Raw genomic sequence first — 106,741 nt, forward strand, 5'->3', positions numbered from 1 at the left:
GAGCCGACGCCTCCGCAGGACTCTCGGCTACCAAGCCCTCGCCCGACAGCCGGTCGACCAGGTGTGCCGACACCTCTCCCGCGCCGCGCAGCGGCTCGGCATCCGAGGACGACTGCCGCCCCGAAGCATCACTGGCCGAGGAACTGGCTTCCGGGCTGGGAAGCTCGCTCCGAGCGCCGAGCGACGAATCCGCTGCCCGGCCAGATCGCTGGCCCCGTTCAGGAGTCGCCGGGTCGTCGTCCCGTCCTGGCCGCTGAGCCAGCGAGCCCAGGTCATCTTCCTCTCGGCTCGACTGCCGCCGACCGCCGAGCGGCGCCTCGAAGTCCGCCACCAACTCGGCCCTCGCCTGGCGCGCCACAGGCGGTTGCTCAGGCATGCGGATCTTGGCGACGGCCAGAATGACGGCGGGCCGTCGAGGCACGGCAGTCGCCGACACGGTGCTGCCGTCCCCGCGCCTGACCCGCACGCCGTGCGTCGCCGTGCCGTCCCGCACACCTGCGGCCGGGGCACCGGTATCACCGCCAGGTCCCGGATCTGCGGCCACAGCCGTGGAGCCACCTGCGCCGCCGTCGGAGAGCGTACGCCGTCGGGCCCAGGCACCTGCGTGTGCCCCGAGCAGCAGCAGAAGGATGCCACCCGCGACATACAGACCGTACTGTCCGATGTTTCCGATGTAGGACTCGGTCGATTGAGCCTTGACCCCACCGCTCTGCACGGGAGTGGAGTTCGCGCCGCCCTTCGCATCTGCCGGGGCCAAGCCGCCGTTCTCACCCTGGGCGTCTGCCGTAGGAATCGGAAGGTTGCCACTCGGATCGACGTCGGGCAGCTTCGTGTTCGTCGGCTTACGTGTCGTCGGTTTGCTCGAAGGCTGGCTCTGCCTCTTTACAGGCAGCGTGGGGAGCGCCTCGACGCGCTTGGGATCGCTGCCCTTGAAGGTACGTTCGCTGCCGGTCGGGGTCTTCTTGGGCTGGGCCGAGGGCGGGGCAGGGAAGACGATGGACGCGGCAGCCGAATCGGCCGAACCGATCGACCCCCCGTCGCCATCACCCCTGAACGCCTCGACCGTGAACCCCACCTTCTGCCCCGCCACCTTGGACGGCACGGCGAGTACGGCCCTGCACGACGAACCCGAGCACGCGCTGTCGGCGGGCAGCCTGCCGACCACGCCGGTCTGGGTGTTGGAGACCTCGTACGACTGCAGGTCGGGCTCGGACCCCTTGCCCCAGGTCACGAGTACCTTCTGGGTACCCTGTCTGCTCGCTTTCACGCTGCCCGGCGCTGCGGGTGGGCGGCGCAGCTTGAACGTGCTGCTCGCGTACGTGGTGCCGGTGAGCTCTCCCTTGAGGGTCACGGTGAAGGTGCCGTTAGGCGCGCCGTCGGCGTCGAACGTGCCGGAGAGCGTCTGGCCGGCCCCTCCCCCAGCGACCTTCTGGCTAGATGTGGAGGGCCCATCGACGTACAGGGCCGCTTTCAACTGCAGAAGCCCCGAACGCGCGGAAACCGTCACGGACGAGTTCGAAACCACTTCCCCGTCGGAGGGCGAGGTGATCTGCCCATCCATGCCGCCCAGCTCGGCCGCTGGCGCGGAGCCCACCGAACTGCCCTGCGCGACCGTCCTGCCGGTGAACGCGCCCAGACGCATGACCCCTGCCCGCCCCAGGTAGCCGACCTGCCTCTGAGACCCGATCTGGGCGAAGTCGCCGCCGCCCTGCCATGAAGACCCAGACTCGGACAGGGAGTTGGGGCTAGCACCGCTCTGCCCCGAAGAACTCGCCTGACCAGGCTGGCCGCTTGCCTGACCGCTTGCCTGACCAGGCTGACCGATTGCCTGACCGGCAGGACCGGAGGAGCCGAGCTGCCGCGTCGCAACGGCCGCATGAGCGGGACCGCCGAGCGCGATGGATCCAGCCGCGACCAACCCTGCGACCGCCACTCTGCCGACTACCGACACGACGCTTCCCTCCATCGAGAGCCTCGCGCCGCCTGAGCACCCTCGGGGCGCCCACGCGACGACCGGAAGTGCAGTCCGCCCGGCCGATACGGTCACCGACCGTCCCCGAACCCGCACCCTAGCGACTGTGTTCCTGCTCGCCCAGACTCCCTGTCACATACGGCATGGACCGAGGGTAAGCGGAACCTTACTGGCTATACACGGCTCTTGGACAGAGCGTCCAAGAACTCGTGACTCGATTACGTTCGTTGTGCGGAAGGACGCTTTGGAGTGGGGTCCGTTCAGGGGCCGGGTGCCGCTGGGCCGGCACGTGATCTGCCCGTCAAGGTTCGGGTTCCTAATAGCGGGAGCGAGAGTGGTAATGCTGTCCGGATATCGGCGACATCGCCGGTGATCTTGCATTCCGTGAGTTCGACGCCGTTCTCGGTGGCCAGGGCGGCCGCCTTCGCGCAGGCTGTGTCCGGGGCGATCAAGGCCAGCTTGGCTGCTGCCAGGGCGCTGAGGTCGGCGGCGTTGTCGACTCGGTGGCGGGCCACGCGCACGGACCCCACCGTGGCGAGCGTGGTGGCGACCGCCATCAGCAAGCCCATCAGAGCCACACCCCACAGGGTTGCCGAGCCTCGGTCTTTCGTGTTCATCGCTTCCTCCGAAGCTTTGAAGGAGTAGACGGGCAGTGGATGTGCAGTGGAGGTCAGGGGTTGGGCGATCTGGAGGGGAGGACTGCCGGGTGGGGGGAAGGGGTTGAGCGCCTGTCGCGGGATGGGTGGTTGTCTGGCGATAGGCGGGCTGTTCCGGCTGCCGGGAGGATTGGCCGTTGGACGATCGGTCCGTCGAACGGGCTGTGATCCGGTCCGCCATCCGTTCTCGGTCGGCTGGTGAGTGGCGGGCCGTCCTGTCTGTTCCCCAGCCAGCCGAAGGAGGAAGGTCTGGTTGGATTTGCGGGAGTCGGGTGTCCTCTCGCGCATGCGGTGGGGAGTTACGGTTCCGTGTCGGCGGTTGCTGCGGCTGAGACTCGGACTGCTGGCAGGGAGTTGGCCCAGGATGGGCGTACTTCTACGGTTATCTGTACTTTTGTGAGTTCGGGGTCGCGGGTTATGGATACTTCGGCGTTCGGGCTGGTGACTGAGCGGGCGTAGTCGCGGACCTGATCCAGGGGTTCGCCTCTGGCTGCTGCTCGGACGGCCGCCCTGGCTGCGTCCACGCATTCGAGTTGGACGCCAACGGCTTGGATGGCCCACAGGGCGGCTGCCAGGACGACCATGAGGGCGGGCAGCATCGCGGCGGTTTCGGCCGTCACCGAACCGCGCGATGCCGACCGCGTGCTGCTTGACGAGGCCCGCGTGTGGCGGAGGCTCATTCCTTGGTGGTGTTGAGTGCTCGGTTGACGAGTGAGGTCAGCATCTCCTGGACTTCTGGGCTACTCACGACCTTGAAGAGGAGCGCGGCGAAGGCACAGGCGGCAATCGTCCCCACCGCGTATTCCGCGGTCGACATGCCGCGCTCCTTGTTGACGGCTGCGTAGTGGAGCCACTTGCCGGCTCGCGGCCAGGGGTTTCTGATCTGCTGCTTCTGTCGTTTGGGGGTGGGGCTGAGGGTGGGTGCGCTGGTCGAAGGTCCGGTTGAGGTCGTGGAAGGTGTTGCTGGGGCGGGTGTCGACAGGACTGAGGCGGGCGGCGTGCTTGCGGTGGTCGTCGGCTTGGCTGCGATGGGGGCGGTCGGGCTTCGGGTGATTTGGGGATGCGAGTGGAGGGGCGATGGGATGGCGTGCGAGCGGTCTGGGGCGGCTTTGATGTCGTCTGGCGTGACAGCGGGACTGGGCATCTTGCCTCCAGGTGGTTGGAGCCGGGGTCTTGTCCGGCGGGAGTTCAAGGGTGGCCGAGGGGGTGGGGGCGGGTGTGAGCCGAGCGGCATTCTGTGGAAAAGCCGATGGTGGCGGACGCGTCTCGTGGATGAGGGGAGGGTCCAGGGCTGATCGCCACTCCCTCGTGACGCATGCTGGACGTGCCTCCGGGCGCACGCTCTTGGCGAGAGGGCCTGGTGGGGGTTGTGGCGATCAGGTGTACGGCGACCCCAGTACTACAGTCATGTTTTGTGATCTATAGTTTGGTTCGTGTCGGAGGTGGTGACGTCTGAGGATCTCCAGTCGTGGGCGGCCGGGCTGGATGAGTTGTTCGCGCGGGTGGCGAGTCGTTTCGGCCGGGTGGAGCCGCGTCGGCAGGCGCGGGCATATCTGGTCGGGCTGCTGGCGCCGGTGGAGCGTAAGAACGGCTGGCAGTTGGCTGAGGCCGCGGGCGACGCGCAGCCTCATCGGATGCAGCGGCTGCTGAACAACGTGCGGTGGGATCCGCGGGAGGTCCGTGTCGACCTGCGGGATTATGTGATCGAGCAGTTGGGTGATCCGGGCGGCGTGCTGATCGTGGACGAGACCGGATTCATCAAGAAGGGCGCCCGGTCGGCCGGGGTGCAGCGGCAGTATTCCGGTACGGCGGGCCGGGTGGAGAACTGCCAGCTCGGGGTGTTTGTCGCGTACGCGACGCCGCGCGGGCGAGCGTTGATCGATGCCGAGTTGTACCTGCCGAAGTCCTGGACCGGTGATCGGGCCAGGTGCGCCCAGGCCGGCATCCCGGACAGTGTGCCGTTTGCCACCAAGCCGGCGCTGGCGGCGGCGATGCTGGGCCGGGCGCTGGATGGTGGAGTGCCCGCCTCGTGGGTGGCTGCGGACGAGGCGTACGGCCAGGACCACAAGTTCCGTCTCTACCTGGAGAAGCGCAAGGTCGGGTACGTGGTCGCCGTGCCCAGGAGCCAGTCGGTCGGCACCGGCTACGGCAACACCGGCTCACGAGCCGACGCGGTGACCGCGGACGCGCCCGAGCAGGCGTGGAAACGTCTGTCGGCGGGCGACGGGGCCAAGGGGCCGAGGTTGTACGACTGGGCGATGGCGACGCTGCCGCCCCACAACGACGACCACCTCGGCGGGCCCGGCGGCCTCCAGCGGTGGCTGCTGGTCCGCCGCAGTCTCACACCCAACGACCAAGGCGAGCGCGAACTCGCCTTCTACCTGTGCTTCGGACCTGCGGGCACCGCACTGGACCAGCTCGTCCGCATCGCCGGGTCCCGCTGGGCCATCGAGGAATGCTTCCAGTCCGCCAAGAACGAAGTCGGCCTGGACCAATACCAGGTCCGCCGCTACGACGGCTGGCACCGCCACATCACCCTGGCCATGCTCGCCCACGCCTACCTCGCCGTCACCGCCGCCCACGCCCCAAAAGCACATGCGGCCCGGTCCCCCTCACCCCAGCCGAGATCCGCCGTCTCCTGGCACATCTGACCAGCGCCGCCACCCACCCCATCACCCAAATCCTGCAACACGCCCTGGCCTGGTCACACCACCGACGCACCCACCAAACCCGCACCCGCACCCGCAGCAGCCACTACTGGAAACGACGGCTACGCCACAACAAGATCCAACTACAAATCACGAAACATGACTGTAGTACTTAGCGACAAGATCAGCGCTTGCCCGTGAAGGTGGTGGTGTTGTTGCACAGGGTGGTGCCCAGAAAGCAGCGCCGAGCCTTGATCACTACCGTGTCGGCGCCCTGCCGGGCTGCGGCAGAGAAGGCAAAATCTCTGCTGCCCTTCTTCCGGCCCGCCTCCACGCGGCCGCCGGTGCCGCCGACCCCCTTGCCCGCTTTGGAGAAGCTGACCTCGACGACCGCCGTCCACAGATCCCACTTGGTGTCGTTCACAGTGCCCGAGGCAGCGGCGTAGCCGTCACCGCACACTTTCCACAAGTATTTGACATGACCGTGCTTGGTTTTGAGCGTTCCCCCGGCGCCGGAGCAGCTCCACGCGGCGGCTGTCGCCGGGGCGGGAGCCAGTGCGGTGAGAGCGACGGCGGCGACGACGAGTGTCTTTAATCCGGAGATCTTTCGCATGATCGGCAGTCTAGGAAAACCGCTTGCAACCCGCTGTCAGGCGCGCATCCGGCCACGAGGCCGGTGTCGGAGGACCTGCCCCAACGCCAACCGCGCTACATCTGCGACTGAATCCCGGTACAAACGATCTTCTCAAACACGCACTTACATGTGTTGGGTACGAGTTCGCGCTTGGCGTGCACCGCCTTTGCGCGTGGTCCTGGGCGTGGCGGACGTTTTGCAGTGGTGGCCATGCTTGCGCTGGTGAGGGCTGATTGCGGGCTGGACGTACGGCGTTGTGGGGGCCGTGGTTGGTGGGGGATGTGCGGGCGTGGTCGTTGTCGGTGAGCTGCTTGTGCCGGCGAGTTGGTGGTGGCCTACGGGATGATGATCGTGGCGGCGAGGCCGGCGACCACTGGGACGATGCCGAGCAGGACGAACGCCGGTAGAAAGCACAGGCCGAGGGGTGCCACGGCCTTCACGCCGACGCTTCTTGCCGAGGCGACGGATGCGGCTCGGCTCGCCTCTCGGGCGTCGTCCGCCAGGCGGGTCAGGACGTCGGCAACAGGGGCGCCGCTCTGAGCTGCTCGGCTCATGGCTCGGGAGAGTTGACCCATGGCGGGATCTCGGGCCAGGGAGGACCAGGTCGGCTCTGGGTCTGCGCCGAGGCGCAGTTGGCTGCTGACCCATGACAGACGTTCGCCCAGTGGGCCGCCGATCGTGCTCGCGGCGATCTCGGTGGCGGCGCTGACGGGGCGGCCTGCGCGTAGGCAGGCAGTCATCAGGTCGGCGGCGAAGGGGAGGTCGGCGGCCATTCGGCGACGGTCGGCTTGGGCTTGTGGCGAGGTTTGCGCTTTGTGGTGCAGGAACAGGGCCGCTGCGGGGGTGATGAGGATGCCTGCGACGACTCCTGCGCTGCCGCCGATCAGGAGCGCGAAGATCAGGCCGATGCAGATGGCTGTCAGGACCGATTTGCGGGTGAGGCGGTGCTGGCGTGGGACCGGCTGCTCCAACCAGGCGGGGTGAGGGAGCTGGAGGTGGGGGTTGGCGGTGACTTGCTGGTTCCCGGCGTGTGGGACCTGGTTCTTGGCTCGTGGGGACTGGTGCGTGGCTCGTGGGGTCCGGCTCTTGGCTCGTGGGGACTGGTGCGTGGCTCGTGGGGTCTGGTTCTTGGTGTGTGTTGGGGTGGGGTGGGCCTGGGGCGGCGGTTCGAGGGTGTGGGAGGGCGGTGATGGGTGGGGGTGTAGGCGGGTGAGGCGTTCTGTGGGGGTTCTGGGTGAGAGCCAGAGCCAGGCGGACATCGCTGCGCACAGGGCAGACAGCAGGTGGAGCATCGTCAGGTCCGATCGGTGGTTCGGTGCGAGTGCGAAGAACGGCGGGTCGCGTCCTTCGTCGAAATGCCGCGGCTCGTTCAGCCCTGCGCCTGGGTGGCCATGCGGTTGGTCCACCACAGGCCGCACGCGTCGAGTGACACACCGGCGATCAGGCACATGAGGCCCGGGATGCCGCCGAACAGGAACTCAAGCGGATGCATGTTCAGGGCCCCGGCCATGAGAAGGCCGAGGGCCGGCAGGACGGCGAGCATCCTGGCCGTGGTGCGCGGGCCCGCCAGTTGTGCTGCGACGTCCTGGCGATGGGCTTGGGCCGCTCTCAACGTTTGTGCCACCCTGTCGATCAGGGAGACCATTCCTGCCCCTACCGTGGTGCCGACCTCCCAGCAGGCCGCCAACTGGCGGAGCCCTTCGCCTCCTTGAAGTGGGGCCGCCGTCGTCAGCGCCGCTGCGACGTCGCCGCCGTCCCTGGCCGCGGCGACGACCGAGCGGAGGAGATCGGGGTCAGGGAGGTCTACCGCCGAGATGGCTCTGGTCATGGCCTCGCCTGGAGTGCGTCCGGCTGACAGCTCTGCGGACAGGGACTGGCAGAGCTCTATCGAGGCTCGTCGCCAGGCATCGGCGCGGCGGGCGGGGCTGGGGCGGGTGAGCAGCTTGGACAGCGATGGCCACGTTGGTGCGGGGGTGGTTGAGGTCAGCAGGTGGGAGAGGCGGGTGGTGGCCGTGGTGGGGCCTGTCCACAGCCAGATGGCGCAGGCTGTGGACAGGGCGGATATCAGGGCGTTGGTCATGGGGTCTCGAAGTGGGGGTGGGCGGGTGCGGGCTCCCTGGTGCTGCGGCTTCGCGACGCGGATGGCGGACGGCGGATGGCAGCAGGTCTTGCCTGCCGTCGTGGGTGGTGGGTGCTGCCTCGCACCAGGGGGTTTTCGCCTCGCGCGGCCTTGCGCGGGGCGGCTGTTGCTGCTCGTCGTCTGGCTGACTCGTCGCTCCTAGGGACGGGCTCGGCGGGCCAGGGCCTCGTAGCCGGGGCCGGGTTGGACGGTGCCCTGAGGGTTGAAGGTGAGGGCCGGAACCGACTCGACCAGGCCCGTCGGAGTCCTGGCGAGCAGGCAGATCTCGGCGATGCGCCTGCGGCCGTCCTGGCGGCTGCGCGTCAGGTGGATGACGGCGTCGAGGGCCGCTGCGAGCTGGCTGTGTACGGCCTCCCTGGTCAGACCCGCCGCACAGCCGAGGGCCTCCAGGCGGGGTGGTACGTCGGCCGCCGTGTTGGCGTGCAACGTGCCGCAACCGCCCTCGTGCCCGGTGTTCAGGGCGGCCAGCGGGTCCACGACTTCCGCTCCGCGCACCTCCCCCACCACCAGGCGGTCCGGGCGCATTCTGAGCGCCTGACGTACGAGGTCACGCAACTCCACCCCGCCCGCGCCCTCCAGGTTGGCCGGGCGGGTCTCCAGGCGTACGACGTGGGGGTGGATCGGGCGCAGCTCGGCCGAGTCTTCCACGAGCAGGAGGCGTTCGTCCTGGTCGGCGAGGGAGAGCAGGGCCGACAGGAGCGTGGTCTTGCCCGTGCCGGTGCCGCCCGTGACCAGGAAGGCGAGCCTGGCGGTGACCATGGCGGTGAGCACCGGGATCGCGGACGGGGTGATCGTGCCCGCGGAGACCAGGTCGGTCAGGGTGAAGGTGCGTCGTGGTGGCAGGCGCAGGGAGACGCAGGTGCCGCCGGAGGCCACGGGGGGAAGCACCGCGTGGAGGCGTACGCCGCCCGGAAGGCGGGCGTCCACGTAGGGAGACGCGTCGTCCAGGCGTCTGCCGGCGGCGGTCGCGAGGCGTTGCGCCAACCTGCGTACGGCCCCGTCGTCGGTGAAGGCGACCGACGTGCGGCGTAGGCCGGTGCCGTCGTCGATCCACACCTCACGAGGACCATTGACCAGGACGTCCGTTACGTCGGGGCGGGCGAGGAGCGGCTCCAGCGGGCCCGCGCCGATCAGGTCGGCGCAGAGTGCCCTGGCCACGGCGAGGATCTCCGCGTCGCCGTATACGGCCTTCTCCGCTCTCAGCGCCACCGCGACCTGGGCGGCCGTGGGCTCCACGCCTGCTCGGGCCAGGCGGACGCGGACGGCTTCGACCAAGTCCGGGGAGACCGTGGTGGTCGGAGGAAGGAGGGCCGGTTGTTGTGGTGGCTGGTGGGTTGGTGGGTGGGGTCTTTGTAGCGGTTGGTGCTGCGGCTTTTGGGGGGATTGAGGTGGGCCGAGTGGGTGGGGACCCATGGCTTGTGGGGTGGGTGAGTGTGGGGTGGTGGTGGAGTTTGTGGTCATGTCGCCGGCAGGAGGTCTCGGAGGAGGGAGGTGCACAGGGCGCCCAGTACGGTGCGCGGGCCGAGTCTCGGGAGTTCGCCACGGTTGAGTGTGGCTGTGAGCCTGGGTTGGTCGGGGAGGCTCCCTGCCGAGGGGATGCCCAGAGAGGACATGGCCACGTCGTCGTCCAGGACTCCAGGACGGAGGACGGCGCGGATGTCGGCGGTGTGTTTGCGTACCTCGGATATGACCTGGGCGGCGGAGAGGATGCCGCGCACGTCGGCCGTGGCCACCGTCAGAGTCGTCTGCGCTCGGGTCAGGGCCTCCGTCGCGGCGGGGTCCAGGTGCCTGGGGAGGTCCACGATGACCAGGTCGAAGCCGCGTCTGCCCGCTTCGAGCACCGAGCGCATGGCCTGAGACGGGATCTCCGCGACCTCGCCCCTGTGGAAGGACAGGACGGCCAGGTCTCCGAACGCCGGGAGCGCCGCCTGCAGCGCGCTGGAGTTGACCCTGCCCTCCCTCGCCACGAGGTCGCCCCAGCGGGCGCCTGACGCCTCCTCGTGGCCCAGGAGCGCGTCTATGCCGCCGCCGAGCGGGTCGGCGTCCACCAGGAGGGTGCGAAGGTGGTCGGCCGAGGCTCGCAGGGCCAGACAGGCGGCGAGTACGCTCGCGCCCGCCCCGCCTCGGCCGCCGATCACGCAGACCACGGATCCCGAGCGGGGGTCTGGCTCCATGGCGTCCGCGAGCCGGTCGACCAGGTCGCGCTCGTCGCCGGGGAGGGTGATGACGGCCTGGGCGCCGACTGCTACGCATTTTCGCCAGGTGTCGGGGTCTTCGCCGTCTCTGGTCACGAGGAGGACCTGGTCTCGGGGTGGGGGTGAGGTGGCGGCCACGTTGTCGGCCTGGTCGGCGCCTATGGCTATGAGTGGGGCGAGGTTCCAGAAGGGGCGGGCGTGGGCTGGGACGTGCGCCACGTCGAGTTGCGCGCCTGCCGCGGCTGCGATGCGGACCAGGTCGTCGAGCAGGGCGTGGTCTTCGGTGATGACCAAGGGGCGGTGCATGGTGGTCGGCCTCCCGGGTGGATGTGGGTGGGGATCGGGTGGGTGTGGCGGCCTGGGGCCGGCGTTGGGAGGTCGAGCTTGCTGGAGGTGGGCAAGGCGGCGGGGAGCCGAATGGGATTCTGGGGATTGTGGAGGTGGAGGTGGTGAGTGGCTGTGGACAAGTAAGTCCTCGGCCTTCGAGTCGCTGTGGTGGGTGTGGGGGCGGGGCGGTGTGGCCGAGGTGTCGGCGGGCGGCTGGCACTGCCCCTGGACGGCCGCGACAGGCACGCTCAGTGGTACGGACCGCCGGGCCTGGTGGTGGGGCCGGACGCTGGGTGCGGCGAAGGCGGGGGCCGTGACGGCAGGGGCGGGTGTCTTGGCGCGGGTCGGTGGCGGGTCGGTGGCGGGTCGGTGGCGGGACGGACGTGAGACGTGCTGGACGAAGCCGCACGGGTGGGTGGTGTGCTGCGCGAAGGCGATGCGAGCGGTCCGCGAGCGATGGCGGAGCGGGTGAAGGCGTGAGTGACGCGCAGAGCAACTGACGTGCCGCGCCAGTGCCACCCGGAGCTGCGCAGGCGGTACGGCAGAGCGGTGGCGGAACCACGCAGATGGTGCGGCGGAACGATGGCCGAACCACGCAGATGGTGCGGCGGAACGATGGCCGAGCCACGCAGGCGGTGCGGCGGAGCGATGTACGTCAAGGGGGCCGTGGTGTGCGGGGCCCGTGGGACGTGCTCAGCGGAGCGTCGGGGGACGAGCGGTGGAGTACGTGCTCAACGGCACCCCAAAGCAACTGCCATGCGGCCCTGGCGGAGTACGAACGGCTGTCACGCGGGGCGAGGAGGCCCAGCCCGTGCGAGAGGCCGTCCGCCCATGGAGGGCGCGGCGCCCGCGCGGGCCAAAAAGGTCCGGAAAAGGGGCGACCCCCGCCGGGGGGGAGAGCGGGGGTCGCCTGACCGGTCCGGCTCCGGGGGGGTAGAGCCGGTCCCGTTTCAGAAGAAAGCTTTCATCACTGGACCGGAGCCTGGCAAGGGACTTGCAAAGCTTCCCGTGCAAGGACGCTCCGGTTTGGGGCGATACCACCGTATGCTGCCCGATCAACTTGAGTTTCGTCGAGGAGCAATCTGGTATTTCCGCCAAGTTTTTTCGTGACCTCATAACGATCACATAAAGACCGTCACTCAGGGTAAGCATCACGACTTGGCGTCGGGATCGCTCCAACGGCTCACCCCCGCGCGCCGGCGGAGCACGACCACAGCGGGGTAAAGGTCTTGCTCCGAGGGGTTCCCATCAGGGCAGATCCGACGTAGAAAGGGGTTACGGACAGTTGTCCGGGTGCATCAACCGGGTACCCACGCGCGACCAGCCGCGGGAGGCGCGTCGTAACGGGCTTGACCCGCTTCGACGGAATACAGGTGCACGCTTGGTAACCCGGCGTGATGCGCAGGCAGGCGGCGTCTCGTGACAGAGACGCCGTCAGCTATGTCGGATTCCTCCCGGAATCCAGACATTCATCAAGAATCCGGGCATTCCCCCATGGATCCAGCGTTACTCAGCGAACCTGGCATTCCCGCCCTGACCTGGTGTTCCTCGATGGATTTCGAGTCATCGGACTCCCCCGCCGCCGACGGCTCCCGCACCCCCAGGCGGCCAGGGCCCGAGGCCGGAACTCAGCCGCGCTGCATGGCCTCACAGATCGCAGTCGTCTCACGTACGCCGAGCCTTACCGCGGAGGCACAGTGCTGTACCCAGGCGGCCACCCCCTCGGGCGTCCCGCCCAGGTACGCCCGCAACGCCTCCCCGTACGCGGGCTCCAGATGCCCCACCTCCACGGCCACCAGGGACTTCGGGTCCAGGCCGTACTCGACCAGCGTCAGCCGCTCGGCGGCGCGGGCCACGACCCCGTCCGCCGTACCGAACGGGCGCAGCACCGCCAGCTCCGCGTGCACCACGGCGGCCAGCACGACCGCGGGCGCCTTCGTGGGCCGTTCCAGCAGGTCGAGCAGGCCCTCCACGCGGACCGCCGCGTCGGCGGCGGCCGGCGCGGGGCCCAGGCCCAAGGGGTCGGAGGTCTCGTCGAACGAACGCGGGCGCCCCAGCTCCTCCTGAGACACGAGCCCGGCCGCGGCCACGGCGTGCAACCGGGCGAGCACCTGCCGGGGCGCCTTCCGCCAGGTCGGCCCCATGCGTCCCATCTCCGCCGACACGCGCAGCGCCCCCTGGACCAGGGGATCGTGGATCTCGTCACGGCGCAGGGCGTCGAGGGGCACGTCGACGCCCTCGACGGCGGCCGACGCGCGGGCGCCGCGCAGGGCCGACTCCGCGGACACGGCGGGGCTGGCCCGGCGCAGGACTCGGTGGCGGTACAGTCTGTCGACGGCCTGCCGGGCCTCGTCCACCGCCTCGGGGACGCCGGGGAACTCCGCGATGACGGCCAGTGGATCACTCACGGTCCCGACCTTACCCGCGGGTAGGACCCAGATTCCGCCAAGGCCGCGCGGACGCCGGTGACCTGCGACCGAGGCTCGGCGGAGCCCCGCGTCCCGACCGAGAGTGACGGGACGCGAGCGCCCGCCCCGCGGACAAACCGACCGCGCAGCCCCCACAAATGGGCCCCATAAAGCGCCGCCATTCCCTGCCCGCACATTCACAAGATTTCAGGATGACAACATTTCAATAGCGTTTGTAATGCATTGCGATAAGACATCCCCGCCACCGACCACTCGGTACAGACCTGTCTAGACCTCTTGTGTACGGAGGTCGTGAGCTGGTGAAGTGGGACACGAACCTATCCAATCTGGCCATAGAAGGAGCACGAAGTGGCCCCCGAGACCGCTGGCAACGACACCCAGGCGCTGTCCAACCTGCTGCAGGAGAACCGCCGGTTCGCACCGCCGGCTGACCTGGCGGCGGCCGCGAACGTGACCGAAGCCGCATACGACGAGGCCACAGCCGATCGCCTCGCCTTCTGGGAACGCGCGGCCGAACGCCTGACCTGGGCCGACCGGTGGGACACGACGCTCGAATGGAATCCGCCCTTCGCGAAGTGGTTCGTGGGCGGCCGGCTCAACGTGGCCTACAACTGCGTCGACCGCCACGTCGAGGAGGGCCGGGGCGACAAGGTCGCCTACCACTGGGAGGGCGAGCCCGACGGCGACACGCGCACCCTCACCTACAGCGACCTCAAGAACGAGGTCAGCAAGGCCGCCAACGCCCTGCAGGAGCTCGGCGTGGCGAAGGGCGACCGCGTCGCGATCTACATGCCGATGATCCCCGAGCTGCCGATCGCGATGCTGGCCTGCGCCCGCATCGGGGCGATCCACTCGGTGGTGTTCGGCGGGTTCTCGGCCGGCGCGCTGAAGAGCCGGATCGACGACGCCGACGCCAAGCTGGTCATCACCGCCGACGGCGGCTACCGCAGGGGCAAGCCGTCGGCGCTCAAGCCGACCGTGGACGAGGCCGTCGCCGAGTGCCCGCAGGTGGAGCACGTCCTCGTCGTACGGCGTACCGGCCAGGACGTCGCCGCCGGCGACAAGGACGTCTGGTGGCACGACCTGGTGGACCGCCAGAGCGACCAGCACACCGCCGAGCCCCACGACGCCGAGGACCCGCTGTACATCCTCTACACCAGCGGCACCACCGGTAAGCCCAAGGGCATCCTGCACACCACCGGCGGCTACCTGACGCAGACGGCCTGGACCCACCACGCGGTCTTCGACCTCAAGCCCGAGACCGACATCTACTGGTGCACGGCCGACATCGGCTGGGTGACCGGCCACTCGTACATCGTGTACGGCCCTCTGGCCAACGGCGCCACCAGCGTCATCTACGAGGGCACCCCGGACACCCCGCACCGGGGCCGGTTCTGGGAGATCGTGCAGAAGTACAAGATCACGATCCTCTACACGGCCCCCACGGCCATCCGGACGTTCATGAAGTGGGGCGACGACATCCCCGCCAAGTACGACATGTCCAGCCTGCGCGTCCTGGGCTCCGTCGGCGAGCCGATCAACCCCGAGGCGTACGTCTGGTACCGCGAGCACATCGGCCACGACCGCTGCCCCGTCGTGGACACCTGGTGGCAGACGGAGACCGGCGCCATCATGATCAGTCCGCTGCCCGGCGTGACCTCGGCCAAGCCCGGCGCCGCCATGCGCCCGCTGCCGGGCATCAGCGCCGACGTGGTCGACGACCAGGGCAACAGCGTCCCCGACGGAGGCGGCGGCTTCCTCGTCGTACGCGAGCCGTGGCCGTCGATGCTCCGTACGATCTGGGGCGACGACCAGCGCTACGTCGACACCTACTGGAGCCGCTTCGAGGGCATGTACTTCCCCGGCGACGGCGCCAAGAAGGACGACGACGGCGACCTGTGGCTGCTCGGCCGCGTGGACGACGTCATGCTGGTCTCCGGCCACAACATCTCCACCACCGAGGTGGAGAGCGCGCTGGTCAGCCACCCGAAGGTGGCCGAGGCGGCCGTCGTGGGCGCGACCGACCCGGTGACGGGCCAGGCCATCGTGTCGTTCGTGATCCTGCGCGGCTCGGCGGAGGAGAGCGACGACATCGCCGCCGACCTGCGCGACCACGTGGCCAAGACGCTCGGCCCGATCGCCAAGCCGCGCCAGATCCTGGTGGTGCCCGAACTCCCCAAGACCCGCTCGGGCAAGATCATGCGCCGCCTCCTGCGCGACGTGGCCGAGAACCGCAGTGTCGGCGACGTCACCACGCTGGCCGACAGCACGGTGATGAACCTCATCTCGGAGAAGCTCCCCTCCGCCAAGGCCGAGGACTGATCTCTCCGGCGCGCTAGAAAGCCCCTATACAGCCGCATGTCCCGAAAAATCGGGATATGCGGCTGTATGTCTTCTGTACGCTGGTATGTGGTGTGCCGGGAAGTCTGGTCGGCGAGTCAGAGCAACGATGGACCAGACGAAAGAGAGCTTCCTTGCGTACCGAGCTGTGGCCGTTCCCGACCGGCGCCCGCTACGCCCGCGCCCTGGCCGAGGCCCTGCGGACCGAGACCATCGGCGGCATCATCATGCTCGTCGCCGCCGCGGCCGCCCTGATCTGGGCGAACCTCTCCCCCACCGGCTACGACGCGTTCCGCTCCACCGAACTCGGCCCGCTCGAACTGTACAAGTGGGCCCAGCACGGCCTGCTGGCGATCTTCTTCTTCGTGGCGGGGCTGGAGGTCAAGGAGGAGTTCGTCCACGGTGAGCTGGCGAACCCGCGCAAGGCCGCCCTCCCGATCATCGCCTCCCTGTGCGGGATGGTCATGCCGGCCGTCGTCTTCCTGCTCGTGAGCTGGGGCGCGCCGGACGCGGCCCGGGGCTGGGCGATCCCGACGGCCACCGACATCGCGTTCGCGCTCGCCGTGCTGGCCGTGACCGCCGGCGCGATGCCGGCCGCGCTGCGCGCGTTCCTGCTGACCTGCGCGGTCGTGGACGACCTCGGCGCGATCCTGGTCATCGCGATCTTCTACTCCGAGCGGCTGAACGTCTTCATGCTCCTGCTCGGCGCCGCCTTCGTGGCCGCGTACGGGCTGCTCCAGCGCCGCCGCGTCACCAGCCCGTGGCTGCTCGTGCCGCTCGCGCTGGCCGCCTGGTACGCCGTCGAGAACAGCGGCGTGCACGCCACCGTCGCGGGCGTCGCCCTCGGCCTGCTGACCAGGGTCACCCCGGACCGGCCCGAACTGCGCTCTCCCGCCGAGGCGGCCGACCACTTCTTCCGGCCCATCTCCGCCGGCCTGGCCGTGCCCGCCTTCGCCTTCCTGTCGGCGGGGGTGAAACTGGACGCCTCAAACCTCGGCGCTATCTTGTCCGATCGGGTAGTTCTGGGAGTGATGGCGGGGCTCGTGCTCGGAAAGTTCCTCGGCGTGTTCGGTGGTGCCTGGCTGTCGGTGCGGCTCGGCCTGGCGAGACTGTCGGAGGAGCTCCACTGGCGGGACATGGCGGCGGTGTCGTTGCTGGCCGGGATCGGGTTCACGGTGTCACTGCTGATCGGCGACCTGGCGTACGGAGCCGACCGGCAGCGCGCCGAAGCCGTCACCATCGGGATCCTCGTGGCCAGCGTCGTCGCGTCGATCCTGGCGGCGGCGCTGCTCAAGGCTCGGGTACGCACCCGTCGCACGGCGCTGGATGATGTTTGACACGGCCGCCAGGCCCCGATAGGAGACGTTTCATGCCGCAGACTCCCGAGGAAGAATCCCTGGGCTCGCTGGTCGCCCAGGCGAGCAGCCACATCTCGTCCCTGATCCGCTCGGAGATCGAGCTGGCCAAGGCCGAGTTCCGGTTCGACGCCAGGCGGGTCGGCATGGCGGGCGGGCTGTTCGCCGCCGCCGCCTTCATGGCGCACCTGTGTCTGATCCTCGCCTCGTTCACGATCGCGTTCGTCCTCGCCCAGTGGTTGCCCAACTGGGCGGCCTTCCTCATCGTGACCGTGTTCTATCTGCTGGTCGCGGGTCTGCTGGTGTTCATCGGGATCCGCCGGCTCAAGGGGCTGGCCGGGATGAAGCGCACGGCCAGATCGATCAAGGGACTCAAGGAGATCGCCACGCATGACGAGCAGCCGCTGCCGGCGCTCGCCCCCGACCGCGAGCCGGTGACCCGCGATGGCACCTGACGAGTCGGTCGTCCAGATCCCCGGGCCCTGGACGCACCGCGCGGTGCACGCGGGCGGCACCCGCTTCCACGTCGTCGAGGCTGGTGAGGGGCCCCTGGTGCTGCTGCTGCACGGGTTCCCCCAGTTCTGGTGGACGTGGCGGCACCAGCTCGTCTCGCTGGCCGGGGCCGGATACCGGGCGGTGGCGCCCGACCTGCGCGGCTACGGAGGCAGTGACAAGCCGCCGCGCGGCTACGACCTGCCCACGCTGGCCGCCGACGCGACGGGGCTGATCAGGGCGCTGGGCGAGACCGGGGCCATCGTGGTGGGGCACGACTGGGGCGGGCTGCTGGCCTGGACGATGGCCGTGCTCGACCCCAAGTGCGTACGCCGTCTGGTCGCCGTGTCGGCCCCCCATCCGCTGCGGCTGCGCAGCGCGCTGGTGGCCGACCCCTTCGGGCAGCTCAGGGCCAGCGGCCGGCGGCTCGGGTTCCAGCTTCCGCTGCTTCCCGAGCACCGGCTCACCCGCCAGGACGCGGTGCTCGTGGGGCGGCTGCTGGACGGTTGGTCCCGGCCCGGCTGGCCCGACCCCGCCGAGTCGCGTACCTATCGCGAGGCGTTCCGCATCCCGGCCGTGGCGCACTCGGCGCTCGAATACCACCGGTGGTTCGGCCGCTCCCAGCTACGCCCCGACGGGCGGCGCTACGCCAAGACCATGCGTACGGAGGTCGAGGCCCCCACGCTCCAGTTGCACGGCGCGCTCGACCCGAGCGTCCTGGCGCGCACGGCGCACGGTTCGAGCCGCTACGTGGCGGCGCCCTACCGGTGGCGGCTGCTCGAAGGCGCCGGCCACTTCCCCCACGAGGAGATCCCCGACGTGTTCGACACCGAGCTGCTCGGCTGGCTGAACGATCCGGAGCCCGACCGATGAGAGACCGCGACCCCGGGGGCAGACCGCGCAACGCCCGTCCGCGCGACGCGTACGGCCGGCCGCTCCCCTACGGCTCGCCCGGCATGCCGAGGGTCCCCGACGACTACGCCCCCACCACCGAGCAGGCGCTCGCCGACGGCCGCCGGTTCCTGGAGGAGGGGCTGCCGTTCAACGCGCACGAGGTGTTCGAGGGGCGCTGGAAGTGCGCGCCGGACGACGAGCGGGAGCTGTGGCAGGGGCTCGCGCAGATCTGCGTGGGGCTGACGCACCTGCAGCGCGGGAACGGGCGGGGGGCCGTCACGCTGTTCAGCAGGGGGGCGGCCAAGGCGCAGTCGTACGGGGGCGCGTACGACGCCGTGGGAAAGGCGGCCTCGGCCCTGACCCAGGACAGCGACCCGGACACGGCCATCGCGTCGGTGCTGGGCAGACTGCCCCGCTGACCGGCCGCCGTCAGAAGGGCCGTCAGAGGGTCAGTGCGGCGCGCCCGGCGACGAGGGCGAGCGTGGCGGCGGCGGCCTGCCGGACGGCGGTGTCCACGGCCTCCGCCCCCTGGCCGAACATCCCCAGGTGCAGCAGCCCCGCGTGCCCGTGCGCGGTGGCGGCCACCGCCATCCCGAGCGCCTCCGCCGCCTTCTGGTCGCCGCCCGACAACGACATCGCGGCCGACTGGAAGGCCGCCTTCACCGGCTGCGCGGCTCGTTCCAGCTCCGGCTCCCCGACCGGCGTCAACGCGCCGAACAACGCCTCGAACAGCGCCCGGTGCCCGGCCGCGAACCGCACGTATCCCCGCGCCACCGCCGCCAGCCGCTCCTGCGGAGAGTCGCCACTGCGCTCGGCCGTCACGGCGGCCACGAGCAGCTCCCCGGCGCGCACCCCCACCGCCAGCAGCAGCTCGTCGCGGTCGGCGAAGTGCCGGTAGGGCGCGCTGACCGCGACCCCGAGCCGACGGCTCGCCGCCGCCAGCGAGAACCCCTGGACGCCCTGCTCGGCGATCATCTCCACAGCAGTGTCGATCAGCGCGGCACGCAGGTCGCCGTGGTGGTAACGGTCGCGTTTGGCGGTTCGGGGCACCGCCTCAGGTTAGCGACAGCTCGTCCAGCTTGCCGATCTCGGCCTCGGTGAGCCGGAACTCCATCACGGCGGCCGCGTCCGCCGCCTGCCGGGGCTTGGACGCGCCGGGGATGGCCACGACGGTGTCGCCGTAGCGGGTGATCACCCAGTTGAGCGCCACCTGGGAGACCGAGACGCCGTACGCGTCGCCGATCGCGCGCATGGCGTCGACCAGCGGCCTGGTACGGGCGAGCCCCTGGGCGCTGAGCCCCCGCCGGTCGAGGAAGCCGAAGAAGCGGCGCATCACCGGCTGCGATCTCACCAGCGCGGGGTCGTCGTGGAACCGGCCGCTGAGCAGCCCGCCCTGCAACGGCGAGTACGCGATCAGCGTGACGCCCAGCCTGCGTGCCGCGTCGAGGACGCCGTCGCGCTCGACGTTCCTGTGCAGCAGGTTGACGCGTACCTGGTTGGCGGCCAGGGTGACGCCCTCGGCCGCGAGCACCCGGTGGGCGAGCACGAGTTGCCTGGCGGAGAAGTTGCTCACCCCGACCGAGCGGATCTCGCCCGACTTCAGCAGCGCCGCCATGGCCTTGAGCTGGGCGGGGATGCTCGACCACGACCCCGTGGGCATGTGGATCTGGTGCAGGCCGACGGGGAAGCCGCCGAGGTGGCGCAGGCGGTCGCCGATCGTCCGGGTGATGTCGGCGGCCGTGCGGCCCAGCGGCGCCCATTTCGTGGCCACCGTGACCTCGCCGGGCGCGATGCCGCACGTCTTGAGCGCGGCGGCGAGCGCCTCCTCCGACTGGCCCTTCCCGTACATCTCCGCCGTGTCGAACCAGTTGACGCCGCCGTCGAGGGCGGCCCGCACCACCGAGGTGACCGTCTCCTGGTCGATGGGCCTGATCATCCAGCGCACCACGTTCCCGGTGCCGGAGAACTGCATGCACCCCAGGCCGATGGGGCTGATCTCGATGTCGGTGCGGCCGAGTCTGCGTGTCGTCATGACGCCCCCTCAAGGATGTGATTGGCTATCACATTGTGAGAAGCTATCACATGGGGGCGTGCGGAAGGGAGGTCCCTTCCTGGAGCTGGCTGGAGGTTACTGGTCAGAGGCGCGTTACTAGTCGCACTCCTGCGTGCTGGCCGGTGTGGTGTCGGTGCGGCCCGCCGAGGCGTCGGGAGCGACCTCCTCGGCCGTCAGCACGTAGCCGGTCTGCTCCTCGTTGGTGGCGGCGGCGAAGATCACGCCGTAGACCTTGCCTTCGACGGTCAGCAGCGGGCCGCCGGAGTTGCCCGGCAGCACCTGGCCGCGGATCGCGTACACCTTCCTGCTGACCGTGTTCGCCCGGTAGATGTCGGGGCCCTCGGCGGTGAGCTTGCTGCCGATCCTGGCGGGCTCGGCGGTGAAGCCCTTGCCCTTGGGGAAGCCGGCGATGATCGCGTTGTCGCCGCGCGAGCCGTCGCCGTCGAAGGAGAGCTGCGGCAGGTCGAGGCCGGGCACGTAGAGGATGGCGATGTCGCGGCGCGGGTTGTAGCGCACGACCGTGGCCGTGTGGCGGGTGTTGGTGGAGTCGATGACCTCAAGGTCGCGGCTGACTCCGGCCACCACGTGGGCGTTGGTCATGATCCGGCCGGGGGCGTAGACGAAGCCGGTGCCCTCGATGTGCTTGTTGCAGCTCTGGGCGTTGCCCTGGACCTTGACGATCGCGCGGCGGGCCCGCGACAGCTCGGCGCCCTGCAGCACGCTCTGGTCGGGCGGCTGCACGTCGATGAGCTGCCCGGCGCCGATCGCGTCGAAGACGGGCGGGAACTCGGAGCGGTCGATGAACTTCTTGAACGGCTGCTGCCAGTTGCGCGCGGCCTGCGGGATGGCGTCGTCGACCGTGGTCAGCAGCGCGGAGTTCTTGACCTGGTCGACGAGCGGGGAGAACGACGTGGAGACGATCAGCGAGCCGATCACCCAGGCGATGACCAGCACCGACAGCCCGCTGGCGAACGTCCCGCCCACCGCGTCGGCGACCTTGGCCGGCTCCCACGTGACGTGGCTGCGCACGACCGCGCCCAGCGTCGAGGAGGCGAACTGCCCGATCGTGGCGGCCAGGAACACGATCACGATCGCCAGCAGGGCCTGCGGCGTGTCGCCGTCGACGACGACCTTGGAGATCGGCGGCGCGATGAACACCCCCAGCACGGCGCCGCCCACGAACCCCACGAAGCTCATCGCTCCGATGATGAAGCCCTGCCGGTATCCCGAGATGCCGAAGGCGATCACCAGGCCGATCAGGATGAGGTCAAGCAGATCACCGCGCACGTTTCAAAGGTAACCAGGGATCCGGTCAAGTGTGCACGTCTTCGATCAGGACGGCGTCACCCACCTGGCTATCTTGGGCGGTATGCCGCCGGACGAGGGAACAGTGCGCGATCTCATCCAGGCAGCGCTGCGCGACACCGACCCCGACGGGCCACTGCGCTGGCACGTGATCTCGTTGCTGCGCCAGCGGGGCGACCTGGAGTCGTTCATCGAGGCACGGCGGCTGTGCGCGGCCGACACCGTCGCCGAGCGGCTGCTGGGCGTGGACATCATGGGGATGTTGCGGCCGTTCGTGGACCGTACGCTGCCGGTGCTGCGCTATCTGGCCGCCAGCGAGGACGACGCCATGGTGCTCTACTCGGTGCTGATCGCCTTCGGCCATCTGGCGGACCCGCGCTCGCTCCCGTCGGTGATCGACCTGGCCCGCCACGACGACCCCAGAGTGAGGTACGGAGCCGCGTACGCGCTGCAGCACGTCCTCGGCGAGCCCCCCGACCGGGCGGGCCTGGAGACGCTGCGCGCGCTGGCCGCCGACAGCGACGCCGACGTGGCCGGCTGGGCCTCGCTCGGGGTCGCGCTCAGAGCGGCCCGCTGACCGGGGCGGGATCGAGCGCCCGGCTCACCGCCGCGAGGCCAGGTTCACCACCTCGGGCGGCAGCTCCTCCGTACGCGTCGGGTCCCACGGCAGTTCGAGCCCGGCCTCGCGCAGCACCGTGTCGAGCACCATCGCCGTGAACCCCCACACCAGCATCCCGCGCACCCGGAACGCCGGCCCCGCCGTGCCTCTGGAGTGGCGGAGCATGATCCGGTTGCCGGGGTCGACCAGCTCGGCGATCGGCACCCGTTCGACGGAGTCGACCTCGTCGGGCGAGGCCGCGTGCACCGCCGACGGCTCGCGCCACCAGGCGATCACCGGGGTCACCCGGTTGTCGCTGTAGGTCAGGTAGAGCTCGGGCATCGTGCACAGGACGTGGACGCCCCCCGGGTCGGCCCCGGTCTCCTCCTCGGCCTCGCGCAACGCCGCCTCGATCGGCCCGGCGTCCTCGGGGTCGACGCCGCCACCGGGGAAGGCCGGCTGGCCGGCGTGCCTGCGCCCCCGGGTGCTGCGCTGGATGAGCAGCACGTCGGGCCCGTTCGGACCCTCACCGAACAGCATCAGCACCGCGGCGGCGCGGCCGCGCCCCGCCGGTGGCCGCAGGACGGGGGGAACCCCGATCCGCTGCGCCTGCGCCGCCAGTCTCTCCAGCCAGTCGGGCACTTGAGTCACGCATCCTCCAACACGACGTCATGCGAATGGCTTCCCGTGGTAATGGTTTCCCGTGGTAGGAGCTTCCCTTGGTCAGGAGAACGGGCCCGGCCTGACGAGCTTCGACGCCTCGGCGGGGGCGGTGGGGCCGGTGCCGTACGAGGGGCAGAGCCCGGCCAGCGGGCACACCCCGCACGCGGGCCGCCGGGCGTGGCAGATGCGGCGCCCGTGCCAGATCACCCGGTGGGAGAAGATCGTCCACTCGCGCCGGGGCAGCAACTCGCCGACGAGGTGCTCGATCTTGACCGGGTCGGTCTCCTCGGTCCACCCGAAGCGGCGCACGAGCCGCTGGAAGTGCGTGTCCACGGTCAGGCCCGGTACGTCGAAGGCGTTGCCGAGCACCACGTTGGCCGTCTTGCGGCCCACCCCGGGCAGCGTGACCAGGTCTTTCAGCTTGCCTGGCACCTCGCCGCCGAACCGCCCGCAGACCGCCTGGGCCATGCCGATGATGCTGTTGGTCTTGGCGCGGAAGAAGCCGGTCGAGCGGATGATCTCCTCCATCTCCGACCGGTCGGCGGCGGCGTAGTCATCTACCGTCGGATACTTCGCGAAGAGGACGGGGGTCACCATGTTGACCCGCTTGTCCGTGCACTGCGCGGAGAGGATGGTCGCGACCAGGAGCTCCAGAGGGTTGGCGAAATCGAGCTCGCAGTGGGCGTCCGGGTAGGTCTCCGCGAGGATGCGGTTCATCTTGCGCGCCCGCCGCACCAGTGCGAGCTGGGTCTCCGGCTTGCGCCCCGCCGCGTTCGTCGCCATGCGGCAAGCGTAGAAGCTCCTGAGGAGGGTTGAACCCAGGACGGGATTTCCCCATGCCTTCCGCGTATGCCCCGGCGTGCGGAAGGGGACCGGTCACGGTACAGGAGCGGCAGTCCTGTACCTTTCCCCTGGACTCGACATATCTGGGCAAGTCCAGAGCACTCTCACATTCCCCTAACCTGTGTGTGCTGCCCAGAGTGGGGTGAGTCACAATGGCAGCAGAGGAGGCAGAGTGAACACCGAAGATGTGCTGGGCAAGGCCCCCCTGTTCGCCGCGCTGGACCGCGAGAGCGCCGCCGCGCTGCGCACGAGCATCACTGAGGTCCAGCTGTCCAAGGGCCAGACGCTCTTCCACGAGAACGAGACGGGCGACCGGCTCTACGTCGTGCTGGAAGGCAAGATCAAGCTTTCCCGTACCTCTCCTGACGGGCGGGAAAACCTGCTGAGCGTGCTGGGGCCGAGCGAGATGTTCGGCGAGCTGTCGCTGTTCGACCCGCGCCCGCGTACGGCGACGGCGACGGCGCTGACCGAGGTGCGCCTGGCCGGGCTGGGCCACGACGACCTGCGGCCCTGGCTGACCGGCCGGCCCGAGGTGGCGCTCCACCTGCTGCGCGCGCTCGCGCAGCGGCTGCGGCGCACCAACGACGTGCTGGCCGACCTGGTGTTCACCGACGTGCCAGGACGGGTGGCCAAGCAGTTGCTCGACCTGGCCGAGCGGTTCGGCACCAAGACCGACGACGGCCTGCGGGTACACCACGACCTGACGCAGGAGGAGCTGGCGCAGCTCGTCGGCGCCTCGCGCGAGACGGTCAACAAGGCGCTGGCCGACTTCGCCCAGCGCGGCTGGCTGCGCATCGAGGCCAAGGCCGTGGTCATCCTCGACATCGACCGGCTCTACAACCGGTCGAGATAGTCGAGCTGGGCCAGCACCGACATCTCGGCGGCCGGCCAGAGCGAGCGGTCGACGTCGGCGTACACGATCTTGACGATCTCGCGCGGGGTGCGGGCGCCCTGCGCGCGGGCCGCCCTGATCTGGTCGAGCCGCTCACGCCGGTGTGCGATGTACCCGTCGAGGGCCCCGATCGGGTCGGGCAGCACCGGGCCGTGGCCGGGCAGCAGCGCCCGCGCCCCGAGGCTCTCGGCCGCCGCCCTGAGCCGGTCGAGGCTGCGCAGATAGTCGGCTAGGCCGCCGTCGCGGGCGATGATCGTGGTGCCCCGGCCGAGTACGGTGTCGCCGGTCAGCATCGCCCGGTCGGCCGGCAACCAGAAGCACAGCGAGTCGAACGAGTGCCCCGGGGTGCCGTAGACGTGGATCTCCAGCCCGGCCACGGTGACCACGTCGCCGTCGGCCAGGCCCTCGTCGCCGAGCCGGTGGCGCGGGTCGAGCGCGCGCACGGGCGCGCCGGTCAGCTCCGCGAACCGCCTGGCCCCGCCGCTGTGGTCGAAGTGCCCGTGGGTGAGCAGGATCTCGGTGACCCGGCGGGCCCCGAGGTGCTGGTGCACGCGGCGCAGGTGCGACTCGTCCTCCGGCCCGGGGTCGACGACGACCACCTCCTCGCCGGCGCCGAACACCCAGGTGTTGGTGCCGTCGAGGGTCATCGCGGAGGGGTTGGGGGCGAGCAGGTTCTCGGCGTGCTCGGTACGCGAGCCGTCGGGCGTCCCGATCGGGATGTGCAGGCCGCTCATCCGGTTCCCTTCCCGGCGTGCGCCCGCTCGCTCACGACGTCACCAGCCGCAGCTCGCCCTCGATCTCCACGGCCCTGGGCATGATGGCCACGATCTCTCTGTGCGCGGCCAGGACGTCGGCCACGCGGTCGTAGGCGGTCAGCTCGCCGAGCGTGTGGTGGGTGGGCGGCATGAGGAAGATCTCCCCTTCGCGGGCCAGTTCGAGCGTCTCGCCCGGCCGCTGCCAGATCACCTGGTCGGCCTCCCCGCCCACGTCCCGCGTACGCTGCCCCTCCGGCAGCACCGCGACGAAGAACCGGGTGTCGAACCGTTTGCTCTCGATCTCCGGCGTGATCCAGTGGGCCCACGGCTTGAGCAGGTCGGAGCGGAGCACCAGGCCGCGCCTGGCCAGGAAGTCCGACAGGCCCAGGCTCCGGTCGATCAGCGCCAGCCGGTCGGCCTCCCAGTCGTCGCCGGTCGTGTCGGCCACCACGGAATCGGGCCCCGGGCCCGCCAGGAGCACCCCGGACTCCTCGAACGTCTCGCGTACGGCGGCGCACACCAGCCCGCGCGCCAGCCGTTCGCCCACCTTGAAGACCTCGCCCCACTCGGCCGGGGAGGGCCCGGCCCAGGCGACGTCCTGGTCGGCGTCGCGGGCGTCGACGGAGCCGCCGGGGAAGACGTACGCGCCCGCTGCGAAGGCCATGGTGGCCTTGCGCCGCAGCAGGTAGACCTCCGGCCCGGGGCGCAGGAGCACGACCGTGGCGGCGTCTCGGGCCGGCGCCGGACGGACCCGGCCGGCCAGCACGTCCCGCGCCCGGGCGGCGAGCTCGGCTGAAAGCGGCAATCCGGTCACATGACCTCCTTTAGCACATCTCTCGGTCATGGTGACACATGCCTGCTCAACCGACTTCGGCGATCACCTCCACCTCGACCGGCGCGTCCAGCGGCAGCGCGGCGACGCCCACGGCGCTGCGCGCGTGCCTGCCCTGGTCGCCGAACACCTCGCTGAGCAGGTCGCTGGCGCCGTTGGCCACCTGCGGCTGCTGGGTGAAGCCAGGGTCGCTGGCGACGAACACGACGACCTTGACGATCCGCCGGATGCTGGACAGCTCGCCCAGCTCCGCCTTCAGCGCGGCCAGCGCGTTGAGCACGCAGATGCGCGCCTGCGCCTTGCCCTCGTCGACGCCGAGGTCGGCGCCGAGCTTGCCGGTCTGGTGCAGCTTGCCCTCCAGCATCGGCACCTGGCCCGAGGTGTAGACCAGGTCACCGGTGCGGACGGCCGGCAGGTAGGAGCCGGCCGGCGCGGCAGGCGCGGGCAGCGTGTGACCCAGCTCCTCGATCCGCTGCTCAGGCGTCACTGCTTCTCCCTCTTGAAGTAGGCGACGAGCTGCTCGGGCGAGGCGCCCTGCACGATCTGGACGAGCTCCCAGCCGTCGGCACCGAAGTTGTCGAGGATCATCTTGGTGTTGTGAATCAGCACGGGGGCTGTGAGGTACTCCCACTTCTTCATGGGGGCAGCTTATTGTGAGCAATCTCAAAGGGTGGTCGTCGGCTTTCGACAAGTGACCGTTCGGTAGCCTCGAATCGTGGACTCTCCGGACCCGGATTGGGCCGACGTACGACTGCACGTCGTCACCGGCAAGGGCGGCACCGGCAAGACGACCGTCGCCGCCGCCCTCGCGCTCGCCCTGGCCTCTGGCGGGCGCAAAGTGCTGCTCGTGGAGGTGGAGGGCAGGCAGGGCATCGCGCAGATCTTCGACCTGCCGCCCCTGCCCTACGAGGAGCGCAGGATCGCCGTCGCCCCCTCGGGCGGCGACGTGTACGCGCTGGCCGTCGACCCAGAAGAGGCCATGCTCGAGTACATGGAGATGTTCTACGGCATGCGCCGGGCGGGTCGGGCACTGACCAAGATGGGCGTCGTCGACTTCGCCACCACCGTGGCCCCCGGCTTCCGCGACGTGCTCGTCACGGGCAAGACCACCGAGGCCGTACGCAGGCGCGGCAGGAACGGCCGCAGGGTCTACGACGCGGTGGTGCTCGACGCGCCGCCCACGGGCCGCATCACGCGCTTCCTGAACGTCACCAAGGAGGTCGCGGGCCTGGCCAAGGTCGGGCCCATCAAGAACCACTCGGAGCTCGTCAACGGCGTCGTGAAGTCCCCCGAGACCGCCGTGCACTTCGTCACCCTCCTGGAGGAGATGCCGGTGCAGGAGACGCTCGACGGCCTGGCCGAACTTCGCTCGGCGAAGCTTCCCCCCGGCGGGATCTTCATCAACATGGTGGCCGAGTCACTGCTGCCACAGGCCGCTCTTGACAGGGCTGTCAAGGGCCGGTTCGACGCCGACGAGCTGACGCTGGGGCTCAAGGCCGCGGGGGTCACCGACGCCGCGCAGGCCACGGCACTGGCCCAGGCGCTCGCGGCGGAGGTCGCCGAGCACGCCCACCGCACCGAGCTGGAGCGCGCAGAACGAGAGACGCTGGCCGGGGCGGGGCTGACCACGTACGAGCTGCCGCTGCTGGCCGACGGCGTCGACCTGGCCGGCCTGTACGAGCTGGCAGAGAGCATGCGCACCCAGGGAGCAGCGTGAAGAAGCCCGCCACACTCGACATCGACGCCATCCTCGACGACGAGGGCACCAGGATCATCGTCTGCTGCGGCGCCGGCGGGGTGGGCAAGACCACGACCGCGGCGGCGCTGGGCCTGCGGGCCGCCGAGCGCGGCAGGTGCGCGGTCGTGCTGACCGTCGACCCGGCCAGGCGCCTGGCCCAGTCGATGGGGCTGACCGAGCTGGACAACACGCCGCGGCTGGTCGACTCCCCCAAGGGCGGCGGCCAGCTCTGGGCGATGATGCTCGACATGAAGCGCACGTTCGACGAGATCATCGAGGCGCACGCCGACCCGGCGCGGGCCAGGCAGATCCTGTCGAACCCCTTCTACCAGTCCCTGTCCTCCAGCTTCTCCGGCACACAGGAGTACATGGCCATGGAGAAGCTGGGGCAGCTCCGCCGCTCGGACGAGTGGGACCTGATCATCGTCGACACGCCGCCCTCGCGCTCGGCGCTCGACTTCCTCGACGCTCCCGAGCGACTCGGACGCTTCCTCGACGGCCGGTTCATCCGCCTGCTGACCGCTCCGGCCAAGGCCGGAGGGCGCAGCGCGTTCCGGCTGCTCAACGCCGGGTTCGGGTTGATGGCCGGGGCGATGACCAAGCTGCTCGGCGCACAGGTGATCAAGGACCTGCAGACGTTCGTCTCCGCCCTCGACGCCGTGTTCGGCGGGTTCAGGCAGCGTGCCGAGATGACGTACAAGCTGCTCCAGGCGCCGGGCACGGCCTTCCTCGTGGTGGCCGCGCCCGAGCGCGATGCGATGCGCGAGGCGTCCTACTTCGTCGAACGCCTGGCCGAGGAGCGCATGCCCCTGGCCGGCCTCGTGGTCAACCGGGTGCACGGGTCACCCGCCTCGGCACTCTCCGCCGCCCGCAGCGCCGCCGCCGCGGAGGATCTGGAGTCGAGGGGCGAGCACGAGCTCACCGCGGCGGTGCTGCGGCTGCACGCCGGGCGAATGCAGCTCGCTGCCCGCGAAAGCCGCGAGCAGGAGCATTTCATCTCGGCCCATCCCACGGTGCCCGTGGCACAGGTTCGCGCCATGTCCGAGGACGTCCACGATCTCGCCGGACTGCGGCGGATCGGGGACCTGCTGGCCACCGCATAGAAGTACGGCCGGCGGGCGGCGCCGGCCGTACGCGGTCGCCGGGCTGGGATCAGCCCGCGATCAACTCGTTGGTGCGTTCGTACTCTTCCTTGGCGGACTCGAGCAGGTCGCGCCACGAGTCCACATCGGGCCGCCGTCGAAGCAGCGCACGTCGTTCCCGCTCGGTCATACCGCCCCACACCCCGAACTCGATGCGGTTGTCCAACGCATCGGCGAGGCATTCGGTACGAACCGGGCAGCCCCGGCAGATGAGCTTGGCTCGGTTCTGCGCGGCGCCCTGCACGAACAGGGCATCCGGATCCGCACCCTTACAGGCGGCACGGGAGGTCCAATCCGTGATCCACATTTGTTCGACCCCACTCCCCTTAGGTGGTCAGTCGTCATTTGGGGCCGACGGGCGCGGGCGCCGAGCCTCCGTATTCAGTTGCCGCAGAGGAGAACGTACGCAACTAGACGTTCGGGCCGACAGACCCCAGAGGACCAATTTCTCGCGGCTGTCTTGACCGGGAATGACTAGTCACCCCCGTCAGTCAAGGCGAAATGGTGTCGCGCTACCGAAAACGCCAGTCTTTCGACGTACTCTTAGAGGCGTGCAAGCCCAGGGCAAAGATCGTTCCAACCCCATCCTGAGCCTCCTGCGCCTCGTCATCGCGGGAGGCGCCGCCGGGGTGCTCGCGGCCGCCGTGGCGTTGCCGGCGGTCGGCGGAGCGGGCATGTCCACCAAGAGCGCCGTCGAGGCGCTCAACCTCAAGCCGGAAGCGCTCGACGAGCCCCCTCTGTCGGAGCGCACCGAGCTCTTCGACGCCAACGGCAAGCGGATCGCGCAGTTCTACTTCGAGAACCGGCAGTCCGTGACCCTCGACAAGGTCGCCCCGATCATGCAGCAGGCGCTGATCGCGATCGAGGACTTCCGTTTCTACCAGCACGGGCCGATCGATGTGGAAGGAACCGCCCGAGCGCTCGTGAAGAACCTGACCACCGGCGGCGTGACGCAGGGCGGCTCCTCGATCACCCAGCAGTACGTCAAGCAGGTGCTGGTCAACAAGGCCGAGACGCCCGAGGAGCAGGCCGCGGCCATCGCCCCCACGGTCTCCCGCAAGCTGAGCGAGCTGCGCTACGCGATGGCGATCGAGAAGAAGTACACCAAGAACCAGATTCTTGAGAAATATCTCAACATCGCCTACTTCGGCGCGGGCGCGCACGGCATCCAGGCGGCGTCCAGGCGCTTCTTCGACAAGCCGGCTTCCGAGCTCGACCTCTCCGAGGCCGCCACGCTCGCCGGCGCCGTCCAGAACCCGGCCCGCACCGACCCCAACATCGGCGCCGAGTCCCGGGAGCGCCTGCTCGAGCGGCGCAACGTCGTGCTCGACCGGATGGCGGAGATCAAGGTGATCACGCCGCAGCAGGCCGCCGAGGCCAAGGCCGAGAAACTGGGCTACAAGGACGTCGAGGTCCCCGGTGGCTGCGAGGCCAGCAAATACCCGTACTTCTGCCTCTACGTCCAGTACGAGATCCTCAACAACGAAGACTTCGGCAAGAACCAGGACGAGCGCAGGAAGCTCCTCCAGCGCGGCGGCCTGCGCATCACGACCACGCTCGACCCGAAGACGCAGGCGGCCGCCGAGAAGGCGATCAAGAAGTACGTCAGCGCCAAGGACAAGCCCGTCGCCTCGCAGGCCATGGTCGTCCCCGGCACCGGCGAGATCAAGGCCATGGCCGCCTCGCGGAAGTTCGGCCGCAGCAAGCAGAGCAACGAGATGAGCTACAACATCGTGGCCGACGCGGCGCACGGCGGCGGGCGCGGGTTCCAACAGGGCTCGACGGCCAAGGTCTACACGCTCGCCACGGCGCTGGAAGAGGGGCTCAAGTACGGCGACGGCTTCCCGTCCCCCGCCGGCTACACCGCCGGCGGCTACAGCTCGTTCAAGAACTGCAAGAACCAGAACGTCGGCGACCCCACCCACACCGTGCGCAACTCCAGCGAGGGCGGCGGCGGCTTCAAGACCCTGGAGTCCGGCACCTGGGGCTCGGTGAACACGTTCTTCGTCAAGCTGCAGGAAGAGGTCGGCCTCTGCGACGTGGTCAAGATGGCCAAGAAGCTCGGCGTCAAGCGGGCCGACGGGCAGAAGCTCTCTGAGGTCGAGACGTTCACGCTCGGGGTCAACGAGGTCGACCCCGTCACGATCGCCAGCTCCTACGCGGTCTTCGCCTCGCGCGGCCAGTATTGCAAGCCGCTGGCGATCACCGAGATCAAGGACAGGAACGGCAAGGCCACGCAGTACAAGCCGAAGTGCTCGCAGGTGCTCGAGGAGGAGGTCGCCGACGCGGTCAGCGGCATCCTGTCCGGGGTCTTCACCAAGGGCACGATGACGGAGGTCGGCGGCATCGGGCGCGACGCGGCCGGCAAGACGGGCACGACCGACAACTACATGTCGGCCTGGTTCTCCGGCTACACCCCCGACCTCGCCTCCGCCGTCAGCCTGGGCGACCCGCGCGGCACCTCGGCCCACAAGCTCATCGGCATCACGATCGGCGGGCAGTACTACCCGTACGTGTACGGGGCCTCGATCTCCGGGCGCATCTGGAAGGACTCCATGATCGAGGCGCTCAAGGGGGTCGACAAGACGGAGTTCACGCCGGTCGACCGGTCACGGTTCGGCGGCTGCACCGCCAACTGCGCGCCCAAGCCCAAGAAGGACAAGGAAGAGCCGGGGCCCGACGACCCGTTCGACATCTTCGACCGCGGCAACGGCGGCGGCCCGACCGACGACGGCGGCGGGGGCTGGGGCGGGCCCGGCGGCAACAACGGCCAGGGCAACGGCCGCGGCGGCAACGGCGACGCCGGCCCCATCATCACGCCGGGCGGCTGAGAGCTGCTGAGCCCCTCTCACGCCCCACGGGCCCGTGGCCCCGGGTTGGGGAGGGGCTCACGGGCTCCTGGGGCCTCCAACGGGCGCTGAGGGCTGCACAGGGGCATGCCCGGCCCCGCAGAGGCTCGAGCAGCGGGCCCGTACGACGGCTCCAACGGACGAACCTCCGCGAACCCCGCAGAAGAGCCGACTCACCGGCCCTCCATAGGGGCTTTCCAGCTTGCGAGCAGGCCCGCCCATACGGAGGCACTCCGCAGGGACTTCCCAACCTGAGGACAGGCCCGCACGGACGGAGGCGCTCCGCAGAAGCTTTCCAGCCTGCGAACAAGCGTGAACGGACGGAGTCGCTCCGCAGGGTTTTCCAGCTCACGGACAGGCCCGCACGGACGAGGCGCTCCGCAGGGGTTTTCCAGCCTGCGGACAGGCCCGTACGGACGAGGCGCTCCGCAGGGTTTTCTAGCCTGCGGACAGGCGCGAACGGACGGTGGCGGCCACCCGGCCGCCCTCGGCCCGCCCGGCGACCTTCGGATTGACCGCCTTCATGACCTGCCCCATGGCCTGCGGCCCGGCCGCGCCCGTCTCGGCGATGGCGGCGTCGACCAGCGCGGCCAGTTCCTCGTCGGAGAGCTGCGCCGGCAGGTACCCCTCCAGCACCGCCTGCTCGGCCAGCTCCGCCTCGGCCTGCTCCTTACGCCCCGCGTTGCCGAACGCCTCGGCCGCCTCGCGCCGCTTCTTGGCCTCCTTGGTCAGGACCTTGATGACCTCGTCGTCGGTCAGCTCCCTGGCCTCCTTGCCGGCGACCTCCTCGACGTTCACCGCGGCCAGTGCCATGCGGATCGTACGGAGGCGTACCTCGTCACGGCTCTTCAGCGAGGCCGTCAGGTCGGCCTTCAGCTTGTCCTTCAATGCGCTCATGCGGTCCATCTTGCCGCCTGCGCGGACCGGCCCGGTTCACCACGCACACCAGACGAACGAACCCCCCCGTTCCCCACCCGCACCAAACGAGCCACCCGTCCTCCCTCCCCCACCCACCCCAGGCGAGCGCTCCGTGTGTCCGCCCCGCACACCATTCGAGCGCCGCCCGCCCCCTCCACCACGTAGACCAGGCGAGCGGGCGGTCCCTTCGCCACGCGCACCAGGGGAGACGTCACGAACGGTCGTCCCACGCCGGATGTCGGGCATCATGAATACGTGAGGAAAGCCGTCGCAGTACCCCTGACCATGCTCGGTCTCGGCCTGGCCGGGCTGGGTTACGCCTCCGTGGTGGAACGGAACTGGTTCCGTCTTCGCCGCTTCGACGTGCCCGTGCTGGATCGCGGCCAGCGTCCCGTACGCGTCCTTCACCTGTCGGACCTGCACCTGACGCCGCGCCGGACGATGCTGATCAACTGGGTCCGTTCGCTGGGGGCGCTGGAGCCCGACCTCGTCGTCAACACCGGCGACTCGATCGCGCACCCGGAGGCCGTCCCATCGCTCCTGCACGCCCTGGAGCCCCTGCTGTCCCGGCCCGGCCTGTTCGTGTACGGCTCCAACGACCTCTACGCCCCCCAGTTCAAGAACCCGACCCGTTACCTGTGGCGTACGTCGAAGAACGAGCGCCGCCAGCACGTGCCCTCCCTGCCCTGGGAGGAGCTGGGGGCGGGCATGGCGGCCGAGGGCTGGCTCGACATGAACAACACCACCGCCCGCATCAAGGTCGGCGACCTCGACGTGGCGGTGGCGGGCATCCACGACTCCCACATCTCCCGCGACCGCTACGACCTGGTGGCAGGCCCCGCCCCCGCGGACGCCGACCTCCGACTCGGGGTCATGCACTCGCCGGAGCCCCGCAACATGACCAGCTTCGCCGCCGACGGCTACCAACTCCTGCTGGCCGGCCACACGCACGGGGGCCAGCTCTGCATCCCGTTCTACGGCGCCCTGGTGACCAACTGCGGCATCGACCGCGCCCGCGTCAAGGGCCTCAGCCGCCACGACAGTGCCTGGCTGCACGTCTCGGCCGGTTTGGGCACCTCCCCGTGCGCCCCGGCCCGCTTCGCCTGCTTCCCGGAGGCGACTCTACTCACCCTGGTCCCCCGGAGATAAAGGCGGTCACAACCACCATGGAAGTCCGCTAGACTTCAACAGGCACGCGCACGACGGGCGTGCACCGGGGTGTAGCGCAGCTTGGCAGCGCGCTTCGTTCGGGACGAAGAGGTCGTGGGTTCAAATCCCGCCACCCCGACAGTATTGCCGCAGGTAGAAGGCCGCTTCCAAAGATCGGAAGCGGCCTCTTCTGTCTCCTGAGTGACTAACTGCGTGACTACCGCATCGGTCGTCACAGCTCAGGAAGCCCACGGCACAGGGTCGATGGAGAACGCCCCATGCTTGAGTCGTGACAGGTGCCCGCCTTGGTAATCGAGCAACCGGATGATCACGAGTTCCAGGTACCACATCGACAGCCGCCACGCCTCGGTCAATTCCGCCGATGACGGCCACTCAAGCTTCGCGGCCTTCTTCGCTGGATGCACCAGATCGTTGCGTACCGCAAAGATCAGCTCTGGACCTTCCGCCGTTCCACCGTGGTAGGCCCCGTTACGCTTCACGAGCGCATCGAAGCCGGTAGGCAGTGCGACCGGGATGTTCATGCTGTGGAGCAGCAGCCTGAGGCGTGCGGCTACGTTGAGCTTGTTGGCCGACTCCGCCGTGAGCCAGCCACGCTGCTGAAGGACAGCCCACGCGAGGAGTTCCAGCCCGGAGCATGCAACTGGAATCTTGACGTCAAGGACGACACCACGGGCGTTGGCGGCCATCCAGTATCTGATCGCACGACTGACGATCTTCTGAGTGGCTACATCCTGCGCCAGGCTGGTAACGCCTTGCGCCAGCATCGGCAGTACCGACTCCACCATCTCGGGCTCACACCAGCGCCAGCTTGCCTGACCGCTTCTGGGTACTCCCCAGTGAACCCAGACGATCTCATCCAGGTCACCCAACCCCACAGTTGGACCAACGCCCGGCTCGGTTCCGGCGACCAAGCCTAGAAGGTCGAAGAGCCGATCTTCTAGGAGGTCGATCATCTCGCCTGTAGGCGCAGGTTGATCAGGCGTGGCCTCGATGATGGTGGCCGGCCCTGAGGCGGGAGACGGTTCGATAGGCGCCATACGCAGATGCCAGCCGGGGAGAGCGAACTGTAGCTGTCCCTGGACTCCCTCATCGGTATTGCAACTTGGCAGAGGGAAGTGGGTGAGTTTACTGGCGACGTGAAAGATCAGCCTATGAACTGCAGCCGGATCTCCTGCGATGAGACGATTGATAAGAATGGAATGCCACTCTTTGCCGGGCAACCCATTCGGCGCAACGTCCTTGGCGGCAGGCGTGACGAGGCTGGCTCCGGGCGGCAGATTCACACGCGCGAACTCAGGAAGCGTGAGCATATGGAGCCTGGTTTTGCGATCCACGTAGACGCTGGCGTCGAATCGCGCTCTAGGTTCACCAAAGCGATACCGCAGAGTGCCAGGCACCCGCTCCTCTGGCCCTTGATCTCCGCCAAGAATAACTAGGTCACCTGAGTACAGGACTACTTCTTCGTTGGTTGACTGATAGATGGGACGCAGGAAACGGGGACCGGGGGTACGTGATGCTGTCACGTCACCAGCATGCCGTCTCGTCGCAGGCGCCGCACGGTATTTATGACAGCAGGACATCATGATCAATCGCGGTAATACTTCTCGCAACGCACGTCGGGCTCTTTGACCTGCGTAACCGCCACTCCCAAGGCTCGTTGCGACTTGTCCAACGGGAAGCATCACCAAACATGCACACCGTCCGCTGCGGGAGGCCAACCGCTCGGCGGAGCACCGACGCGGCTCTGTGGCTGTAAGACGAACCGAGCCAGAACAGGCTAGAATGTGGGCGCTCGTGATCCCTGAAATGGGGGAGCTCTCGGTTCGAGTCCGTGGCTTTCGCTGGGTGGGCCCATCGTTGCGTCTCTGTTGTTGGTTCCGGAACTTCGTGAACTAGGGAAGGGGTGCAAGATGATGCTTGCGAAGTTGGTCAAGAATAGAAAGTTCTCCTCACTGCGATATGTCCTAGCGATAGTTGGTGCAATTGGCAGCACGCCCCTGCTCAGGGATCACGAGCAAACAAGAGCAAGGCCCCATCCGACTAAGGACGGGGCCTTGCATCTGCGACTTACTCACTTCGGAAGATGCGATCCATTGCAGTAGCACCGCCTTGGAGCACTGGCCGAATTTGCTTACGATAGACGGCTTCAGTGACAGCAGTACTGCTGTGACCGACAAGCCTGGAGATTTCTTCAAGCGGAATGCCGTTGTCTGAAAGCAGCGAGACGAAGCTGTGCCGAAGTTCGCGAGGCGTCCACTCCTTCGGATCCACGCTCTCCGCGTCCTTGATGGCGTTGCGAAAGTCGCGCCGGACGTTGGCGGCGTCCAATGGCTTGCCCGTAGCCGATGCGAACACCAGCCCGCTTTCCGACCATGCGTCGCCTTGCTCATGTTGCTGGGCTTTCCGGTGCTGGCGGAGTAGATCCACGCAGCGCTTAGGGAGGGCCAAGGTGCGGCGGGACTTGCGAGTCTTGGTATCTCCCCCGGCGCGTACAGAGCGCCAGACGGCCACGTGCGGAGGGACGGGCGGACTGGCGTCCGGGAGGCCGTCCAGGTGTACGTGATCCCATGTGAGCGCCCGCAGTTCCTCCGTGCGTGCTCCAGTGAGCAGGGAGAGCACGATGTAGGCGTACATGCGGGAATTCTCAGCCGCCTTCAGCACGGCTTCCGCCTGGGCGAAGGTCAGCGCCTTGGAGGGGCGTCCTTCCCGCCCCTTCGGTACCGAGCAGAGCGCCACGACGTTCCGCTTGACCTTGTCTCGGGCCATCGCTCGTTTGATTGCACGGTTGAGGCAACCGTGGAGGCCCTGGAGAGTCCGTGTACTGTGCGTCTTCGCCTTGGCAGCGAGCCACTTGTCCACGTCTTCCGCGCTCAGGTCCCGGAGCTTCCGAGCGCCCAAGGCCGGGATGATGTGGGTGCTGCACAGGATCATGCAGGTCTTCACCGTGGCGGGGTCCCGACCGTTCAGACCGTAGGTCAGCCAGTCATTCACCGCACGCTCCACCGTGTAGTCGGCCGGAGCGATAGCCAGGCCGTCTTCGTAGTCGCGGAGAACTTCCTTGAGCTTGTTCTTGGCTTCGGTCTTGGTCTTGCCGCTCCCCCGCTTCACGATGCGCTTGCCGCTTGGGTTGTAGCCGAGGCTGGCGGTGGCGATCCAGCGTTGGCGCTTGTCGTCCCAGTGGAGGCCGCCGTCTCCTCTGCTGCGTCGCTTGGTCATCAGGCTGCTTCCTCTGCTTCCTTCTCCAGGAGGGCGATGTAGGCGCGGATGGCGCTGGGGGTGATGAGGCGGGCGCGGCCTTGTTTGACGGAGCGCAGGCGGCCGGTGCGGATCTGGTCGTAGATGACGGTGCGGCTCATGCGCAGTAGGCGCATGGCGTCGGTGATGCGGTAGAGCTGGGTGTCGGTGAGCCGGACGCTGTCCGGCGGTGAGGTGGTCATGCCTGGTGGTGCTCCTCATTGGCGGGGACAGCGGGGACGGCCAGCAGGGTGGCTTGTCCCTCGTGCTGGTGGGCGTTGGTGCTGGTGGTGGCGTGGTCAGTGACGGCTGGGACGCCGGGGACGGCTCCTGTGGTCTCTGTCCCGGGCAGGCGGTAGTGGCCGGTGGCGTTGACGCAGAGTTGGCCGTCGGCGTTCATGCGCTGGCAGGTCTTGCGGACGTTGTCGTGGGATAGGCCGGTGGCGTCGGCGATGGCCTTGGGTGTGCTGTTCGGGTTGGCGCGGACGTGGCGGGCGATGGCGGCGCGGGTGTCGGACAGTGTGTGGTCTCCGGGTGGGCCGTCCAGGAGTTGCCAGGTCCCGGTGGCGGGTTGGAAGGCCATGGCGTATTCGGCTTCTTCGACGTCGCGGCCGGTGACGTGCAGGACGCCGTCTGCGGCGCCTCGGGCGCGTTTGAGGACGAGGGTGGCGTCCGCTGCTCCGGCCAGGCCGTTGGTGCCGGAGACTTCGCTCAGGAAGTCTTCGGAGGCCATCTTGCGGACGTGGTGGACCAGGACAACGGCCACGCCGTAGGTGTCTGCCAGGCGTTTGGCGCGGCTCATGGCGGCGTAGTCGGCGTCGTAGGCGGACAGGCCGGGTGGGGTGTTGCCTCGGATCTTGGCGAAGACGTCGATGACGACCAGGCGGGCGTTGGTGTTGCGATCGAGCCAGCGGGCGATGGCCTCGTCCCCGCCCTGTGGGAGGGTGGGGCAGGTGGTGGACAGGGTCAGGTCCTTGGGCGCGGGTTGGCCTCCGAGGATTTTGCCCATGCGGTTTTGGAGGCGGCGGGCGGTGTCCTCCAGGGCGAGGTAGAGGACCGGGCCGGGCTCCAGTTCGATGGCTTCCAGGGCTTTGGCGCCGCTGGCGACGGCGATGCCCAGGCCGAGGCTGAGCCAGGACTTGCCGACCTTGGGCGGGCCCGCGAGGAGGCTGAGTCCTTCGGCGATGATGCCGGGGACGGCCCAGCGGGGCTCCGGGAAGGTCATGGCCATGAGTTCGTCGGCGGTCCAGGAGGTGCGGAACGGCACGGGTTGGCTGGGCGCATTGACGGCATCACCGTTGACCAGGCGCAGGTGGTTCGTGCGGTCGTTGGTCATGCGGCCACCGTTCGGGGCCTGCGGGCTCCGGCGCGCAGGCCGGAGGTGATGGTGCGCTGGGCCTCGCGGTAGGGCTGGCCGATCTGCGTGGCTGCCTCCGTGAGCCACGTAGTGACGGCGGTGGCGTTCAGTTCGCCTCCGGCGACGAGCTGGCCGAGCGCGACGGATGCGAGGTAGAGCGCGTTGTTGTGGCCGTGTGGTGGTGAGCTGGCTACCCGGTCCAACTCGCCTAGGACGGCGGCGCGGATGTATGCGCCGTGGCGGTCGGACGCGAGGGGCACGGTGATCGGCTTCTGCGGTGGCAGTGGGGCGGGGCTTAGTTGCTCCACCAGCCAGGCCGGGAGCGGCGCGGGTGGGATCGGGTGCAGGACTTCATAAGTGCCGGTGGCCTCGTGGTCGGTGACGTGGCTGCCGGGGCCGACGACGTAGCCGCCGTTGGCTCGGGTGTCGATCAGCCAGCCGAGGCCGCCGTTGCCGCCTTGGGTGTTCGTCAGGGTGGCTCCTTGCGGTGCGGTGAAGTACAGGTGCAGGCCGCCGCGTCGGGTGCGGACCTGGAAGGTCTCCAGCGGGAGCGGCTGTCCGGCCTGCTCGCAGAGGGCGGCGAGGACGTCTGCGCCGTCGCGGATGCCTGGGCGGTTCCACTGCGGTGGTGGGTGCTCGTCGGGCTTGGGCTGGTCCAGGTCGATGACGACCAGGTCAGACGGGCCGGTGGCGATGCCGACGTTGTACGGGCGCTGCCAGATGCGGCAGATGGTGGCCGGGTCGGTGGTGGTGCGGTGTTGCCAGGCGGTGAAGCCGCGGGGCGGGGTCTTGCCGTTCGGGGCGAGCGGGAAGACGTGCCAGCCTCGGGCGGCGGCCGCGAGGGCGTAGCGGGTCAGGTTGGTGGTGGGCATGGGTGCTCCGTTCCGAGGTTCAGCGGGTGGTGTCGTGGTGAAGGGCGCGGACGTGGTTCCAGAGGTGGCGGCCGATCCGCAGGCGCAGGCCGGTGGCGCGGCATCGGCGGCAGTCGCGGGTGCCGCGTCCGATGCGGTTGGGCTTGCGGCCCTTGCCCTGGCAGGCGCGGCAGCGGCGGAAGGGCCGGATGTAGCACTCGGTGGCGTAACGGACGGCGACGAACAGGGTGATGACGATCATTGCGCTAGCGATGAGCGTGGCAGGGTCCATGGGTGGCCTCCTGGGCCGCTTCTGGGTGTCGTCAAGGGAGGGCGCTAGCGTGCTAACGCCCTGGCCAGGGCTTGTTTCTGGTGCTAGCGGGGGTGCTAGCGATAGCAGGGTCAGCCGCTAGCGCTAGCACCCTCCGGCGGGGTCACTCGGTGCCGGTTCGCCGGTTACGTTCGGCGATGGCGTCGGTGAGGTCGTCCAGGCGGATGCCGCGCCTGGTGACGGCCTTGCCGTCGATGCGGCGGCCGATCGCCTGGATGGCCACGCCGTGCGGCTTGAGTGCGGTGGTGAGCTGTTCGGAGGCCCAGCCGGTGTAGAAGTCGGGGCGCAGTTCGGCCAGGCGGGCGCACAGGGTTTCGTTCCAGGCGGCCGTCTCGCCTGCGGGCCAGATCTGGGCGACGTCGGTGAGCAGGTCGAAGGTGGGCGCGTCGGTGCGGGTCTGGGTGCCCTCCTCGGGCAGGGTGCCAGCCAGACCGCGTAGCTGCATGGCGCGGGCTACGACCTGCTTGGCTTTGTCGGTGTCCACCTCGAAGGAGCGGCGGGCGGCGGGTTTGCCGAGGCCCGACAGGATGCCCCAACCGGCCTCTTTGACCGGCTCGAAGATGGTGGCGCGGTAGCCGTTCTTGTACATCGAGGTGCCAAGGATCATGTCGTTCGCGACCTGGTCGGCGACGCTCATGCAGTAGCGGGTGTTGACGTTGCGGGTGATGCCGGTCGGCAGGCTGTCCTTGTCGGGGATCTGGGTACCGATCAGCAGGATCACGCCCAGGGCGCGGCCCAGCTTGATGACCTTCTCCAGGATCTCCCCGGCTTCCTTGCCGTACTTGGCGTGCAGGAACAGCTCTTGGATCTCGTCAATGGCGACGATCAGCGGGTGCAGCCCGGAGTCCTTGAGCGAGGCGAGTTCCGGGGTGACCTTGTTCTCCGGGGCCTGGCCGAGCTGGGCGTAGTGGGCGATGCGCTTGGAGCGGTGTTCGCACTCCTTGTACAGCCAGCGGATCATTCCGGCGCAGCGGGCGATGGTCTCGTCGTCGAAGCCGTTGCCGTACTCGGTGCAGACGGGCTCCAGGACCTTGAAGTCGCCGACGCCCTTGAGTTCGTAGATGCGCAGCTCGGCGCGCGGGTCCAGGCTGGCGGCGAGGACGGCCAGGCGCAGGGCGAACGTCTTGCCGGAGCCGGGCTGGCCTCCGACCAGCCAGTTCCGGAACATCAGGGCGGCGTTGACCGTGTCCATGCGCGGGGTGGTGGCGAATGGGAACGGCTTGAAGACGTCCACCTTGCCGTCCTTGAGCAGGGGCCAGGCTGGCTGCCTCATCTGGGAGGCGGGCTCGTAGCCGACCCACAGGGCGAGCCGTCCCGGGTGGCCGTCGCCGGGTTCGGGCCAGACCTGGTCGAGCGGGAGGCGCATGCCGGAGGCCAGCCGGCCGCGCCGGGCGACCACGTCGGCGGCCTCCACGCCGAACGGCAGGTCGATGATGGCCAGGTGGCCGGGGCCGTCGCGGTGGATGTCCTGCGGGAAGCTGATGGCGTGCTGGTCCTTGCTCACGGCCTGGTTGATGCCGGAGATGCCGCAGGACAGCAGCGCACGCCGGACCAGTTCGGCGGTGAGCTTGCGGTAACGCGGTCCCTCGGACACGCGGTCGGTGATGGGCCTGTCCGTGGGCCTACCGGCGCGGGCCAGCAGCGGGACCGCCATGGCCACTGCCAGCAGGCGGCCCCAGGTCGGGATGTCGACGAGCAGGAAGACCAGCAGGCCGATCACGGTCGTCACGGCCAGAGCGGTGAGCACCGACCAGCGCCACCGGGACTGACGCTGGCGCTGCCGGTCGAGCTTGAGCCACGTCTCCGGGTCGTTGCGGTCGGCGGCGCACTGGCGAAGCGCCCAGTTGCCCTCCTCCGCCGTCGCCCAGTGCAGGAGCTTGCCTGCGGCGCGGAAGAACCCGACCGGTGCGTAGAGGGTGGCCTTGGCGGCGTACTTGGGTGAGCGGACGGCGTGGTAGCCGACGACGTACCCGGCGTCCTTGGCGGCCCAGATTAGCATGGAGCGCGTGCCTCGCCAGGACCGCAGGGTGGACGGGATGATCGGGGCGCGGCGCTGGTCGTTGCCGGAGCGGTAGGACAGGTCATCGTCCGGCGGGTCGACCGGAGGCCCCAGGACCGTGCCCTCGATCGCGATGGTCTCGCGGTCGAAGAACTCGTCCTCTTCGCGGTCGGCCTCCTGCTCGTCCGCGTGGCGGGCGCGGCGGCGAGCCGCGTCCAGCGGGACGACCTCGCCGCCGTCCTCACTGCCGTGGTCTTCGTGCTCGTGCGGGTGATGCGTCATGATGTGTGCACCTCGTGTGCGTACCTGCGGGCGGGGTTACGGGGCGCGGCCAGAGTCTTGGCGGATGAGGCCGCGTCCCGTACTGGCTTGGTCGGGGACGATGTGCGGTCGGACCGCGTCTCGTCCGTGCGGGCAGTCGTTTCGATGGAGGCGGTCGGTCCGTGCGGTCCGACCGGTGGCGGGTCGCTGGCGAGGATCAGGTTCATCAGGCCGCCTCGCGTTCCGCGCCCTCTGCGGTCGGACCGGTCTCGGTCCGCAGACGGGCGAGCAGTGCTCCGGCGCGGTCGGTGGAGATGGACTGGCCGGTCTGGCGGATGGCCTCGCGTAGCCGGTCCCGCGTCAGCGTGACGCCTCGTGCGTCGTGGTCGGCGGCGACCTGCCAGCCCAGCGGCATCAGGTCGTCCACCTCCGACGGGGCGATGGCCGGGCGGGTGGTCTTGCGTGTCTTGGGCTTTCGGGGTCGGACGGGTGCGGTGGTCAGAGCCAGGTGCGTCGGAGCCGAAGGTGGCGTGACCTCTGCGCTGGCCGGGGCCAGCTCGCCGAGCTTGTACAGGGCGCGTTCGCGTCGGCTGGCCTTGAACTGCCACAGGCGGCCGTACCGGTCCTGTAGGTCGGTCTTGGCCAGGATGCGGTCACGCTCGCGGCTCAGGGCGTCGGGGTACGAGCGCACCTCCCAGAGCACCATCCGACGCCACAGGGCGAACGTGGGCAGCGGGGACAGCAGCCACCGCGAGACGCGGATGCTGTCGAGTCGGCGGGACGGGTTGGCGAGGTTGGCGCGCTTGCGTACGGCGTGCGTGCCGATCTCCACGGCCACCACCCACAGGCCGGGCAGGATCGCGTGGGCGATGACGGCGAACCAGTCAGGCCCGCTGGGTGTGTCGGCGTAGGCGGCGACGTTCAGGTAGACCGTGACGGCCGTGAGGGTCCACGGGATGAAACGCAGCCAGCGAACCCGCATGTCCAGCCGAGCCAGGACGATGTCCAGCGCGGAGAACACGCCGATGCCGAGGTCCACGCCGAGGGGTAGCAGGAAGGCGAGCGGTCCGAAGGCGGGCTTGGCGGCGTCCATGACGGTGGTGAAGGAGATGACGAAGCCGATCAGGCCCAGCACGCCGACAGCGGCGGCGGTGACCGAGATCAGGGTCTGCTCTCCCTCTGACAGCGGGCGCGGGCTGTTCATGGTGGTTGCTCCGTTCGTTGGATCTTGGCTGGCGTTCATCGGCCCCACCCCCGTCCCCAGCAGCGCGGGCAGCCGGGCTTGTTGCACCAGTTCTGTGGGCGGGTGGCCCAGAAGCGGGCGATGAGGTCCGGGGAACCGCCCTGGCGGATGGTGACGCGGGCGACCTGCCAGAGGCGGAATCGTTCCTGGCCCATGCGCAGCAGCTCGGCGAGTAGGCCACCGGCAAGGAAGACGAGAAGGTAGACGAGGACTGTGATCACGGGTGATCTCCGATCAGTGGCCGGAACGCACGAGGATGCGGCAGATGCGGCAGCCTGGCTGGCAGCGAACGCCGTGGGTAACGCAGCGCTGGACCGGACGGCCGCCGCCGCAGCGGCACCCGAACGGGCTGCGCGTTCGCTTGCCGCACTCGCCGCACTGGAAGCGGGCGGTCATCACGCCACCTCGTTCGTGCGGCGGCGCGGGAGGAAGGTGAGGAGCGGACGGACTTCCCGCAGTTCCTCTGCGGTGTAGCCCGCCCAGACGCCCTCCTCCGGGTCGAGCGCCATGGCGTACGCCAGGCACGCGGCGCGGGCCGGGCAGCGTGCTTGGCAGATGGCCTTCGCGGTGGCCTCGCGCGTCCACCGTTCTTCGTCGGTCTCGATGTCGGGGCCGGTGAAGAGCACGGCCTGGGCGGAATCGCAGACCGGCTCGGCGTTGATGAGGTCGTCCAGCAGGTCGGCGACGTCGTCGTTGTACTGGTCGTTCACAGCTTCACCCCCAGCGCACCGAGCGCCTGGACGAGGGCGAGGCGGATGCAGGTCGGGCAGATCGGCGGCGACGGCTCGGTGCCCGGCGCGGACTCCTCCACGCTGTCGCACATGAGACAGAACCACTGGATGGGCTCGGCGAGGTCGTCAGGGACGACCTGCGTGGTCTTGGACCCGTGGGTCATGATGAGGACACCTCCCTTGAAGGGGCGCCGGGGTGCGGGACTGGTTTGGCGACTAGGGATCGCATCCCGGCTTCTTCGTTGTTTGGGCTGGTCAGCGAGGCTGATCATCCCCTGGTGCGTCTTATTTAAACAAGGCGAACAAGCAGCGTCAACCACTCTGGCATACTTGTTTAAATAAGAGAGTGAGAGGGGCTCGAACATGCCCAGCCAGAGGCGGCGCGACGCGCTCCGCGGGGACGTGTCCGCACGGATCGCCGACGACCTACGACAGGCCATCCTGAGCGGCGAATACGCCGAAGGGGACCGGCTTCCCAGCACGTCAGAACTCATGGAGCAGGAGCAGGTTTCGTCGCTGAGCGTGCGCCACGCCTACCAGGCGCTCATCGGTGAGGGCCTGGTCGTGGCGGTCCCGAAAAAGGGCTTCTACGTCCGCGAGTCGCTCTGCATGACCTGGCACATGACCAAGTGGCAGGACCCGCAGCGCCTGGAGCACGTCAAGACGGACGGATGGACCTCGGACGTCGAGGCCGCCGGCTACTCCCACCACCAGACGATCAGCGTGAGCATCCTGCCCGGCAGCCACCTGGTCGCTGGAACACCGATCGCGGAACGACTGGGCATCCCGGAGAACGAAAGGATCGTCGTACGCAGCCGCGTCCGCTACATCGGTCCCGGCCCCGACCAGCCCGCCAACGAACCCGAATCGCTGGCCGACTCCTACTACGCCTACAACCTCGTCAAGGACACCGGGATCATGGAGCCGGACAGCGTCAACACGGCTCAGGTCCTGGCCGACCTCGGGTGTCCGATGCGCGACCACGTCGACGAGCTGACCCCGCGGATCGCCTCCCGGCAGGAGACGGACCGGCTGAATCTGGCCGGTGTCATGGCCGTGCTCGAAGTGGTGCGGACCACGCTGACCACCTCAGGCAAGCCGGTCCTGGTGCTGCACCAGATCAGACCGGGCAACGGGTCGAAGTACGTCTACCACGTGGGCCACAGCGATGCCTGAGCGTCCCGTCCTGGCGGCCCGCCTCGCCGTCGAGAGCGACATAGAGCGCGTCATCGAACTGCGTGCCGAGTCCGAACGCTGGTTGGCCAAGCGCGGCATCCAGCAGTGGACGGCCAGGTGGGACGAGATCGGCCGGGAGAAGATCCGCCGCAACATCGCCAACCGCGAGACCTGGGTGTTCGAGGACGACGGCGAGTCGATCGCCACGGTCACCCTGAACGCCCGGCCCGATCTCGACTTCTGGGACCCTGACGCCGACGGGCCCGCCCTCTACCTGTACAAGCTCCTCCTGGCGCGCGACCGCGCAGGCGAGGGGTTGGGGGCCGACATCGTGAACTGGTCGGTGGACCAGGCCGCTCGGCGTGGGTTCCCCTGGTTGCGCCTGGACGTGTGGCGCACCAACAAGGGGCTCCAGCGCTACTACCGGGAGCAGGGCTTTGACCACGTCCGGTCGGTCGAGGTGAAGGGGCGTGACTCAGGAGCCTGCTTCCAACGGCGAGCCGTTCCTACCCCGGTCGAGAACATCGTCGCGTGGAGTGCCGAGGCCGATGTATGACAAGCGCAGCCAGCCTCACAAGGTCCGCTTCCTGTGCCGATGGTCGGAAACAAGAGCGGCCCAGACAGGGCGAGCAGTGGCGTGGCGTCCTCGGGCGGTCTCCTCGTATCCGTTCTCCTCGCTGTGGCGAAGGATGAGGAACTGCCCGGCATCACAGCACCACTCGTACTCGCCGCAGCACGAGGTTTCCATCACCCGTACGGGACGTGGGCCGTACGGGACATGCCGGGTCCAGACGTACATGACGGTTTGCTTTCGCTTCGTGGGCAGAGGGCGGCGTCCGTTGCCGTCGCCCCCTGCGATCGCTGAACTGGTCCGACCAGCTTCAAAAGCTGACGTCGGCGGCCCTCACCCTGCTCAGGCACAACACAGTCGTGCCGTAGATGTAGGAGGGGGCCGATGCGTAGCGGTCAAGACGCACGACCTGAACTGAGCCCGTGGCACCGGGTGCTAACGACTCCAGCGCCTGCCGCAGAAGCTCGGTGGCCCGCTCGGGCTCACCGGTTATGCCGCACGATCCCCGGCCGTCGTTGTCGGAAGCCGTCCACGAGTAGAAACCATCGGTGTCCCAGTGCACGACTACATCAGAGCCATCAGCGGCAGCGCGTCAGAAGAGGACACTGAGAGGCGAGGCCCGATGTCCGCCCCCGTGTCCGCCCGCCCCCGGAGGTGCACCGGATGAACGACACTCCAGCGGTTCCCGTCTGGGCCACCCGCCTGCTCGCCGCACGCAACACCAAGGGCTGGTCCCAGCGCGACCTCGCCCGCGAGCTGATCAAGGCCGCCGACAAGCCCCTCACCGAGCTGCCGAACCTCATCCGCCGCATCCGAGGACACGAGACCGGCGAACACCGCCCTGACGCCTTCTACACCACGCTCTACTGCAAGGCGTTCGGCCTGACGGAAGACCAGCTCTTCGGCACCGTCATCAAGCCGGTCCCCGCCCTCGCCCTCCCCACCCTGGCCCCCGACGCCGACCTGTACGAACGCATCACCCGCGCCATCGAGCACCCCTCCCGCGTCGATCTGGCCACCGTGCAATGGCTGGAACACTGCCTGGCCGAACACCGCCGCGTCGAAGACACCATCGGCAGCCGCCCCCTCCTGCCCCTGATCCACGCCCAGCTCTCCACCGTGGCCGACCTCGCCCGAGGCACCCAAGGCCCGCTCGCCGACCGCGCCATCGCCGTCCTGGCCCAGTACGCCCAGTTCATCGCCTGGATGTGCCAGGACTCCCGCCAGCACGCCGCCGCCCTGGCCTGGTACGACCGCTCCCACGCCTGGGCGCTGGAAGCCGGAGACGCCTGCCTCGCCTCCACCACCCTCAACATGCGCGCCCACCAGGCATGGAGCCTCGGCGACGCACAACGCTGCGTCCGCCTCGCCGAAGCCTCCCGCTGGCACGACGGCCGCACCACCCACGGCGTCCAAGGCATGGCCGCCCAAATGGCCGGCCGAGGACACGCCCAAATGGGCGAAGCCAACCAGGCCCGCACCCAGCTCGCCGAAGCCGAAGACCTCATCCGCACCGCAGCCAAACACCCCGAAGACGAACCACCCTGGATGTACTTCTACAACGAGGGCTGGTTCCTCATGCAACGCGGCATGGCCGAACTGGAACTCGGCGACGGCCGCCGCGCCACCGACTACCTCGAACGCGGCCTGTCCACCCTCCCCGACCACTACCGCCGAGACAGAGCCTGGTTCGGAGCCTGCCTCGCCCGCGCCCAAGCCCTCCAGGGCGACGCCGAAGCAGCAGTCTCAACCGCCCTGGACGTCGCCCCGGACGCGACAGCGCTCAACGCCTACGCCGTAACCGAACTCCGACGAACCGCCAAGGACCTAGCGTCGGTGGGTGCACCCGGCGCAGAGGCGATCAAGGACTCCCTGACGGCCTCGCAGCCGTGACTGCGTCCCCGCTGTCCCCGCTGTCCCTCACCCGCTCTTGAAATGCGGAAATGCCTGCGGCGAGGAGGGACATCCCGGGGACAGCACTGCCCGGCCTGTCCCCGAGATGGCTGGAACACTGGCTACCTGGCTGGCCGCGCCCCCAAGTGTTTCAGCACTCGTGTGTAGATGGCTCTACGGATACGCTCCCTCAACCCATCGACCCCGAGGCGCTGCGGACGCTTGGCATGAACCCGCTTCTGAACGACCACTGTGGACCTGTGGACATAGGCACGGCTTACGCCCCTCTTCTTGTGAATCGCGGGCCGCTTCACCTGTCGCACACGTGACGGCGCCGACTTCGCCTTCGGCGCGGGCGCGCTTCGAGACGGTGGACTGCGTCTGTTCCACTGGCCTTGCCACAGTCGCGGCGGAAGCAGTCAGTGGCGTTGGGGCCGGTTGCGCTGCGGCGGGCTGGGCGCGGGCGATCGCGCGTTCCGCTTGTATCGCATGACCGGCAGAAAATCCGAGACCTGCGCTGGACCCCATGGTGACGGCGAATGCGAGCGCGATGCCGAGCGGCCCACGGACTCGCCGGGGTTTTGAAGGCGTACTACGGACGAACGCGGACGGTGGATAATCACACATCATCGGCCCCCCGAGATCATGAACTCATTGCGAGTAGACGATCACCTACCGTTGATCGTTCCCGCATCTGAGTCCGCGACCCCACACGGAGCGCTACCCATCCAAACGTTGGCCTCTGCGTGACATTCTGCGTGACAACCAGCGAAGACGATCACGAACACCAGCGGACGCCCTCGAATCATGAGCGCAGGTCAGAGCCCTTACATCAACCATGGGAACTGGAGTTCGATTTGCTTCGGGACGAAGAGGTCGTGGGTTCAAATCCCGCCACCCCGACAGTGTAGTTGCAGGTCAAGGGCCTGATCGCTGGAGACAGCGGTCAGGCCCTTGATCATTCGTTAGCGTGGCGTTCGTGGTTTGAACCCGATCACGTAACCGTTAGCAACCCCAGACAGTCCGAAAGATCACTCAACCGCGCGCCCATTTGAACCTCGGGAGCTGGGTCCGACAAGAGATCAACCCCAAAGCTGGACCGGGAGTCTCACACGGGCCCGCCTTGCTGATCTCCTCGCACCGATTGGGACGGCTGGCTGCTCCTGGCCTGTTCATCGATCGGATAGCCGACGGGACCCCCGCCGCTAAGGGATCAACTGATGCCTGACCCAACAGGCCGTATCCATTTGGTGGTCGGAGGAGGCCAAGCTGATCACGACGCGCAAGGCCCTCAGCTTCTGCGTCGAGGCGCTCGGCTTCACCAGGCACCACGTCCCGCCGGGCGAGGTCCGGAAGCTTGCGCTCGTCTCGCCAGAGGACTCCGAGGGCACGGAGTTGCTACTGGAGCCAGACAGGCAACCCTGCAGTACGCCACTGCGCGCCCTATCGACAGCCCCTATCAGCACGGCGACGACAGCAACGATCCCGATCAGAACAAGGGTCGCGCTGTCCATGCCGCCAGTGGAGCACTCACTCGCAGTGCTTCGAGACGCCGATCCTGCGATCTTATGAGGGAGGCTGCCCGTAGGCGTCGCCTCCCGCATCCAAGAGTCGTTCCACCGGTGGACCAGCCGCACCGAACTGGCCGAGGCCGTACGCGCCGAACGCCTGCTCGCGTGGGCGAGGCCCGTTCCTGCCAGAACAGAGCCCATCGCCAACGCCACGGTCAGTGCCCTTTGATCACATTGATGAGATGCGCGAGCCCGGAGAGAAGTTCGGCGGGGCCGATCTGGCGCGTATCGCGTGCGCGACGCTCATGACCTGCGCCAGCCCGGCCAGAACGAGGAGGTTGATCATGCCAGGGGTTCGCCACCAGGGTCGGAAGTCGGTGAAGCCGCTCGTTTCGTTGGACATTTCCGACATGTCCACAAACCATGTGAACAGCAGGGCCAGCCCGTAGATCACGGTCAGGGCCGCGTACGGCAGGGCCGAACTCCCGCTACGCAGGAGCCCTATGCACAGGGCGGTCAGGATTGCCGACAGGACGAAGAGCATGAGGGCATTGCGCCCGGTGGTCGCCCAGGCGTCCGCGGCCACCTCGGTCGCGGCACCGGACGTCCCTGCCACCAGGTCGTGCGCCCTGCTGATACCGAGGAAGCCGACCACCGCGTACAGCACCGCCGCAACCGGCCCCACGAGCGCGAGGCAGACGGCGTGCCGCCTGTGCAGGTCGGCCGACCACGCCCGCCTGAGCAGGAAGGGAACCGGCAGCTGAACGACCGCCGCCGCCACCAGCGTCGCGGTGAGGGTGCTCGAGTACCACGATGGCGTGGTCACGTACCCGGTGAAAGGTTCAGTGCCGCTCCTCGCCGGGCTTGAGTCGTACCAGAAATCCCACAGCAGATACCAGAAATCGCTCGTCACGGGATTGCCGGCATGTGCCTGGTACAGCCAGTACACGTAGCTCAGGCTGAGCGCCGTCGCCGACGACGGGACCAGAAAGACATCCCAGGAGCTTTGATGTCAAGCAACGAGCGATTCCGTTTGGTGAGGCCAGGCGGTTGTTTCGCTGTAGAGGGTGCCGGTTTTGAGGCAGCCGTGCAGGATGCCGACGAGGCGGTTGGCGACCTGGCGCAGGGCGGTGTTGTAGTCGGCGTCGCGGGCGCGTTGCTTGTCGTAGTAGGCGCGGGCGCCGGGCGAGACGCGGACTGCGGTGGCGGCCTGGGTGATCAAGGCGTCGATGAGCCGGTCGTTGTGCACGAAGCGGGCCGCGACGACCTTCTTCTTGCCCGAGGCTCGGGTGATGGGGCTGGTGCCGGCGTAGTTCTTGCGAGCTTTGGCCGAGGTGTACCGGTGGGGGTCGTCGCCGAACTCTGCGAGCACCCGGGCGCCGAGGATTGCTCCCAGTCCGGGCTGAGAGGTGATGATCTCAGCGGCCGGGTGCTGCCCAAAATGCGCCTCGACCTCCTTGTGCAGGACGGTGATCTGCTGGTTCAGGGTGGCGAGTACAGCGATCAGGGATCGTACCGAGGCGGCGTAGGCGGTGGTGACCACCTCGGGCAGGCCCAGTTGCTCGGTGCGCAGGGCGGCCTGGATCGGTGCGCCTTTGGCGGCCAGGTCGCCGCGGCGGCCCGCGCGTTTGAGCGCCGCGCTGATCTGGCTGATGGTCAGCTTCGCCGCCGCGGCCGGGGTGGCCGCCCGGGCCAGCAGGTCCAGGGCTTCGGGTGCGTCCAGGTCGTCGAACGCGTGCAGGGCGGCGGGGAAGTAGTCGCGCAGCGCGTGCCGCAGCCGCTGGGTATGGCGGGTGCGCTCCCAGATCAGCGTCTTGTGCATCCGGGCCACCACCTTGACCGCCTCGGCCTGCGCGCTGTCCCCGGCGACCGGCCGCAGTTGGTGGGCATCGGTGCGGACCATGTCGGCCAGCATGTGCGCGTCGGCCGCGTCGCTCTTGGCGCCCGAAACGCTCAGCCGTTCCCGGTAGCGGGCGGCCTGCAAGGGGTTGACCGCCAGCACGGTGTATCCGGCCGCGACCAGCGCCGCCACCCACGGCCCTCGGTCCGTCTCGATCCCGATGACCACCTCGGCCTCGTCAGCGTCCTCGCCGAGTTGCTCGCCGATCATGGCGTGCAGCCGCGACATCCCCGCCACGCCCTCCGGCAGCCGAGCCCTGGCCAGCCGCCTGCCCGAGGCGTCCATCAGCTCCACATCGTGGTGCGCCTCGGCCCAGTCATCTCCCACGAACACCCGCAAGGTCTCTCCCGTCTCCGTCACCACTGGTCAGCGGCTTGCGGGAGAACCATCAGCGACCTAATGAAGCAGTGCTCACGCCGTATGCGGGCGGGCACGACATCCCATCAGCGATCAACTCTCCCGGCCAACCGGCAGGGGCACGATCTTTCATCAGGACTCAACGTCCAGGAACCCAAAGTGCTCACCTGCCGACAGCCACTACCCACCACGGAGTCTGCCGGATGGCTTACTCCCAGCACTCATTAGGACCACCGCGCAGACCCGCGCCGAGTGATCCAGATCAACGCGCCCATGAGCAGTGCGTACACCACGAAGAGCGCGCCGATCTCCACCGTCCTGGCCATGGCGACGGCGTCCAGGCGCTGCAGGGCGGCTTGGACCAGGTCGGGGCGTGTGGCCAGTGACGCGCGTATCACCTGCTCCGCGTTCGCGGTGACGGCGAGGTTCAGCGCCGTCACCGCCGCGCCCAACGGCAGCGCGGCCAGCGTCAGGAGCACCGCCGCCCGTATGGCCCTCATTCGCTACACACTACAGATATGGCGCTTTTCCGCTGCAGCCGCGACGCGTCCCGTCCGCCACGGAGAACTCGACCTCGATCCCGCGGCCGGCGGCGATCGCCAGGGCTGTCCCGGCCATGTCGACGCCCGGCGAGGGGGCCTGATCGCTCCGGCACTTTCGTCCACATCCTTCGACCGATCGGCGTGGTGTTTACCGCGGTCTGCGGACGCGCCCCGTCCGTGACTATAAAACGGCGTCGGGAGATGAGATTCCCGGGATCGCCCTCGGAACGTACCCTCAGCGTCGCGGCCGCGGCTGTCAGAAGCTCGTCGGCTTTGGCCTCGCTCCAGGTGCCGCGAGAGTGACGATGAAAGGAAGCGGGCCAGCCGAGCCCGGCCCAGGATGCCCGCCGCGAGCCCGGCCACGTCGCTGAGATGCTCGGCTTCCACGTCTTCCATGCTGAGAACCTGGCGGCAGAAGTCGGTGGGACTTGGAAGACATGCGCACCCGGCGATCACACAACGCGATCTATATCTGCGACGGGCGGAGAATACAGATCACTCGATCAACGGTTCCTGCCAGTATGGCAGGCTTCCTTCTGGCGTACCGGCCGCCCCCGCTTGAAGCCGTGGGATCGAGTCCGGGTGTTCCTCAGCGGCGGTACATCACGTACAGCTTGCCGTCATGAGAGGCGGCGGAGGGCTCGTCGCCGATGGTTTGGTTGCCGACAGTGTGTAGGCCGCCCCAGGCTCCGGAGGAGTAGGTCGCCGCGTACAGATGGCGGTCCATCCCGCGAAGGAAGATCCACATTTTGCCGTCATCGTGCGTGGTGAGGGCCGGGCCGTGGGTGGTGAGCCAGGTGCTGTCGGGAGCACCTCGGGAGGTCCACCCGTTGCTGGCAAAGATGCTGGTGGACAGCTTGTTGCTCATTCCCCGGACGATGCGCCACAGTTGGTCGTTGTAGTAGGCCATCGCGGCGGGGCTGTCCACCAGCCAGTCGAGGTTGTTCTTGGAGGCGGTGCTCCACCCGTCGCCGTCGTACAAGTTGTGGTAGAGCCTGCCGTCGGTGCCGACGTGCGTCAGCCACAGCCTGCCCCAGCCTGCTGCCATGGACGGGGCGTAGCCCGACCTGTAGCCGCTGAACGCCGTGATCCCGCTCCAGTCCCCGGATTCGGTGAAGCTGCGCCAGTACAGGGCGTGGTTCGTGCCGGTGACGGCGTAGTACAGCTTGTCAAAGGCCACGCAGAGGGCGGGGGCGGAGTAGCTGTGGTCCCCGCCGATCTGTTCGGGTGTCCTCCACTCCCCATTCTCCAGGCGTGTCCACATCACCTCCTGACGATCGCTGTCGACGAACGCGGCGTAGAGCTTGCCCTTGTACGAAGCCAGAGCGGGAGGCGTGATGCTCTGCCACGGCAGAGGGACCGGCGTGCCCCATCCCTGGCTGGTGCCCACAACGTACTCCAGGGTGGAGGCAGGGAAGGGCACCGTGCTGCCGGTGTACTTCACCCTCAGTTCGTGGTGGCCATCACCGTTGAAGTGCCATTGCGAGCTTCCGCGCCTGGAGAGCACGGCCAGGGTCTCCTGGTTGAAGAACAGGGTGCGGGTGCTGGAGAGGTCGTTCCTGGCGATCAGGCTGATCGCGGTGAGCACCATCGACGTGATATCCATCAGGAATCCAAGGAGCGCCGATGGCGATATCGCGCTGAGGACTGACCATGCGGTGTTGGTGAAGATGTTGTCGTTCATCCCTCGCAGCTTTTCGCCGATGCTGTTGTCGTTACCGTCGCCGGTGTCCCATTCCCAGCACGCGACGTTCAGGACCAGCCCGACGCTTGTCACGCCGTCGAAGACCGTCCGTTTCCACTGCTGGAAGGCCGGGGTCTTGCCCCCCGTGGCCGTGTCCCCACCGAACTCCTCTGACAGGAACGGCACGGCCCGGCTGCGGTCACTGCTGCCGCACGAGATCCAGCGGATCTCGTCCCTGGTGCCCGGCCACCCGTCACCCACCACGCGATGGACATGGAAGTTCTCGAACTCCAGCGTGGCGCGATACACCGGCTCCGCCCGCTCACCGTCCTGCGCCGGCTCCTGCGTCGGCTGCCCGTTCCCGGACGTGGTGAGCACGGCGGGCACGGTGACACCGAAGCCCCATTCGCGCATGCCCTCGATGAACTCCGGGCTGTCGAAGTCCTCTCCCGCTGCCAGCGCCTCTGGGGTGATCAGTGCCGCGTTTGGCTGCGCCATCCACTCCTCTGCCACGGCCGGCAGGTCCTTCACCAGATCGGCGAAGTCGTAGCCCTCAGACACCGGACGGCTGGTGATGACCTCGGGCACCCCCACAAGCGTCCTTCGCGCGCTCACCGTCTCCCGGTAGATGCGCCCCCAGTCCTTGATCTCCTCCTCCGGCACCACCACCCGCAGCGCTTGCAGCAGCCTGTCCTCCAGCTCGGTCAGCTGCTCGCCCTGCCGCAACCGATCCGCGGCATGCAGCATCGCCCCGAACACCACGTTGGCCTTCTGCGTGCGCGCCAGATTCCGCCCCGCCCGCGAATCGCCCCGTGTCCCCGACAGCAGGCCCCGTAGCTGCTCCAGCCGCTGCTCCGAAGTCGTTTCCTCACTGGTGGTCATGCGCACCGCCTTCCCGTTGCCGGGCCAGGCCCTCAATGGGCCAGGCCCACACGACGCTATGTTCACTGGCGGCGCATGAATATCCACTGAAGGTGACAGAGATGAACTACCTGCCCAACCATGACGAAGGGCGCGAGGCCGCACCCGAGTGCGGCTCACACCCCTGCGTCGTCGGCGCGGCGTGTTACTTCCGTACCCCGGCCGCTCCCGTCATAGGTCGGTGCAAACATGCAGCCGGATGAAACGCCCCTATAAGACACTTCCGGGGTGCGCGACGACGACTACCTCCATGCGGAGGCCCAAGCCTGCCCGATGATCTCCTGCGCCGCCCCCGCCGGCTCGCCCTGCCGGACCGGCAAGGGCTGGCCGGCCTTGGAAGGGCTGCAGCGTAGCTTCCGAAGGATCTTCCAGCTCTTCAGCTGGGCGTTGGCGCGTTCACCGGGTCCGCGGAGCTTGGCGTGGGAGCGGTTGGCCTGCTTCTGGGACTCGGGTTTGTTCTTGCCCTTGTACGGGGTGCGGACCGGTCCTTCGGCTCCTTGATACGCCTTGTCGGCCAGGGTGATGATCCCGGCCTGCTCCAGGGCGCGCAGGATGCCCCAGATCCGGGCGGCACTCAGGTCATGGGTCTTGCCGGGCAGCGCTCCGGAGGTCCACAGCTTACCTTTGATGGCATTTTCGACTACAGAAGGCACGATCCCTTGCTGCTGCACACGGTCTTGAGCGTGCCCGGAATATTGACGTCCACCGATCTCTGTCGGCTTGTTAGGCGAGATTACTTCGACCTTGTTGCTTCGACTACCGACTGGCGTAAACCGATCGAGGCGATCGAGGTCCGCGACGAGGTGCTGACCACGACCCTGAAACCGGCAAGACGGAGGCCAAAGCCAGTCACTGCTTTCATCGTCGGCGAAGGCAACAAGAACCTAGTCCAAGTAACCATTGCTACCGACGGACAGCAAGTAGGAGACACTGGCATTGTCATAGCCACCGATGGGCATCCTTTCTGGGTCCCGGAACTGCACGAGTGGGTAGACGCCGAAAACCTTGCGCCCGGCATGTGGCTACACACCTCCGCCGGCACGCTCGTCCAGGTCAAGGCGATCAAGAAGTGGACCTCCCACAAGCGGGTCCACAATTTTACGGTTCAGGACATCCACACGTACTATGTGCTGGCAGGTAAGGCACCGATCCTTGTTCATAATTCTCCCTTCCCTTGCGATCCCGGTCCCAATAGTTGGCTTGTTCCGGCCATGGATAGCTGCTTGGAGTGCGCGAAGAAGATCAAGGATATAATCGGTGGCGAGACGCTTATCGCCGCCAGTGGGATTACTGGGAATATATTCCACCAGACAAGCGGCCAGATCTGGGGTAGAACATGGAGATTCGAGAACTCTGCTTTCACCTGAGGAATCGGCGTCGGATGTATCTACTGGACGACCGGTTCTCGACTGCGGTTGCATTCATCGAAGGGTTCAGTGCCGCCAATGATGGTAATCCGCTGAATGGATTCCAGGAATGGGTGTGCAAACGAATCCTCGGTGGGCACTCAAGCCGTCACTGGGCCTACGTAATCGCCTCGACCAAAGCGCTCGACATGGTCGATGGTCACATGCCTATCGACCGAATCCCTCATGAGCTGGAGATTGGGTTGGTAGGAACCCTTCTTGATCTCCTCGAGGAGTTCTCGAATCGTCCTATTGACTAGACGAGTAAGTCCGATCTCCGGTCAGTGGTCGTATGCGGTCAGTGGCCGGGTAATCGGTGCGTTGGTTGCGTTGTTGTGCCAGATCGCGGCCGCCATCGCCAGGACGCGCTGGGCGACGCGGACGGCGACGCCTGCGAAGGACCGGCCACCGTGGTCTTCCGGGTCGAGCTGACCCTTGAGGACTGTTGGCCGATTCAGGCTGATGATCATCGATCCTCAGAGGAAAGTAGGAACTGGGTCGCGGAGAATGATGGAGAAGATCTGCCATGTCTCTGCGTCCTCAGCCCGCGCGTCAAGTTCCTGAGCAGGCTGCCCAGATCGCGCGGGCGGCGTTCCCCAAGGGCTGCCTGGCCGCGGGTCCGCGATGAGCTGGGTCCGTTGTTTCGTGATGAGCAGTTCGCCAGCGCCTTCCCGCGCCGTGGTGGACCGGCGCTGCCGCCGGGGCAACTGGCGATGGTCTCGGTGACTGCTCGGCAAGGTGGCTGACCGGCCGACACAGGTGACCCAAGAGGATCTTGCCGCGGCGTTGGAATCCGGGTCTTCCGAGGACCATCTGTTCGAACTGGTGATATGTGCCGCCGTCGGGCAATCGGCCCGGCTGTATGAGTCCGGACTGACCGCATTGGCCGAGGCGATCGCCGAAGGACCGGCCAGCTCATGAGGCTTGACATCCTCAACAACGGCTATCGCCCGGGGACGAAGGTGCTCTTCGCTCTCATCCGGTCCCTCACGGGACGCGCGTTGCCGGACGCCGCCAAGGTGGTCTTCTACCGGCCGGAGTTCTACGGCACCCGCGCCAAGGAGTTCACCCACCAGGCAATGCGCGGGCCGTCCGCCTGGTCGGTGGCCGACCGGGAGCTGATGGCCGCCTATGTGTCCAAGATGAACGAGTGCGCGTTCTGCGTCGGCGCGCACACCGCGACAGCGGAGCGAGCCTTCGGCGGCGGGCTAAAGGTCTCTGCGGTGCTGGCCGATTTGGATTCGGCGCCCATCCAGAAACCACTCCAGGCGACACTGCGCATGCTCGGCAAGCTGACCCAAACGGGGATGGTGAGCTCCGAAGACATGCGGCTGGTGCTGGCTGCCGGCGCCTCGCCTGATCAGATCAGGGACGCCCTGGCGGCCTGTGCCGCCTTCAACATCACCAACCGGCTCGCCGACGCTTTCGGCTTCGAAGTGCTCACCCCGGACGGCTTCGCCGCGGGGGCCGGATACCTGCTCAAGCGGGGGTACCGGTGACACCCGAAAGCGATTGAGCAGATCGCCGGATGCGTCTCGTGCTGCTGGGGAAAGATGGGGCACCTGGGGTGGGAGTTGTCGCTCAATGTCGTTGTGACCAGCTACCCGATCGTCTTTCAAGTGAGGCTCGGCTCCGCCGGCCTGACGAGATGACCGAGGCGAGGGGGACCAAAGGTGAAATACGTCCTGATGTTCGTGGAGACCGAAGAGTTCGCCAAAGAACTGGAGGCGATGGGCGCTCTGGAGCGCGAAGACGCATACGCGGCTGTCGGCCGCTGGTTCGCCGAACACGCAAGCAAGATCACCCATCACACCCATCTGGCCCCGGTGCACACCGCCACCACAATGCGGCTGCGGCGGGGCGACGAGCCGGTGGTGACAGACGGGCCGTTCGTGGAGGGGAAAGAGGTGGTCACCGGGTTCGCCGAGGTCGAGGTGGCCGATCTCGACGAGGCGCTGAAGATGGCCAGGTCATGGCCCGCGTGCCCGATCGTGGAGATCCGCCCCGCCTCATGACCGGTGCCGACCCCGAGCAGGTGAGCCAGGAGGCGCTGGCCCGCGTGGTGCGTGACCACGCGGGCCGGCTCGCCGCCTCCCTGGTCTCGCTGCTCGGCGACCTCGCGGCGGCTGAGGATCTCGTACAGGACGCGGTTGAGACCGCACTGCGGCGCTGGCCGGTGGAAGGAGTGCCCGAGCGTCCCGACGCGTGGTTGTTCACCGTCGCGCGCAGGCGCGGGCTCGACGTGCTGCGGCGGGAGACGAACTACCGGGCCAAGCTCGCGCAGCTCAGATGGGTCGAGCCCGCTCCGGAGGACGATCGGCTGCGGCTGATCTTCACCTGCTGCCACCCGGCGCTGTCCCTTGAGGCGCGGATCGCGCTGACGCTGCGAGTGGTGTGCGGGCTGAGCACCGCGCAGATCGCCAGGGCGTTCGTCGTGCCGGAGACGACCGTGGCGCAGCGGCTGACCCGGGCCAAGCGGAAGATCACCGAAGCGGGTATCCCTTACCGGATCCCCGACGGCGGTGATCTGTCGGAGCGGCTCGAAGGCGTGCTCGCCGTCATCTACCTGCTGTTCAACGAGGGCTACCTGTCGGGTGGCGGGGTTCGCGCGCAGGCGCGCGACCTCGTCGACGACGCCGAATGGCTGGCGAGTCTCCTCGCCGGGCTCATGCCGGGCGAACCGGAGGTGGCCGGGTTGCTCGCGCTCATCCGGCTTCATCGGGCTCGTGGCGCTGCCCGCTTCGACGACCGTGAGCAGCTTGTGCTGCTGGCCGACCAGGATCGCGGATTGTGGGATCACGCGGCGATCGGCGCGGCCATCGCGCTGCTGATGCGCGCCGCCCGAGCTCACCGCAGGCCGGGGCCCTACCAGTTGCAGGCGGCGATCGCCGCATGTCACGCCGAGGCCAACAGCTTCGAGAGCACCGACTGGCCGCAGATCGTCGTCCTGTACGACATGCTGCTGCACCTGGCGCCCTCACCGATCACCCGCCTGCACCGGGCGATCGCGCTACGGTACGCCGTCAGCCCGGAGGCGGCGCTGGACGAGCTGAAGGACCTCGACCGGGCGCTGGAGAACTATCCGCTGCTCCACGCCACCCGCGCCGACCTGCTGCGCGCCCTGGGCCGGAACCGGGAGGCCCGGGAGTGCGATGAGCGGGCGCTGGCGCTGACCGCCAATCCCGCTCAGCAAGCACTGCTGGAAAAGCGGCTGAGCTGGTAACGCGTCAGTCGGCGGGACGTATCTCCACAACTGGGCAGGCTGGCCATGACCTTGCCAGCCGCAGGGCCTCGTCGATGTCGGCGACTTCTACCTCGGCGTATCCGCTGAAGGTTTCCGGGCCGTCGCCGACCGGCCCGTCGATGATCGCCTCGGACCGCACGGTGGTGGCGGTGTGGGGATGCCTCAGATGAGTCCAGTGGGTGATCTTGTCGGCGTTCTCGGCTAACCATCGGCCGACGGCTTCGTAGGCGATGTCCTGCTCGGTGGCGCCCTTTGCCCGCATCTCGGTGGCGTACGACTCGGTTTCGAAGAACATCAGGACGTACTTCACGGTTCCTCCCTTGATGGCGTTCCCATCAGGAAGACGATCGGGAACCGGGCTTATACGACATGAGCGAAGATTTCCGCGACTCGGTCGATCTCCCCCTCGGTCGTCCAACGGCCAAGGGAGAACCGGATCGCGGACAGGGCACGATCGCGGTCGAGGCCCATGGCCGTGAGCACGGCGGACGGTTCGGGGTCTCCGGTGTGACAGGCCGATCCGGTCGCGGCGGTCAGACCCGGCAGGCTCGCGAGCAGGTCACCGGCGACGATGCCGGGCAGGCTGACGTTGAGCGTGCCCGGCAGGCGGTGCTCGGGATGGCCGTTCAGCCAGACGCCGCCCGGCCAGCCGGCGTCGAGCCGGTCGAACAGGCGGTCGCGCAGTCGGCCGAGCCGGGCGGCTTCGGCGTTCAGGCCCTCTTTCGCCAGGCGGGCGGCCTCGCCTAGCGCGACGGCGAAAGCGACGTTCTCCGTCCCCGATCGGCGACCCTGCTCCTGTCCCCCACCGGGGATCAGTGGTTCGAGGGCGACACCGTGGCGGACGTACAGGGCGCCGATGCCTTTGGGGGCGTAGAACTTGTGGCCGGCGACGCTGAGCAGGTCCACGCCCAGGGCGGTGACCGAGACGGGGATCTTGCCGACGGCTTGCGCGGCGTCGGTGTGGAACAGCGCGTCGTGTTCGTGCGCGATGGCGGCAAGTTCGGCGATGGGCTGGACGGTTCCGGTCTCACCGTTGGCGAGCATCACCGACACCAACCGGGTCGCCGGGGTGAGCACCCGATGCAGTTCGGCCGGGTCGACGCGGCCGAAGCGGTCGACGGAAAGCAGGGTGACCCGGACGCCCGCCCGCTCGAGGGCGGCGCAGGTGCGGAGCACCGCCGGATGTTCGGTCACCTGGCTGACCAGATGGTCGCCCGAGGCCAGGGCCGGGCCGCGTAGGGCGAGGACGTCGGACTCCGAGCCGCCGCCGGTGAAGACGATCTCGCCTGGCTCGGCGCCGATCAGCGCCGCCACCTGAGCCCGGGCCTCGCCGAGTGCCCTGCGGGGCTCCTCGGCGTAGGCGCCCGTGGTCGACGGATTGCCGAAGTGGAGGTCGATGTACGGCCGGGCCACCTGCGCCACCCTCGGGTCGACCGGTGTGGTGGCGTTGTGGTCGAGGTAGACGACGTCGCCGCGGAGACCCGGCGGTCTCATGAGGCGACCGGCAGTCCCTCGGCGTGCCACTGCGGCCATCCGTCGGCAAGGAGGCGCGCGTCGAACCCGTTGGCCCGCAGTAGCCGGACGGCCTCCGGCGCCATCACGCAGAACCGTCCACGGCAGTAGGCCACGATGAGGCTGGTCTTCGGGAGCTCGGCCAGGCGGGAGGCCAACTGGTCGTGCGGGATGGACACCGCTCCGGCGATGTGGCCGGCGGCGTACTCCTCGGCGGGACGCACGTCGACCACGACGACGGCCCCTTGAGCGATCAGGTCAGTGAGTTCGCCACGCCCGACCGGCTGCAGCGCGGGGATGTCGCCCAGGTAGTCGCGGGCGGCCTTCTCGGCGTCCGGGAGGGTCTCGGTGGCCATCGCCTTCAGTGACTCGACGAACTCGAGGACCGAGGTGTCGGCCAGGCGGTAGAAGATCTTCACTCCCTCCCGCCGGGTCCGCAGCAGACCGGCGTGCTGGAGCACCTTGAGCTGGGCAGAGGTGTTGCTGAGCTTCCAGCCGCAGGAGGTGGCCAGGTCGTCGACGCTGCGTTCGCCCTGAGCCAGCACATCGATCAGCTCCAGCCGCAGGGGGTTGGCCAGGGCCTTGCCCATGCGCGCGAACTGTTCGTACAGCAGGAGCTTGCGCTCGCGGTCGCTCATCTATAATCCTCCAAATACTTATGGAATATCGTATCAGCCAACCGGGAGGTAGCACAGTGGACGCGAACATCATCCCGCTCGTGGACGAAGGGCTCGGCAACACCGCCTACCTCACCGATCTGGGCGACGGACGCGCACTGGTCGTGGACGCCTCCCGGGACGTTCGGCAGCTCAGAGCCGCAGCCGAACGGCGGGGCCTGAAGATCGCGTACGCGGCCGAAACACATCTCCACGCCGACTTCCTGTCGGGTGCCCGCCAACTGGCCGCCGACGCCGGGGCGACGATCCTCGCCTCGGCCACGGGCGAGCGCGAGTTCCCTCACGTCGGCCTGCGTGACGAGGAGGAGGTCGACCTCGGCGGGCTGACCTTACGCATCCTGACCACCCCGGGCCACACCCTTGAGCACATCGCGTACGTGCTTCTCGACGGCGACCGGCCGATCGGCGTCTTCACGGGAGGTTCCCTGATCGTCGGCTCGGCCGCCCGGACCGACCTCGTCGACAACGACCGCACGATCGAACTCGCCCACGCGCAGTACGCCTCGTTGCAGCGCCTCGTCGCGCTACCGGACGCCACCCACGTCTGGCCCACTCATGGAGCGGGTTCGTTCTGCTCGGCGCCTCCCGGGGCGGAGCGCACCTCCACGATCGGTATCGAGAAACGCACCAATGCCTTACTGCGCTCCGAGGGGCCGGCCGCCTTCGCCGAGAACATGATCGCTGGGCTCGGCTCGTATCCCTCGTACTTCGCCGACCTGCCCGACGTGAACCGGAGGGGGCCGGCCGTCGTCGGTGAACGGCCCGTTCTGGAACCGGTCAGCCTCGCAGCCGTGGCCCGCGCGGGCGGGGTGGTGGTCGACGTGCGGTCGGTGCTCGACTTCGCGCGCGGGCACGTGCCGGGCTCGGTGTCGAATGCGCTGCGCGGGCAGTTCGCCACCTGGCTGGGCTGGACCGTGCCCACCGGGACTCCGGTGGCGTTCGTGCGCAACGCGGCCCAGGACCCTGACGAGATCGTGTGGCAGGCACTCAAGGTCGGCTACGACGGGATTTTGGGCGAGGTGACCGATGAGTGGAAGTCGGCGGCCGACACGGTCGATGTGATCGGCCCGACTGAGGTGGGCTCTGATCAAGTGATCGATGTGCGTCAGGAGTCGGAGTTCGCGACCGGTCATCTACCGGGCGCGCGGAACGTGGAACTGGGCCGGATCGAGGCGTACACACCGGGTGAGGAGCCGGTGGTGGTGATGTGCGGCCACGGTGAGCGGGCCGCGACGGGAGCGAGCCTGCTGATGCGGCGCGGGCACCGCAAGGTGCGCATCTTATCGGGCGGTCCGGGCGACTGGTCACGCCTCACCGGCATGGCCCTGGATCGCGGCCGATGACGGGTGCGCCTCGCCTCGGCCTGCGCGCGAATCTCCCCCAGTTCACCCTGCTCGTCGTAGTCAACGCATTGGTCGGCGGCATGCTCGGCCAGGAGCGCACCGTCGTGCCGCTCCTGGCCGAGCACGTGTTCGCCCTGAGCGCCCACACGGCGCTCCTGACGTACATCCTGGCCTTCGGGCTTTCGAAGGCGATCACCAACCTGTTCTCGGGATCACTGTGTGACCGCTTCGGCCGCCGGCCGGTTCTGGTCGCCGGGTGGCTGGTCGGGCTGCCGGTACCACTGCTGATCATCTGGGCGCCCGGGTGGGGGTGGGTGATCGCGGCGAACGTGCTGCTCGGGGTCAACCAGGGCCTCACCTGGTCGGCCACGGTCATCATGAAGATCGACCTGGTCGGGCCCGCGCGCCGGGGCCTGGCCATGGGGTTCAACGAGTCGGCCGGATATCTGGCCGTCGCGGTGACAGCCCTGGTCACGGGCTATCTCGCCGAGCTGTACGGGCTGCGGCCCGCACCCTTCCTGCTCGGTCTGGCCTACGCGGTGATCGGTCTCGGGCTCTCCGCCGTCTGGGTCCGGGAGACGCGGGGATTCGTGTCGCTGGAGACGTGCGGGAACGATCAGCGGTCGTTGCGGGAGATCTTCGTGACGACCAGCTTCCGGAACCCCTCGCTGTCCTCGGTCAGCCAGGCCGGCCTGGTGAACAACCTGAACGACGGCGTGGCGTGGGGCCTGTTCCCGGTGTTGTTCGCCGTCGAAGGGCTGACCCTGGCAGAGACCGGGATCCTGACGGCCGTGCTCCCGGCCGTGTGGGGGCTCGGGCAGATCGCGGCGGGCGCGTTGTCCGACCGCTGGGGGCGCAAACGCCTGATCACGGGCGGGATGGTGCTTCAGGGCGCCGCGCTGGCGTGGGTCGCGGCGGCCGACTCGTTCGTGCCGTGGGCGGTCGCCGCCGCTCTGATCGGAGCGGGCACTGCCATGGCCTACCCCACGTTGCTTGCGGCCGTGGCGGATGTCGCCCAGCCGTCATGGCGCGCCCGCGCGGTGGGGGTTTATCGATGGTGGCGTGACTTCGGATTCGCAGTGGGCGCGGTCACCGCCGGACTCCTCGCCGACGCCTTCGGCATTCGCGCGACGGTGACCGTCGTCGCGGTGGGGACAGTCCTGTCCGGCCTGGTCGTGGCCGTGCGCATGAGAGAGACCCGGCCGGGTCCAGGCGCGGTCAGAGTGCCGCTTTAGATTCACATAGCCGAGTGTTACGCTTGAAAAATCTATAGCTCGCTCTGCCCCGTGCAGGAGGCGTCATGACCGACCCTGTCGAGACCGTTCCCCGCCGCTCGCTTCTCCTGGGTGCCGCCCTGGCGGGCGGCGGGCTGCTGACCGGCGCGTGCACGAACGCGAACGCCGGCGCGGGCGCCCCAGGAGGTGCTCCGACGCCCGCCTCGGCCGCGCCCCCGAAGTTCGACCCGCGTGACTGGAAGTCGGTGCGGGCGCAGTTCCCGCTGACACCGAAACTGGCGCACTTCTCGGCGTTCATGCTGTCCTCCCACCCGGCCCCGGTGACGGCCGCGATCACCGGGTTCCGGCAGGGGCTGGACACCAATCCGATCGAGTTCGGCATGGGCATGGCCGACTTCGAGTTCAGCTCCCGGGCTCGTCAGTCTCTGGCCACCTACATCGGCGCGCAGCCCAACGAGATCGCGCTCACCGACAGCGCGACGATGGGCATCGGCCTACTGTACGGGGGTCTGGCCCTCAGAGAGGGCGACGAGATCGTCACCACCGCCCACGAGTTCTACTCCACCTACGAGGCGGTGCGACTGCGAGCGACCGCGACCGGTGCGAAGGTGCGTACCGTCCGGCTCTACGACGACCCCGCTCAGGCGAAGGCCGACCAGGTGGTCGACCGGGTCAAGGCCGCCATCACGTCCAAGACCCGGGTGCTGGCGATGACGTGGGTGCACTCGATCACCGGCGTGAAGATCCCGGTGAAGCAGATCGCCGCCATGCTCGCGACCGTCAACGCCGGCCGGAGAGAGCCCGATCGGGTCCTGTTATGTGTCGACGGTGTGCACGGCTTCGCCGCCGAGGCCGCCACCATGAAGGACCTGGGCGCCGACTTCTTCGTCACCTCGACCCACAAGTGGCTGTTCGGGCCGCGCGGTACGGGTTTCGTCTGGGGCACCCCGGCCGCGTGGCGGCGGCACCGGCAGATCATCCCGAGCTTCTCGATGCCGGCCTTCCAGGGCTGGTTCACCGGCCAGCCTCCGGGCGGCGCGCCCGGCGACCTGGCCACGCCGGGCGGCTATCACACCTTCGAACACCGGTGGGCGCTGCCGGCTGCCGTGGAGTTCCACCAGGCCATCGGCCCCGCGCGGGTGGCCGAGCAGATCAGGACCCAGAGCGAGCAGCTCAAGGCCGGGCTCGCGGGGCTGCGGCACGTGCGCCTGGTCACGCCCCGGTCGGCCGAGGTGTCGGCGGGTGTCATCTGCTGCGCGGTGGCGGGCATGAACCCCGAGGCCGTGGTGGACCGTCTGGTCAAGGAGCACCAGGTCGCGGCGGCGGCGACCCCGTACCGGGAGAGCTATGTGCGGTTCGGGCCGAGCATGGTGACCACCTCTCAGGAGGTCGACAAGGCTGTGCGCGCGATGGCGGCGCTGGCCTGAGAGCGAAAGGAACCGGCCGGGCTCCTGGGCGCCTGGCCGGTTCCGTCTTTCCGCGGGTCAGACGTTGATGGTCCGGTCGGCCCACAGCGTCCAGGTGGCCAGTTCCTTCATCGAGGAGCGGTGGGTGCCGCGTGCGACGCTCTCCTCGTTGATGCCGCGGGCGTCCAGGCAGGTGCCGCAGGAACCGACCTCGGCGTTCTTGGAGACCAGGCCGCGGATCATGTTGCCCACGTTGTAATAGCCGTCGGGGGTCTTCTGCCCGGACATGACGGCGGAGACGGCGTCGCCGAACATGAAGACCTTGACCTCGTTGCCGTCGTCCTCCAGCATCTGCCGGGCCCAGCGGATGCCGTTGTAGGTGCGCTCACTGCCGTAGGGGGCGTCGTGCAGGACGAAAAGAACCTTCATCGCGGGCTCCTCCTGAGGGATCGAATCGCGGACGGCACTCCGCCGCCCGTACGCTCGGAGGCCGCCCCGAGGCGCCCCCGGAAAATCTTCGAGATCCGGTCCACGGCGATGACGAGGATCACCACCGAGGCCATGAGCGTGGCGAGTTCCTGGTAGCGGAACAGGTGCAGGGCGATGCCGAGGGCCTGGCCGATGCCGCCCGCCCCGACGAAGCCGATGACGACGGAGCTGCGGATGTTGCACTCCCACTGATAGAGGATCTGGGAGGCGATCATCGCCCGGGCCTGCGGCACGATGCCGAGCAGGGCCGTCGTGAGCCGGGAGCCGCCGGTGAGCCGCATCGCCTCGACCGGGCCGGGGTCGACGGCCTCCAACTGCTCGGAGCAGAGTTTGGCCAGCACCCCTGCCGAGTGCAGGGCGATGGCGTAGACGCCCGCCGCCGGGCCGAGGCCGACCGTCGCGACGAACAGCAAGGCCCACAGCAGTTCGTGAACACTGCGCAGGGTGGTCGCGATAGTGCGTGCGCAGGCCGCGAGCCAGCGCGGGGCCTGCACGTTGCCCGCCATCAGCACCGCGAGCGGAAGGCCGATGAGGATGCCGAGCAGCAGCGCCGCCACCGAGATCTGCACGGTCTCCACGGCAGCCGTCGCGACCCGGCCGAGAAGATCGGCGTCCAGGTCGGGCGGGAACAGGCCGCTGACGATCTGGACGGCGCCCTCCCGTCCCTCGATCAGGGAACCGAGACCTATCCCGGTTCCCGCGACGGACCAGCCGATGACGGCCAGTGCTATCAGCGTGACCGCTGTCCGGGGAGCGCGCCGGGGTCCGGGCGGCAGAGTTGTCGTCACTCGATCTTGTTGCAGCGTCATGACATCAACTCCGCCGGTCCGCCGTAGATCTGCTCCAGCCGCCCGGCATCAGGCGGGTCTCCGTCGTGGACGACCCGGCCGTCGCGCAGCGCCACGACGCGGTCGAAGCGGCGGGCCACGTCGAGGTCGTGGGTGGTGGCGATGAGGGTGGCGCCGCTGTTGTCCAGGTGGTCGAGGGCGACCGCCGCGCGTACCGGATCGAGACCGGAGGTGCACTCGTCGGCGAGCAGCAGGCCGGGAGCGGTGAACAGGGCACGAGCCAGCGCGACCCGCTGCCTCTCCCCGCCGGACAGGCGTTCGACACGGGTGCGCAGCAGAGGGGTGATGTCGTGGATGGCGGCCAGTTCGGCGAGCCGAGCGGCGAACCGCGCCGGCACCCCTCCGGCCAGCACGACGGCCCAGTCGGCGGGCCGCCAGGCGTGCGCGACCCCGGCCAGGATGTTGGTACGGGCGGTCAGCCCGACGATCAGGTCGTCGCGCTGGCGCACACACCCGATGCGGCGGCGGAGCCGGGTGACCTCGGCGCGCCGTCCGAACGGGTCGGCGCCGTCGATCGAGACCTCCCCCTCCACAGGGTGCACGGCGCCGATGATGACGCGGAGCAGGGTCGTCTTGCCCGCTCCCGATGGACCGAGCAGCGCGACCCGCTCCCCCGGCCCGACCTTGAGATGCACGCCGGACAGGGCGGTGCGGCCGGCGAAGGCCACCGTGGCCCCGCCGACGTGCACCTCCATGGCCTGTCCGGTCATGGCTGTTGCTGGGGGGTCAGCAGCCCGAGCGTGGCGGCCTGCTCGCGTACCTCGCCGTAGTCGGCGGCCGTGACAGGGGCGTACTTCTTGGCGCGCATCAGGTCGAGCAGTTCCGGCTGGTCGATCGCGAGGAAGGCGTTGGTGGCGGCGGTACGGGTCGCCTCGGGCAGGTCCGGATGCGCGACCCACGGGTAGCCCATGACGTTGCGGGTCTCGACGACCCGCAGCGCGCCCGGGGTGACACTGCCCTGCTTCTCCAGGCGGTGCAGGATGCGCAGTTCGATGCCGCCGGCGTCGACGTCGCCCTTGGCGACAGCTTGGGCGGTGGCGTCGTGACCGCCGGTGAAGGTGACTGCCTTGAGCGGCGGGCAGGCCATCAGGTCGCCTGTGTCACACGTGGCGCCCGCCTGCGTGATCATGATGCGGGGGTAGAGGCTGCCGGAGGTGGAGCTGATGTCGCCGAAGGCGAAGGTGCCGCCGCCGTCGATGACGTCCTTGGTGGTCTGGAACGCCGAGTCCGCTTTCACCACCACGGCGGACAGGTACTCGGGCGTGCCGGTCTCCTGGTCGACCTCGGTCACCAGCGGCACGATCTTCGTCTGCGCCTCGGCCTGCACGTACGTCAGCCCGCCGAGGTAGGCGACGTCGAGCTTTCCCGCCGTCAGCGCGGCGACCACTCCGGCGTAGTTGGTGGCCACGAACAGTTCGACCTCGGTGCCGAGCTTTCCGGCCAGGTAGGCGCGCAGGGGTTCGTACTGGGCGCGCTGCTTCTCCGGGGAGATGTTGGGGATCACGCCGACTCGGAGTGTGCTGTGGCCCGCGTGATCACCCGACGAACAACCGGCGGCGGCCAGAACCAGGACGAGGACGGCCGCGAGCAGTCTCCTGGTCACCGTCCCTCCCCGCCGGGCATGACGAACGGCGCGACCGGGGCGAGTTCGACGCCGAGCGTGCTGGCGCCGATGAGCTCCTTACCGGTGCGGTTGTTGATGGGCATGAACAGGCCCGCCTGAACGTCGCGCCAGATGCGCTCATAGACCGAACCGCGGCGGTAGGCGGCCCCGCCGACGACGTCGATCAACCGGTTGACGACGGCCGCGGCGTTGTTGGTGCAGACGTTCTTGACCAGCGCGCAGCGGGCGAGGCCCTCCTGCACGCCGAGCTGGGAGACCAGGGCGCCGCTCATGACGTCGGCGGCGTGCCGCTGGAGCATGGCCCTGCTGGTCTCGATGGCGATCTCGGCGTCGGCGACGGCGTCCTGGATCCGGGTGTCGCGCTCCATGCCGTTGCGGCGGGCCAGGTCGACGGCCCAGTCGAGGGCGGCCACGGCCAGGCCGGTGTAGACCGCGCCGAAGCTGGGCGTGGTCCACGAAAGGATCATGTCGAGGACCTGGACGTCGAAGTGGCCGACCGGGATCGACTGCAGAACGGCCATGTCGGGCACGAACAGGCCGTCGAACACGATGTCGTCGCTGCGGGTGGCGCGCATGCCGAGGGTGTCCCAGGTCGGTTCGATCGTCACACCCGGGGTGCTCGGGTCGACCATCACGATCAGCACCTTCGGCCCGTCGGGGCCCTCGTCCCAGCGGGCGGTCGCGGCCCACATGGTGGCGATGGCGCTGTTGGTGCCGAAGGTCTTGCGGCCGTGGAGCTGGAAACCTCCGGGCACCTTGGTGGCCTTGGTCCTGGCGTCCATGAACAGGGCGGGGATGCCGGGCTCGCTGGCGATCGCCGCCAGCACGAGTCCGTCCTGTCCGGCGATCCGCAACACGTGCTCCAGCGGGGGTGCTCCGGTACGCCGCCAGGTGTGCGCCCACGATCCGAGAGGGGCGGCGTGCATGGCGTAGGACAGCGCGGTGGCGCCGTCGGCGGTGGCGAGGCGTTCCAGCACCCGCAGCAGTTCGCCTTGGCCGGCGCCGAGCCCGCCCAGTTCCTCCGGCACGGTGAGGCGGAGCAGCCCGCCCGCACGCAGGTCGTCGTAGTTGTCGGAGGGGAAGGTGTTGTCCCGGTCGTGCCGTGCCGCGCGCTCGCTCAGGACCGGCAGGACCTTGTCGGCGAGAGCGAGGAACGACTGTTCGCGTTCCGTCAGGAGCTGACGCATGGGTGGTATCTCCTCGAGACTCGATGAGATGGACGGACGCGACGGCGGGGTGCCGCCGCCCGGGGTCATGGACGGTTCGTGAGCGCGTCGTCGCTGACGTGCCGCGGCAGGAGGAACAGGCCGGCGAGGCCGGAGAACAGGGCGACCGCGGTGAGCGCGGCGGCGGCGGTCGTGAAAGCGTCGGGCCCGGCATGGGCGATCCCGCCGATCACGGCGACACCGAACAGGGAGGCCGCCTGACGTGCGGTGTTGAGCACGCCCGAGGCGGCGGGCACCAGGTCGGGGGCCAGCCGTCTGATGGCCTCGGCACTGGCCGGTGCCATCACGAGCCCGACGCCCAGCCCGGCCACCGCGAGCGCGGCGACAGCGAAGCCGGAGGTGAGCAGGGCGAACCCCGTCGCGCCGACACCGAGGGAGAGCATGCCGACGGCCATGATCGGCCCGCCGCCGATCTGGTCGCTCAGCCATCCGGCGACAGGTGAGACCAGCCCGGCGGCCACCGCCATGGGCAGCAGCGCCAGCCCGGTGTCGATCGCGTCGCCGCCGAGTTCTCCCTGGACCCGTACCGAGACCAGGAGCATCAGACCCGCCAGCACGCCGAACTGGGCGGCGCCGACCCATCCGGCGACCAGGAACGCCCGGTTGCGGAACACCCGGGGCGGCATCAGAGGCTCAGGGTGGCGGCGTTGCCGCGCGGCGAACACGGCGATCAGCACGGCGGCGGGCGCCAGCCACGGCAACCTGCCCGGCCCGAGCAACGCGTAAGACGCGGTGGCCAGCCCCGCGCCGATCAGCACGACGCCACCCCAGTCGAGTTGCCCTCGAGAGGCCGTGACGCCCGGCGGCACCCAGCGCCGGGCCAGCACCACGGCGGCCAGGCACACGGGCACGTTCACCAGGAAGACCCAGCGCCAGCCCCAGGTCGTGACGACCAGGCCGCCGCCGACGGGACCGAGCACGGCGGCCAGCGCCATCGTCGCGCTCACCGAGCCGAGCGCGACGCCGCGCCGTTCGGCGGGGAAGACGGCGGCGATCAGGGTGAGCGTCTGCGGCACGATCAGCGCCCCACCGACCCCCTGCGCCACCCGCGCGGCGACGAGCTGCGGTAACGAGGCGGCGAGCCCTCCGGCCAGCGAGGCCAGTGCGAAGACGACAAGGCCCGCGATCAGCAGACGCCGCGGGCCGTGCACGCCACCGAGCCGCCCGGCGGTGATGAGCAGGGCGGCGTACGCGATGACGAATCCATTGAAGACCCACAGGACGTCGTCGAGCCCGGAGCCAAATGAGACGGTCAGGGCGGGGACCATCACCTGGACGACGGTCGAGTCGATCATGACGACGAACGCGGACAGACACAGGACGGCGACCGAACCGGCGACTCCGGCCGACTGGACGGATTCCTCTCGGGTGGGCATGCGCACTCCTGGGGACACAGGATCGGTCGAATTACCACTACTTACTTTAGAATTATATAGTCATATTCTATGGCGCTTCCGACGCTGTCAAGGCCCCCACAAGGAGGCCCTGCATCACATAGGGCGCCGCTTCTATCTGGAAATCCATCAGCGGATGAAGTCGCCGCACGGTCCCCTCCAAAGCCAGGAGACAGAGCAGCGGAAACACGAATTCCGGTTCCGCGTAGACGGCGTGACTTCGTTGGAGGTCGAACAGCCTGACCGCGAAGGGGCCCAGCTCGAAGTCCTGCGCCACCGCGCCTGAGCTGCGATTCACCAGATCGGCGACCTCGCGTTGAAATCCGGCCACATCGGCACCGTCGGCAACTCCGCGCGCACTGGCCAGCAGAATGCGTGCGCAGAACTCTCCGTCGCCTTTGATCATGCCGCCGAAGAATTGCGTGAAGCTGGTCCGCGCCATTTCGCTGAGCGGGAACATGAAACCGGCGTCGAGGATGACGACCTCGCCGCCGGAGCGAATGTAGGCGTTTCCCTGGTGCAGGTCGACGTGGATGAATCCCCGCACGAACAGCATGTGATAAACGGCGCGAACCAGCGTGGTCACGCCGTGTTCCACCGATGCCCGGTCGCCCGGCTCCTTCGTCAGCCCCTCGGCGAAGGTCATCGTGATGACGCCGCCAGCGGTGAGTTCGTCCACCGGTTCGGGGACGATCACACCCTCCACGTCCGCGAGATCGTCGTGCAGCCGGTGCAAGTACGCGGTCTCCTGGGTGAAGTCGAGCTGGCCACGTAACGCCTCGCCCAGTTGGCCGACGATGTCGGTCATCGGCAGCCGGGCCAGCCACGGGATCCGGGAGGCGAGCCCGGCCAGACCGCTGACGACGGCCGTGTCGGCGGCGAAGGCGCGGGCCGCACCCGGCCGCCTGACCTTGACCACCAGGTCGCGGCCGTGCCAGGTCATGCGGTAGACGCACGCGATCGAACCGCTGGCGATCGGCGGACGGGCCAGCGCCGCGATCATCTCCTCCGGAGGTTCGGCGAAGGCCTGCCGGGCCGTCAGCAACGCCTCCCTCGCCGGCATCGGGGCCACCTGGTCGTGCAATCGGCCCAGTTCCGCGGCCAGGGTCTCCCCCACGACGTCGACCCGGGTCGCGAGCAACTGCCCGGCCTTGAGGAACGCGCCGCCCAGCCGTTCGAGGAGCCGGGCCGCCTCGGCGGCCATCGCAGCCCGTCGTCGCCTCACCACGGCCACGACCGCCATCCGGCCCAGCGCGGCCACCAGGTGGAGGGCCACCTGGGCGACGCGGAGGGCCATGCTCATCGCCGGGCCCCCGCCCCGGCCAGTGCGATCTCTACCGCCTCCCGCAGCGACTCGGGGGTGCCGTCGAAGTCGTCGCAGGCCACGGGCACGGCCGGGCCGCTCCGGCTGAAGTCGGTCCGGTGCCCGCTGTCGAGCCGGGACACCCGGACCCGGCGCGGCAGCCAGTCCTCGGCGGCATCGCCGAGTTCCAGGGCCTCCCATCGCCGGACCGGCTCCCCACGCTGCTCCACCACGCGGTCGACGACTACGCCGGTGCCGGGTACGAAGCATTCCCGCACCGCCAGGCCGTCCATGCGGGCCGGCCCCCGGTAGAGGCAGGTGCCCGCGTCCGGCTCGCCCTCGCCGGAGAGCTGGAGCACGGGATGCGGCCAGGCCATCAGGTCGATGTAGCCGATGTCGGTGAGGGGAAGGCAGTCGAAGGCCAGCCGGTCGACGACCTGGATCGGCTTGCGCATGGTCGGCAGGAAGGTGCTGATCCGGCACTCGCCGGCCTCGCGGTCCTCCTCCATCCACACATAGGTGCCGAACAGCACGTCGGGCTTGATCACGAAGATCGCGGTCACCGCCGTCTCCGGGCAGGAGGCGAAGCGGCGCGCGAACAGGTACCGCATCGGGTTGTTCCCGATGGCGGCCTCGACACCGAAGGCATAGGACGCGAGCCGGCCCGCGCGAAAGTTCGCCCGAGCCGGCCCGGCTACACGCACGTCATCCATCGCTAGGGGTGCCTACGCGAGCAGTCGTGCCAGCTCGGCGGGCACCACGGCGCTGGTGATCGGGACGTGGTGCAGGAGGTTCCCGATCTCGATGTCGGCGGCCAGCAGCTCACCGACCTGACGGCCTTCGCTGTCGTACAGCGCGTAGTGCTTGTTCGTACGCGACACGTCCCCGATCGGGGGGACCATCGCGACCCGCGACTCCAGACGGACCACCTGGTCGCCCGTGTCGACGGTCGTGCCGAGCTGCTCTACCTCGAACCGAGGATAGATCATGGTGATACAGTCCTTGATGGGCATCGGTGTCCCATCATCCGGGGTCGGACTCGGCTTGACCCGCGCCCCTTCCGACTTGCCAGGCGTGTTCGACACCTTGACCTGGCCGAAGAGTTCGCTGTGCCCCGTCACCTGAAGCGACAGGAACTGGGCCGTGATCGTGGCGCTGGCCCAGTTCAGCTCGCCGGCGGCGTGCGGGTCGTGGCGACGGTAGATCGCCATTCCGTGGAGGTCGACGATGTCCTCACCGAGACCGTCGATGCGCACGTGGATGCGCTCGCGGACGATGAACGTCTCCAAGGCCGACGTCGTCAGCGTGTAAGGGCGGATGGGGTAGAGGTTCCCCGGCCCTCCCCACGCGGAGTCGTGGCCCCGGACAACCTCCGCCGGAGAGAGGGTCGCGGGGTCGATGTCCGCCGCGACACCCCTTTCCAGGAGTTGTCTGAGGATTCCCTGTGGTTCGCTCACAGTTCAACCTTTCGAGTGAGAGCGATGGTGGGTGTGCCCCTGTGCCACCTCGTCAGTTGTCGAGGGAGGCCATCAGGGCGTCGAGCGAATCGATGACATGCGCGAAGTCCACGGTCCGCTCGCGGAGGCGGGTCTTGTCGACCGTCTGGTCGCCAAGCTCGACCGCGAGCACCTCGATCAGCCGGTCGAGGTTGTTGTAGGCGACGCTCACCGGGAAGTGGGCCAGCGGCGTCTCGTGCCTGGGGTCGGCGGGCGGCCCGCCGGACTCCAGCAGTCCCGTCGATCCGCTCTGCTCCCGCCAGGTCCGCTCCACCGTCACGTCGTACTGGTGGAAGGTCCCGTAGTAGTGCGGCTTCCAGCGTTCACGGAGCTCGTTGGCGCTGATGCGCCGCTCGAGGTAGTCCACCGCGGCGGGGACGAACACCTCGCGGTACTCCTTCAGCAGAGGACCGACGTCCGGCGATGTCGTCGACAACGGACTGTCAGCGATGGTCATGTCGTCTCCCAACCAGGGCTCGGCAGGTCTGAACGTCGACCTCAGTCCATTACTTTAAATTCATATAGTCAAGCGCCGGATATATCCGATCGTTCCAAAGAACAAAGCAGCCTTTGAATACCCTGATCAGGGCCTCTACCTGGCGAAACATTCCGGCGACCGGTTGACGGCGCCTGTTCCAATATCGTTAGTTACTTCGTGGAGGCGTTGGGTGCCTGGTGGCCCTCCCGGTCTACAAAACCGATGGGGCGGCGGTCGACGTCGCCGGCGGGTTCGATTCCCGTTCGCCTCCGCTTTCGCTCCATCGCGGGATTCTTCAGGGTGAGGAGTAGCGCGCATGCACGTCGTCGCGACCGCCGGTCATGTCGACCACGGGAAGTCGACCCTCGTCCGCGCGCTCACCGGGATGGAGCCCGACCGCTGGGCCGAGGAACGACGGCGGGGCTTGACGATCGACCTGGGATTCGCCTGGCGCACCATGCCCTCAGGGCGCGCGCTCGCCTTCGTCGACGTCCCCGGCCACGAGCGGTTCGTGACGAACATGATGGCCGGGATCGGCCCGGTCCCCGCCGTGCTCATCGTGGTCGCGGCCGACGAGGGATGGATGCCCCAGTCGGCCGAGCACCTGGCCGTGATCGACGCGCTCGGCGTGCACCACGGATTGCTGGTCGTAACGCGGTCGGATCGCGGTGACGCGGAGCTGGCCATCGAGGAGGCCCGGCTGGAACTGGCAGCCTCGTCCCTGGCCGACGTGCCCGCCGTGGCCGTTAGCAGCATCACCGGTGCGGGGATCGACGACCTGGTGAGCGCCCTCGACGAACTCGTCGCCTCACTTCCCGCTCCCGACGACGCGGCGCCCGTCCGGTTGTGGATCGACCGCGCGTTCACCATCAAGGGCATGGGCACCGTCGTGACCGGCACACTTCCGGCCGGGACGGTGAACGCGGGCGACGAACTCCAGCTCACCCCGTCGGGCCGGATCGTGAAGATCCGCGGCATGGAGTCGCTCAAACGGAAGGTCGAGACCGTGACGGGCGTAGCCCGGGTCGCGCTCAACCTCAAGGGCGTCGACCTCGACGAATGCCGCCGAGGGATGGCACTGGTCACCCCCGGCCGATGGAGCGACACCGACACCCTCGACGTCGGGCTGCGCGCAGGCACGTCCGATCTGCTGCCCCGCGAATCTTTGCTGCACGTGGGCTCGGCGTCTGTGAGCGTCCGGATCCGCCGCCTGGGCGAGACCACCGCCCGGCTCACGCTCGAACACCCGCTGTCGCTCCACATCGGTGACCGGGTGCTTCTCCGCGATCCGGGTTCACGACGGGTGACCGGCCTGACCGTGCTGGACGTGCGCCCGCCGCCGTTCCGGCGACGGGGCGCGGCGGCCCGGGTGGCCGACGAACTGGCCGAGTGGCCCGACCCGCCCACCGCCCACCACCTGCTGGCCCGCCACCTCTACCTCAAAGAGAACGACTTCGGTCTGATGGGCCTCAGCCCGGTCGGCCGAATGGTCGGCGGGGAATGGCGGGTGGATCCGGGGTGGTGGGTCAGCCAGTGCCAGCGGCTCAGCGCCCTGGCCAAGGAGTTCGCCCTGGCCAATCCCCTTGCCCCGACGCTTCCCGTCGAGGTGGCCCGGCAGATGCTGGGCCTGCCCGACCGGCGGCTCGTCGAGGCACTGGTGCGGCCTCCGTTGCGGATCGAGGCCGGGCGAATCCATCGGCCCGCCGACCGGCCCAAGCTCCCCGAGGCGATCGCCGCCGCCGTGCGCCGCCTGGAGCGGGAGATGGAGACGACGCCGTTCCAGGCGCCGGAGGCGGGCCGGCTTGCTCAGCTCGGGCTGGACTCACGCGCCGCCATCGCCGCGCACAAGGTCGGCGCCGTCCTACGGCTCGCCGAAGGAGTCGTGCTGCCGGTTGCGGCAGAACCGCGAGCCGTGGAGATCCTCGGCGAGCTGCCGCAGCCGTTCACCGCGAGTGAGGCTCGCAGCGCGCTGAGCACCAGCCGGCGGGTCGTCATCCCGCTGCTCGAATTTCTCGATGAACGAGGGCATACCGTTCGCGTCGACAACACGAGTCGGCGAATGAGACCTCGGTGAAGAGTCGTTCAGATCCTCAGTAGTTCCCTGATGACCGCCAGTCGGTCTTCGCTGCTGTGGGCGGAGACGAGCGACATCGCCAATTGCATGGCCACGTCCGGCGGAACGCGCGCCGGTCACCAGCGATACGCGCACCTGTGCTGGACGGTGGCGGCAGCGAGCCCATGTTCGTATTCTTCCGTAACTGAGGGTCTGCGTAGCCTTCCCGCTACGAAGTGCTAAAGGGTGGTCAGGGCAGTGCCGCCAGCAGCGCCTTCTCCAGGACGTCATCCTCCTCGGGGGCGACCGTACGCAGGTCGACCAGCACCCGTCCGCGCTCGGCCCGCACGATCACCGGTGTCTCTCCCGCCCGCAGCGCCGCCACGACGGCCGACTCACCCGACGGCCCGCAGTTGAGCTCGACCACCACCGACGGCAATCGCTCGGCCGGAAGGCTTCCACCGCCGACCATGCCCATGCCCTCGCGAACACGGGCACGCCATCCGATCGAGCCGGCCAGCCGGTTGGCTCGGCGGGTGAGCTCGTCGAGCGGGGCGTCCAGCATGCGCCAGACGGGCAGTTCGCCCCGGCGTCCACCTAGGTGGGACAGCAGCGTGGCCTCAAGGGCGGCCAGGGTGAGCTTGTCGATGCGCACGGCCCGGGCGATCGGATGCCGCGCAAGGCGCTGCACCAACGCGCCGTCGCCGACGACGATCCCGGCTTGTGGGCCGCCGAACAGCTTGTCGCCGGAGAAGACCGCCAGATCAGATCCGGCCGACAAACTCCCATGCAGGGTCGGCTCATCGCCCAGATGGCCGTTGAGCAGGCCCGACCCCAGATCGTGCAGCAGCGGGATGCCGGCCTCGTGAGCGGCCGACACCAGCGCGGGCAGCGGCGGTGCAGTCGTGAAACCTTCGATGCGGTAGTTCGACGGGTGTACCACGAGCACCATCGCGGTGCGCTCGTTGATCGCGTTCACGTAGTCGGCCAGGTGGGTGCGGTTGGTCGAACCGACCTCCACGAGCCGGGCCCCGGCGGCCTCCATGATGGCCGGGATGCGGAACTCGCCGCCGATCTCCACGAGCTCACCGCGAGAGACGATCACCTCACGGTCGCGCGCGAAGGCGCCGAGTGCGAGGAACAGCGCCGCGGCGGCGTTGTTGACCGCCAGCGCCCCAGGCGCGCCGCTCAGTTCGAGCAGCAGTGTGTTCACCATGGCGCCGCGTTTGCCGCGGCCGCCGGTGGCCAGGTCGAACTCGACGGTGGAGTATCCGGCCGCCGCGTTGACGGCGGCCCGGGCCGCCTCTGACAGGGGCGCACGACCGAGGTTGGTGTGCAGCACGACGCCGGTGGCGTTGATGACGGATCTGACGCGGCCCGTCTCCAGCGTGGCCAGCGAGGTGCTCACCGCGTCTGCGACCTCACGGAGGGACGGCACGGTCCCGCCTCCGCTCACCGCACAGCGAGCGTCGCCCAGTGCCTGGCGAACCTTCGCCGCCACCAGCGGTCGGCCCCATGTGGCGGCCATCTCGGCCATCTCGGGCAAGGCGAGCACGGCGTCGGTCTTCGGGAGCGCGTGGCGGGGATCGATGGGGGTCGTCATGGGGAGTCCCTTCAGGCGCCGGCGTGGACGGAGATGTGTCCTGGCCGGCCGGGGACGGCCTCGCCGATGACCGCCGTGGACAGGTCGTGTTCCCGTAGCCGTTCGACGAGGTCACCGGCCGTCGGCGGGACGGCGAGCAGCAGTCCGCCCGAGGTCTGGGCGTCGTGCAGGAGGATCGTGACCTCCTCGTCGACCGAGACCGCGATGTCGACCCAGCCGGTCAGGAAGCTCATGTTCGACTTCGTCCCGCCAGGCACGTACCCCTTGGCCGCCAGTTCGCGAGCGTCGGGCAGCAGAGGGACGTGGTCGGCGTCGATCGTCGCCGCCAGGCCGCTCGCGCTGAGCATCCGACGTAGGTGGCCGAGCAGTCCGAACCCGGTGACGTCGGTGGCGGCGCGTACTCCGGCGGCGGTCGCCGTTCGGGCGGCGTGGGCGTTCAGCGTAGTCATCGAGGCGACGGCCTCGGCGAGGGTCGCCGGGTCGGCCGCGTCCTGTTTGAGGGCGGTGACGATGACGCCGGTACCCAGCGGTTTGGTCAGCACGAGCAGGTCGCCGGGACGGACCCTGTCGATCGTCATCAGTTGGGTCGGGTCGGCCAGGCCGATGACGGCCATGCCGTATTTGGGGACGGGGTCGGCGATGGTGTGGCCGCCGACCACCGCGCAGCCGCCTTCGGCCGCTTTGGTGGCGGCGCCGCGCATCACGGCGGCCAGCATCTCCAGCGGCAGGCCGTCGCCCGGCCACGCTGCCAGGTTGAGCGCGGCGACGGGACGGCCGCCCATGGCGTACACGTCGGACAGAGCGTTGGCCGCGGCGACGCGGCCCCAGTCGTAGGGGTCGTCGAGTACGGGGGTGAAGAAGTCTGTGGTCAGGATGAGCGCCTGGCCGTCGCCCAGGCGCAGAACGGCGGCGTCGTCGCCCTCGGGCAGGCCCACCAGCAGGTCGTCGGCGGCGTCTGCTCCGAACCCGTTCAGGCTGGTCATGAGCGTTTCGAGTGACGCCTGCGGCAGTTTGCAGGCGCATCCGGCGCCGGGCGACAACGTGGTGAGTCGGACGGTGGTGTTATCCCTCATGGGGCCCTCCCCGGACGTGCGTCGGCGGAACGGGGCGACCGCCCCGGCGGCTGGGCACCGCCGGGGCAGCCGCCGGGGATCAGTGGCCGGTGGCGCACATCCGGTAACCGTCGTTGATGATCATCTGGGCCATGCCCGCGTAAGCCCTCGGGTCGTCGGGGACGATGGCCGCGAGCCCGTCGCAGTAGCGGTTGAACATGCAGAACGCCGCCGCGATGAGCACCGAGTCGTGGATCTCGGTGTCGGTGGCGCCGGCCTGACGGGCCGTGTCGACCAGGTCGGAGGTGACGGCGTGGCCGCCCTCCACGGTCGCGCCGGCGATCTTGATCAGGGCGCGCAGCTTGGGTGAGATCGGGGCACTGTCGACGTCGTCGATGACCTTGTCGACCAGGGCCCGGCCGCCCTCGATCTGGGCGGCGCTGACCTCGGAGTGGGTGGAGCTGCAGAACTTGCAGTGGTTGAGCACCGACACGTAGGTCGCGATGAGCTCGCGGTCACCCCGCCCCAGCGAGTGGGGGCTGCGCAGCAGCGTCTCGGCGAGTTCGCCGAGGGGACGACCCGTCTCCGGGCGGTACTGGAACAGGCCGGGCGTGCCGGGAGCAAGCTCGGGGGACATGGCGATGTGCGGCATTGATCTCTCCTCTGGAAATGGCGAGTACGCCCGCGGAGCCGCCGGACGAGCGTCAGGTTTCGACCCGACTCTTCCCAGTAGAGGACTTTAAGTTTATATAGTCAATAAGAGCAGCATGATCCTTGAGATCGGATTCTCTCGATGACCCCTACATCTAAGTCAAGCTCACTCGGCCGAGTCCATCAGTCCGAGAAGCACGCTGGACCGCACGATGGCGCCGGTGTCGCCGGTGAGCTGCAACCGCCCGGAGGCCAGCGCCTCGAACGGCGTCAGCCGCTTGGCGCCGATCTCGACGAAGGTGCGCGCGTCGGTGCGGGCCACGACGGCGGGCTCTCCGTCGGCCGGTCCTTCGTGGGCCATCGGCTTGCCGTGGGTGACGGCGATGTGGAAGACGACGTCGTCGACGCGGAACTCGTAGGATTCGTCGATCTCCGGGGCGCGTTCGGGGTCGATCATGGCCTGCACGGCGAGGAAGCCCCAGTGGGCGCGGGTCTCGACCTCGGGTGTGGGTGCGTCGAGGAAGTGGAGCCCCCAGCGGGCCATGGACAGCACCGGCTCGCGCAGCTCCCGGCCGAGCTCGGTCAGCGCGTAGCCCTGGTCGCGGGACTGCGGGCGGGTGATGACCCCCAGCTCATGGAGCACTTTGAGGCGTTCGGCGAGCAGGTTGGTGCCGATGCCGGGCAGCGCCTCGGCCAACTCGCCGTAGCGGCGCGGCCCCAGCAGCAGTTCCCGGACGATGAGCAGGGTCCAGCGCTCGCCGATGACGTCGAGGGCCGCGGCCAGCCCGCAGTACTGGCCGTAGTTACGGCGCACGTGACCCATGGCAGTCTCCTTACTTCGCCTGGTTACTTTAATTATACATAGAATATGTAAGTTGTCTCGGCAACCCAGAGGAGCGCACATGACCCAAGGCGTCCACGTCCAGGTCGTCACCGAAGGCGCCGCCACCGGTGACATCGCCGATCTCTACCGCGAAATCCGTGACCACTTCGGGCTCGGTCTGGTGCCCGACGTCTTCAAGCTCGTCAGCACTCGCTCATCATTTCTCAAGGTGTTCTGGGACGGTTATCGCTCGGTCTTCGACGACGGCGAACTTCCCCGCGACGTGAAGGAGCTGATCGCCGCGTTCGTGGCCCGTGAGGTCTCCTGCAGCTACTGCGTCGACGCGCACGTGCTCTTCCTCGACCTGCTGAACGCCGACGCCGCGCTGAAGGCGAGCCTGGCGGTGAAAGACGTCGAGCAGATGGACCTGCCGGAGCCCGTACGAGAGCTGCTGCGCCTGTCCGGTCGCATCACGAACGAACCTCACCGCATCACCGAGGCCGCCTTCGCCAAAGCGCGTGCCTGCGGCTGGAGCGACGCGCAGATCCTGGAGGCGCTCTGGACCGCCTGCCAGTTCAACTGGGTCACCCGGATGGTGAGCGCTGCCGGGCTGGTCTCTCTCGGTCAGCTGGTCGAAGCCGAACCCGAAGCGCTCATAGAACGGTGAAAGTGAGCGACGGGTGTTCCCCGTCGCTCACCCCGAACAGCACCGTCTGCCCGGCGGTCAGCCGGCCGCTGAGCATCTGGGCCGAGAGCGTGTCGTCGAGCTCACGCCGGACCGCCCCGCGCAGCGGGCGGGCCCCCATGGCTGGATCGTCCCCCAGCCGCGCGAGGAACTCCCGGGCGGGCGTGGTCACCTGGAGCCGTATCCCCGCGCTCTCGAACAGGCGCCGGGCCAGGTCGGTCACGGCCATGTCGACGATGCTGAGCAGTTCGGCGTGCCCGAGCCGGGCGAACACCACGATGTCGTCGAGCCGGTTCAGGAACTCGGGCCTCAGATGCCGCCGCAACTCGGTCAGGACGAGGGTGTCGGCCACCCGCTCCCCCACGAAACCCGCACCGGGGCTGGACGCCTCGCGGGTGCCGAGGTTGGTGGTCAGGATGACCACGGCGCTGGTGAAGGTGACGGTGCGGCCGTCACCCGAGGTCAACCGACCTTCCTCGACCAGTTGGAGCAGCACGTCGAGCACGTCGGGGTGGGCCTTCTCGATCTCGTCGAGCAGCACGACGCTGAACGGCTTGTGCCGGACCCGGTCGGTGAGCTGCCCGCCGTCCTCGAATCCGACGTAGCCGGGTGGGGCGCCGATGAGACGGGAGACGGAGTGACGTTCGGCGTACTCGCTCATGTCGATCTGGATCAGCGCGTCGTCGGCACCGAACAGGACGGCGGCCAGAGCGCGGGCCAGTTCGGTCTTGCCGACTCCTGAAGAGCCGGCGAACAGGAACGAGCCGACGGGACGGTCGGGGTCGGCGACCCCCGCCCGGGACCGCCTGATGGCCGCGCTCAGGGACGCGATGGCGGCGTCCTGGCCGACGACGCGGGCCCGTAGTTCGTCTTCCAGCCCCCGCAGGCGGGTCAGGTCCTCGGACGTCAGCCGTTCGAGCGGGATGCCCGTCATGGCGGTCAGCACCTCGGCGACCAGTTCCTCGTCCACCTTGTCGCGGGTCTGGCCGCCGGTCAGGGAGCGGACCCGGGCCAGCGCCCCGGCCTCGTCGATGACGTCGATGGCCTTGTCGGGCAGGGCGCGGCCGGTGACGTGGCGGTCGGTCAGGCGGGCGGCGGCCACCAGTGCCGCGTCTGTGATGACGACCTGGTGATGGGCCTCGTAGCGGGACCGCAGGCCCTTGAGGATGCCGATGGTGGCCGCGACGCTGGGCGCTTCCAGGGTGATCGGCTGGAACCGGCGCTCCATGGTGACGTCCCCGGCGAAGTACCGGCGGTACTCCTCGGGGGTGGTGGCCCCGATCACGCGGAGTTCGCCCCTGGCCAGCAGTGGTTTCACGATCGCCGCGGCGTCGAGTGCCCCGGCCCGGTCGCCGGCGCCGATCAGGGCGTGGATCTCGTCGACGAACAGGACGACGTCGCCGTCGGTGCGGGCCTCGTTGAGGATGGTGCGCAGGCGTTCCTCGAAGACGCCTCGTTCCCGGGCGCCCGCGATCAGCGAGCCGAGGTCCAGCGCGTAGAGGCGTTTGCCGCGCAGTTCCTCCGGCACCGCCCCGGCGACCACCCGCTGAGCGAGCGCCTCGACCAGGACGGTCTTCCCCACGCCGGGCTCGCCGATCAGCAGCGGGCTGTTCTTGGTCCGCCGCAGCAGCACCTGCGTCAGCCGGTCGAGGTCGTGGTCGCGGCCGATGACGGGGTCGAGCTCGCCGGAGCGGGCGGCGTCGGTGAGGCTGCGGCCGAACCGCGACAGCAGCAGGTCGATGGAGCGTACCGGCCCGGTGGCGGCGCGGATCGGCTCCGGGACCTGGTCCAGCAGTTCGTAGACGCGTTCGCGGGCCCGGACCGGGTCGACCGACAGGCCGCGCAGCACGGCGACGGCGGGGTCGTCCTCGTCGGCGAGCAGGCCGAGCAGCATGTGCTCGGTGTCGACGGTGTCCTCGCCGAGCCGACGGGCCTCCTCGGCGGCGCGGGCCATCAGCCGGGTCGCGTGCTCCCCGAGCGGGATCGGTCCCGGCGTGAACACGGGCCCGGGACCGACGACGATCTCGACCTGCTCGTGCACGAGGTCGAGTTCGACCCGCATCTCGTGGAACAGGGCCCCTGCGACACCTCCGGCCTGGACCAGGCCGAGCAGCAGATGTTCGGTGCCGATGGTGTTGTGGTTGAACATCCTGGCCTCTTCCTGGGCCAGGACGACCGCCTTGCGCGCACGTGCGCTGAGCCGGTCCACCATCTGCGCTCCTCGCGTGGCCACCCCGTCATGGAGTCATTTTTTTTTGGATCTCGGTCTTCCGCCTCGACCCGGGCCCGCGCGAAGCCCGCCCACCAGATGTCCTCGAGGAAGGCGCGCAGCTTGGCCAGGGTGCTCTGGCTGGCCCGGTAGAGGCGGCGGGCGCCCTGGCGGCGTTCGACCACGAGGCCGGCCTCCCGCAGGACCTTCAGATGCTGGGAAACCGCCGACCGGGTGACCGCGAAGTGCTCCGCGATCCGCCCGGCCGGAAGTTCCGTGGACGCGATGAGATGCAGGATCGCCCGGCGGGTCGGGTCGGCGATGGCCCGCAGGACCATGTCGAGCTCCTCGTCCGGGGGCTGTTCGCCCATCTCACCGGCGGCCATGGTCAGCTCAGCGCTGCCACAGGCCGACGGTGATCCCGTCGGGGTCCTTGAAGGTGGCCATGGTGCCGATGCCCGGGATCTCGTAGGGCGGCACGTCGCGCTGGCCGCCGTTGGCTTCGATCTGCTTGAGGGTCTCCTCGGCGTTGTCGACGACGAGGTAGACGACCAGGGCGGGGGCGGTGTCGGGGTTCTCGCCGATACCGCCGGAGATGCCTTCGGAGGAGCCGGTGTCGACCATGCCGTAGCCCATCTGAGGGTCGACGTCGATCTTCCAGCCGAAGACCTCGGAGTAGAAGCTGCGGGAGACGCCCGCGCTCTTGGAGGTGAGGTCGAACCAGGCGATGGGGTTGCCCATGATGATGTGTGTCCCTTCTCGTTAGTTTTCGCGGATGGGGGAAGGCTCGGGGGACGGCGCCATGTCGAACTCGGGCCGCTTGATGATGAAGGCGGCCACCACGCCGACCAGGGTGATGACGGTGAGCACGATCGTGGCCGGGGTGAACCCGTCGACGAAGCTCTCGGCGCTGCCGTAGCCGCCGGTCATGGTGAAGGTGGCGGCCGCTGCGGCGACGCCGAAGACCGCGCCGACCTGGCGGACGGTGTTGCTGACGCCCGCCGCGATGCCCGCCTCCATGGGGTTCACCGAGCGCATCACCGCGGAGGCGACGGTCGGGAAGGCGATGGAGACACCGATGCCGGCCAGCAGCAGCGGGAAGATCATCGGGCCGTAGCCGGTGCCGGCGTCGGCCATGAAGGCGATGGCGCCGAAGCCGATGGCGTGCAGCAGCAGGCCGATGATGACCAGCGGGCGCTCGCCCATCTTGTCGGCCAGCTTCCCGGCGATCGGGGAGATGAAGATGGCCAGGCCTACCCATGGCAGCATGCGAAGGCCGACGCCCAGTGGCGAGTTGCCCTCGGCGAGCTGCAGGTACTGGGCGAAGACGAAGCCGTTGCCGTAGAGGGCGGCGGCCAGGACGAAGCCCGCGATGCATCCGCCGGTGAAGCTGAGGTTGGCGAACATCCCGATCGGCATCATCGGGCTGGGGGCCTTGGTCTGCCAGTACACGAAGAGGATCAGCGCGATCAGGCCACCGATGAAGCCGATGAGGATGGTCGGCTCGGTCCAGCCGACGTCGCCACCCCGGATGAGCGACTGCGCGATGCCGAACACACCAAGCGTGGACAGGATCAGGCCCACGATGTCGATGCCCCGGACCGCACCTCGCGTGTCGGCGATGCGCATCATGCTCAGCACGATCAGGACGATGCCGACCGGGACGTTCAGCCAGAAGATCCACTGCCAGGCGAAGCCCTGGATGACCAGGCCGCCGACCAACGGTCCGGCGGCCACGGCCACGCCGGAGATGGCGCCCCAGATGCCGAAGGCGGCGCCGCGGTCCTGCGGCGGGGTGGCGTCGGTGATGACGGCCAGTGCCAGCGCGATGGCGATGCCGCCGCCGATGCCCTGCGCGGCACGGGCCGCGATCAGGGTCTCGATGGTGGTGCTGAGCGCGCACACGGCCGAGGCCAGCGTGAATATCGCGATGCCCGCGACGAACAGGTTCCGCCGTCCGAACCGGTCGCCGAGCGCGGCGCCGGTCAGGATGAACGCCGCGAAGCCCAGCTCGTAGGCGTTGACGGTCCAGCCGAGTCCGGCGACGCCGGCGCCGAGCTCCTCGTGCAGGGTCGGCAGAGCGGTGGTCACGACGAGGACGTCGAGACCGACCATGAAGGACGCGAACGAGGCCAGGACGAGCGTCCAGCGTTGGCGGTCCTTGGGGAACTGCGAGGAGACGTCGGTCATGGTCACTCCAACCAGACAGGGGGGAAGGACCGGGCAGCGCCTCGCGCGCTCCTGGCCCGGCCGAAAGATCACTCTATGGTTTTAAACGTTAGTAGCTGCTTCCGAAAGCGTCAACTGTCACTTGGCAGGCCCCGGTCCCCAGAAATGGCCGGGAAAGTGAACTCTCCGATCACATGCCCGCTTCGCCGGAATCCTCGGTCGAGATGTTGACTATATATTTATAAAGTAATCCACTGGAAGTCATGAACCGGAGAACCCCCTTACGCGTGGGCGGCGCGCTGGCCGTCCTCGCCCTGGCCTTCGGCAGCGCGCCCAGCGCCGCCGCGCCGTCCCCTGCGCCGGCCGCGGTGCTCAACAGTCCGAATGTCAAGCCGGTGGCCAATGTGCCCAAGCCCGGCCCGTTCGCCGCCCCGATGGCGCCGATGACCGATCTGGTCTTCACCGGCGATCATGCGATCGCCGGCAACTTCGAGGGCTTCGTCGTGTACGACATCCGCACCCCCACCGCCCCGAAGCTGGTGAGCCAGGTCTTGTGTCCCGGGGCGCAGAACGACCTGTCCATCCATGGTGACCTGCTGTTCCTGTCGACCGACGATCCACGGAGCGACAACACCTGCAAGAGCGCCCCCGCCTCACCGACCGACCCACAGGCGTGGGAGGGCATCAAGATCTTCAACATCAAGGACAGGTCGAACCCGCGCTACGTGGCCGCCGTACGCACCCCGTGCGGTTCGCACACCAACACGCTGGTGCCCGGCGAAGGCCGCGACAAGGACGCGGTGTTCCTGTACGTCTCCTCCTACGGCCCCGCTCCGACCAACCCCACCTGCCAGCCACCGCACAACGGCATCGCGATCGTGAAGGTCCCGGTCAAGACGCCCGAGAAGGCGAAGATCGCCGCCCAGCCCGTCCTCTTCCCCGGCGGCGGCAACCCCGGCGACGAGGGCGCCACCTGGTTTCCGACCAGCGGCTGCCACGACCTGGCGGCCTACCCGGCCAAGGACCTGATGGCCGGGGCGTGCATGGGCGACGGCATCCTGATCGACATCTCCGACCGGCTCGAGCCCCGCGTGATCGACACCGAACGCGATGTGGAGAACTTCGCCTTCTGGCACTCCGCGCTGTTCAACGACAAGGGCGACAAGGTCGTCTTCACCGACGAACTCGGCGGCGGCATGGCCCCCACCTGCAACAAGATGGTCGGCCAGGAGAAGGGCGCCAACGCCGTCTACACGATCGAAGGCCGCAGGCTGGTCAAGCAGAGCTACTACAAGATCCCCCGCGAGCAGGGGCCGACCGAGAACTGCGTGGCCCACTACGGCTCCCTGGTGCCCGTCACCGGGCGCGACGTCATGGTCCAGGCCTGGTACCAGGGCGGCGTGTCGGTCTGGGAGTTCACCGACCCACGCCGCCCCAGGGAGATCGCCTACTTCGACCGGCCCCCGCTGTCGGACAAGCAGGTGATGCTCGGCGGCGCGTGGTCGGCCTACCACTACAACGGCTACGTCTATGTGACCGACACCCAGAAGGGCCTGGACGTGCTGGATCTGCGCGACCCCGGCCTGCGGTCGGCCAAGGACGTGAAGCTCAGGGAGTTCAACGCGCAGACCCAGTACGCCAGGAAGGCATGAGCCGGTCAGCGGGCCGAGACGAGCGAACGGGCGGCGCACGTGCAGTTCATCGCCGCCCGTTCCTCCGGCCGGGGCCGCATGTGCAGCACCATCGCCACGACCATCGGGATGAAGACGATGCTGTTGTAGAACAGGTGCAGTTCGACCCTCGGGATGAGGAGCTGGATCAGGCTGGTCGGCACCGTCTTGCCGGCGATGTAGGAGCCGGTGAGCGCCTGGATGAGGAGCAGCAGGTGCTCCAGGTGGTGCCATGCCTGGATGCCGAGGGAGATCGTCCACCACGTCTTGGCCCGGCCGGTGAAGCCGGGGCGCAGCAGGATCAGCGCGACGAGCATGAGCAGGGCGTACCCGTAGTGCATCCACTCCGAATGCACCAGCCACGGGAAGGGCACGCCCAGGACGCCGCGGGCCTCGTGCAGCGGCCAGCCGAGCGCGTAGATCTGGATCGCCTGGGAGATGTGCTCAGCCCAGTGGGCCACGACGACCACGAGATAGACCCACAGGGCGAGGTGGTGGTAGCGGTTGTTGATGGCCCAGGAACGCATGACGAACCTCCGTCAGTACCAGGTGATGATGGGGAACCAGATGACGCCGGTCCGGGCGAGCAGCCGGACGTCCCAGTAGAGGAAGGTGAAGAACCCGGCGACGAGCAGCGCCGAGCCCGCGACCACGGCGACCCGGCCCGGCTTGGAGGTGAGCCAGCGCTGGACCCGTCCGCCGGTGGCGACCGCGAGCAGCAGGAACAGCACCGCGAGCACGACGATGTTGCCCAGCGATTGGGTGACGAACGACAGCGCGCCGTAGAAGGGATTGCCGCTGTCGGCGACGTCGCGGAAGAGCTGCCGGTACAGGCCGAAGGGCCGGCCGATGAGGAACAGGCCGATGAGCACGCCCATGACCAGCGACCGGGCGTGCGGGAACCGGGCCGAGATCTTCGCCAGCGGGTCGGGCACCAGGTGCAGCGCCGCCAGCCCGAGATAGATCATGACCAGCCCGAGGATGCCGAACACGACCAGCGACTGGACCAGACGTGGTGCCAGCCCGGAGGTGACGGTGGCGGTGGAGTACTGCGGCATGTTCGTGCCGAAGAAGGCGGCCACGACCCCGTAGAGGGCCGAAACGACCGTCATTCCGGCGACGAGCCAGCCGAGTGGCACGAGCGCCTGGGTGATACGGCCCTTGATGGACCGGCGTTCGCCGAGCATGGGCGCGACCGCGCCGAGAGCGGCGATGTTACAGGCCGTAAACGTGCCGCCGAGGCCGCTGGCGAAGGCGAACAGCACGCCGGAAAGCACCCCCGCGATGGGGGCTCCGCTGGCTTCATGGCCGATGATCGCGCTGGTCACGTTCTCGCCGATGACTTTGTCGACGAACGGCGCCGACCACAACACGGTCAGGGCGAAGCCGCTGAGGAAGCTGAACAGAATGATCCGCCGTCGATGGTCGGGGATGTCCGTGCGTGGGGGCACGGTGGATTGGGGCTGGGTGGCCGTCACGTTGGCCGTCCTTTCTCGTGGGGGGTGATGAGCCGGAACCCGAAGGAGTCGCCGAAGCCCTGCTCGGTGCCGAGGTGACGCAGGAAGGCGGCCAGCGACTCGATCCACGTGCTGGCCGACAGGGGCCCGGCGTCGACGATGTTCAGCCCGGTTCCGCCGAGCAGGCGGGTCACCGCCTCCTTGGCGCCGGGGTCGTCGCCCGCGATGGGCACGGTGAGGCCGTCGCCGGGCCGGACGGCGCGCAGCCGCCGTGCCGAGACGCAGTTCAGCGCCTTGACGACCGCGCTCTTGTGGAAGACGTCGGCGACGAGTTCGGCCGAGGTCCGGGGCCCACCGGGCGGCAGGTCGCCGGGGTCGGGGTTGGAGACGTCCACGACGATTCGCCCGGCCAGGTCGCGCGCGGCCAGTGGAGCGACGACCTGGCAGGTCACCCGCAGCCGGGTGGCCAGGATCACGATCGGGGCCCGCGCGGCGACCGTGCGCAGATCCGCGGCGAGCGCTCCGGGCAGGGCGGAGGCCACCATCTCGGCGGTCCGGCGGGTTCTGCCCGCCAGGATCAGCGGATGGCCGCTGCGGTGCAGTAGCCCGGCGATGGCGGCGCCCATCGAGCCGCATCCGACGACACCGACCGGTTCGCCGGTCACCGCCGGCTTCCCGGCACGGCGAACGCGTCCAGCGCCTGGTAGAGCTCCTGGGGGACGTCGATGGCGATGAGGTCGCCCTTGACGCGCTGCATGCAGGCCACCGTCTGGGCGCCCCGGGCGACGAGCTGGCCGGGGCCGTTGCTGACGCGGAAGTAGTCGAAGCCCATGACGATCCGGTTGAGGTCGATGCTGCGCAGCGTCATGCGGATCGACACCTGGTCGAAGGCCTGCAGTTCGGCGAAGTACTCACACGAGCACGACACGGTGACCAGCGCGAGGTCGGTGTAGAGGCCGCGCAGGACTCCGGGGGCGTGGTCGGCCAGGAACCGTTCCCGGCAGGCGCCCTGCCAGGCGACGTAGTTGGCGAAGTACACGTTGCCGACGAGGTTGGTGTCGGCGAAGGTCACCAGGTGTTCGTAGGCGAAGTGGGGGTTCACGGTGTTCCCTTCACAAGGACGGCCACGGCCACCGGCCGGAGTTCACCGCCGATGCGCACGATCGCCGAGGCGATCCGGTGCGGCCCGCCGCGCAGCAGCACCCATCCCTGCTCATAGACCCCGGACACGGTGAGCGGCACCCCGCCGGTGTCGCCCGCCGCGGCCAGACAGGAACGTGCCGTGCGCAACCGCGCGTGCGTGGAGGCGGCAGACTCGCCGGTGAGCCGTGTGATCGGATGGGGCTCCCCTGGCGGCTCCTCGGCGTCGAGGGCCACGTGGTCGATCGCGCAGCCCAGCGAGGCCGCGCCGGTGACCTCCAGGTCGAGGCCGGGGCCTGTCTCGACCTTGACGCTGATGTCGGGCAGCAGGCTCTGCAGCCCGCGTTCGAGAAGGGGGCCGAGCAGGACGGCGGGCCAGCCGTCGCGGGGTTCGAGCGGGCCGATGTCGCGCAGCCGCAACCGGCTCCAGCTGAGCACCGGCCTGCCGTCGGCGTCGTGCACGGACACGTCGTAGACGTGCTCGGCCCCGTCGCGGTGGCGCTCCACGGCCGACAACCGCAGTTCGTCCGGGTACGGCCCGGTGTCGTGGGCCGTGATCGCCTGGCAGCCGACCGGCAGCAGACGGCGGCCGGGCACGCACACCTGGAGTGCGTGGATGGTGGCGTCGGTGAACGTGGGGTCGCCCAGCTGAGTCCCGTCCGGTGACCAGCGGGTGGCGGCGTCCACCACTGCGACGCAGGCGGTCGCCTCCAGGTGGTCGTAGCGGCGGACCCGTTGGAAGGCGGGGCCGTGGAAGAAGGTCGGCCCGTACAGATCGGCCCCGTCGTGCGGAGGCAACGCCGAGACCCGGCGCAGCGGCTCGACGGTGTCGGGCGGGACGCCCGCGACGGCGGTGAAGTGGTCGGCGGCATAGCCGCTCTCATCGCTGCGCAGCACCACCCGCACGCCGTCCGGGCCGGTCACCGCGCAGACGCGGACCGTCCGCACCCCATCGGCCGGCACGATGACCGGCCGGTCGAACCGCGCCTCGCCCAGAGAGGTGACGCGCTGCCCGGTGAGCGCTGCGGCGGCCTCGGCCATGATCTCCAGCGCGACCACGGCGGGCAGCACTGCGATGCCGTCGATGAGATGGTCGCTGAGCTGGGGATGGGTGTCCAGCGCCAGGTCGACCTCGGCGACCAGTTCGACACCCGGGACGTGCAGCCGGGTCCGGGTGAGCAGCGGCCCCGCCGCGTCGCCCGGACGGTCGAGCTGGGGCAGCCTCCCGGTCGCCAGGAGGGTCGGGCCGTCAGAGGTCAGCACCTCATGGAGGAGTTCCACGCCACGCTCGGCCGGGAGAGGGTCGACACCGGCCCGGCGCAGGCCGTCGAGCACGTCGAGGCGCTCCCCCATGCCCGCGCCCGACCAGGCCGTCCAGTCGACGTTGCGGACCCGGCAGCCCGGCGCCTGGAGTGCGAGGACGCGGGCCAGTTCGCGCATGCGGCCGTTGGCCAGGGCGTAGTGGGCCTCGCCCGCAAGGCCGAAGCGGCCAATCACCGACCCGAAGGTGACCACATGGCGCAGCCTCGCGACGTCGACCGCCGCCAGGACGTTCCTCAGACCGTGATATTTCGCGGCGGCGTGCCGGGCGAGGTCGTCGTCGGTCAGTTCGGCGAAGCGTCTGGGCTCGTTGACACCGCCGCTGTGGATGATCGCGGTGACCGGCTCATCGATCGCCTGTCTCACGGCCAAAGGGTCGGCGAGGTCGGCCTGGAGATAGGCGTACCGGATTCTGTTCTCGGTGAGGACGGCCAGGTTGCCGCGTAGTTCTTCGTCGGCGGACAGGTCGGCGCGGCCGAGCAGCAGCAGCCGGCACCCGTAGGCGGCGCCGACGTCCAGGGCGGACCGGAAGCCGATGCCCTTCCCGCCGCCGGTCACCAACACCACGTCATCCGAGGTCAGCGGAGGTTCGCCGGTTCCGCCCGGTGCGGGGCGGAAGACCGGGACGCCCACACCGTTGTCGGCGTGCACCTCGACGGGGCCCTCGAAGGAGGCGGCGAGCACGGTCGCGAGCGATTCCGCGTCGCGGGCGCGGATCCACCGCAACCACCGGTCGGGATGTTCGGCGCGCACCGAGGCAAGGAAGCCCGACGCGGTGTCGCCGTGGTCGACGACGGTCACCGGCGATCCGGTACGGACGGCCGCGACCAGCACCGCGACGTCCTCATCGGAGGGGTCCTCCGGGAGGAAGACGAGTTCGGCCTCCGAGCCCACACGAAGCGGGAGGGCCTCGCGTAACGGCCCCCGGCCGCTGATCCGCCACGCGTGGGGGCGGGCGGCTCGGGCCAGTTCGACGGGCTCGGTGTCCTCGACGAGCAGACGGTGCCAGCTCGCCACCCCCTCCAGCGGCGGCTCCGTCTCGTCGGCCGCCGGGAGCCCGGCGATCAGCGCGGCGAGTTCGGCGACCGAGACGTCGGCGGACATCAGGGGTTCGGTGGGAACGGCCCGCCCGAGCACTGTGGCCGCCTCCCCCGCGAGTTGCACCACCCTTAGCGAGTTCAGGTGCAGGTCGCTGAGCAGCCGGTCGTCTGGGCCGACAGCCTCGACGGGTAGCTCCAGCAACCCGGCGACCAGTTCGCGTACCGTCCCGGGAATGTCGCCGGAGGCCGTACGGACCTCTGGAACGGCCTCGGTGACGAGCGGCTCGTAGCCTGCCTCCACCTGGGGCGCCCGCTCGCACGGGTTCTCCAGGAATCGCGGCTCCCGCCACAGGTCGAAGGGCCGGTGCGAACGTCGGGCGAAGAGCGGTTGCGGGTCGGTCACCAGACCGAGCGCGTACAGCGCGGCGACGGCCTGGAGCGGTGCCGCGGCGGTGGCGCTCCCGACGTCCATCGCGACGACCGGCAGCGGGGTCAGCGCGGTGGCCAGTGTGGTGAGCGACTGACCCGGGCCGATCTCCACCAGCAGGTCACAGTCCTCGGCCAGGCCGGTGACGGCATCGGCGAACTTCACGGGCGCGGTGAGCTGTTCGGTCAGCAGATCTCGCAGGTCGGCCTCCGGTTCCGGCCGGGTGCCGAGCACGGTGGAGTGGACCGCCCGCCGTACCGGGCCGAAATCCAGATCGCGCAGGTATTCGGCCAGGACGGGCCGGGCCTCGGTGAAGGCCGGTGAATGGAACGCGTGGCTGACCCGCAGCACCCGTGCGGTCACGTCGCGATCCCGGCACCGGGCCATCAGCTCGGCCAGGTCCTCGTCAGGTCCGGCGACCACGTGGGAGGTGCCGTGTTCGGCCGCGACCACCAGGCGGGTGCCCGCGATCAGCGCGTCGGCCAGACCTCGGCCGGCCATGACCGAGACCATCCCGGTGCCCTGAGTGCCGTGGGTCTTCATGATCTTGCCGCGTCCGGCGGCGAGTTCGACGGCCTGCGCCTCGGTGAGCGCTCCGGCCCAGTGCAGCGCGGTGATCTCTCCCAGGCTGTGCCCGGTGGCGGCATGCGCGGTGACGCCGAGGGAGCTCAGCCAGCGCAGGCCCGCGATCGAGGCCCGCACCACCCCCGGCTGCACCACGGCGGTGTCGACGGTGTCCCCAGTCCCGCCGTCGAAGTACGCGGCCAGTTCGGGGTCGAACCCGCCGAGCGCTCCCGGCCCGGCCGGCACCCCAGCGCCTTGGCCGGTGAACAGGAACCCGGCCCGACCGGCCGGCCCCGCCCCCACCGCGCCTCCGGGGAAGACCACGAAGCCCTCGTCGAGGGCGGCGACGGCTCTGCGGGCTCGCTCGCCCAGTTGCGTGGGATCGGCGGCCACCAGCGCCGCCCGGAATGCGGGCCGCCCGCCAGGGATGTGGCTGGCGGCGAGATCGGCCAGCTCGCTGAACGCCATCGTCGCGGATGCGGTGACGGTCTGGTCCAGCGTGTGCCGCAGTTCGTCGATGCTGTCGGCCCCGAAGAAGATCACCTCGTGGGTTGGCGGCCGGTGTACGAGCAGCCGTTCCCGGGGTGCCAGCTCGGTGCGCCGGATCACCGCCGCCGCTTCCAGGACCACGTGCGTGTTGATGCCGCCGAACCCCATCGCGCTGACCCCGGCCCGCAGCGGCGTGTCCTGCGGCCAGGGCTCGGCCTCTTCCAGAACCCGCAGGGGCACGTCGTCCGCGCGCAGACCAGGGTGGGGCGTGTCGCAGCCGGTCGTCGGCGGGAGCACCTGCCGGTGCAGCGCCATCGCGGCCTTGAGCAGCCCGGCCAGCCCGGCGGCAGCCTTGGTGTGGCCGATGTTGGCCTTGACCGACCCGAGCGCGGCGGGAGCGGTGGTCCGTCTGCCGCGCTGCGCCTCGATCAGGGTGGCGATCTCCACCGCGTCGCCGACGGCAGTGCCGGTGCCGTGGCCCTCGAACAGGGCGACATCCTCCGGCCCGTAGGCGAGGTGCTCGTAGGCCCGGCCCACGGCCAGTAGCTGGCCCGCCTGTTCCGGCCGGGTGATCCCGCCCCGGCCGTCGGAGGAAACGCCCCAGTCGCGGATCAGCGCGAGCGGCGCCCGGCCTTCGGCCAGTGCGTCTTCCGCCCGCATGAGCACGACCATGCCGCAGCCCTCGCCGGGCCAAAAACCGGTCGGGTGTTCGTCGTAGATCCGCATGGCGTCGGTCGCGATCGCGCCGGTCCGGGCGAATCCAACCAGCTCGAACGGGTCGAGGCTGAGGTCGACTCCCCCGGCGACGACGACGTCGGCCGCCCCGGCGCGCAGTGTGTTGCCCGCCGTGACGACCGACAGCAGCGACGAGGCGCAGGCGCCGTCGACGGTGTAGCCGCCGCCGTGAAAGTCGAAGTAGTTGCAGATCCGCCCGGCGATCGTGTTGGCCAGCCCGCCCGCCAGGCTCTCGTCGTTCGGCTCGGGGAAGGGCTGTTTGAACCGGTGCTCGACGGTGGCCAGGAACCGGGCCAGCTCGGCCGCCTCCCAGCCCTCCTCCGACAGCGCCTGCTGCATCACCCGGCGGACATACGGCCAGCGCAGCCGCAGCCCGTTGGCACGGCTGAACTCGCCGTTCATCGTGTTCCCCACGACCACGCCGACCCGGTCCCGGTCGAGCCCGGAACCGTCGGCGTAGCCGGCGGAGGCCAGGGCGTCGGCCGCCACCTCCAGGGCGAGCCAGTGGGTGGTGTCGGTGACCCGGTGGACCGGCCCGGGGATGCGGAAGCGGGCCCGGTCGAAAGTCCAGCCCTCCAGCACGGCCGCGAACCTGGCGTAGGTGCCGTCGCGGTCGCCGGCGTAGTCGGCCAGGTTCAACCGGCCCGGAGGGATGGGCCGGAAGGACCGCCGGCGGGACAGCACCGACTCCCAGAGCCGAGCCGGGTCGTCGGCGCCCGGATAGCGGCAGGCGGCGCCGACGATGGCGATGGTGGCGCGGTCGTACACGGAATCACGTCCTGGTGGCGGTGGCGACGAGCTGTGGCGCAGGTTCCTCGACGGGGCTTTCGGCGCGGGTGCGCAGGGAGATCACCCCGAGGGCCGCGCCACGCAGGGCGCAGACGATGACCAGGGCGAAGAACAGGCCGAACGCGATGTGCACGTGCACCAGCAGCCCGTACACCGCCGCCGTGGCCACGCCGAACGCGACCTGGTTGGCGGGCTTGACCGGCGTCGTCCCCGGGTCGGTGATCATGTAGTTGGTGAACAGGATGAACGCGGTGCCGGTCATGACGGTCAGCGCGGTCACCGTGGCCGTGCCGTCGATGCCGGTCCTGATCACCGCCTGGGCGGCGAAGCCGATGACCCAGCCGAGGATGAGCGGGATCTTCTTGGTGAGCATGGCGTTGATGACCGTGCCGGAGACCAGGATGAACGCGGGCACCACCCAATCGAGCGGCCCGCTGATCCACTCGGTGAAGTGATACGGCGGCGCGATGCTCACCCACGGGAACACGATCAGCACCACGGCGATGCCGAAGTTCGACGGGTTGAGCACGTGCCGGAGCTTGCCCTTGACCCGGACCCGGATCAGGTACTTTGAGGCGATCGCGACGATCACCGCGAAGATCACCGGGGCGATGCGGTCGTTGGCGTACAGGAGCATCGCGCAGGCCAGCGCGGTGATGTGGGCCGGCAGCAGGAACGTGGCCAGCCCCTTGAAGCCGTTGCCGCGGAACTTGGGCGTCCGCCCGGTCGCCGTGGCGTCCAGCCACTCCAGCCCGATCTCCAGGATGTACGCCGCAACCAGCGCCGCCAGCGGCGTGACGTAGGCCTGTTCGAAGCCGAGCACCGCGTGGCCGAGGATGTTGAAGGCCGTGATCGAGATCGCGAACCGGCGCAGTGCGATGACGCGGGGGTCTTTCATCGGGTCTCCTTGACGGTTCCGTCGTTGCCGAGCAGGACCGTGTGCCATCCAGAGGTCAGCCGCAGGTCGGAGCTGTGCCGGACCCCGCAGCCGTCGCGCCACGTGACGGTGGCGTCGGCGCCCGGGCCGGACAGGGCGAACAGCAACTCGGGGGACGAGACCCCGGCGTGTCCGGCGGCCGGGTACACCTGGCCGGTGGTCACCCCGGCCGCGCCGGAACGCAGCCGCACCGAGGCGCCGATCGCCGGCGTCGGGGTGGCGGCGCCCTGGCAGGTGGCCGGGCGGGTCAGTGTCAGCCCGAGGTAGGGCAGGTCGGTGGTCCTGGTGTTGCGGTAGAAGTGCGACTGCCGCCACTGGTTGCCGACGGCGTAGTCCAGCCGGCCGTCGTGGTCGACGTCGGCCAGCGCGATACCGCGGGTGGGGCCGCCGTCGTCCAGGCCGAGCCGTCCGCCCAGGTCGTGGAAGCGGCCGTCCGCGCCGCGGACGAAGAACCGGTCGGGGTCGCTTCCCGACAGGTCGTCGGTGATCTGGAAGCGTGGCCACAGGTCCGGATTCACCAGTAGGGCGTCGTTGGTCATGGCCAGTTCCTGCAGTTCCGGCCAGCGGTTGGTCTCGCCCTTGATGAAGCCGGTCGCCTGGACGATCTGTAGGTCGCCCGTCCCGGCGAAGTCGCCCATCTTCACGTCCCAGCCCCAGCCGGAGCGGGAGATCCCGATCTGTTCGCTGTGGTCGTCGTAGGAGGCGGTGCCCTCGGCCTTGAAGGCGACGCCGTCGGCGCTGAGCCAGGCGAAGTTGCTCTCGTGCAGGCCGTAGTCCTGGGTGATGTTGCTGACCACCATGTCGGGCACCTCGTCGGCGTTGAGGTCGCCGAAGGCGACGCCCATGCCCTTGAAAGAGTCCCAGCCGAGGGCCTTGGACTTCGGGGTGGTGAAGTGCCGTACCCCTTCCATCAGCTCGAAGCGCGGCGCGCCGGGCGTGGAGATGTTGCGGAGCAGGCGGTCGGGGCCGAAGTCGTTGGCGACGTACAGGTCGGGCCGGCCGTCGGAGTCGAGGTCCTGGGCGCCCATCGCCAGGGTCCAGCCGTCGCCCATCTCGGCGTCGAAGGCGCCGGCGGCCTCGGCGAAGCGGCCCCCGCCTTGGGCGAGGAGGATCCGGTTGCGTCCGGCGTTGTAGGCCCTGGACATCGAGTCCTGCATCTGGATCCCGAACTGGACGGCGATCGGGTCGAGGATCCGGGCGTTGTCGGGGAAGTAGTTGCCGATCGCCACGTCGGTCCGGCCGTCGCCGTCGAAGTCGGCCAGCGACACCGCGTTGGTGTTCCAGATCTCGTACGGCGTGACCATCTCCCTCGGCGTGAATCCGGTGCCGGAGTTCAGGTGCAGGATCGGGCTGCGGCCCCAGAAGTAGACGAGCAGGTCGGTTCGACCGTCCTCGTTGTAGTCGCCGGGCACGCAGCCCATCGGCGCCATCGCCGTGGTGTACGGCAGCGCGCCCGCCGTCAAGGGACGGGCGGGGTATCTGTCGCCCGTGCCCGGAACGGGCAGCAGGCGGACCGAGTCGTCGCGGGCGTCGACCAGGCAGGCGTCGTCGGGGCGCCCGTTGGCGTCCACGTCGGCCAGCGCGACCGCGCCGCCCAGCGACGAGATCCAGTGGTCGATCTTCTTGTAGGCCGGTGCGACGACGCGGATGGAGCGTTCCGTCGCCGCGCCGTTCAGCGGGAGCCGTTGGAAGGAGAAGCCCTTGGCCAGGGCATCGGCCGTCGCGGGTGCGGCGGCCGGTGGCCGGGCAACCTGCCATCCGGCCAGAACCAGGACGACCGCCAGGATCTGCACCAGGCGTCTTCTGATCGGGGACGTCACCGTGTCACCTCTCCCAGGGTGGAGGCCCAGGCGTCGCGGACACCGGCCCGCCAGGCTTCGTAGGTTTCGGGGGTGTCGGGGCGGCCGTCGAGCGCGGCCAGTGCGTCGTCGGTCCACCGCGCGGCCGCCAGCACGTCGGCGCCGGTGAGGATCTTCACCGCTGCGGCGGTCTCGTCGGTGACCACTCCCGACAGCAGATGGGCCTTGGCCGCGAACGCCGCCCCTTGCGCGAGCGCGACGGCGTAGCCGTCACCGGCCACGACCAGGCGGTTCAGCGCTTCTGGGGACTGCGCCCCGGTGTAGGCGGCCGCCAGGCCGATGCCCGCCCACAGGTCGGCACGGCGGTCTTCAGGAAGGCCGTCGATCACCTCGGTGACGCGGGCGGGTTCGGCTCCGGCGTAGAACCACAGCGCCCGCCCCGCGCCCTGATCGCGGATCGGGCGGCAGTCCGCCGGTACGCGGGCCTCGATCCAGCCGTTGCCGAACACCTTCACCGGGTGGAAGAACGCCTGGTGGAAACCCCAGCCGTCCCAGGCCAGCCAGCGCAGCACCGGCGGCCCGAACCGCACTCCGCGCCAGGGCCGCAGGCGCAGGCGTGCGTAGGCCCACCCGGCGCCGACCAGCAGCAGGTGGACGTAGCGCCCGCCGGTCACCCGGTCGAGTTCGCGGATCCGGCGTCCGCCGCTGAGGGTGACCAGGTCGAGGATGACGGCGCTCATCGCGGCGCCTTCGTAGGCGAAGCCGCGGATCCGCGGGCTCAGCCTTTCGATGTTGAGTTCGGCTGGATCGCGGGAGAGGATCCCGTTGTACCCGGAGGCGAAGGCGGCGACCACCGAATTGAGTACCGGCCGGACCGCCGGGTCGGCGAGCCGGAACCCGCGCGCGCCGAGATCAAGCTCTTCGGGCCGGAGGGTGAGCGGTCGGCGGAGTGCGGATCTCACAGGAGAATGCGACGTTGCCACAGAAGGCAACAAATAACATCGCGAAAAGGGGTGTCAACGGACGATTCGGCAGAAAGTCTGCGACGTGCGAAAACAAATTCTAAAAGGATCTATTGAATAGCTTGACGGCGAATCAGCCGTTGACCTGCGCCTCGAATCGGCTCAGAATGAATGCCCAGCCAGAGCGGTGTGCCAGGTAGGACTCCATGAGCAGCGGGGTGAGGTTCTCCCAGCCCTTGTGGGTCATCTCCACCCGTGTCAGGGCGGGCCCCAGGGGTTTGAATAGCAACTCGACCTCGGTGAGCGTGGGCGTTTTGACTACCTCCCACGTGAACGACACGAGATTTGGCGGATCCCACCGGAGAATGTGACCCCAGTCGCGTTCCTGGCCATCGTCGAGAATTTCGTAAATGCGTCCGCCCACGTGCTCTTCGAGACGCACGTCGCGCACCCGTCCGGGTTCGATGGCGATCGCCTCGACGGGCCACCAGGTGGCCAGTTTCCGCGTGAAGGTGCTGAACGTCCGCGACTGGTCGGCCTCGACGTTGACCGCGTGACGGATGGGTTCGACGTTGGTCTCGGTCGGGCTGGTCATCAGCGCTACCCCTGCTTGCGGCGGACGGACAGGGGCAAGTCTGCCAGACGGATCAGCCCGCCACGTGTTCATCGCGCAACCCGTCGTGACCTTCGACGGAGTCGCGGGCGCGCGCCATGCTCTCGCGCCACAACGACTCGACGGCCTCACGGAGTTGGGCCAGCGCCCCTTCACTGGCCCGGTAGATCCGCTTGGTCCCATCACGCCGCTCCAGAACCAGACCCGCGTCCTTGAGGATCTGCAGGTGCTGGGAGACGGCCGAACGGGTCACCTCGAAATGCTCGGCGATGCGGCCGGCGGGGAGTTCTTCTGTGGCGACCAGACGCAGGATCGCCCGCCTGCGGGGCTCGGCTATCGCCCGCAGCAGCTCGTCCACGTCACCATTCATGAAGTTCGATCCTAGCCCAGGGGGCGAAACCCCTGAATGATTACGAGAGTAGGCACCACCTTTCGTAAGCGTCAACTTTCACAACGAGGTCAGGCGCCGTCGGACGGCGGAGTGCTCCCGCTCACGTACCGGAGTCACAGGGGTCACCGGTAACTGGCGGCGAGGTTTGGGGCGGCCTGAGGCCAGCGGGAAGCGCTGCAGGCGCCATTCGAGCATGCCCTCCTCAAGTCGGCGAGCACACCGGCCGTGCGACTTGAGCAGCCACAACGCCTCTCGGGCGAGCAGGCAGTGGGAGCTGCGGCAGTAGACGACGACCTCGGCGCCGGTGGGGAGTTCCCCCACCCGGGTGCGCAGTTCTTCGATGGGCATGGAGATCGCGCCCGGGATGTGGGCGGCGAGATACTCAACTGCCGGACGGACGTCGATCAACAGGGTCCGGCCGTCCCCTCGGCGGCGCAGCAGTTCCTCACGGGTGATCGTGGCATCGGAGGCGGCCACCCGCAGGGGCACCACCCGGGGAGTCTCCGCTTCCGGTGCCCGCCTGCGGCTCACCTGGCGCAGATTGGCGTACAGGGTGGCGACGTCGTCGCCGGCGAGGCGGTAGTAGATGCGGGTGCCGTCCCGGCGGCTGCACACCAGCCCCGCGTCCCGCAGCACCTTCAGTTGGGCGGAGGTGTTGCCGATCGGCACCCCCGCCGCGGTCGCCAGGTCCTCGACGTTCCGCTCGGCCTGCGAGAGCAGGTCGAGCAGGTGGAGCCGGACGGGATTCGCCAGCGCCTTGGCGACTCGGGCGAACTCGGCGAGCACCGTGGTCACGTTGTCGGTGGTCATGTCTACCTTGCCTTTCCCGTCATGTGCTGGGGATGACCAGTTATGCGTTCCAGCGCTTGAGCCAGTTGCCTTCCTGATCGGCCTTCTCCTCGTGGAACAGGGGCGAGGGGGCGAACAGGGTCACCTCGGGCGCGGGTTCGCACAGGAAGTCCCCGTCGCCCTTCGCGGAGATCCGGTCGCCAAGCTCGATGTAGCAGGAACCCCGCCCGTCGAACCACGGCTCGGGGGCCTCGTATCCGAGGTGCCGGGCGACGCCGTCGGCCACGACGTCGGCCGCGCCCTCGGCGAAGACCGCCGCCTTGGGCAGCGGCTTGCCGTTCGGCAGGATGAGTGCGCTGGCGTCGCCGATCGCCCAGACGCCTGGAGTGGTGCCGGCGAAGGTGCGCGGGGCGACGGGGAGCCACCCGCCCAGCGCGGCCGGCGGCCGGTGCGGCGGCACCACGGCCAGCAGGTCGTACGTCTCCTTGACGCCGCCCGCGAAGAGGAGTTCGCCGGGGCTCACCGACTCGATCGCGTGCTGCCCGTGAAAACCGATGCCCGACTGGGTGAGCATGCCGACCAGCGCCTGGCCGACGGCCGGACCGGCGACGGGCATCGGCAGCGGGTCGGGGGTGAACACGTCGATGCCCACCTGGTCGCGTACCCCCGTCTCGGTCAGCAGGTCGGCGGCGAGCAGGGCGCCTTCGAACGGCGCGGCCGGACACTTGAAGGGCACCCCCGCGACCAGCACGGCCAACCGGCCGCGCCGTAACGCGGTCAGCTTCTCCCGCATCGCGGCGGCCCCGTCGAGGGTGTAGAACTCTCCGGCCCGGCCGCTCTCCAGCTCCTCGGCCAGTCCCGGTATGGCTCCCGCGTCGAGGTCGGCGCCCAGTGCGACCACCAGCGCATCACAGTCGAGCACTCCGGAGTCGGTGTGCACGCGGCGAGCATCCAGGTCGACGCGTTCGACCGTGGCCCTGACCATCTCGACGCCGGGCAGGGATTCGGGGGTGGGCCTGACCCGGACCCGCTCGGGACTGCGCCAGCCGCGCATGACCCAGAGCAGCGACAGGCCCAGGACTCCGTCGAAGGAACGATCTACCAGCAGGATGCGGTCGGCTTCTGGCAGCCGTTCACGGAGGGCTTCGGCGACGGTGAGGCCGCCCGCTCCGGCTCCCAGGACGACAACGGTGTTGGTCATGGTGTGCTCCCGTCGAATCGAATCGATCTTTTCGGTGCGGCTCTGACCAGTCGATTTACGAGACAGAGGCCCCGCGGAAAGATATACTTCTCCATGCATCCATTAATCCATTGCTCATTGGAGGATTATATGGTCAGAGACAGCGAGAGAAAAGCCTCCCTTTTCGACCAGATAGCCCGGGTCGGTAAAGCCCTCGGCCATGGCAAGCGCCTGGAGCTTCTCGACCTGCTCGCCCAGCGAGAGCAGAGCGTGGAAGCCCTCGCACACACCGCGGGCATGGGGGTGACGAGCACCTCGGCGCACCTGCAGACCCTCCGCCACGGCGGCCTGGTCGCCACCCGGCGCGACGGCCAGCGGGTCCTCTACCGCCTGGCGGGCGACGATGTGGTCGAGCTGTATGCCCGTTTGCGGTCCGTCGCCGCCACCCGGCTGGCCGACGTACAGGTCGCCGTGGTCGCCTATCTGGGAGAGCAGACCGAGGAGGTGACCCGCGATGAGCTGCTACGACGTGCCGAGACCGGTCGCGTCACGATCCTCGACGTCCGCCCGCAGGGCGAGTACGACGCGGGCCACATCCCCGGCGCCCTGTGCATCCCCATCGACGATCTGCCCGAGCGCCTCAGCGAGCTACCGCCCGACGCGGAGGTGGTCGCCTACTGCCGGGGCGCCTATTGCGTCTTCGCCCCGAAGGCGGTGCGCATCCTGAATGCCCACGGCATTCCAGCGGCACGACTGAACGAGGGAATGCTCGAGTGGCAGGTCGCCGGACTCCCCGTTGAAAAGGAGGAGTCAAACATTCAAAAGGATACGTGAATTACGGGACGAGAAGGCCGGCGTGTCGCGGTCGGCGGGGGATCCCGTTTTCACGAGCTTTCCGGCCGGGCCATAAATCTCACATGAAGTTCCTCGTATGCAGGGCCGACAATTCGGCTGCCTCGTCGTGGGGGAAACCGAGGCGCACCAGCCGGTGCTGCCGGCCCTCGTCCATCTCCGCCTGGAGTTGCTGCACCGCGGCGTAGCCACGTCTGATACCCGCAGGGGTCCACTCCCCCGCCGCCAGCACGACCAGGGAGTCGAAGACGTCCTGGTTCAGCCCGGCGCTGGAAATGAGTGTCTCGTGCCGCTGCTCGATCGCCCCGCGCAACCGGCCCAGCAGGGTGCGATCGAGGGTGCCCTGGTGCTGAAGGTGGGCGACGCCGAAGGCGACATGGCGGGCCTCGTCCTGGCGGGCCATGCGGGCGACCTGCCGGGTCACCGGATCGGGCGCGTTGCGGTCGATGAAGGTCAGCAGGTTGAGGAAACTGCCCTCGCCGAGGACCGACAGCAGGAACGACGCCATCGAGAAGTCCGGTTCCCGCAGCAGTGTCGCCAGGGACTCCCGGCCGCTGACCGAGGAGGTGCCCATCTCGCCGCCCGTCAGCAACGCCCGCCGGGTGAAGACCTCGACGTGGCGGGCCTCGTCGGCGGCCTGCACCGCCAGCAGTTGCAGCACCTCGCGGAAGTGCGGGTGGATGCGGGCCAGCAGCCGGGCCGGGACCACCAGCGCGGCCTGCTCGTTCTCCACCAGGAACGTCATGACCTGCACGACCGCGCGCTCGATCTCCGGCGCCAGGTCGACCGGGGCATCCCACGCGATGGCCGTGGCCGGATCCCACTGGGAGGCCGCCGCGTTGGCGTACAACGTGGGAGCGAGGTCGGCCCAGACGAGTTCCCTGGACGCGAGGTCGGCGGCGATCGGCGGTCCGCCCGATTCGACGAGCGCGCCCCGGGCTGCCAAACCCCAGTGAGCCGGGGGCCTGTCGACGATACCGTGCGGCGAGGGCTCGCCGGCGCGTTCGGCGTGCACCCACCGATCGAGGTCGGCGCGACCTCGGGTGACCCAGACCCGGATGCCGTCGTCGTTTTCGTCCACACGGCGGGTGAGGTGCCCCTTCGCCCGGCACCACACCTCCACATGCATGACCAGCGCCGGATCGAGCCCCGCAACGCCCAGTTCCTCACCCGGCCGCAGCGGGCCGAGTGCCCGCTGCAGCAGGATGTGGGCGCCCTGTTCGAAACTCAGATCGCCCAGGTCGAGCATCATGGCCGGTAGTCGGCGGCGGTGACGGCGCCGGCCGCGTCGTAGAAACCGGTCTCGTCGACGGCCTTCTCCAATGCCGGGTAACCGCTGGTACGACCCGGCTCCCAGCGGGTCAGCCCCTCCAGGTCGAACAGCGGCCTGACCTTCGGGTCGGTGTACGACATCGACAGCAGCAGTTCGGCGAAGTCCGTCCTCGCCTTGTCGGACACGGTCTCGCCGACGGTCATGTTGCAGTGGTCGAACGGCTCCGTCTGGCCGATGACCCGAGTCGACCCCGCGGGCAGAGTGCCCTCTTTGCCGAACAGCAGGTGATTGGAGTCGATCATGCACGCTGCGGCGACGGTGCCCGACACCAGCGCGCGGGCGGCGTCCCGCTCGCCGCCGATGTGGTCGCCGTGCAGCCCGACACCCACGTCGAAGCGCTGGACATCTACCTGCACACCCTGGGAGGTCAGATAGGACAGCGGCAGCAGCGTGGCCTGCGGCGAGTCGACCGCCCCGACCGCGACGGTCTCGCCCTTCAGGTCGGCCACATCCTTGAAGGGAGAATCGGCCTGTACGACGATCAGCGACCTCAGATCGCGATCGGTGTCCCGCATGACGAGCGGTGTGAGCATGCGCCCGCGAGCCTCCGCGAGGCGGCGGCTGCGGATCCACGCCAGCGGCGAGTTCCACGCCGCGTCGATCCGGCCCTCGGCCAGGTCTTCGGCCTGGCGCTCGTAATGGGAGTACAGCACGAAGTCGAACGGCAGCCCGTTGTCGTTCAGCCAAGATCGGAACCCACCCCAGATGGTGACCACCTTGGGGTCGTAGGCCACCGCACCCATGAGAAGAGTCATCGCCCGCGCCTTCCTAGAACAGCGGCAGGCCGAGCGTGGCCCGTCCGACGAAGTCGTGCAGGGCCTCGGTCGTCGGGGCCATCACCCGCGCGGCGAGCGAGTCGCGGAACAGCCGCTCCACCCCGGCGGACTTGCGGAAGGCCGACCCGCCGCAGACGCGCATCACGCCGTCGGCGACCTCCGCCGCCGCTTCACCGGCGACGGCCTTGACCTGCAGCACCCGCAGCGTGGCGTCGGCGCGTCCAGCGCCGAGCGCGGCCAGGGTGTCATCGCGGAAGGTGCGCACCGTGTCGGTGCGGGTGCGCAGCTGCGCGAACTTGGCGCGCTGCATCGGCTGTTCGGCCAGCGACTGTCCGAGGTGGTCGAGCCGGGCGCTGACGAGGTGGTCGTGGGCCTTGGCGACCAGCGCCTCCATCAGCCCCAGCGAGAACGAGGCGCTCAGCACCAGGAAGAACGGCAGCGCCGAGGCCAGCGCCTGGTTGAGCCCTTCGCCGTCGACGCCGAGCATGGACGAGCGCGGAATCGTGATGCCCTGGCCTTTGATGGGGTTGGAGGCGTTGCCGCGTAACCCGAACCCGTCGAAGGGTCCGCCGACGTCGAGCCCGGCGGTGTCGGCGGGCACCAGCCAGATGGTCATCGGCCCCTCGGCCGCCAATGGCCGACTCGACCATACGTAGCTGTCGGCCTCACCGGCGGCGGTCACCCAGCTCTTGTCGGAGTCGAGCCGCACATCGTCGCCTTCTGCCTGGGCCGTGCTCAGCGGCGCCCAGAAGTGGCTGCGGGAACCCGTCTCAGAGAAGGCCAGCGTGGTCAGATGTCCGTTCCCGGCGATCGCCGCCCGGGTGGCGCGGTCGCCATGGACCTCGACGAGAGCCGTGGCGGAGTAGTGCATCAGCAGCACCATCGCGGTCGACCCGCACACCCCCGCCACCTTCTCGATCACCTCGGCGGCGGCCTTCATATCCTCCCCCTGGCCACCGACCTCTTTGGCACTGATCAGTCCGAGCAGCCCGGCCTTGGCCAGGGCGTCGATGCTCGCCCTCGGGAAGGCCCCGGAACGGTCCGTTTCGGCGGCCTGAGGGGCGATGGTGTCTTGTGTGACGGCATCCAGGGCGGCGTGATCGATGGGCATGACCATTCACCACTTTCGATATGCGCGAAAAGAGTCAACAATCTCGCGCGAAATTGCGAGTCGGCAGGGTCGAGCCTACGCAAAGTGAGCGTTAGCGTCAACTGTCGGAAGTGTCATAGCAGGTCAGGTGAGCAGCATGAATATTTTTCACCTTCACCTGGAAATTCTAAAAGAATTTAGATTTCACAGATAGTCGGCTCCCGGAGGAGATGACATACCAACTCGAACACCGTCACATCCTCTCAACCCCGTACCCTGTAAGTACCATTCGCCTCTTCCATCCACTGCGACAGCAGACCCAGCATCCTGGACGTGAGACACAGGCAGATAAAACAGCACCCCACTGCTGCACAACCAAAGGAAAACAGGGCCTTCCGCCGACAAACCCGCAGGTGAACAAGCATCGGCCCCGCGCACGCGGGGGTGTTCCCCCGGGCGTGCCGCACGCGCACGCGCTGCCCGAGTCGGCCCCGCGCACGCGGGGGTGTTCCCATCCAGTCCGTTTCCATCGGGTAGGTGTAGGAGTCGGCCCCGCGCAGGCGGGGGTGTTCCGATCGGCCGCTACTACGAGCGGCGCACCCTGGGGTCGGCCCCGCGCAGGCGGGGGTGTTCCCCTGGACGAGGTCCTGTCCCAGCCCGGACGGGTCGTCGGCCCCGCGCAGGCAGGAGTGTTCCTACTTCCGCCATCGCTCCGCGGTCATGTCCGCAGGCGGGGGTGCTTCAATCGGGAATCGAGCTTGACCTGTGGAAGCGATCGGCGCCGGGCAGGCAAGAATGGTCCTGAAGAACACGACGACATCGGCTGCGTCGTCCAGTGCCCGCCCAGGCGGGGATATTTCGCTTTCGATGGCATGAGCCTCGTGCGCATGCTGGTCGGCCCGTGCAAGCGGGGTTACGGGAACAGTCCGAGAGTTTCATCCGGCGGTTCGGTGGCCACCAAGTAGGGGCGTTCCTCCAAGGCCAGGTAGTTAAGGTTTCTGAGCTGCTGGCAAGAGCGTTGCGGAGATCGGGTCGGCGGTGTAGACGCCTGGTTTGATCT

98 protein-coding genes, 2 tRNA genes, 3 pseudogenes and 1 CRISPR repeat array (1 of these 104 cut by a window edge) are annotated in these 106,741 nt (G+C 69.0%); of the genes and pseudogenes, 29 read left to right on the plus strand and 74 right to left on the minus strand.

Annotated features, from left to right (window positions below):
• The 4 genes from ACZ6S0_RS36455 to ACZ6S0_RS36470 all read right to left on the minus strand — a co-directional run.
• Positions 1 to 1,642, minus strand: the 5' portion of a protein-coding gene (locus tag ACZ6S0_RS36455; protein ID WP_465923873.1) for a hypothetical protein. 872 nt of this gene lie to the left of the window's left edge; only the first 1,642 of its 2,514 coding nucleotides appear in the window; the start codon lies at positions 1,640 to 1,642; the stop codon falls past the left edge of the window.
• 590 nt (positions 1,643 to 2,232) lie between these two features.
• On the minus strand, positions 2,233 to 2,589 hold the full coding sequence (locus tag ACZ6S0_RS36460; RefSeq protein ID WP_465923874.1) for an Rv3654c family TadE-like protein: 357 nt from the start codon (positions 2,587 to 2,589) through the stop codon (positions 2,233 to 2,235).
• Between the two features lie 338 nt (positions 2,590 to 2,927).
• Complete coding sequence (locus tag ACZ6S0_RS36465) at positions 2,928 to 3,308, minus strand: TadE family type IV pilus minor pilin (RefSeq protein WP_465923875.1); 381 nt, start codon at positions 3,306 to 3,308, stop codon at positions 2,928 to 2,930.
• Positions 3,305 to 3,862, minus strand: a complete 558-nt coding sequence (locus ACZ6S0_RS36470) for a DUF4244 domain-containing protein (RefSeq protein WP_465923876.1) — start codon at positions 3,860 to 3,862, stop codon at positions 3,305 to 3,307. The genes ACZ6S0_RS36465 and ACZ6S0_RS36470 overlap by 4 nt, the downstream gene beginning before the upstream one ends.
• A gap of 211 nt (positions 3,863 to 4,073) precedes the next feature.
• Between ACZ6S0_RS36470 and ACZ6S0_RS36475 the strand changes: the two genes are divergently transcribed.
• Complete coding sequence (locus ACZ6S0_RS36475) at positions 4,074 to 5,279, plus strand: IS701 family transposase (protein WP_465923967.1); 1,206 nt, start codon at positions 4,074 to 4,076, stop codon at positions 5,277 to 5,279.
• 181 nt (positions 5,280 to 5,460) lie between these two features.
• On the opposite strand, the gene ACZ6S0_RS36480 is transcribed toward ACZ6S0_RS36475, so the two are convergent.
• The 6 genes from ACZ6S0_RS36480 to ACZ6S0_RS36505 all read right to left on the minus strand — a co-directional run bounded on the left by ACZ6S0_RS36480 (position 5,461) and on the right by ACZ6S0_RS36505 (position 12,980).
• Complete coding sequence (locus tag ACZ6S0_RS36480; protein ID WP_465923877.1) at positions 5,461 to 5,889, minus strand: hypothetical protein; 429 nt, start codon at positions 5,887 to 5,889, stop codon at positions 5,461 to 5,463.
• 356 nt (positions 5,890 to 6,245) lie between these two features.
• Positions 6,246 to 6,881, minus strand: coding sequence for a type II secretion system F family protein (locus ACZ6S0_RS36485; protein WP_465923878.1), 636 nt, complete (start codon positions 6,879 to 6,881; stop codon positions 6,246 to 6,248).
• A gap of 398 nt (positions 6,882 to 7,279) precedes the next feature.
• The gene (locus tag ACZ6S0_RS36490) at positions 7,280 to 7,990 is read right to left on the minus strand and encodes a type II secretion system F family protein (RefSeq protein ID WP_465923879.1); all 711 of its coding nucleotides are present in this window, start codon (positions 7,988 to 7,990) and stop codon (positions 7,280 to 7,282) included.
• A gap of 198 nt (positions 7,991 to 8,188) precedes the next feature.
• A complete protein-coding gene (locus ACZ6S0_RS36495; RefSeq protein ID WP_465923880.1) occupies positions 8,189 to 9,325 on the minus strand; it encodes a TadA family conjugal transfer-associated ATPase in 1,137 nt (378 codons plus the stop codon).
• Positions 9,326 to 9,507: 182 nt separating this feature from the next.
• Positions 9,508 to 10,551 carry a septum site-determining protein Ssd gene (gene ssd, locus ACZ6S0_RS36500; protein WP_465923881.1) on the minus strand — a complete coding sequence of 348 codons (1,044 nt, stop codon included), beginning with the start codon at positions 10,549 to 10,551 and terminating at the stop codon, positions 9,508 to 9,510.
• 1,649 nt (positions 10,552 to 12,200) lie between these two features.
• Positions 12,201 to 12,980 carry a Fic family protein gene (locus ACZ6S0_RS36505; RefSeq protein WP_465923882.1) on the minus strand — a complete coding sequence of 260 codons (780 nt, stop codon included), beginning with the start codon at positions 12,978 to 12,980 and terminating at the stop codon, positions 12,201 to 12,203.
• 369 nt (positions 12,981 to 13,349) lie between these two features.
• Between ACZ6S0_RS36505 and acs the strand changes: the two genes are divergently transcribed.
• From acs to ACZ6S0_RS36530, 5 genes are all read left to right on the plus strand, one after another.
• A complete protein-coding gene (gene acs, locus ACZ6S0_RS36510) occupies positions 13,350 to 15,323 on the plus strand; it encodes an acetate--CoA ligase (protein ID WP_465923883.1) in 1,974 nt (657 codons plus the stop codon).
• Between the two features lie 152 nt (positions 15,324 to 15,475).
• Entirely contained in the window at positions 15,476 to 16,678 is a 1,203-nt protein-coding gene (nhaA, locus tag ACZ6S0_RS36515; RefSeq protein WP_465923884.1) for a Na+/H+ antiporter NhaA, read from the plus strand.
• Between the two features lie 32 nt (positions 16,679 to 16,710).
• Positions 16,711 to 17,151, plus strand: a complete 441-nt coding sequence (locus ACZ6S0_RS36520) for a phage holin family protein (protein WP_344876696.1) — start codon at positions 16,711 to 16,713, stop codon at positions 17,149 to 17,151.
• Positions 17,141 to 18,061 (plus strand): alpha/beta fold hydrolase, encoded by a 921-nt coding sequence (locus ACZ6S0_RS36525; RefSeq protein ID WP_465923885.1) that lies wholly within the window; start codon positions 17,141 to 17,143, stop codon positions 18,059 to 18,061. Before ACZ6S0_RS36520 ends, ACZ6S0_RS36525 begins: the two co-directional genes overlap by 11 nt.
• The gene (locus ACZ6S0_RS36530; RefSeq protein ID WP_465923886.1) at positions 18,058 to 18,501 is read left to right on the plus strand and encodes a DUF309 domain-containing protein; all 444 of its coding nucleotides are present in this window, start codon (positions 18,058 to 18,060) and stop codon (positions 18,499 to 18,501) included. Before ACZ6S0_RS36525 ends, ACZ6S0_RS36530 begins: the two co-directional genes overlap by 4 nt.
• Positions 18,502 to 18,523: 22 nt before the next feature.
• Here the strand turns inward: ACZ6S0_RS36530 and ACZ6S0_RS36535 are convergent, their stop codons facing one another.
• The 3 genes from ACZ6S0_RS36535 to ACZ6S0_RS36545 form a co-directional block, all read right to left on the minus strand.
• The gene (locus ACZ6S0_RS36535) at positions 18,524 to 19,132 is read right to left on the minus strand and encodes a TetR/AcrR family transcriptional regulator (protein WP_465923887.1); all 609 of its coding nucleotides are present in this window, start codon (positions 19,130 to 19,132) and stop codon (positions 18,524 to 18,526) included.
• 4 nt (positions 19,133 to 19,136) lie between these two features.
• Positions 19,137 to 20,114, minus strand: a complete 978-nt coding sequence (locus tag ACZ6S0_RS36540) for an aldo/keto reductase (protein ID WP_465923888.1) — start codon at positions 20,112 to 20,114, stop codon at positions 19,137 to 19,139.
• 117 nt (positions 20,115 to 20,231) lie between these two features.
• Positions 20,232 to 21,422, minus strand: a complete 1,191-nt coding sequence (locus tag ACZ6S0_RS36545; protein WP_465923889.1) for a MarP family serine protease — start codon at positions 21,420 to 21,422, stop codon at positions 20,232 to 20,234.
• 82 nt (positions 21,423 to 21,504) lie between these two features.
• Between ACZ6S0_RS36545 and ACZ6S0_RS36550 the strand changes: the two genes are divergently transcribed.
• A complete protein-coding gene (locus tag ACZ6S0_RS36550; protein WP_465923890.1) occupies positions 21,505 to 22,017 on the plus strand; it encodes a HEAT repeat domain-containing protein in 513 nt (170 codons plus the stop codon).
• Positions 22,018 to 22,041: 24 nt separating this feature from the next.
• Here the strand turns inward: ACZ6S0_RS36550 and ACZ6S0_RS36555 are convergent, their stop codons facing one another.
• Entirely contained in the window at positions 22,042 to 22,689 is a 648-nt protein-coding gene (locus ACZ6S0_RS36555; RefSeq protein ID WP_465923891.1) for an NUDIX hydrolase, read from the minus strand.
• Between the two features lie 72 nt (positions 22,690 to 22,761).
• Positions 22,762 to 23,484 carry an endonuclease III gene (nth, locus tag ACZ6S0_RS36560; RefSeq protein ID WP_465923892.1) on the minus strand — a complete coding sequence of 241 codons (723 nt, stop codon included), beginning with the start codon at positions 23,482 to 23,484 and terminating at the stop codon, positions 22,762 to 22,764.
• Between the two features lie 232 nt (positions 23,485 to 23,716).
• Between nth and ACZ6S0_RS36565 the strand changes: the two genes are divergently transcribed.
• Entirely contained in the window at positions 23,717 to 24,397 is a 681-nt protein-coding gene (locus ACZ6S0_RS36565; RefSeq protein ID WP_246074851.1) for a Crp/Fnr family transcriptional regulator, read from the plus strand.
• Here ACZ6S0_RS36565 and ACZ6S0_RS36570 read toward each other — a convergent pair.
• The 4 genes from ACZ6S0_RS36570 to ACZ6S0_RS36585 are packed head-to-tail and all read right to left on the minus strand — an operon-like array spanning position 24,379 to position 26,662.
• Positions 24,379 to 25,170, minus strand: a complete 792-nt coding sequence (locus ACZ6S0_RS36570) for an MBL fold metallo-hydrolase (RefSeq protein ID WP_465923893.1) — start codon at positions 25,168 to 25,170, stop codon at positions 24,379 to 24,381. The genes ACZ6S0_RS36565 and ACZ6S0_RS36570 overlap by 19 nt on opposite strands.
• Before the next feature lie 31 nt (positions 25,171 to 25,201).
• Positions 25,202 to 25,996 (minus strand): NUDIX hydrolase, encoded by a 795-nt coding sequence (locus ACZ6S0_RS36575; RefSeq protein WP_465923968.1) that lies wholly within the window; start codon positions 25,994 to 25,996, stop codon positions 25,202 to 25,204.
• 55 nt (positions 25,997 to 26,051) lie between these two features.
• Positions 26,052 to 26,510, minus strand: a complete 459-nt coding sequence (locus ACZ6S0_RS36580) for a RidA family protein (RefSeq protein WP_465923894.1) — start codon at positions 26,508 to 26,510, stop codon at positions 26,052 to 26,054.
• Positions 26,507 to 26,662: a DUF4177 domain-containing protein gene (locus tag ACZ6S0_RS36585; protein WP_217708645.1), complete on the minus strand. Its 156-nt coding sequence runs from the start codon at positions 26,660 to 26,662 to the stop codon at positions 26,507 to 26,509. The genes ACZ6S0_RS36580 and ACZ6S0_RS36585 overlap by 4 nt, the downstream gene beginning before the upstream one ends.
• A gap of 76 nt (positions 26,663 to 26,738) precedes the next feature.
• Between ACZ6S0_RS36585 and bagA the strand changes: the two genes are divergently transcribed.
• Positions 26,739 to 27,740, plus strand: a complete 1,002-nt coding sequence (gene bagA, locus ACZ6S0_RS36590) for an ATPase BagA (RefSeq protein ID WP_465923895.1) — start codon at positions 26,739 to 26,741, stop codon at positions 27,738 to 27,740.
• Positions 27,737 to 28,864, plus strand: a complete 1,128-nt coding sequence (gene bagB / locus ACZ6S0_RS36595; protein ID WP_465923896.1) for an ATPase BagB — start codon at positions 27,737 to 27,739, stop codon at positions 28,862 to 28,864. The genes bagA and bagB overlap by 4 nt, the downstream gene beginning before the upstream one ends.
• Positions 28,865 to 28,913: 49 nt before the next feature.
• On the opposite strand, the gene ACZ6S0_RS36600 is transcribed toward bagB, so the two are convergent.
• Positions 28,914 to 29,210: a WhiB family transcriptional regulator gene (locus tag ACZ6S0_RS36600; RefSeq protein ID WP_090771382.1), complete on the minus strand. Its 297-nt coding sequence runs from the start codon at positions 29,208 to 29,210 to the stop codon at positions 28,914 to 28,916.
• A 244-nt stretch (positions 29,211 to 29,454) separates the two neighbouring features.
• Between ACZ6S0_RS36600 and ACZ6S0_RS36605 the strand changes: the two genes are divergently transcribed.
• Positions 29,455 to 31,734, plus strand: a complete 2,280-nt coding sequence (locus ACZ6S0_RS36605) for a transglycosylase domain-containing protein (RefSeq protein WP_465923897.1) — start codon at positions 29,455 to 29,457, stop codon at positions 31,732 to 31,734.
• A 456-nt stretch (positions 31,735 to 32,190) separates the two neighbouring features.
• Here ACZ6S0_RS36605 and ACZ6S0_RS36610 read toward each other — a convergent pair whose 3' ends face one another.
• A complete protein-coding gene (locus ACZ6S0_RS36610; RefSeq protein ID WP_465923898.1) occupies positions 32,191 to 32,649 on the minus strand; it encodes a GatB/YqeY domain-containing protein in 459 nt (152 codons plus the stop codon).
• Between the two features lie 306 nt (positions 32,650 to 32,955).
• Here ACZ6S0_RS36610 and ACZ6S0_RS36615 point away from each other — a divergent pair, with 306 nt between their 5' ends.
• Both ACZ6S0_RS36615 and ACZ6S0_RS36620 read left to right on the plus strand, forming a co-directional pair.
• Positions 32,956 to 33,819 carry a metallophosphoesterase gene (locus tag ACZ6S0_RS36615; RefSeq protein WP_465923969.1) on the plus strand — a complete coding sequence of 288 codons (864 nt, stop codon included), beginning with the start codon at positions 32,956 to 32,958 and terminating at the stop codon, positions 33,817 to 33,819.
• 65 nt (positions 33,820 to 33,884) lie between these two features.
• Positions 33,885 to 33,958, plus strand: a tRNA-Pro gene (locus ACZ6S0_RS36620).
• A gap of 100 nt (positions 33,959 to 34,058) precedes the next feature.
• On the opposite strand, the gene ACZ6S0_RS36625 is transcribed toward ACZ6S0_RS36620, so the two are convergent.
• From ACZ6S0_RS36625 to ACZ6S0_RS36675, 11 genes are all read right to left on the minus strand, one after another.
• Complete coding sequence (locus ACZ6S0_RS36625) at positions 34,059 to 35,174, minus strand: hypothetical protein (RefSeq protein ID WP_465923899.1); 1,116 nt, start codon at positions 35,172 to 35,174, stop codon at positions 34,059 to 34,061.
• Between the two features lie 733 nt (positions 35,175 to 35,907).
• Positions 35,908 to 37,056, minus strand: coding sequence for a tyrosine-type recombinase/integrase (locus ACZ6S0_RS36630; protein ID WP_465923900.1), 1,149 nt, complete (start codon positions 37,054 to 37,056; stop codon positions 35,908 to 35,910).
• Positions 37,056 to 37,277, minus strand: a complete 222-nt coding sequence (locus ACZ6S0_RS36635) for a helix-turn-helix domain-containing protein (protein WP_465923901.1) — start codon at positions 37,275 to 37,277, stop codon at positions 37,056 to 37,058. The genes ACZ6S0_RS36630 and ACZ6S0_RS36635 overlap by 1 nt, the downstream gene beginning before the upstream one ends.
• Positions 37,274 to 38,410: an AAA family ATPase gene (locus ACZ6S0_RS36640; protein WP_465923902.1), complete on the minus strand. Its 1,137-nt coding sequence runs from the start codon at positions 38,408 to 38,410 to the stop codon at positions 37,274 to 37,276. The genes ACZ6S0_RS36635 and ACZ6S0_RS36640 overlap by 4 nt, the downstream gene beginning before the upstream one ends.
• Positions 38,407 to 39,303, minus strand: a complete 897-nt coding sequence (locus ACZ6S0_RS36645) for a bifunctional DNA primase/polymerase (protein WP_465923903.1) — start codon at positions 39,301 to 39,303, stop codon at positions 38,407 to 38,409. The genes ACZ6S0_RS36640 and ACZ6S0_RS36645 overlap by 4 nt, the downstream gene beginning before the upstream one ends.
• Before the next feature lie 19 nt (positions 39,304 to 39,322).
• Positions 39,323 to 39,574, minus strand: coding sequence for a hypothetical protein (locus ACZ6S0_RS36650; protein WP_465923904.1), 252 nt, complete (start codon positions 39,572 to 39,574; stop codon positions 39,323 to 39,325).
• Positions 39,575 to 39,716: 142 nt separating this feature from the next.
• Entirely contained in the window at positions 39,717 to 41,894 is a 2,178-nt protein-coding gene (locus tag ACZ6S0_RS36655) for a cell division protein FtsK (RefSeq protein ID WP_465923905.1), read from the minus strand.
• Between the two features lie 205 nt (positions 41,895 to 42,099).
• On the minus strand, positions 42,100 to 43,077 hold the full coding sequence (locus ACZ6S0_RS36660; protein ID WP_465923906.1) for a DUF2637 domain-containing protein: 978 nt from the start codon (positions 43,075 to 43,077) through the stop codon (positions 42,100 to 42,102).
• A 35-nt stretch (positions 43,078 to 43,112) separates the two neighbouring features.
• Complete coding sequence (locus ACZ6S0_RS36665; RefSeq protein ID WP_465923907.1) at positions 43,113 to 43,337, minus strand: hypothetical protein; 225 nt, start codon at positions 43,335 to 43,337, stop codon at positions 43,113 to 43,115.
• Between the two features lie 174 nt (positions 43,338 to 43,511).
• Positions 43,512 to 43,826, minus strand: coding sequence for a WhiB family transcriptional regulator (locus ACZ6S0_RS36670; protein ID WP_465923908.1), 315 nt, complete (start codon positions 43,824 to 43,826; stop codon positions 43,512 to 43,514).
• Complete coding sequence (locus ACZ6S0_RS36675) at positions 43,823 to 44,011, minus strand: hypothetical protein (RefSeq protein ID WP_465923909.1); 189 nt, start codon at positions 44,009 to 44,011, stop codon at positions 43,823 to 43,825. Before ACZ6S0_RS36675 ends, ACZ6S0_RS36670 begins: the two co-directional genes overlap by 4 nt.
• Before the next feature lie 199 nt (positions 44,012 to 44,210).
• Here ACZ6S0_RS36675 and ACZ6S0_RS36680 point away from each other — a divergent pair, with 199 nt between their 5' ends.
• The 3 genes from ACZ6S0_RS36680 (at position 44,211) to ACZ6S0_RS36690 (ending at position 47,487) form a co-directional block, all read left to right on the plus strand.
• Positions 44,211 to 45,023: a GntR family transcriptional regulator gene (locus ACZ6S0_RS36680; protein WP_465923910.1), complete on the plus strand. Its 813-nt coding sequence runs from the start codon at positions 44,211 to 44,213 to the stop codon at positions 45,021 to 45,023.
• Complete coding sequence (locus ACZ6S0_RS36685; RefSeq protein WP_465923911.1) at positions 45,016 to 45,579, plus strand: GNAT family N-acetyltransferase; 564 nt, start codon at positions 45,016 to 45,018, stop codon at positions 45,577 to 45,579. The genes ACZ6S0_RS36680 and ACZ6S0_RS36685 overlap by 8 nt, the downstream gene beginning before the upstream one ends.
• A gap of 678 nt (positions 45,580 to 46,257) precedes the next feature.
• Positions 46,258 to 47,487: a helix-turn-helix domain-containing protein gene (locus ACZ6S0_RS36690; RefSeq protein WP_465923912.1), complete on the plus strand. Its 1,230-nt coding sequence runs from the start codon at positions 46,258 to 46,260 to the stop codon at positions 47,485 to 47,487.
• 1,740 nt (positions 47,488 to 49,227) lie between these two features.
• Here ACZ6S0_RS36690 and ACZ6S0_RS36695 read toward each other — a convergent pair.
• The 5 genes and pseudogenes from ACZ6S0_RS36695 to ACZ6S0_RS36715 all read right to left on the minus strand — a co-directional run.
• Entirely contained in the window at positions 49,228 to 49,947 is a 720-nt protein-coding gene (locus ACZ6S0_RS36695; RefSeq protein WP_465923913.1) for a hypothetical protein, read from the minus strand.
• A 63-nt stretch (positions 49,948 to 50,010) separates the two neighbouring features.
• Positions 50,011 to 51,237 carry an IS110 family RNA-guided transposase gene (locus ACZ6S0_RS36700; RefSeq protein WP_465923914.1) on the minus strand — a complete coding sequence of 409 codons (1,227 nt, stop codon included), beginning with the start codon at positions 51,235 to 51,237 and terminating at the stop codon, positions 50,011 to 50,013.
• A 242-nt stretch (positions 51,238 to 51,479) separates the two neighbouring features.
• Complete coding sequence (locus tag ACZ6S0_RS36705) at positions 51,480 to 51,755, minus strand: hypothetical protein (RefSeq protein ID WP_465923915.1); 276 nt, start codon at positions 51,753 to 51,755, stop codon at positions 51,480 to 51,482.
• A 631-nt stretch (positions 51,756 to 52,386) separates the two neighbouring features.
• Positions 52,387 to 54,363, minus strand: a complete 1,977-nt coding sequence (locus ACZ6S0_RS36710; RefSeq protein WP_465923916.1) for a PLL family lectin — start codon at positions 54,361 to 54,363, stop codon at positions 52,387 to 52,389.
• 362 nt (positions 54,364 to 54,725) lie between these two features.
• Positions 54,726 to 55,073, minus strand: a pseudogene (locus tag ACZ6S0_RS36715) (transposase family protein); the annotation flags it as partial.
• On the opposite strand from ACZ6S0_RS36715, the gene ACZ6S0_RS36720 reads away from it, so the two are divergent.
• Both ACZ6S0_RS36720 and ACZ6S0_RS36725 read left to right on the plus strand, forming a co-directional pair.
• Complete coding sequence (locus tag ACZ6S0_RS36720; protein ID WP_465923917.1) at positions 55,062 to 55,769, plus strand: polymorphic toxin-type HINT domain-containing protein; 708 nt, start codon at positions 55,062 to 55,064, stop codon at positions 55,767 to 55,769. The pseudogene ACZ6S0_RS36715 and the gene ACZ6S0_RS36720 sit on opposite strands and share 12 nt — an antisense overlap.
• A 14-nt stretch (positions 55,770 to 55,783) precedes the next feature.
• On the plus strand, positions 55,784 to 56,068 hold the full coding sequence (locus ACZ6S0_RS36725; protein ID WP_465923918.1) for a hypothetical protein: 285 nt from the start codon (positions 55,784 to 55,786) through the stop codon (positions 56,066 to 56,068).
• A 21-nt stretch (positions 56,069 to 56,089) separates the two neighbouring features.
• Here ACZ6S0_RS36725 and ACZ6S0_RS36730 read toward each other — a convergent pair.
• Positions 56,090 to 56,248 (minus strand): annotated as a pseudogene (locus ACZ6S0_RS36730) (IS982 family transposase); the annotation flags it as partial.
• 477 nt (positions 56,249 to 56,725) lie between these two features.
• Between ACZ6S0_RS36730 and ACZ6S0_RS36735 the strand changes: the two are divergent.
• The 3 genes from ACZ6S0_RS36735 (at position 56,726) to ACZ6S0_RS36745 (ending at position 59,031) form a co-directional block, all read left to right on the plus strand.
• Positions 56,726 to 57,307, plus strand: a complete 582-nt coding sequence (locus ACZ6S0_RS36735; RefSeq protein WP_465923919.1) for a carboxymuconolactone decarboxylase family protein — start codon at positions 56,726 to 56,728, stop codon at positions 57,305 to 57,307.
• A gap of 174 nt (positions 57,308 to 57,481) precedes the next feature.
• Positions 57,482 to 57,823 carry a YciI family protein gene (locus tag ACZ6S0_RS36740; protein ID WP_465923920.1) on the plus strand — a complete coding sequence of 114 codons (342 nt, stop codon included), beginning with the start codon at positions 57,482 to 57,484 and terminating at the stop codon, positions 57,821 to 57,823.
• Entirely contained in the window at positions 57,820 to 59,031 is a 1,212-nt protein-coding gene (locus tag ACZ6S0_RS36745) for an RNA polymerase sigma factor (RefSeq protein ID WP_465923921.1), read from the plus strand. The genes ACZ6S0_RS36740 and ACZ6S0_RS36745 overlap by 4 nt, the downstream gene beginning before the upstream one ends.
• Before the next feature lie 4 nt (positions 59,032 to 59,035).
• Here the strand turns inward: ACZ6S0_RS36745 and ACZ6S0_RS36750 are convergent, their stop codons facing one another.
• The 3 genes from ACZ6S0_RS36750 to ACZ6S0_RS36760 are packed head-to-tail and all read right to left on the minus strand — an operon-like array spanning position 59,036 to position 61,202.
• Complete coding sequence (locus ACZ6S0_RS36750; RefSeq protein WP_465923922.1) at positions 59,036 to 59,362, minus strand: YciI family protein; 327 nt, start codon at positions 59,360 to 59,362, stop codon at positions 59,036 to 59,038.
• A 50-nt stretch (positions 59,363 to 59,412) separates the two neighbouring features.
• Positions 59,413 to 60,546, minus strand: a complete 1,134-nt coding sequence (locus tag ACZ6S0_RS36755; protein WP_465923923.1) for a cysteine desulfurase family protein — start codon at positions 60,544 to 60,546, stop codon at positions 59,413 to 59,415.
• Positions 60,543 to 61,202 carry an ArsR/SmtB family transcription factor gene (locus ACZ6S0_RS36760; RefSeq protein WP_465923924.1) on the minus strand — a complete coding sequence of 220 codons (660 nt, stop codon included), beginning with the start codon at positions 61,200 to 61,202 and terminating at the stop codon, positions 60,543 to 60,545. Before ACZ6S0_RS36760 ends, ACZ6S0_RS36755 begins: the two co-directional genes overlap by 4 nt.
• Before the next feature lie 56 nt (positions 61,203 to 61,258).
• On the opposite strand from ACZ6S0_RS36760, the gene ACZ6S0_RS36765 reads away from it, so the two are divergent.
• From ACZ6S0_RS36765 to ACZ6S0_RS36775, 3 genes are all read left to right on the plus strand, one after another.
• On the plus strand, positions 61,259 to 62,584 hold the full coding sequence (locus tag ACZ6S0_RS36765) for an MBL fold metallo-hydrolase (RefSeq protein ID WP_465923925.1): 1,326 nt from the start codon (positions 61,259 to 61,261) through the stop codon (positions 62,582 to 62,584).
• A complete protein-coding gene (locus tag ACZ6S0_RS36770; RefSeq protein ID WP_465923926.1) occupies positions 62,581 to 63,819 on the plus strand; it encodes an MFS transporter in 1,239 nt (412 codons plus the stop codon). The genes ACZ6S0_RS36765 and ACZ6S0_RS36770 overlap by 4 nt, the downstream gene beginning before the upstream one ends.
• Positions 63,820 to 63,884: 65 nt before the next feature.
• Positions 63,885 to 65,246, plus strand: coding sequence for an aminotransferase class V-fold PLP-dependent enzyme (locus ACZ6S0_RS36775; protein WP_465923927.1), 1,362 nt, complete (start codon positions 63,885 to 63,887; stop codon positions 65,244 to 65,246).
• Between the two features lie 57 nt (positions 65,247 to 65,303).
• Here ACZ6S0_RS36775 and ACZ6S0_RS36780 read toward each other — a convergent pair whose 3' ends face one another.
• From ACZ6S0_RS36780 to ACZ6S0_RS36825, 10 genes are all read right to left on the minus strand, one after another.
• A complete protein-coding gene (locus tag ACZ6S0_RS36780) occupies positions 65,304 to 65,654 on the minus strand; it encodes a DsrE/DsrF/TusD sulfur relay family protein (RefSeq protein ID WP_465923928.1) in 351 nt (116 codons plus the stop codon).
• Positions 65,651 to 66,502 carry a phosphonate ABC transporter, permease protein PhnE gene (phnE, locus tag ACZ6S0_RS36785; RefSeq protein ID WP_465923929.1) on the minus strand — a complete coding sequence of 284 codons (852 nt, stop codon included), beginning with the start codon at positions 66,500 to 66,502 and terminating at the stop codon, positions 65,651 to 65,653. The genes ACZ6S0_RS36780 and phnE overlap by 4 nt, the downstream gene beginning before the upstream one ends.
• 17 nt (positions 66,503 to 66,519) lie before the next feature.
• A complete protein-coding gene (locus tag ACZ6S0_RS36790; protein ID WP_465923930.1) occupies positions 66,520 to 67,272 on the minus strand; it encodes an ATP-binding cassette domain-containing protein in 753 nt (250 codons plus the stop codon).
• Positions 67,269 to 68,165 (minus strand): phosphate/phosphite/phosphonate ABC transporter substrate-binding protein, encoded by an 897-nt coding sequence (gene phnD, locus ACZ6S0_RS36795; RefSeq protein ID WP_465923931.1) that lies wholly within the window; start codon positions 68,163 to 68,165, stop codon positions 67,269 to 67,271. The genes ACZ6S0_RS36790 and phnD overlap by 4 nt, the downstream gene beginning before the upstream one ends.
• The gene (locus ACZ6S0_RS36800; RefSeq protein ID WP_465923932.1) at positions 68,162 to 69,373 is read right to left on the minus strand and encodes an acyl-CoA dehydrogenase family protein; all 1,212 of its coding nucleotides are present in this window, start codon (positions 69,371 to 69,373) and stop codon (positions 68,162 to 68,164) included. Before ACZ6S0_RS36800 ends, phnD begins: the two co-directional genes overlap by 4 nt.
• Before the next feature lie 65 nt (positions 69,374 to 69,438).
• Complete coding sequence (locus ACZ6S0_RS36805; RefSeq protein ID WP_465923933.1) at positions 69,439 to 70,788, minus strand: MFS transporter; 1,350 nt, start codon at positions 70,786 to 70,788, stop codon at positions 69,439 to 69,441.
• Positions 70,789 to 70,855: 67 nt separating this feature from the next.
• Positions 70,856 to 72,109, minus strand: coding sequence for an ABC1 kinase family protein (locus tag ACZ6S0_RS36810; protein ID WP_465923934.1), 1,254 nt, complete (start codon positions 72,107 to 72,109; stop codon positions 70,856 to 70,858).
• Positions 72,106 to 72,720 (minus strand): hypothetical protein, encoded by a 615-nt coding sequence (locus tag ACZ6S0_RS36815; protein WP_465923935.1) that lies wholly within the window; start codon positions 72,718 to 72,720, stop codon positions 72,106 to 72,108. The genes ACZ6S0_RS36810 and ACZ6S0_RS36815 overlap by 4 nt, the downstream gene beginning before the upstream one ends.
• 114 nt (positions 72,721 to 72,834) lie before the next feature.
• The gene (locus tag ACZ6S0_RS36820) at positions 72,835 to 73,566 is read right to left on the minus strand and encodes a DUF6073 family protein (protein WP_465923936.1); all 732 of its coding nucleotides are present in this window, start codon (positions 73,564 to 73,566) and stop codon (positions 72,835 to 72,837) included.
• Positions 73,567 to 73,618: 52 nt separating this feature from the next.
• Positions 73,619 to 74,062: a hypothetical protein gene (locus ACZ6S0_RS36825; protein ID WP_465923937.1), complete on the minus strand. Its 444-nt coding sequence runs from the start codon at positions 74,060 to 74,062 to the stop codon at positions 73,619 to 73,621.
• A 200-nt stretch (positions 74,063 to 74,262) separates the two neighbouring features.
• Here ACZ6S0_RS36825 and ACZ6S0_RS36830 point away from each other — a divergent pair.
• A tRNA-OTHER gene (locus tag ACZ6S0_RS36830) sits at positions 74,263 to 74,356 on the plus strand.
• Positions 74,357 to 74,399: 43 nt separating this feature from the next.
• Positions 74,400 to 76,157 (plus strand): selenocysteine-specific translation elongation factor, encoded by a 1,758-nt coding sequence (gene selB / locus ACZ6S0_RS36835; RefSeq protein WP_465923938.1) that lies wholly within the window; start codon positions 74,400 to 74,402, stop codon positions 76,155 to 76,157.
• Positions 76,158 to 76,386: 229 nt separating this feature from the next.
• On the opposite strand, the gene selA is transcribed toward selB, so the two are convergent.
• The 4 genes from selA to ACZ6S0_RS36855 form a co-directional block, all read right to left on the minus strand.
• Positions 76,387 to 77,739 (minus strand): L-seryl-tRNA(Sec) selenium transferase, encoded by a 1,353-nt coding sequence (gene selA, locus ACZ6S0_RS36840; RefSeq protein ID WP_465923939.1) that lies wholly within the window; start codon positions 77,737 to 77,739, stop codon positions 76,387 to 76,389.
• A gap of 11 nt (positions 77,740 to 77,750) precedes the next feature.
• Positions 77,751 to 78,812 (minus strand): selenide, water dikinase SelD, encoded by a 1,062-nt coding sequence (selD, locus tag ACZ6S0_RS36845; RefSeq protein WP_465923940.1) that lies wholly within the window; start codon positions 78,810 to 78,812, stop codon positions 77,751 to 77,753.
• Positions 78,813 to 78,891: 79 nt separating this feature from the next.
• Positions 78,892 to 79,443 (minus strand): carboxymuconolactone decarboxylase family protein, encoded by a 552-nt coding sequence (locus ACZ6S0_RS36850; protein WP_465923941.1) that lies wholly within the window; start codon positions 79,441 to 79,443, stop codon positions 78,892 to 78,894.
• 165 nt (positions 79,444 to 79,608) lie between these two features.
• On the minus strand, positions 79,609 to 80,265 hold the full coding sequence (locus ACZ6S0_RS36855) for a winged helix-turn-helix transcriptional regulator (RefSeq protein ID WP_465923942.1): 657 nt from the start codon (positions 80,263 to 80,265) through the stop codon (positions 79,609 to 79,611).
• A 79-nt stretch (positions 80,266 to 80,344) separates the two neighbouring features.
• On the opposite strand from ACZ6S0_RS36855, the gene ACZ6S0_RS36860 reads away from it, so the two are divergent.
• Positions 80,345 to 80,932 (plus strand): peroxidase-related enzyme, encoded by a 588-nt coding sequence (locus tag ACZ6S0_RS36860; protein WP_465923943.1) that lies wholly within the window; start codon positions 80,345 to 80,347, stop codon positions 80,930 to 80,932.
• Here the strand turns inward: ACZ6S0_RS36860 and ACZ6S0_RS36865 are convergent.
• From ACZ6S0_RS36865 to ACZ6S0_RS36880, 4 genes and pseudogenes are all read right to left on the minus strand, one after another.
• The gene (locus tag ACZ6S0_RS36865) at positions 80,919 to 83,162 is read right to left on the minus strand and encodes an ATP-dependent Clp protease ATP-binding subunit (protein ID WP_465923944.1); all 2,244 of its coding nucleotides are present in this window, start codon (positions 83,160 to 83,162) and stop codon (positions 80,919 to 80,921) included. The genes ACZ6S0_RS36860 and ACZ6S0_RS36865 overlap by 14 nt on opposite strands.
• Before the next feature lie 128 nt (positions 83,163 to 83,290).
• Positions 83,291 to 83,545 (minus strand): annotated as a pseudogene (locus ACZ6S0_RS36870) (ArsR/SmtB family transcription factor); the annotation flags it as partial.
• A 7-nt stretch (positions 83,546 to 83,552) separates the two neighbouring features.
• Positions 83,553 to 83,900 (minus strand): VOC family protein, encoded by a 348-nt coding sequence (locus ACZ6S0_RS36875; RefSeq protein ID WP_465923945.1) that lies wholly within the window; start codon positions 83,898 to 83,900, stop codon positions 83,553 to 83,555.
• Between the two features lie 21 nt (positions 83,901 to 83,921).
• Entirely contained in the window at positions 83,922 to 85,349 is a 1,428-nt protein-coding gene (locus ACZ6S0_RS36880) for a DHA2 family efflux MFS transporter permease subunit (protein WP_465923946.1), read from the minus strand.
• Positions 85,350 to 85,591: 242 nt separating this feature from the next.
• Here ACZ6S0_RS36880 and ACZ6S0_RS36885 point away from each other — a divergent pair, with 242 nt between their 5' ends.
• On the plus strand, positions 85,592 to 86,980 hold the full coding sequence (locus tag ACZ6S0_RS36885) for an LVIVD repeat-containing protein (protein ID WP_465923947.1): 1,389 nt from the start codon (positions 85,592 to 85,594) through the stop codon (positions 86,978 to 86,980).
• Between the two features lie 5 nt (positions 86,981 to 86,985).
• Here the strand turns inward: ACZ6S0_RS36885 and ACZ6S0_RS36890 are convergent, their stop codons facing one another.
• The 12 genes from ACZ6S0_RS36890 to ACZ6S0_RS36945 form a co-directional block, all read right to left on the minus strand.
• Positions 86,986 to 87,525, minus strand: coding sequence for a hypothetical protein (locus ACZ6S0_RS36890; protein WP_465923948.1), 540 nt, complete (start codon positions 87,523 to 87,525; stop codon positions 86,986 to 86,988).
• A gap of 12 nt (positions 87,526 to 87,537) precedes the next feature.
• Complete coding sequence (locus tag ACZ6S0_RS36895; protein WP_465923949.1) at positions 87,538 to 88,476, minus strand: hypothetical protein; 939 nt, start codon at positions 88,474 to 88,476, stop codon at positions 87,538 to 87,540.
• Complete coding sequence (locus ACZ6S0_RS36900; RefSeq protein ID WP_465923950.1) at positions 88,473 to 89,120, minus strand: NADPH-dependent F420 reductase; 648 nt, start codon at positions 89,118 to 89,120, stop codon at positions 88,473 to 88,475. Before ACZ6S0_RS36900 ends, ACZ6S0_RS36895 begins: the two co-directional genes overlap by 4 nt.
• On the minus strand, positions 89,117 to 89,557 hold the full coding sequence (locus tag ACZ6S0_RS36905) for an acyl-CoA thioesterase (protein WP_465923951.1): 441 nt from the start codon (positions 89,555 to 89,557) through the stop codon (positions 89,117 to 89,119). Before ACZ6S0_RS36905 ends, ACZ6S0_RS36900 begins: the two co-directional genes overlap by 4 nt.
• Positions 89,554 to 94,938, minus strand: a complete 5,385-nt coding sequence (locus tag ACZ6S0_RS36910) for an SDR family NAD(P)-dependent oxidoreductase (protein WP_465923952.1) — start codon at positions 94,936 to 94,938, stop codon at positions 89,554 to 89,556. Before ACZ6S0_RS36910 ends, ACZ6S0_RS36905 begins: the two co-directional genes overlap by 4 nt.
• 4 nt (positions 94,939 to 94,942) lie before the next feature.
• Positions 94,943 to 95,857 carry an enediyne biosynthesis protein gene (locus tag ACZ6S0_RS36915; RefSeq protein WP_465923953.1) on the minus strand — a complete coding sequence of 305 codons (915 nt, stop codon included), beginning with the start codon at positions 95,855 to 95,857 and terminating at the stop codon, positions 94,943 to 94,945.
• Positions 95,854 to 97,716, minus strand: a complete 1,863-nt coding sequence (locus ACZ6S0_RS36920; protein WP_465923954.1) for an FG-GAP repeat domain-containing protein — start codon at positions 97,714 to 97,716, stop codon at positions 95,854 to 95,856. The genes ACZ6S0_RS36915 and ACZ6S0_RS36920 overlap by 4 nt, the downstream gene beginning before the upstream one ends.
• Positions 97,713 to 98,657, minus strand: a complete 945-nt coding sequence (locus ACZ6S0_RS36925) for a DUF1702 family protein (protein WP_465923955.1) — start codon at positions 98,655 to 98,657, stop codon at positions 97,713 to 97,715. The genes ACZ6S0_RS36920 and ACZ6S0_RS36925 overlap by 4 nt, the downstream gene beginning before the upstream one ends.
• Positions 98,658 to 98,790: 133 nt before the next feature.
• Positions 98,791 to 99,252 carry an SRPBCC domain-containing protein gene (locus tag ACZ6S0_RS36930; protein ID WP_465923956.1) on the minus strand — a complete coding sequence of 154 codons (462 nt, stop codon included), beginning with the start codon at positions 99,250 to 99,252 and terminating at the stop codon, positions 98,791 to 98,793.
• Between the two features lie 52 nt (positions 99,253 to 99,304).
• Positions 99,305 to 99,640: an ArsR/SmtB family transcription factor gene (locus tag ACZ6S0_RS36935; protein WP_465923957.1), complete on the minus strand. Its 336-nt coding sequence runs from the start codon at positions 99,638 to 99,640 to the stop codon at positions 99,305 to 99,307.
• Between the two features lie 78 nt (positions 99,641 to 99,718).
• Positions 99,719 to 100,471, minus strand: coding sequence for an ArsR/SmtB family transcription factor (locus ACZ6S0_RS36940; protein ID WP_465923958.1), 753 nt, complete (start codon positions 100,469 to 100,471; stop codon positions 99,719 to 99,721).
• A 40-nt stretch (positions 100,472 to 100,511) separates the two neighbouring features.
• Complete coding sequence (locus ACZ6S0_RS36945; protein WP_465923959.1) at positions 100,512 to 101,651, minus strand: NAD(P)/FAD-dependent oxidoreductase; 1,140 nt, start codon at positions 101,649 to 101,651, stop codon at positions 100,512 to 100,514.
• A 129-nt stretch (positions 101,652 to 101,780) separates the two neighbouring features.
• Between ACZ6S0_RS36945 and ACZ6S0_RS36950 the strand changes: the two genes are divergently transcribed.
• On the plus strand, positions 101,781 to 102,464 hold the full coding sequence (locus ACZ6S0_RS36950) for an ArsR/SmtB family transcription factor (RefSeq protein ID WP_465923960.1): 684 nt from the start codon (positions 101,781 to 101,783) through the stop codon (positions 102,462 to 102,464).
• Positions 102,465 to 102,543: 79 nt separating this feature from the next.
• Here ACZ6S0_RS36950 and ACZ6S0_RS36955 read toward each other — a convergent pair whose 3' ends face one another.
• From ACZ6S0_RS36955 to ACZ6S0_RS36965, 3 genes are read right to left on the minus strand one after another with little or no spacing between them, the layout of a single operon-like run.
• Positions 102,544 to 103,734 carry a hypothetical protein gene (locus tag ACZ6S0_RS36955; protein ID WP_465923961.1) on the minus strand — a complete coding sequence of 397 codons (1,191 nt, stop codon included), beginning with the start codon at positions 103,732 to 103,734 and terminating at the stop codon, positions 102,544 to 102,546.
• Complete coding sequence (locus ACZ6S0_RS36960; protein WP_465923962.1) at positions 103,731 to 104,570, minus strand: phosphate/phosphite/phosphonate ABC transporter substrate-binding protein; 840 nt, start codon at positions 104,568 to 104,570, stop codon at positions 103,731 to 103,733. The genes ACZ6S0_RS36955 and ACZ6S0_RS36960 overlap by 4 nt, the downstream gene beginning before the upstream one ends.
• 13 nt (positions 104,571 to 104,583) lie before the next feature.
• Positions 104,584 to 105,702 carry an acyl-CoA dehydrogenase family protein gene (locus tag ACZ6S0_RS36965; protein ID WP_465923963.1) on the minus strand — a complete coding sequence of 373 codons (1,119 nt, stop codon included), beginning with the start codon at positions 105,700 to 105,702 and terminating at the stop codon, positions 104,584 to 104,586.
• Positions 105,703 to 106,104: 402 nt separating this feature from the next.
• Positions 106,105 to 106,377: a CRISPR direct-repeat array (repeat unit 28 nt; unit sequence GTCGGCCCCGCGCAGGCGGGGGTGTTCC).
• The last annotated feature ends 364 nt before the right edge of the window (positions 106,378 to 106,741 follow it).

This window comes from Nonomuraea sp. NPDC051298 (assembly GCF_055586305.1).

Bases quoted from the DNA above. Each gene is read 5' to 3' on its own strand.
- ACZ6S0_RS36945 (WP_465923959.1), bottom strand. From the start codon at position 101,651: ATGACCAACACCGTTGTCGTCCTGGGAGCCGGAGCGGGCGGCCTCACC.
- ACZ6S0_RS36655 (WP_465923905.1), bottom strand. From the start codon at position 41,894: ATGACGCATCACCCGCACGAGCACGAAGACCACGGCAGTGAGGACGGC.
- ACZ6S0_RS36600 (WP_090771382.1), bottom strand. From the start codon at position 29,210: ATGTGGATCACGGATTGGACCTCCCGTGCCGCCTGTAAGGGTGCGGAT.
- selB (WP_465923938.1), top strand. From the start codon at position 74,400: ATGCACGTCGTCGCGACCGCCGGTCATGTCGACCACGGGAAGTCGACC.
- ACZ6S0_RS36775 (WP_465923927.1), top strand. From the start codon at position 63,885: ATGACCGACCCTGTCGAGACCGTTCCCCGCCGCTCGCTTCTCCTGGGT.
- ACZ6S0_RS36770 (WP_465923926.1), top strand. From the start codon at position 62,581: ATGACGGGTGCGCCTCGCCTCGGCCTGCGCGCGAATCTCCCCCAGTTC.
- ACZ6S0_RS36610 (WP_465923898.1), bottom strand. From the start codon at position 32,649: ATGAGCGCATTGAAGGACAAGCTGAAGGCCGACCTGACGGCCTCGCTG.
- ACZ6S0_RS36550 (WP_465923890.1), top strand. From the start codon at position 21,505: ATGCCGCCGGACGAGGGAACAGTGCGCGATCTCATCCAGGCAGCGCTG.
- ACZ6S0_RS36490 (WP_465923879.1), bottom strand. From the start codon at position 7,990: ATGACCAACGCCCTGATATCCGCCCTGTCCACAGCCTGCGCCATCTGG.
- ACZ6S0_RS36460 (WP_465923874.1), bottom strand. From the start codon at position 2,589: ATGAACACGAAAGACCGAGGCTCGGCAACCCTGTGGGGTGTGGCTCTG.
- ACZ6S0_RS36825 (WP_465923937.1), bottom strand. From the start codon at position 74,062: ATGACCATCGCTGACAGTCCGTTGTCGACGACATCGCCGGACGTCGGT.
- ACZ6S0_RS36805 (WP_465923933.1), bottom strand. From the start codon at position 70,788: ATGCCCACCCGAGAGGAATCCGTCCAGTCGGCCGGAGTCGCCGGTTCG.
- ACZ6S0_RS36810 (WP_465923934.1), bottom strand. From the start codon at position 72,109: ATGAGCATGGCCCTCCGCGTCGCCCAGGTGGCCCTCCACCTGGTGGCC.
- ACZ6S0_RS36855 (WP_465923942.1), bottom strand. From the start codon at position 80,265: ATGGGTCACGTGCGCCGTAACTACGGCCAGTACTGCGGGCTGGCCGCG.
- ACZ6S0_RS36850 (WP_465923941.1), bottom strand. From the start codon at position 79,443: ATGCCGCACATCGCCATGTCCCCCGAGCTTGCTCCCGGCACGCCCGGC.
- ACZ6S0_RS36735 (WP_465923919.1), top strand. From the start codon at position 56,726: ATGAGGCTTGACATCCTCAACAACGGCTATCGCCCGGGGACGAAGGTG.
- ACZ6S0_RS36875 (WP_465923945.1), bottom strand. From the start codon at position 83,900: ATGGGCAACCCCATCGCCTGGTTCGACCTCACCTCCAAGAGCGCGGGC.
- selD (WP_465923940.1), bottom strand. From the start codon at position 78,812: ATGAGGGATAACACCACCGTCCGACTCACCACGTTGTCGCCCGGCGCC.
- ACZ6S0_RS36525 (WP_465923885.1), top strand. From the start codon at position 17,141: ATGGCACCTGACGAGTCGGTCGTCCAGATCCCCGGGCCCTGGACGCAC.
- ACZ6S0_RS36615 (WP_465923969.1), top strand. From the start codon at position 32,956: ATGCTCGGTCTCGGCCTGGCCGGGCTGGGTTACGCCTCCGTGGTGGAA.
- ACZ6S0_RS36630 (WP_465923900.1), bottom strand. From the start codon at position 37,056: ATGACCAAGCGACGCAGCAGAGGAGACGGCGGCCTCCACTGGGACGAC.
- ACZ6S0_RS36470 (WP_465923876.1), bottom strand. From the start codon at position 3,862: ATGCCGCTCGGCTCACACCCGCCCCCACCCCCTCGGCCACCCTTGAAC.
- ACZ6S0_RS36935 (WP_465923957.1), bottom strand. From the start codon at position 99,640: ATGAATGGTGACGTGGACGAGCTGCTGCGGGCGATAGCCGAGCCCCGC.
- ACZ6S0_RS36780 (WP_465923928.1), bottom strand. From the start codon at position 65,654: ATGAAGGTTCTTTTCGTCCTGCACGACGCCCCCTACGGCAGTGAGCGC.
- ACZ6S0_RS36965 (WP_465923963.1), bottom strand. From the start codon at position 105,702: ATGCCCATCGATCACGCCGCCCTGGATGCCGTCACACAAGACACCATC.
- ACZ6S0_RS36915 (WP_465923953.1), bottom strand. From the start codon at position 95,857: ATGAAAGACCCCCGCGTCATCGCACTGCGCCGGTTCGCGATCTCGATC.
- ACZ6S0_RS36465 (WP_465923875.1), bottom strand. From the start codon at position 3,308: ATGAGCCTCCGCCACACGCGGGCCTCGTCAAGCAGCACGCGGTCGGCA.
- ACZ6S0_RS36710 (WP_465923916.1), bottom strand. From the start codon at position 54,363: ATGACCACCAGTGAGGAAACGACTTCGGAGCAGCGGCTGGAGCAGCTA.
- ACZ6S0_RS36950 (WP_465923960.1), top strand. From the start codon at position 101,781: ATGGTCAGAGACAGCGAGAGAAAAGCCTCCCTTTTCGACCAGATAGCC.
- selA (WP_465923939.1), bottom strand. From the start codon at position 77,739: ATGACGACCCCCATCGATCCCCGCCACGCGCTCCCGAAGACCGACGCC.
- ACZ6S0_RS36705 (WP_465923915.1), bottom strand. From the start codon at position 51,755: ATGAGGGCCATACGGGCGGCGGTGCTCCTGACGCTGGCCGCGCTGCCG.
- ACZ6S0_RS36675 (WP_465923909.1), bottom strand. From the start codon at position 44,011: ATGACCCACGGGTCCAAGACCACGCAGGTCGTCCCTGACGACCTCGCC.
- ACZ6S0_RS36960 (WP_465923962.1), bottom strand. From the start codon at position 104,570: ATGACTCTTCTCATGGGTGCGGTGGCCTACGACCCCAAGGTGGTCACC.
- ACZ6S0_RS36640 (WP_465923902.1), bottom strand. From the start codon at position 38,410: ATGACCAACGACCGCACGAACCACCTGCGCCTGGTCAACGGTGATGCC.
- ACZ6S0_RS36745 (WP_465923921.1), top strand. From the start codon at position 57,820: ATGACCGGTGCCGACCCCGAGCAGGTGAGCCAGGAGGCGCTGGCCCGC.
- ACZ6S0_RS36680 (WP_465923910.1), top strand. From the start codon at position 44,211: ATGCCCAGCCAGAGGCGGCGCGACGCGCTCCGCGGGGACGTGTCCGCA.
- ACZ6S0_RS36650 (WP_465923904.1), bottom strand. From the start codon at position 39,574: ATGGACCCTGCCACGCTCATCGCTAGCGCAATGATCGTCATCACCCTG.
- ACZ6S0_RS36760 (WP_465923924.1), bottom strand. From the start codon at position 61,202: ATGAGCGACCGCGAGCGCAAGCTCCTGCTGTACGAACAGTTCGCGCGC.
- ACZ6S0_RS36955 (WP_465923961.1), bottom strand. From the start codon at position 103,734: ATGATGCTCGACCTGGGCGATCTGAGTTTCGAACAGGGCGCCCACATC.
- ACZ6S0_RS36865 (WP_465923944.1), bottom strand. From the start codon at position 83,162: ATGGTGGACCGGCTCAGCGCACGTGCGCGCAAGGCGGTCGTCCTGGCC.
- ACZ6S0_RS36890 (WP_465923948.1), bottom strand. From the start codon at position 87,525: ATGCGTTCCTGGGCCATCAACAACCGCTACCACCACCTCGCCCTGTGG.
- ACZ6S0_RS36860 (WP_465923943.1), top strand. From the start codon at position 80,345: ATGACCCAAGGCGTCCACGTCCAGGTCGTCACCGAAGGCGCCGCCACC.
- ACZ6S0_RS36645 (WP_465923903.1), bottom strand. From the start codon at position 39,303: ATGCCCACCACCAACCTGACCCGCTACGCCCTCGCGGCCGCCGCCCGA.
- ACZ6S0_RS36570 (WP_465923893.1), bottom strand. From the start codon at position 25,170: ATGAGCGGCCTGCACATCCCGATCGGGACGCCCGACGGCTCGCGTACC.
- ACZ6S0_RS36685 (WP_465923911.1), top strand. From the start codon at position 45,016: ATGCCTGAGCGTCCCGTCCTGGCGGCCCGCCTCGCCGTCGAGAGCGAC.
- ACZ6S0_RS36690 (WP_465923912.1), top strand. From the start codon at position 46,258: ATGAACGACACTCCAGCGGTTCCCGTCTGGGCCACCCGCCTGCTCGCC.
- nth (WP_465923892.1), bottom strand. From the start codon at position 23,484: ATGGCGACGAACGCGGCGGGGCGCAAGCCGGAGACCCAGCTCGCACTG.
- ACZ6S0_RS36540 (WP_465923888.1), bottom strand. From the start codon at position 20,114: ATGACGACACGCAGACTCGGCCGCACCGACATCGAGATCAGCCCCATC.
- ACZ6S0_RS36530 (WP_465923886.1), top strand. From the start codon at position 18,058: ATGAGAGACCGCGACCCCGGGGGCAGACCGCGCAACGCCCGTCCGCGC.
- ACZ6S0_RS36585 (WP_217708645.1), bottom strand. From the start codon at position 26,662: ATGAAGAAGTGGGAGTACCTCACAGCCCCCGTGCTGATTCACAACACC.
- ACZ6S0_RS36725 (WP_465923918.1), top strand. From the start codon at position 55,784: ATGTATCTACTGGACGACCGGTTCTCGACTGCGGTTGCATTCATCGAA.
- ACZ6S0_RS36480 (WP_465923877.1), bottom strand. From the start codon at position 5,889: ATGCGAAAGATCTCCGGATTAAAGACACTCGTCGTCGCCGCCGTCGCT.
- ACZ6S0_RS36940 (WP_465923958.1), bottom strand. From the start codon at position 100,471: ATGACCACCGACAACGTGACCACGGTGCTCGCCGAGTTCGCCCGAGTC.
- ACZ6S0_RS36755 (WP_465923923.1), bottom strand. From the start codon at position 60,546: ATGAGACCGCCGGGTCTCCGCGGCGACGTCGTCTACCTCGACCACAAC.
- ACZ6S0_RS36930 (WP_465923956.1), bottom strand. From the start codon at position 99,252: ATGACCAGCCCGACCGAGACCAACGTCGAACCCATCCGTCACGCGGTC.
- ACZ6S0_RS36800 (WP_465923932.1), bottom strand. From the start codon at position 69,373: ATGCGTCAGCTCCTGACGGAACGCGAACAGTCGTTCCTCGCTCTCGCC.
- ACZ6S0_RS36520 (WP_344876696.1), top strand. From the start codon at position 16,711: ATGCCGCAGACTCCCGAGGAAGAATCCCTGGGCTCGCTGGTCGCCCAG.
- ACZ6S0_RS36660 (WP_465923906.1), bottom strand. From the start codon at position 43,077: ATGAACAGCCCGCGCCCGCTGTCAGAGGGAGAGCAGACCCTGATCTCG.
- ACZ6S0_RS36790 (WP_465923930.1), bottom strand. From the start codon at position 67,272: ATGACCGGACAGGCCATGGAGGTGCACGTCGGCGGGGCCACGGTGGCC.
- ACZ6S0_RS36635 (WP_465923901.1), bottom strand. From the start codon at position 37,277: ATGACCACCTCACCGCCGGACAGCGTCCGGCTCACCGACACCCAGCTC.
- ACZ6S0_RS36885 (WP_465923947.1), top strand. From the start codon at position 85,592: ATGAACCGGAGAACCCCCTTACGCGTGGGCGGCGCGCTGGCCGTCCTC.
- ACZ6S0_RS36880 (WP_465923946.1), bottom strand. From the start codon at position 85,349: ATGACCGACGTCTCCTCGCAGTTCCCCAAGGACCGCCAACGCTGGACG.
- ssd (WP_465923881.1), bottom strand. From the start codon at position 10,551: ATGCACCGCCCCTTGGTCATCACCGAAGACCACGCCCTGCTCGACGAC.
- ACZ6S0_RS36815 (WP_465923935.1), bottom strand. From the start codon at position 72,720: ATGCGGTACCTGTTCGCGCGCCGCTTCGCCTCCTGCCCGGAGACGGCG.